This is a genomic window from Aliidiomarina minuta (assembly GCF_003987145.1).
GTDB lineage: Bacteria > Pseudomonadota > Gammaproteobacteria > Enterobacterales > Alteromonadaceae > Aliidiomarina > Aliidiomarina minuta.
In genome coordinates, this window is the sequence record NZ_PIPL01000001.1 from 114315 (window position 1) to 228299 (window position 113985).

The following is a 113985-nucleotide window of genomic DNA, read 5'->3' on the forward strand; positions in this document are numbered from 1 at the left end:
TTGACCGCTGTGCTTTGTGTTGGTGAAAGCCTGACTCAGCGTGAAGCGGGTCAAACAATGAGTGTAGTTAAGCAACAGTTGTTAAGTGCTTTACAGAATGCAGATTTGAATCGTTTGGTAGTGGCTTATGAGCCGGTTTGGGCGATTGGAACAGGAATGACCGCAAGTCCTGAGCAGGCTCAGGAAGTACATCAGGAAATTCGTGCTCTGCTGGCAACTATTGACGCTCAGCAAGCGCAAAAAATAAGCCTGTTGTATGGCGGTAGTGTAAAGGCGGATAACGCTGAAATAATTTTTGCACAAGAAGATATCGATGGTGGTTTGATTGGCGGAGCCAGTCTGGTTGCCGAGCAATTTCGTGCTATTTGCAGTGCGGTGAAAGGATAAATAACAGCATGTATGAGATTTTCTTAGTTCTATATTTATTGTGTGCTATTGCGTTGATCGCTATGATTCTTATGCAGCGCGGTAAAGGCGCCGACATGGGTGCCTCTTTTGGTGGTGGCGGTTCGAATACTGTATTCGGGGCAGCAGGTTCAGGTAACTTTCTGACTCGCACTACTACTATTCTGGCGGTAGCTTTCTTTTTACTTAGCTTATTGCTGGGTAACTTAGCGGCTGGCGGCGGCGATACTCGAGAAGACTGGGGCGATTTAAGCGTTCCGGTAGTTCCTGAAGAAAGTCAGAACGAATTACCACCGGGCAATTAAGACCAGGTACTAGTTACAAAGCCGAAGTGGTGGAATTGGTAGACACGCTACCTTGAGGGGGTAGTGCTCTAACGGGCGTACGAGTTCAAGTCTCGTCTTCGGCACCAAATAACCTAATACTCGCTGTAGTATTGAAGTTATAAGCCATTTTAGTATAATGGCACTTAATCGGACGCGGGGTGGAGCAGTCTGGTAGCTCGTCGGGCTCATAACCCGAAGGTCGTAGGTTCGAATCCTGCCCCCGCAACCAATTACAGGGTTCCAGTTTGGTTGAAAAGCCCCGACATGCAAGCGGGGCTTTTTGCTATCTGCCCTGTGATGAAGTTTTATATCGTCACCAAAAACTGGGCTATAAGCCCTTTTTTTATTTCTGGAGGACGCCTTGGCGACCATAGCTGAACGTTTAACTGACATGCTGGAGCCGGCTGTATCGGCACTGGATTACGAGTTAGTTGGAGTAGAATTTATTCGTGCAGGAAAGCACTCAACATTGCGTGTTTATATTGATCATTCTGAAGGTATTTCAGTTGATGATTGCGCAAATGTTAGCCGTCAGGTAAGCGCAGTTCTGGACGTTGAAGATCCAATAAATACAGAGTATAACCTGGAAGTTTCATCGCCAGGTCTGGACCGTCCGTTGTTTACGGCGGCTCATTACGAACAGTTTCAGGGCCAGTTGGCTCAGGTGGCTTTGAATATGCCTGTGGAAGGAAAACGCAAATTTACCGGCGTGATTCGTACCGTAAGCGATAACAAGGTCACTTTTGGTATCGGCGAAGATACGCTAGAAGTAGACGTAGCCGTTATTAAGAAAGCAAATTTAGTTCCGAATTTCGATTAAGGATTTCGTTGGCGAGGCACGAACATGAATAAAGAAATTTTAATGGTCGCAGAAGCGGTGTCGAATGAGAAAGCGGTACCTCGTGACAAGATATTTGAAGCACTGGAAACCGCGCTGGCGACGGCAACCAAGAAAAAATACAAAGGCGATATAGAAGTTCGCGTGGTTATCGATCGTCAGACAGGGGATTTTGATACCTTCCGTCGCTGGAAGGTGGTTGCAGATGACGCGGAAGCGGAAAACCCATACGCTGAGATGAGTATATCAGCAGCACAATATGATGAACCAGAGCTGCAGTTAGGCGACTACGTTGAAGAACAGATTGAGTCGATTAAATTTGATCGGATCACGACGCAAACGGCTAAGCAGGTTATCGTGCAGAAAGTGCGCGAAGCTGAACGTGCTCAGGTTGTCGAAGAGTACGAAGAGCAGGTTGGCGAACTGATCAGTGGTATTGTTAAGAAAACCACTCGCGATAATGTGATTCTGGATTTAGGAAATAACGCGGAAGCGGTTATTTTCCGTGAAGATATGTTGCCACGTGAAACGGTTCGCCCGGGTGATCGTGTACGCGGTTTATTGCATGCGGTACGTCCGGAAGCACGCGGTGCTCAATTATTCGTAAGTCGTACGCATCCTGATTTTCTGATTGAGCTGTTCCGTATTGAAGTGCCGGAAATTGGCGAAGAAATGATTGAAATCAAAGGCGCAGCCCGGGACCCTGGTTTACGCGCTAAAATTGCAGTGAAAAGCAATGACCGTCGCATTGACCCTGTAGGTGCTTGTGTTGGTATGCGTGGCGCCCGGGTGCAGGCCGTTTCTGGTGAGTTAGGCGGTGAACGGGTTGATATCGTATTGTGGGACGAAAATCCTGCACAATACGTTATTAATGCGATGTCACCAGCCGAAGTTGCGTCTATTGTGATGGATGAAGAAACGAAAAGCATGGAAATAGCGGTTGAAGCGGACAACCTGGCTCAGGCCATTGGCCGTAACGGTCAGAATATTCGCCTTGCAAGCCAGCTCACCGGCTGGGAATTGAACGTGATGACGGTTGAAGATTTCAATCTGCGTAACGAAGAAGAAGCGAATCGTCTGACTAACCTGTTTACTACAGGTCTGGATATCGATGAAGACTTTGCTGCTGTACTTATTGATGAAGGTTTCTCATCGCTTGAAGAAGTGGCTTATGTTCCGGCAGCCGAGCTGCTGGCTATTGAAGGTCTGGATGAGGATACGGTTGAAGCCCTACGTACCCGTGCTAAAGATTATCTGACTACGAAAGCGCTGGCGTCTGAAGAGTCGCTGGAAGGTGCTGAGCCAGAGCAGGCATTGCTTGAACTGGATGGTATGGATAAGCATTTAGCATATGAGTTGGCAGCAAAAGGTGTAGTGACGCTTGAACATTTAGCGGAACAAGGCATCGATGACCTGTCTGAAATAGAGTCATTAGACGCTGAGAAAGCAGGCGAGCTTATCATGAAAGCTCGTAACATCTGTTGGTTCAGCGATGAAGCATAAAGTCAGTGAGGTGATTACTACATGGCAGAAGTTAAAATAGAAAAGCTTGCCAGCGACATTGGGACCTCCGTTGAACGGTTGTTACAACAGTTTAAAGATGCCGGCATGAGCAAAGGTGCCGAAGACAGCGTGAGCGAAGATGAGAAGCAGAAGCTGTTGACTCATTTGAACAAACAACATGGTGGAGAAGGCCCGTCTGAACCTACTCGTATGACACTTAAGCGTAAAAGTAAAAGCACGCTGAGCGTTCCTGGTGGTGGCGGTAAGTCGAAATCAGTACAGGTCGAAGTACGCAAAAAACGCACCTACGTGAAACGTCCTTCAGCAGAAGAGTTGCAGAAGGAAGAAGAGGCGCGTTTAGCGGCGGAACGTGAAGCGGAAGCTAAAGCTCAGGCAGCAGCCGAAGCTGAGGCAAAAGCCAAAGCAGAAGCAGAACGTAAAGCAGCGGAAGAAAAAGCGCGTCAGGAAGAGAAACGTAAAGAAGAGAAGTTACGTCAGGAAAAAGCGAAAGCGGAAGCTGAAAAAGCGGCTCGTGAAAAAATGACGCCAGAAGAAATCGCTAAAGCAGATGCCGCTAAAGCGGAAGAAGAACGCCTGCGTAAGATTCAGGAAGCCGAAGCTCAGAAAAAAGCTGAAGAAGAAGCTAAGCAACAGGCTGAAGAAGCGCGTCGTCTGGCTGAAGAAAACGAATCCCGTTGGAAAGAAGAAGAAGCCAAACGTAAGCTGGCGGAAAAAGAAGAGGTTCACTTTACCACTTCTGAAACTGCAAAGCAGGCTGAGGACCAACAGGACACTGACGAAGAACGCCGTTCACGTCGGAATAAGAAAAAACGTAGTCGTAAAGACAATAAAGATGACGAAACTCCACGCCGTGAACGTCGCCGTAAAGGTGGCAAAATGCGTGCGCCAAGTACCTTACAGCATGGTTTTAATAAACCTGCTGCTCCGGTAGAGCGTGAAGTTCGTATTACTGAAACCATTACCGTAGCTGAACTGGCCAATCGCATGGCGATCAAAGCCAGTGAGCTAATCAAAACCATGATGAAAATGGGCGAGATGGTTACTATTAACCAGGTTCTGGATCAGGAAACAGCTGGACTGGTCGTTGAAGAGCTGGGTCATAAACCTTTACTGGTCAATGACAATGCACTTGAACAGTCGGTGCTCGATGACCGCTCTGACGAGGGTGAACTTAAACCTCGTGCGCCTGTAGTTACTGTTATGGGTCACGTTGACCATGGTAAAACGTCATTACTGGATCATATTCGTAAAGCGAAAGTAGCGGATAGCGAAGCCGGCGGCATTACCCAGCATATAGGTGCTTACCACGTAGAGACTGGTCATGGCATGATCACTTTCCTGGATACGCCAGGTCACGCTGCCTTTACTTCGATGCGGGCACGTGGTGCTGGCGCAACGGATGTGGTTATTCTGGTGGTTGCAGCGGATGATGGCGTTATGCCGCAGACCATTGAAGGTATTCAGCATGCTAAGGCAGCTGGCGTACCTATAGTGGTTGCTGTTAACAAGATGGATAAACCAGAAGCGGACCCGGATCGGGTTAAATCCGAGCTCTCACAGCACAATGTGTTGTCAGAGGAATGGGGCGGCGATACTCAGTTTATTCACGTATCTGCTAAATCCGGTGAGAATATTGATCAGCTACTGGAAGCTATTTTGCTGCAAGCTGAATTGCTTGACCTTAAAGCCGATGAGACGGGTATGGCACAGGGTGTTGTTATTGAGTCGCGTCTGGATAAAGGCCGCGGACCGGTAGCTTCTATTCTGGTGCAAAGCGGAACGCTGAACCGTGGCGACATCGTGTTATGTGGTCTGGAATATGGTCGGGTACGAGCGATGCGCGATGAGTTGGGCCGCGAGATTGAATCTGCGGGTCCTTCGATACCAGTGGAAATTCTGGGTCTGTCTGGTGTTCCTGCTGCAGGTGACGAAGTCACAGTAGTGCGCGATGAGCGTAAAGCGCGTGAAGTGTCTAACTACCGTCAAGGTAAATACCGTGATGTGAAACTTGCACGTCAACAGAAAGCTAAGCTGGAAAACATGTTTAACAACATGCAGGAAGGCGAAGTATCTGAACTTAACATCGTGCTTAAAGCTGATGTACAGGGTTCGTTGGAAGCTATTACTGAGTCACTGGGCAAATTGTCTACTGATGAAGTGAAAGTGAATATTATTGGCAATGGTGTAGGTGGTATTACGGAAACGGATATTACTTTAGCCGGCGCTTCGAACGCTATTGTAATTGGTTTTAACGTACGTGCCGACGCTACCGCTAAGCGTGCCGTGGAACGTGAGCAGGTTGATCTTCGTTATTACAGCATCATTTATGAAGTAATAGACGAAATCACTCAGGCCATGACAGGCATGCTGGCACCGGAATTCAAGCAACAGATCATTGGTCTGGCTGAAGTCCGGGATGTCTTCAAATCACCAAAACTGGGCGCGATTGCCGGTTGTATGGTAACTGAAGGTGTCATTAAGCGTTCTGCACCAATCCGTGTTCTGCGTGATAACATTGTTATCTATGAAGGCGAACTGGAATCCTTACGTCGCTTTAAAGATGACGTACAGGAAGTTCGTAACGGCATGGAATGTGGTATCGGCGTTAAGAACTACAATGATGTTAAGGTCGGCGATCAGATAGAGGTCTTCGAGACCATCCAGGTCGAGCGAACTTTATAATACTGGCTTAACAACAGTCTGTATCAGCATGGGGGCCAGGTGCCCCCATGTTTGTATTCAGGCAACAGGAGCTTGAAATGGGTAAAGAATTCAGCCGTACGGACCGTTTTTCGCAGCAACTGCAGCGCGAAGTTGCGCAAATTTTACAGCGTGAAATTAAAGATCCACGAGTGGTCATGCCGACCATTTCTGATGTTGAGGTTTCACGTGACTTAGCGTATGCCAAAGTTTTTGTCACCTTCCTGAATGATGATCAGGATGAGGTGAAAGAAGCCTTACAAGTATTGAATGACGCCGCGGGCTTTATTCGTACTTTATTAGGTAAGCGTTTAAAAGCACGCATTACTCCGAATCTGCGTTTTGAACATGACAGTTCACTGAACGAAGGTATCCGGATGTCAAAACTGGTCAATGAAGCCATTGCTTCAGATGAAGCCCGTAAAAATAAATCAGAGAAATAATAGTGGCAAAGCGTAGTAAAAAAGGCCGTCCGGTAAACGGGGTGATACTGGTCAATAAACACCAGGGTGAATCTTCGAACCGTATCCTGCAGCAGGTGAAGCGCATTTTTAATGCACAGAAAGCGGGTCATACCGGGGCTTTAGATCCTCTGGCGACGGGCATGTTACCTATCTGCCTTGGGGAAGCGACTAAGTTTTCCCAATTCCTGCTGGACGCGGATAAAACCTACCGGGTACGTGCTCAGTTAGGGGTTCGTACCGATACCAGTGACGCCGATGGCGAAGTGGTGGCCGAAGCTGCAGTGGACGTTAATGAACAGCAGTTAGCTGCGGCACTAGATACCTTCCGCGGCGATATTCTGCAGGTGCCTTCGATGTTTTCAGCATTGAAGCATCAGGGGAAGCCTTTGTATGAATACGCGCGAAAAGGCATTGAAATAGAGCGTGAAGCACGGCCTATCAGCATTTATCGTTTAGAGCTATTGCAACGTGAAGGCGATGTGCTGGAGATGGAAGTACACTGCAGCAAAGGTACTTACATTCGCTCTCTGGTCGATGATCTGGGTCAGTTACTGGGTTGTGGGGCGCATGTGCAGGCCTTGCATCGTACTCAGGTAGCCGATTATCCGGCGGATGCCATGCTTAGTGTGGATCAGTTAAATGCCTATGTAGCCGATGCTACAGAAAGCGCTGACTTTGATTACGCGGAGCTGGATGCTTTGTTACTACCAGTGTATAGCCCGGTTGCTAACCTGCCGCTGAAGACAGTCAACAGTCGCCAGGCGCATAGTTTTTTACATGGCCAGCCGCTGAATGCCGAGTCGGCCCCTGCCGGAACCCTGATTCGGGTGGAAAATACCGAGCAGGTATTTCTTGGCGTGGCAGAGTACAGAGCCGATGGCCTGGCCTGGCCGAAAAGACTGGTTGTATTTGACCTTGAAGTAGGGGCGAAAAGACCGTATACTTCGCCGTGATTTTAACCCCTGGCTGAATTAGTGATCGGTCGGGCTTATTTTTGGAGTACTTATGTCACTAAATGCAGAGAAGAAAGCAGAAATAGTAAAAGAATTTGGTCAAGGCGAGAGAGACACCGGTTCTCCTGAAGTTCAGGTCGCTTTGTTAACCGCGCAAATCGCTCATTTGCAGGGCCATTTCCAGGAACATATCCACGATCACCATTCACGTCGTGGTTTGTTGCGTATGGTAAGCCAGCGTCGTAAGTTGCTTGATTACCTTAAGCGTAAGAGCACAGACCGTTATGCAGACCTGATTAAGCGTTTAGGTATACGTCGCTAAACAGATTTGTTGAAAAAAGGAGCCTTAATTGGCTCCTTTTTTGTTTTAACGCTCTTATTTTGAGCGCGACTTCGCTATACTGTGCGCGAAGAAATAGTGAAAAGAGAGGCTTTGGATAAAAAGCCAACATGTAAGTAAGGTAAAGGAAAAAGATAAAGTGAATCCTATAACTAAGCAATTCCAGTATGGCCAGCACACTGTAACTATAGAAACCGGAGCTATGGCTCGTCAGGCTTCAGGTGCTGTACTAGCCAGTATCGGTGACACTACGGTTTTAGTAACGGTAGTGGGTAAAAAAGAAATGAAAGAAGGCATGGACTTCTTTCCTCTGACAGTAAATTATCAGGAGCGTACCTACGCAGCGGGTAAAATCCCAGGCGGTTTCTTTAAGCGTGAAGGCCGTCCGACTGAAAATGAAACTTTAACCTCACGTCTGATTGACCGTCCTATTCGTCCATTATTCCCGAACGGCTTTAAAAATGAAGTTCAGGTCATTGCTACGGTAGTATCTCTGGACCCTGAAGTAGCACCAGATATTGTTGCGCTGTTAGGTACTTCAGCAGCGCTTGCGGTTTCAGGCCTGCCTTTTGCGGGTCCAATTGGCGCAGCACGTGTTGGTGTAATTAACAACGAATACGTATTGAACCCAACGACTACTGAACTGCTGACTTCAGATTTGGATTTGGTAGTAGCAGGTACTCAGGCAGCGGTACTGATGGTTGAATCAGAAGCTAACCTGTTAAGTGAAGAAGCTATGCTGGGTGCCGTTATGTACGGTCACGAGCAGATGCAAACTGCGATTTCAGCTATCAACGAGTTTGCTGCAGAAGTGAACACCCCTAAGTGGGAGTGGACAGCACCTGTTCAGAACGAAGAATTGAAAGCCGCTGTTAAAGAGCTGGCTGAAAGTAAAATTGGCGAAGCTTACCTTCAGACTGATAAAACAGAACGTCGTGACGCTTTGAGTCTTGTGCGTACGGACATGATGGAAGCGCTGCGGGCTAAGTTTGAAGATTTAAATGAGAAAGAAGCTTCGGATATTTTCCATGCTTTGGAAAGTCAGGTAGTGCGCGGTCGTGTTATCGCTGGTGAGCCACGTATTGATGGTCGTGAACCTGATATGGTGCGTGGTCTTGATATGGCGACGGGTGTATTACCTCGTACGCACGGTTCTGCAGTGTTCACCCGTGGTGAAACTCAGGCGCTGGTAGTGGCTACGCTAGGTACTGAACGTGATGCTCAGAACATTGATGAAATCATGGGCGCTCGTACTGAACGCTTTATGCTGCATTACAACTTCCCTCCTTACTGTGTAGGTGAAACGGGCTTTGTTGGTTCACCTAAGCGTCGCGAAATTGGCCATGGCCGTTTAGCGAAACGTGGTGTACTGGCAGTTATGCCAGATGCAGAAGAATTCCCGTACACAGTGCGTGTAGTGTCTGAAATTACTGAATCAAACGGTTCAAGTTCTATGGCTTCGGTATGTGGTACTTCACTGGCATTGATGGACGCTGGTGTGCCGATCAAGTCTTCAGTGGCTGGTATTGCCATGGGTCTGGTTAAAGAAGGCGACGACTTTGTTGTGCTTTCAGACATCTTAGGTGATGAAGATCACTTAGGTGATATGGACTTTAAAGTGGCCGGTAGCAAAGATGGCGTTACCGCACTGCAAATGGATATCAAGATCGAAGGTATTACTAAAGATATTATGGAAAAAGCGCTGGCCCAGGCCCGTGCCGCTCGTCTGCATATTCTGAATGTGATGGATGAAGCGATCAGTGGTCACCGTGAAGAAGTATCGAGCTTTGCTCCACGCTTCCATATCATGCGTATTAACCCTGAAAAAATCCGTGATGTAATTGGTAAAGGCGGCGCGGTTATTCGTGAGCTTACCGAATCTACTAACACCAACATCGAAATTACTGATGACGGTGTGATCAAGATTGCAGCTACCGACGAAGCCGATGCTCGTGCCGCTGTAGAGCGCATTGAAGCAATCACTGCTGATGTTGAAGTAGGTCGTATCTATCAGGGTAAAGTAGCCCGTATCGTTGATTTCGGTGCTTTCGTTACTATCCTGCCAGGCAAAGATGGTCTGGTGCATATCTCGCAAATCGCTGAAGAGCGGGTTGAAGATGTGAATGCTCATATGAGCGTTGGCGACACCGTAGCTGTTAAAGTGCTGGAAATCGACCGTCAGGGTCGTGTGCGTCTGAGCATGAAAGAAGCTCAGGAAAAAGCTGCAGAATAAATTCTGTCGCTGATTAAAAAGGCTCCTGCGGGAGCCTTTTTTGTATCCGAGTAAAAGCACTTCAAGCCTGATCATTGTTGTGGTCTAATGGAAAGGCAATTACTTTTGGAGTCAGACTTTGAAGTTACGAATATTATTAAGTTCGATGTTGAGTTTGCTGCTGGTAGCCTGTAGCACTAGCCCTCAGACACCAGAGCAGGAACAACGGGCAACTACTGATCCGGCCACCGTAAGTATTACCCGTCCGGTTCGCGAACCTGGCGTTAGCGGTAACCAGTTTATTCTGGTAGAACCTGTGATGCCAAGCAGCCAGCGACAGGTAGAAATCGCCCAGATTTCTCAGCTTATGCTGGAACATGAGCTGAGTGACGAGCAAATGGCTATTCTGCTTTATCGTCGTGGTGCTTTATATGACGCTTTAGGTATGTCGACGCTGGCTCGTATTGATTTTAATCAGGTGCTTGAATATCGTCCGGGTATGTCAGATGCTTATAATTACATAGGTATTCATGCGACACAGGCGGGGGATTTTGAGACTGCCTTTGAAGCCTTTGACAGTGCTCTGGAACTGGATCCTGAACACCCTTATGTTTATCTGAATCGGGGCATTACTGCGTATTATTCCGGCCAGTACGATTTGGCCCAGGCTGATTTTGCAGATTATCATTATCAGGATGAGCAGGATGCTTATCGGGTTATCTGGTTGTTTTTTGCTGAATATGAGCTAGAACAGGAACGTGCTTACCAATTACTGTCTCAGCGTAAGCAACATGTACCGGAAAACTGGGAACACAATATTATCCGCTTATTCACTGGTGAAATAGATGCTCAACAGTTAATCGCCAGCACTCTTGAGAACGTTGAAGATCAGAGGGCGTTGACCGAGCGTCTGGCTGAAGCATACTTCTATCTTGCTAAATATGAGATGTTCCAGGGTTATGATGATGATGCGGCTAATTATTTGAAGTTAGCTCTGGCTACCAATATTTATGATTTTATTGAACACAGATATGCACCGTTGGAACTGGAACGATTGCGTAATGGTGATCGTATAGCTCCTCGATGAAGAAAATAATTCGCCCTTTGGCGTTGGCCTTGCTGACGCCTGTTATTTTTATTCTCCATTCTAGCCAGACGACTTCGAGTGATTACTGGAAGTCATTGTTTGAAAACTCTCCCCGCTCTTATGCTTATACAGCCAGCTATTATGGTGTCGGTAGTGCCAGTCATTATCTGGGCGAAAGGTATTGGCGCCGGGACAGCCGTGCTCAGGCGTTATCTTATTATCAGCGTGCGGTAGCGCAGGGCGATGCCGGAGCAGCCTATGCGCTTTCTCAACATATTCCTGCGCAAAACGAGCAATGGTTGAGAGCGGCTGCAGAGCTTGGCAATCACGAAGCCTCCATTGTGGTCGCTTCAGTTTTGGCTGAAGAATCACCGGAAAAAGCTTATGCGCTGATCAAAGAGTTACACCCAGAGCCACGTCAACAGGACATGCAGGCTCGCTTGCTGTTGCATCATCCCGAACTATCCATTGAGTATAGCTGGCGCGATGTGGCCCCCCGTACTGCAGAATGGAGTCGGCTGCGCAAAGGGGCTGATCTTTTGCGTCATAGCGATGAGTTAAGTTGCTCTGTACCGGTAGTTATTTATGCGACGGTTCCTGAAGCTAATGAAGTTGCTTTTGAGTGGGTAGCCAGACTAGAACAACATGAACTGGCGGTGATGGACTTTTGTTTCACTTTAGGCTCAGCAGGTAAGATTGAATGTGATCCTACTAACGGGCGAGCTGATTGTTCATTGGCGGGCGAATATCAAAGTGAGAAGTACCAATGGTTTATTACCCGGTCGGGCATCGCAAATGCTCGCAGTAATCAGCTGTTTATGCCAGTCGATGCTTCATTTTCGGTTCTGGTGCATGAGATGGGGCACTGGTTCGGATTGGCGGATGAATACCCGATGAGTCCAGATTTAGCAGAACTTTTTTGCAGTGGCCGATATCGTTTTAATGCGAAAAATATAGTAGTTACCGAAAGAGAGCGTATTTCTGCTAACGAGTTCGCACGCTTAGAAGAGGAACTACCCTGGCGTGAACATCTGCAACAATCCATAGGTCAGGCTGAGGGTGAGTATTACAGGCTGGGGTCTACTGATGGGTCTAAAATTGGACTCTTCCGCGCTGAGACCTGCGACAAAACAGAATACCAGGCCTGGAAACCCTTGCAGAAAAGAACCTTTATGCAACATCATGAGTTGGATTATATTCCCGGGCTTTATATTGAGCTAATGCAGCAGAGTCAAAATAAAGCACCTTAAATAATAAAAAACCAGCCGGGAAGGCTGGTTTTGAGTGAGCAGTTTGTTTGCAGTTAGCTGACGTTAATGCCAGCGGCTTGCAGGTCGGCATGATAGGACGAACGCACAAGAGGGCCTGAGGCTGCATGGGTAAAGCCCATTTTGTCAGCTTCCCGTTTTAACATGGCAAACTCATCCGGATGCACATAACGGGCAACAGGAATATGATGACGACTTGGCTGCAGATACTGGCCAATAGTCAACATATCGACATTATGACGACGCAGATCCCGCATTACTTCCAGAATCTCTTCGTTAGTTTCGCCTAAACCCACCATCAGGCCTGACTTAGTCATTACATCCGGACGGCGTTCTTTATACAGTTTCAGGAGATCCAGAGACCACTGGTAGTTAGCGCCCGGACGAGCCGCTTTATACATGCGTGGTACGGTTTCTAAGTTGTGATTAAATACATCAGGTGCTTCCCCTTCCATGATATCCAGGGCCTTTTGCATACGGCCACGGAAGTCTGGTACCAGCACTTCTACTTTTATGTCTGGAGTAAAGGCGCGGATTTCACGAATACAGTCGACAAAGTGCTGAGCACCACCGTCACGCAGGTCATCACGGTCAACCGACGTGATAACTACATAACTAACTCCCATATCGGCAATAGTCTCACCCAGTTTGCGGGCCTCGGCAGGATCCGGTGGTAGCGGCCGGCCATGGGCAACATCGCAGAACGGGCAGCGACGGGTACAAATGTCGCCTAGTATCATAAAAGTAGCGGTGCCGTGGTTAAAACATTCAGGCAGATTCGGACAGGAAGCTTCTTCACACACCGAATGCAGACCATGCTTGCGCATAGCTTTCTTAATATGGTCAATTTTTTCTGAGGATGCAGGCAACTTAACCTTAAGCCAATCAGGCTTTCGTAGCATCTGATCGCGCTCGGTAGGTACGATTTGCACCGGTATAAGTGCCATTTTGTCAGCGTCACGCATTTTGACGCCTGGTTCCATTCTAACTGGCTTGGACATAGTCTTCGATAAGCCCCGTAGTTGTCTGCACCTGCTCATAGTTGAGGTGCTTAGTGAATGCCTGGGTAACCGCTGTTGCGGCTTCCTCAATGGTCTGTGGGCCTGCGTGAGCAGATGTCTGCGTCATTTGCATACCCGCGTAACCACAAGGGTTAATTCGGGCAAAAGGCTGCATATCCATATTAACGTTTAAGGCCAGCCCATGAAAAGAACAGCCGCGACGAATACGCAAACCCAGCGAACAGACTTTTTCTTCGCCGATATAAACACCTGGAGCGTCGGCACGAGGGGCGGCCGTTATACCGTAATCCGCAAGTGCGCTAACTACAGTTTCTTCTATTGCAGTTACCAGCTGGCGAACGCCCATTTTTCGACGCCGTATATCAATCAAAAAGTAAACGACTAGTTGCCCAGGGCCATGATAGGTCACCTGACCGCCACGATCGACCTGCACTACAGGTATATCGCCCGGGGCCAGAATATGCTCAGCTTTACCAGCCTGGCCCTGCGTGAATACTGGATAATGCTCTACGATCCATATTTCATCATTGCTATCGTCATGACGCTGGTCGGTATAGCTTTGCATAGCTTGCCATACCGGTTCGTATTGCATGCTATTTAATTGGCGAATAGTCAGTCGATTCATAAGAGCATTATACCTTGCAAGGAAAGTACTTACACCCGAAGAAGGGTAGGGTTATATCGGAACGGCCTTAGAGAACATAACGAACGTCTTCTAAAGCGGAAATTTCGCGATACAGTAACTCAATATGTTCCTTGCTGGTAACGATCACGCTGACCGACAAAGAGACATAATTTCCTTTACTGGAAGGGCGTTGTTGCGGTTTATAATCGCCCGGCGCGTGCTGCTGTATGACAGCCAGCACGTCATCGGTCAAATTATCGCTGGCGACGCCCATAATCTTAAAATTAAGATTGCATGGAAAGTCGAGCAGTTCATCAAATTTAGTTTGCATAAGCACCCCCTGCGTATGGCAAATTATTCGCTGGCAAAACTTTTCCGGATACTATCCATTATACGTTTAAAAAAGCCACCAGTCTCAACTTCGTGCAGGGTTACCAGCGGAAATGAAGCGATATCTTCCTCACCAATAGTCAGAAACACTTCACCAACGGTTTCGCCTGCGGCGATGGGTGCTTCAAGGGTCTGGTTAAGCACAAAATTTGCTTCCAGGTTCTGGCGTTGACCCCGAGGCAGGGTGACTACGACATCGTCTTTTACGCCCAGCTCGACTTCTTCACGATCGCCACCCCATATACGGTGTGACACAAAACTTTCACCGGCATCGTAAGCGTGCACAGTTTCATAATAACGAAATCCGTAGTTGAGTAGTTTTTTGCTCTCTGCAGCCCGGGCGCGCTCACTATCAGCGCCCATTATTACAGTAATTAAGCGAGTATCACCATCTACCGCTGAGGTGACCAGGCTGTAGCCGGAATCACGGGTATGCCCCGTTTTAATACCATCTACCTGTAACGAGCGGTCCCATAATAAAGAGTTGCGGTTGTACTGGCGGATATCGTTATAAGTGTATTCACGTTCTTTATACAAAGCGTATTCTTCTGGAACATCACGAATTAATGCCTGGCCTAATAAAGCCATATCACGCGCTGTGGTGATTTGATCCGGGGCTGGCAAACCATGGGCGTTGGCAAAAGTGGTGTTTTGCATGCCTAATTGACGGGCATGGGCGTTCATCAGGTCAGCGAAGGCGTCCTGAGTGCCGGCAATATGCTCGGCCATGGCTACCGAGGCGTCATTCCCTGAGGAGATGACAATACCTTTATTTAAGTCGCGAACAGGGACCTCACGACCTACCTCGATAAACATTAACGAGGAGCCTGGAAAATTACGCGCCCAGGCATTTTCACTGATAGTCACTACATCATCATTATTGATAGTGCCGCGTTGTAGTTCCCGGCCAATAATATAGCTGGTCATCATTTTGGTCAGGCTCGCAGGGCCATGAGCCTGATCCGGATTACCCTCAGCAATAACGTAACCGGTTTTATAGTCCATTAAAATATAGCTTTTGGCATTGACCGAAGGCGCAGAAGGAACCACCGCAAGGGCGCTGGCGCTGAAAAGGGTGCTAAGCGCTACGCAAGTAGCAGAGATCAGGGTAGAACGAATACGACTCATGATTAAGTTAGGTCTCTTATTTATTGCTCAAAGCAGTTAAGTGTAATAATGGCTATGCGTTAATGCATTTTCAGACAGCAATTGTAACAGATTTATCAGTCCAGAGGGTATAGCCTGAACAGACCTGTTATTTAGTCCTCTACCCGAAATGCTTGTTCATATCCATCCTGACGTAGTTTATATAACCACTGATTAGCCTGGCTTTCTGAAAAAGGTCCGAGTAACAAACGGTGTAGACCGGCGCGTTCGCGAGTGGTTGCATCCAGCGCATAAATTTCCTGCAAATTATTTTTTAAAGCGAGCAGATTGTTTTCATTACTGGTTGCTGCCACCTGAATATAGAGTGTCTCAGTGTCTACCAGCATAGGGGGGGGCATATGAATGCTTTCAATATGTACGCGGGCTGTCCCTGTATCCAGCATATCTAGTTTATAGGCTGCAGCGAAAGAAAGATCGATAACCCGCTCTGGGTGGAAAGGGCCGCGATCATTAACTCTGACTATGACTTCTTTATTATTTGCCAGATTAGTGACTCGCACATAACTAGGTAACGGCAGATATCGATGAGCGGCTGAAAGGCTGTACATATCATAATACTCACCATTTGAGGTGAGATGACCATGAAATTTTTGTCCATACCAGGAGGCTATTCCAGTGGCTTGATAATCCTCAGCGCTTTGCATTACCTGATAGGTTTCTCCAAGTACGGTATATGAGGACATATTACCTTGTCGGCTTAAGGGCTCAAAACGTGGTGTTAAGGGCTCGATCTCGGCTGACGTTGGAAGGCGGGCAGGCGCCTGGTCGTTACGCATCTGGTAACGACCCTCAGGTTTTCCGGCGCAGGCTGATAACAGCGCGAACAGAATCGCAAAAATGAATAATCTAGCGAGCATAAGCGTGACGTAATTCTTCACTTAATAAGAATACCGCCATAGCGTAGAGGGGGCTGTGATTGTAGCGGGTAATGCTATAAAAGTTAGGTAAACCGACCCAGTAGCTATGGCCTTGTTGTTGTTCAAACTGAAATAAGCGGGCACGTGTGTCTTCTGGCATTTGCGTAACAAAGTCGACACCAGCTTCATGTAACTGACCGACTGTATGGGTTAACTGTTGCCTACGTCCAGAAGTCAGGCTATCCATATCGTCGACCCGGTTAGGCCAGGCTGCAATAGCCACGGGTTCGCCGGCACGCCAGTTATGACGAGCAAAGTAGTTGGCTACGCTGCCGATCGCATCAACTGGATTATTAAACAAATCGCGAATGCCGTCGCCGTCAAAGTCGACTGCATAATGATGGTAGCTGGAAGAAATAAACTGGCCGAATCCCATAGCGCCAGCGTAGGAGCCTTTTAACTCTCCCAGTTCCAGGTTTTCATTGCGAGCTAAGCGTAAAAATTCGCCGAGTTCACTACGGAAAAAGTTTTGCCGTGGTGGGTAATAAAAGCCTAATGTATATAAAGCATCCAACACCCGATAATTGCCCATATATTCGCCGTAAAAGGTTTCTACGCCTATAACGGCTACGATAATTTCTGGTGGTACGCCATATTCTTTACTGGCACGGTTAAGTGTTTGTTCGTGTTCTTGCCAGAACTGAACGCCTCGTTCTATGCGGCGTTCAGTTAGAAAGATAGGGTAGTATTCATGCCAGGGCTTGGCTTCCCAGGGGCGTTGTATAGCATTGAGTACGTCGTCGTTGAGCTCAGCTTGTGCGAGGATCTGTTCAACTTCTTCACGAGTGAAATCATGTTCTGCAATCATTTCAGCGGTGAACGCTTGTTGCAATTCTTGTGGTGACTGTTCAGCCTGTGCCGGAAAGGTCAGAGACAAGGCACAGACTGACGCGGTCAGCCATGCCGGGATATATTTTTTCATGTCACGCATCCTGTTTGTTATTTTAGTCGCGCAGTACCATTCGGCGGTGCGTTGAAATAGCCATTAAGATGCCAAACCCTGCCATAATAGTGACCATAGAGGTGCCACCATAACTGATCAGGGGAAGAGGTACCCCAACTACAGGCAGTAAACCAGAAACCATGCCGATATTAACCAGTGCATAAATAAATACGGTCAGGGTTATGCTGCCAGCCAGTAGTTTACTAAATACATGCTGTGCTCGCATAGCGATAGTAAGGCCCCGATAGATAATAAAACCGTAAAATAAAAGTAAAGCACAAACGCCAATCAGACCAAATTCTTCACTGAACACAGAAAAAATAAAATCAGTGTGCCGCTCAGGTAAAAATTCAAGCTGAGACTGAGTGCCTTGTAACCAGCCTTTACCTTCAATTCCCCCTGAGCCAATAGCGATTTTAGATTGAATAATATGATAACCAGCACCGAGGGGGTCGGTTTCCGGGTTTAAGAAAGTAAGTACTCGCTGGCGCTGGTAGTCACGCATCAGGAAAAACCAGGCAACCGGCAAAAATGAACCTAGTAATATGAAACCACTGATAATCAGGCGCCAGCTCATACCCGCCAGAAAAAGCACGAAAAGACCGGAACAGGCAACTAGCAGGGCGGTACCTAAATCGGGTTGCTGGGCTATTAAGAGAGTTGGGACCATAATAAGAATCAGCCCCATAATAACAACGGAAATGCTTATTGGAAGTTCCTGGCGGGAACAGTACCAGGCCAGCATCAATGGTGCAGCCAGCTTCATTATTTCTGCGGGCTGAATACGAGTGACTCCAATATCGAGCCAGCGCTGCGCACCTTTACCTACTTCACCGACTAGCAATACCGCGACTAATAAGGCCACCCCTATAACAAAGACTGGGATAGCAAAACGCTGATAGGTTAACGGGGAAATCTGTGCCATAACAAAAAGCACGGCAAAAGATATACCTATACGCACTGCCTGACGGTTGACCAGGTGAATGTCCTGGCCGCCGGCACTGTATATAACAGCAAGGCTGATTACGGAAAGGGCCATTAAAACCAGCAGTAAAGGCAGGTCAATATGCATCCGCGCCAGCCATATATTGCGCTGACGTTCTTCAGTTGTCTGCATCGACCGGATCCTCATCTTGTTGCTGTTGAGCCAGCTCTATTTGTGCTTGTTTATCGAAATAGAAATCCATAATACGACGGGCTACTGGCGCCGCATTTAAGCCACCGCCACCAACGTTTTCAATTGCGATAGCCAGAGTTATCTGCGGATCGTCAGCTGGGGCATAACCAACGTAGGTCGCGTTATTGCGCAGACGTTCGTCAACTTCGATAGGAATAGGTTCACCATCAGTATCAAATTCAATAACTTCCTCTTCTTCAATGTCAGCGCGGCTAATAACCTGAGCGGTCCCGGTTTTACCCGCTGCGCGGTAAGGTGCTCCTACAAAAGCAGCATGCGCTGTGCCGTCAGCACGGCTGATTACTCGCTCCATACCTTCCATGATGGTGGTGAAATAAGATTCCTGATCCAGTTGCAGTGGTGCTTTTTCAAAAGGCTGCTGGTACTGAATGTTTTCTCCCTCTCTTATACCTCTTAGAAAACGAGGCTGTAGCCGCCGGCCTTTAGTGACTATAGTGTTGGTTGTAGTCGCCAGTTGCAGGGGTGTCGCTGTCCAGAAGCTCTGGCCAATACCCACTGAAAGAGTTTCTCCGGTATACCAGGATTCATTGTAATTTGCTCTTTTCCAGCCTCTGGAAGGCATCACAGCCCGGTTTTCCTCGTGAATATCAATACCGGTAAAGTCGCCGAAACCTAAATCCAGCATAAAGTCAGAAATAGCATCAATACCGAGTTTATGAGCCAGTTCGTAATAAAAGGTATTATTAGAAACCTGAATAGCTTTATGTAGGTCTACCCAGCCATGACCCCAGCTGCGCCAGTTACGGAAACGCCGTTCTATTCCTTCCAGCTCATAATAGCCAGGGTCCCAGATGCTGGTGGACGGAGTGATAGTACCTTCCTGTAATCCCAGCAATCCCATATGTGGTTTGATGGTGGAGGCTGGCGGATAACGGCCCTGACTGGCTCGGTTGATTAAAGGATTATTAGGATCCTGTAACAAACTTTGATACTGCTTGGTGGAAATGCCACTGACAAACCAGTTCGGGTTGTAGCTGGGGTTCGAATACATAGCTAGCAAGCCGCCGGTTTTACTGTCCATAACTACAATAGCCCCTCGTCGCCCTTGTAGTTGATGCTGTGCGATTTTTTGCATTTCAACATCGACTTCCAGGTAAATATCTTTACCTGGGGTAGGGGGAGTAAACTCCAGGGTCCTGACTACACGTCCACGGTTATTCACTTCAACGGTCTGATAACCTGTTTTACCATGCAGAGTTTCTTCATAATATCGCTCTACCCCAAGCTTACCTATAGTACGGGTCGCTGCATAATTAGCATATTGATCAGTCGCCTGCAGACGCTGAATATCCTGACGGTTAATCCGCCCGACATAGCCCAGAACATGAGTAAACAAGTCATTGTGCGGATAATGTCGCTGATGCCGGCCTTCTACCGAAACTCCAGGGAAGTGATGCTGATGTAAAGAGAAGCGTGCGACCTGCTCTTCGGTAACGTTGTCGATAAAAGGGATCTGTGGAAAGCGACGCGCACGGCGAAGCTGATTCTGAAACGTCTGAATAGAACTTTCTGGAAGGTCAAGAAGCTCGACTAAACGTTGTAGGGTGTCGTCCAGGTCAGGCACTTCTTCAGGTATGATTTCAATACTGTAAACAGCAATATTCTCGGCCAGAATTTCACCATTACGATCATAAATAAGTCCACGGTTGGGCGCTACTGGCAAAACGGTAATACGATTACTGTTAGAGCGGGTTTGAAATTCCTGAAAACCTGTTACCTGCAGATGATAAAGATTAACCAGTAAAACGATAAACACCGCGCCGACCAAAAATAAGCAAAACAACGCTCGTCCGGCAAACAGACTCGAGTCAGAGTTATGATCTCTCATAGCGTGATGTTTATATTTCATTCTTATTCACGGTGATATGGATGATTATTATTAAGGCTCCAGGCGCGAAACAGTGCTTCAGCTATGATAATGCGCACCATCGGATGGGGCAATGTGAGCGCTGATAACGACCACTTTTCTTCGCTTGCCTGCTCACAGGCAGGCGAGAGACCTTCAGGTCCACCGATCAGAAAGCTGACGTCCCGGCCATCGAGCTGCCAGTGCTGCATACGCGATGCCAGTTTAGGAGTATCCCAGGGTTTGCCTGTTACCTCTAAAGTTACAATGCGCGATCCCTTGTTAACCTGATTCAGCATACTATCGCCTTCCTGCTCAGTAATACGGGCGATATTCGCTTTTTTGCCCCGTTTACCCGGAGTTATTTCGGTTAACTGTAATGGTATATCCGGCGGCATTCGCCGGGCATACTCATTAAAGCCAGTGGTAACCCATTCCGGCATTTTATTGCCTACGGCGACTAGCTGTAATCGCATAAATCAGGGGTGTCCCCATAACTTTTCCAGTTGGTAGAAATCCCGGGCACTGTCTTGCATAACATGCACGATGACATCGCCAAAATCAACCAGGACCCATTCAGAGTCGGTTTCACCTTCTATGCCAATAGCAGGTAAACCCGCGTGTTTACTCTCCTGAGCAACGTGGTTAGCAATACTGCGAACGTGGGTTTTTGAATTGCCGGAGCAGATTACTAAAAAATCAGCAATATCAGATTTTTTGCTAACGTCCAGTACATGCACATCCCGGGCTTTTAAATCATCTATTTTATCGAGTACAAAGTCTCGCAATTCTTGCGCTTGCAATGGTTCTCTCCTGAAAGGTGCCTTAACGTGGGCAAGTTGGTAATTATGACCCCTGAGTTTACCACGAGTTCAGTAGTGGTTGCAGCAGTAGCGGCTACTGATACAGACCTTGTTGACGAATATATTGAAAAATATTGAGTGGCAACAGCTCCGGGCAGTCTGGGTTGTCTTTTAGCTGTTGGCGTAGCTCAGTAGCTGAAATATTAAATGCAGGGGTTTGTGCTATGTATATGCGGCCACTACCACTTTGTAATTCAGCTGGTTTATCGGTTTCTGCGTTTACCAGTAATTGCTGGAGTGTTGCTGATGCGTTGTTCAGTTCATATCCTGGCCGTGGCAGCACCACCAGATGAGCCAGCGTTAAAAGCTGTTGCCAGTTTAACCAGCTGGTCAACGACAAAAAACTATCCATGCCCATAATAAAATGCAGGCTTTGGCGCGGATATTCAGCTTGTAAGTGACTCAGTGTGTGGACTGTGCGGGTTGGCTGACCCTGACGCAGTTCCCAGTCATCGGCGACAAGCCTGCAGTCGAGTTCTGCGGCCAGCCTGACCATTTGCAGGCGTTGCTGGTCACTGGCTTCAGGTGGTTTGCGATGCGGAGGAGAGAAGCAGGGTTGTAAGCGTATTTGTTGCCACCCCAGGGTGTCTGCAAGAGTCAGGGCTGGCTTAATATGACCGTAATGAATAGGGTCGAAAGTTCCGCCCAGAAGAGCGACCGGACCTTCAAATGAATGGTTCACTGGAGTGTTCCATTAAACTTAAGGGCTCTGCCTGGCGAGGGTTGAGCAGTAACAGCCCGATATGACTGAATAAGGTTGCTAAGTCTTCTTTGCTGTCACGCTTCAGAGCCAGCTCAGCGCGCACCAAAAGGCGCTGCACAGCGTTACTCAGGGTTGGATTCCAGTCGGCTAGTAGTCGCTGATAAGCTGGCTGTTGGCTTTTCCATACACCTGCGGCTTGCAGTGCCTCGCTGACTGTACTGCCCCCTTGTATGTTGATAAAGGCATTGTGCAAAGTCTGGCATTCACGCTGCAATAACCAATGAATAATAGCGGGCTCACCATCAGTTTCAAATAAGCGCTGTAAGCGATGGAAAAAGGCATCCGCCTGACCCTTCAGTAAAGCATCCTGTAATGCAAAGACGTCATAACGACTTTGCTCATCCGCGCTGTTATGTACATCGGTGGCGGTGACTTCTTTATTCAGATGTAACAAGGCCAGCTTAGCCAGCGCCTGGTCCAGGGCTAGCAGGTTGCCTTCGTACCAGTCTGCCAGTAGCTGCATGGCTTCAGCATTCAGGCTTAATTGATAATGCTGGGCCCGTTGTTGAATAAACTGGCGCAGTTGACTCTTGTCTGGCGTATATACGGGAACAAAAACCCCGTGTTTATCGAGCATTTTAAACCATTTACTGCGCTGCTGTTCAGCCTTCAGTTTAGGCCCATGAAGGATAAGAAGAGTGTCATCGGCCTGTTGCTCTATGAAAGCCTGTAAAGCTTTTGCGCCTTCCTGGCCTGGGGCTGCATTGGGCATCTCCAGCTCTAACACGCGTTGGTTGGCAAAGAGAGACAGGTTCTGGCTGCTTTGCTGTAGTTCAAACCAGCGAAATTCAGCATTCTGCTGGAAAACTTCACGCTCGCTAAAGCCTCGTTGCTTAGCCGTCTGGCGGATTTCGGCCAGTGCCTGTAAACGCAAAAAATCATCATCGCCAAATACCAGATACAAAGGTCTGAGCTGGGTAGTCAGATGTTGTTGTAACTTGTTGGCGTATACTTGCACAGGTTACTCCAGAGTGACCCGGGTCAACAGCATCATCAGCCGTTGTACCGCGTCATCGCGCATTTCGTTAACTATAATTTCAAGCTCCCGGGTTTTAGCCAGCGCGAAATTGGGGTCTTCCTGATAGTCACGGAAGATCTGAATCTCGTGCTGCTCCAGCCGCCCATCTAGAGTATGTACGGTCACCGGAGCCGTATAAATGAGTTCATACTCAGCAACCTGACCGGAAGTTAATAACGACAGGATGCGACGGTCCAGATAGTCTTCATGTAGTTCTATATGAGTGATATCTGATTCACGCGGGCTGATAACTACTTCATAACGCAGTAATTCACGTTGCAGGCGGTTACCTAACTCGCTACGTGAAGGTGCCTGCAAAGACACTTCCTGCAGTTGTTCCGGCACCTGATAGCTACCCCTCATCTGAAAGCCGCAAGCGCTCAGCTGAAGGGTCGACAGGGCGACGAGCATAAACAGAAAGTGTCGCAAGTAAGGCATCCTTTAATTCGCTACAATATTAAAAATTTTACCTGGGATATAAATGATTTTACGCACCGTCTTACCTTCGGTGTGTTTTATCACATTAGCTTCGGCTAAAGCTCGCTGTTCAACCTGGTCCTGGGTGGCATCGGCCGGAACTGTGATCTTGGTGCGTACCTTACTGTTCACCTGAACCACGATCAGTTTCTCATCTTCCAGCATGGCTTCTTTATCAGCCTGAGGCCAGGTGGCAAAGTTAACATCGCTCTGATGACCTAACGCTGCCCATAGTTTTTCACAGATGTGCGGTGTAATAGGGGCCAGCATAATCACTACAGCGTCCAGTGCTTCCTGCATAACAGCTTTGTCCGCGGCGTCTTCCAGCTGCGCTTTCTGCAGGCTGTTCATGAGCTCCATAATAGCGGCAATCGCAGTGTTGAAGTTTTGCCGACGGCCCATGTCGTCACTGACTTTAGCGATAGTTTTATGAACATCACGGCGTAGTGATTTTTGTGCTTTGCTCAGGCCACCTGTGGCAACTTGCCCCTGACCCGAGTCGTTCTGGAATTTATGAACTTGTTTCCATAAACGCCGCAGGAAACGATTAGCGCCTTCTACTCCCGAATCGGACCACTCAAGTGTCATCTCCGGTGGTGCAGCAAACATCATAAACAAACGTACTGTGTCTGCACCGTATTTATGAACCATAGTCTGAGGGTCAATGCCGTTATTCTTCGACTTCGACATTTTGCTCATACCATCGTGTTCAACATTTTTTCCATCTGGGCCTGTAGCACCCTGAATACGGCCTTTTTCGTCACGCTGGATGGTTACGTCTTGCGGAGAAAACCAGGTTTTAGCTCCTTTTTCGTCTTCACGATAAAAGCTATCCGCCAATACCATGCCCTGGCATAACAGGCGTTTAAAGGGCTCATCAGATTCAACCAGACCGGTATCACGCAGTAACTTATGGAAAAAGCGGGCATATAAAAGGTGCAGTATTGCGTGTTCGATGCCGCCCACATACTGATCTACGGGCAGCCAGTAATTGGCTTTTTCTGGATCCAGCATACCATCTTCGCGTGGTGAGCAGTAACGTGCGTAGTACCAGGAAGACTCCATGAAAGTATCAAAGGTGTCGGTTTCATGCTCAGCAGGCATTCCCTGATAGCTGGTTTTACGCCACTCAGGGTCGGCTTTAATCGGCGACGCTACGCCATCCATAACCACATCTTCTGGGAGCTTCACAGGTAACTGATCTTCAGGCACAGCTGCGGATTCGCCATTTTCCAGGTTCAGCATAGGGATAGGGGTCCCCCAGTAACGCTGTCGTGAAACGCCCCAGTCGCGCAGACGATAATTGACCTGGCGATCTCCCAGACCTTCAGCCTGAATGTAGCTGGCAATGGCTTCAAAGGCCTCTTTGCTGGTTAATCCATTGTATTTTTCAGAGTTAATGACGACACCATGACCCACGAAAGCTTCTTTACTGATATCGCATTCAACGTTTTCATCTGCAGGTTTAATGACCTGAGTAATAGGCAGGCCATAAGCGGTAGCAAACTCCCAGTCACGCTGATCATGTCCGGGTACTGCCATGACAGCGCCCGTGCCGTAGTCCATGAGCACGAAGTTAGCCACGTAAATTGGGATCGAATGACCGGTAAACGGATGGCGAGCAGTAAAGCCGGTATCAATGCCGCGTTTCTCCATAGTGGCCAGTTCAGCTTCGGCAACTTTCTGTTGTTTACAGCTTTCGATAAAGTCAGCGATTTCACTGTTGCTTTCAGCTGCTTGCAAAGCCAGCGGATGTTGCGCCGCCACCGCCATATAGGTCGCACCATAAATGGTATCAGGTCGGGTGGTATAAACGGTTAACTGAGCATCGGTCTGTTCTACCTGGTAACTTATCTGAACTCCTTCAGAACGGCCTATCCAGTTGCGTTGCATGGCTTTAACCTGTTCTGGCCAATCATCCAGCTGGTCCAGATCCTGCAGTAGCTCTTCGGCATAGTCAGTGATTTTAATAAACCACTGAGGAATTTCTTTTTGCTCTACCGTGGCACCGGAACGCCAGCCTTTGCCGTCAATAACCTGTTCATTGGCAAGCACAGTCTGATCAACAGGGTCCCAGTTTACTGTCGCATTTTTTTTGTAAACCAGGCCTTTTTCGTACAGTTTGGTGAAAAACCATTGCTCCCAGCGGTAATACTCAGGGTGACAGGTGGCAATTTCACGACTCCAGTCATAGCTGAAACCCAGGCTATTGAGCTGCTCACGCATGTACCTGATATTTTCATAGGTCCAGGCAGCTGGCGCGGTTTTATTCTGAATGGCGGCATTTTCAGCGGGCAGGCCAAAGGCATCCCAGCCAATCGGCTGCATGACATTCTTACCTTGCAGGCGCTGATAACGGGCTACAACATCGCCCAGGGTATAGTTGCGCACGTGCCCCATATGCAGCTTGCCACTGGGGTAGGGGAACATCGACAGGCAGTAAAATTTCTCTTTGTCGGGGTCTTCGCTGACGGTGAAAATTGCTTCATCCTTCCAGCGTTTCTGGGCCTGTTGCTCTATATCCTGGTGTGCATATTCCTGTTGTATTTTTTCTGCCATTACATCAATTACCAGCTGTCTGAAAAATGAACAAGGCACCTGATACTGACATCAGGTGCCTTAAAGAAAACCTGAGCCTGTTAAAATACCAGAGCGACCCACATAAGCAATGCGATTATAAGGCCTGATACGCCAAAAAATATGTTTTCGTATAAGCCTTCAACTTTGGCAGCTGCATTATTAGTATCGCCACCTGAAGTAAATGCCATGATAATGCTGGTTACACCCAGGCCCGCTGAAGCCACCAGGATGGTAAAGAAAATTGCATCAAGTAAATTTGCCATGTCGCCTTGTCCTTTATATACCACGAAAAGTTATAGTTAGATTATACCCTGAATTTTAAAATCTTTGACGGCTTTTGACTATGTTCTAAGTCAGGTTTTACCTGCTTTTATAGTTTTCAGCAGCGTTCCGGCCACTTTTGCGCAAGGTAGCGAACGCAAGGAGCATTGCAGATATCCAGGCGGGCCACTCGCCAGTTCGCCGGAACCAGGTTTTCCCTTCAACCAGAGACACATGGGCACTGGCGACATTGGCTTCAAACTGAGGGATGTGGGTAATCCAGCGTCCACGTTCATCAACCATGCCGGTGACTCCATTGTTGGTCGAACGCAACATGGGCCGACCTAGCTCCATGGCCCGCATGCGGGCTATTTCCATGTGTTGGTGTGGACCATGTGAGTCACCAAACCAACTATCATTGCTAATTGTTAAAAGTAATTGGGTCTGCTCATCTACTGATGCCGCTATCTGGCGTGGGAAAGCCACTTCATAACAAATATTAGCGGCTAGCTGGTAACCGTTGGCCTGCAGATTAGGCTGCCGATAAGAGCCTCGCTGAAAGGAAGACATAGGTAAATTAAATAGTGGTGCCAAAGGACGCAGCAAACTCTCAAAAGGTACAAATTCGCCAATGGGTAACAGCTGATGCTTTTCATAGCGATTGTCAGCAGCATACTGATAACCTGAATCAGGTTGTTGACCTAATACAATAATAGAATTGTAGTAGCCGTTATTGGATTCTTTAAGATCAATAATACCGGTAATAACGGCGGTATCGTTAGCTGCCGCCGCTTTGTCAATTTCCTGCAGTGCTTCCGTAGCATGAGGTTCAATAGCAGTAATAGCGGATTCCGGCCAGATGACCAGATCATGGTCATAATATGGCCGCGCTAAATCCATATACTTAACTAAGTTAATCCATTGCCGACTGGGCTCCCATTTGACATCAAGACTGACGTTGCCCTGAACCAGAGCTACATTCACCGTTTCACCAGTGGGTTGCATGGGATTGAAGTAGGGAGCGACAACGCCCATTGCATAGCAGATAAGGGGTACTAACAGCCACTGCACTTGTTTACGTAGCAAGGTCAGAGCAAAACCTATGGCGCTTAGCATTACCAACAGGCTGAGTCCAATTTCGCCGACATGAGGGGCCATGTTTCCCATGACCGTGCTGGTCTGGCTATAACCTAAACTGAGCCAGGGGAAACCAGTAAATAACCAACCGCGCAGAAATTCGCTGATTAGCCAGAGTAAGGGTAATACAAACAGCGACATACCAGATAACCAGCGCCTGCTGCGAAACCACAACCAGGCGGCAAGCATTGGAAACAGCGCCAGGTAAGCCCACAGCACGACCATAAGCAGCACGGAGAAAATAAGAGGTAGCCCACCAAACTGGTCAATACTGACAAAAACCCAGCTGACTCCTGCACCAAACCAGCCGAAACCAAAAGCAAACCCGGTTGCCAGAGCCTGGCGCTGTGTCTGGGCCCGTACGAGCATGAGTAGCCAGGAAGCAATCAACAGCGGCGCTAACCAGCCCTGATTAAAAGGCGCATAGGCAAAGACTAAAGCAAGGCCACTAAGTAGCGACAGTGAATAACGCCAATAAGGGCGGGTCAGAAAAGTTAACCAGTTCATGTTTCGGTTTTGGTGTCCGTATCTTGTGGAAAGCCAGTCAGGCTAACCTGTAGCTGTTGAATACGACGTCGGTCCGCTGAAGTGACCTTAAAGGCCAGTTCACCGACTTCAACCATTTCACCAGTTGAGGGAAGGTGTCCAAATGCGCTGGCTACCAGTCCTCCGACGGTATCGTATTCTGAATCCGGAAATTCGGTGTTGAAAAACTGATTGAATTCTTCAATGGTGGTCAGAGCTTTAACGGAAAAGCGGGACGCACTGATTCGTTTTATGCTGGCTTTTTCATTTTCGTTGTCGTCCGTTTCATCTTCAATTTCACCAACAATTTCTTCCAGGATATCTTCGATAGTGACCAGACCGGAAACGCCGCCATATTCATCGACAACGATTGCCATGTGGTAGCGTTTGGATCTGAATTCTTTCAGTAAAGCGTCAACCCGTTTACTCTCTGGAACGATAACGGCCGGTCGCATAACCTCACCAATTGAAAAAGGCTGGTTTGTTATTTGAAAGCCAAAGGGCAGCAGGTCTTTAACCAGCAATACGCCCTCAATCTGGTCTTTGTTGTCGCTGACTACCGGATACCGGGAGTGTCCGCTATCAACAAGCATAGGCAGGAACTCTGCCACACTGGCATTTTTATCAATAGTGATCATTTGCGAGCGGGGGATCATAATGTCGCGGACTTTAAGCTTGGCAACATCGAGAACGCCTTCAATCATTTCTTTAGTGTCGGCATCAATCAGATCACGAAGTTCTGCATCCTGAATAATATCAACCAGCTCTTCACGGGTGTTCGGTTCTGCAGTGAAGCTCTGTAGCAAACGTGTTGCCCAGGACTTGCGCGCAGAACCGCTACTAGAGGGTGCGTTGTCGTCGCTCATGAGACTAGGTTGGCTCCTTACGATATGGGTCATCTATGCCAAGTGAATGAAGGATTTCTATTTCCAGGCTTTCCATTATGTCAGCCTCGTGATCCTCAATATGGTCATAACCTAGCAAATGCAAGGTGCCATGCACAACTAAATGCGCCCAGTGGTCATGCAGTGCTTTATTCTGTTCTTCAGCTTCTGCTGCCAGCACGGGAACGCAAATAACCAGATCGCCTAACAAAGGCACGGGTAGCGGAATATCGTTGTCGAAGGGAAAAGACAGAACATTAGTTGGTTTATCTTTGCCTCGGTAGTCGCGGTTTAGCTGCTGACTTTCCTCAACGCTGACGGTTCGTATGGTCAACTCCGCCTGCTCCAGGTGCTCCGCTTTAAGTGCGGCTTCCACCCAACTGCAGAATTGCGCCTCGGCGGGAATTTGTTGCTCGCCATGAGCAGCCTGCAGATCAACCGTAGCGTTCATGAGTCAGGCTCAACTTTAACATGTGTGCCGTTGCCATTAGCTTTGCCGGCCTGTTTGCCTTCCAGTTGCAGCTCATGTTTTTCATAGGCCTGAACTACACGTTGCACGACCGGATGGCGCACTACGTCAAAGGCGTTGAAGAAGGTAAAACTGATTTCTTCAACTTCGCTTAATACTTCGATGGCATGACGTAACCCTGAGCGCTGGCCTCGGGGTAAGTCGATTTGCGTAATATCGCCGGTAATAACCGCTTTGGAGTTGAAACCAATGCGGGTCAGGAACATTTTCATTTGCTCCGGCGTGGTGTTTTGACTTTCATCCAGAATAATAAAGGCATCATTCAGGGTGCGGCCACGCATATAGGCAAGCGGAGCTACTTCGATTACGTTGCGCTCAAGCAGTTTTTCAACTTTTTCAAAACCAAGCATTTCGAATAGAGCGTCATAAAGCGGGCGCAGGTAAGGGTCTACTTTCTGAGCCAGATCGCCAGGTAAAAAACCCAGTTTTTCGCCAGCTTCAACAGCCGGGCGGGTTAACAGAATGCGACGAATTTCCTGACGTTCCAGAGCATCTACCGCGGCGGCTACCGCCAGGTAAGTCTTTCCGGTACCGGCCGGACCTATGCCAAAGTTAATATCATTGGCCAGAATAGCGCGTACATAGGCCTGTTGGTTCGCATTACGGGGTTTAATCAGACCGCGTTTGGTTTTAATGACGGTGTGTTTATCGTCTTCAACGCCTTGATCCTGCTCTAAAGCAGCACTTTGTTGAATTGCCAGGTGCACCTTAGCGGGTTCAATATCCTGAACGGTACCACGGACGGGGGCCGTCTCTACATAAAGATCACGCAGAATGTCGCTGGTGGCCAGTAGGCCTGAAGGCTGACCGATAATACGAAAATGGTTATCGCGATGGCTGATTTCGACACCCAGGCGCCGCTCCAGCTGCTTTATATTATCGTCAAAGGGCCCACAAAGGTTGGCTAAACGCTGGCTGTCTGCGGGCTCAAGATACAATTCAAAGGTATCTATATGTTTACTCAATACTTCCTCGTCTTATTACTTAAGTAATACTATTTAATGAGTTAAGGCTGAAAGTGAATTACGCCACTTTCATCTGTCTGTTCCTGTTGTTTGCCGGAGCGGGCCAGAATGCTCTGTGGTGACATTTCTACCCGCAATCCCATATCAGCTTCTTCACGGAGCAATTCACCGCGCAATGAGTTTGGCAAAGCTTCAGTGATTTTCACATCAACAAATTTACCGATCATGCCTGGGTGGCCTTCAAAATTAACCACTCGGTTGTTTTCAGTACGGCCACTGAGTTCCATCGGGTTTTTACGCGACGGACCTATTACCAGTATGCGTTGTTCCGTATCCAGCATACGGCGCGCATGTTGCTGCGCCTGTTGGTTAATACGCTGTTGTAACAGTTGCAAACGCTGTTTCTTGGTCGCTTCGCTGACATCATCAGGTAGGTCAGCAGCCGGCGTACCAGGACGTGCGCTATAAATAAAGCTGAAGCTTAAATCAAAGTCTATAGCCTGGATTAAGTCCATAGTCTTTTCGAAATCGGCGTCACTTTCTCCCGGAAAACCAATAATAAAGTCAGAAGACATAGCTATGTTGGGACGCACTTTACGTAATTTACGAATCTGCGATTTATACTCGATTGCCGTATGGCCTCGTTTCATTAACGCCAGCACGCGATCGGAACCGCTTTGCACTGGCAGATGCAGGTGATCAACCAGCTCAGGAATGGTTTCGTAGGCGGCAATAATGTCATCGGTAAATTCAACCGGATGCGAGGTGGTATAACGAATACGGTCAATGCCGTCGATAGCGGCTATCAAATGTAATAATTCAGCAAAGGAGCAGATATCACCATCGTAATGGGGCCCACGAAAGGCATTGACGTTCTGTCCAAGCAGATTCACTTCCCGCACACCTTGTTCCGCAAGCTGGGCAATTTCGTAGAGCACATCGTCTACCGGACGACTGACTTCTTCGCCCCGGGTATAAGGCACTACACAGAACGTGCAGTATTTACTGCAGCCTTCCATAATAGATACAAAAGCGGAAGCGCCATCGGCTTTAGGATCGGGCAGGCGGTCAAATTTTTCAATTTCAGGGAATGAAATATCCATCACCGCTTTCTCGCCAGCTTGTACTTGTTTCACCATCTCTGGCAAGCGATGCAGGGTTTGCGGACCAAATACCAGGTCCACAAAAGGCGCGCGTTCACGGATATGAGCACCTTCCTGCGAGGCTACGCAACCACCCACACCAATAATCAGATCCGGCTTATCGTTTTTCAATAATTTCCAGCGACCCAGCTGATGAAAGACCTTCTCCTGTGCTTTTTCGCGAATAGAACAGGTGTTGAGCAGAATTAAATCAGCATCTTCAGCGGTGTCTGTTGGCAGGTATCCCTGGGTAGCATTCAGCAGATCCAGCATTTTGGCTGAATCGTATTCGTTCATCTGGCAACCCCAGGTTTTAACAAAGACCTTTTTACTCATGATGCTCACTTACTCGCTTAACTGAAATGGGTGCAAAAAAGGGTCATTATTTTACCACCTATAGCAGGGTAGTTGCTAGTGGCGGGCAACCGCTGGTTTCTGGCGTAATGCAAAAAAACCAGCAATAAATATAATGATAGTCCCACTGACCATATGCCAGGTAATAGGTTCCTGCCAGAACCAGAAACCCATAAAGGCGGCAAAAATAACAGAGCTATAGGTAAAGACTCCGACGCGGGATGGGCTGGCCATGCTGAATGCACGGGTCATGGCTAATTGTCCGACTACAGCGAGCAGCCCCATGGCGGCTATCAGAAACCAGTCTGATGACGCTAAAGGTTGCCAGCGGATAAAGAGCGGAATGGCGGATAATAAAGAGGCGAAAAAAGAAAAATAAAAGACAATTTTACTGGGTGACTCAGTGCTGGAAAGTTTACGAATGATGGTTTTAGTCCAGGCAGCCAGTGTGGCAGCGAGCAGGGCTACCAGAATCATCGGCTGGAAATCACCGGCAACCGGATTCAGAAACACCAGAACACCAATGAAGCCAAGTATAATAGTCAGAATCAAGCGTCGGGTAATGCTTTCACCCAGCCAGAAATGGCTAATGATGGGAATAATAAAAGGCGCCATTAATAATACGAGGGTAGCCTGCGCCAAAGGCACGCTGGCAATCACCAGAAAGAACAGAAACATGGCGGTGACTCCTGCCACGGCACGAAGCAAATGCAGGCCCAGTTGTTCGGTTTTAAAAGCAGTCGCTCGCTTACGCCATAGCCAGGGCAGTAGAATGATAAAGGCAAAAAGATTGCGAAAGAACACCAGATGTTCGTAAGGTAATGTTTCGGTCAGGTGTTTGACCAGGGCGCTAACGCCAGCAAAGCAAAACTCAGCCAGTAAGACCAGCGCAGAGGCAATCACTACAGGAGGCAAGGGCAGAACCTTATGCATACAAATCTTTATTTTCCGTCGATAGAGTTATCTTATCATGGCCCTGGCTTTGCGGCATAATGGCAAAAGCGGTACTTAAAAAGGATAACAGTAAATGACGCAGCAGGACTTACATACAACCTGGTTAGTCGCCGGTGGCGGTATGGTTGGGGCGGCTATGGCTCTGGGCTTGGCGCGCCAGGGGCATGAAGTCACTGTGCTGGAACCTTCGCCGGTCACCGAATTTTCGTTAAAACAGCCCTATGATCTTCGAATTTCAGCCATTACCGCAGATAATATTGAGCTTCTGGAGCAGCTGGGTGTATGGGATCATTTGCGCAGCTTGCGTTTACAGCCTTTTCACCAATTAGCGGTGCGTGAACAGGGTATGGAGTGGCTGGAGCTGGGCCAATTGCAGTCGCAGCAGCCATTAGGTTACATGATTGAGAACCAGGTGCTGCAATTTGTTCTGTGGCAGGCATTGCAGGCGGAACCTGGAGTCACCTGCGTTGAAGGTGGCATTGAAAAGCTGGATGTTGCCAACCGACAGGCTACCACTAGTCTTGGTCAGCTGCTTCATTATAAGTGGTTGTTAGGCTGTGACGGCGCTCAATCCAGGGTGCGTAAAGCCAGCGGCATTGGCGTGGCAGGCCGCAGCTACGGTCAGTCCTGCCTGCTGAGCATTGTAAAAACAGCTGAGCAGGTCAGTGCCCGCACCTGGGAATCTTTTGCCGGTGATGAAATTCACGCGCTTTTGCCGCTTTCTGATGATCAGGCCTGTTTTATTTTGTACGCCGACACTCCCCGGGTGAAAAGCTGGCAGGCATCTGAAGAGCATTTAAAGAAAGCCTTAGAGCAACGCTTTGCCAGTTACGGAGACTTTGCAGTGTTGCAGCACGGCAGCTTCCCTCTGACTCGCCAAACCGCTTTACATTATGTGAAAGAGGACACTGTGTTGCTTGGTGATGCGGCGCATAGCATTCACCCCATGGCCGGGCAGGGCGTCAACCTCGGCTTTCGTGATGTGAAGTGCCTGCTCAAAGAGATTAAAGGCATTAGCGCCGTCCATAGAACAGACATGGAACAGGCATTTGCTCGTTACAGTCTGCTTCGACGTGCTGACAATGAATTGATGGCTCAGTCGATGGATAGCATTGGCTGTGGTTTCAAAAGTAATAAAACCCCGGTGCAGCTGTTACGACGGACTTTGTTAAATGGTCTGCGTCGTTTTAAGCCGGGCCGTGACTTAATGACCGCCTATGCTTCAGGTGTCTGGAAAATAAACTAAAAGTCGTAAGTAACACTTGAATGGCAGGCACAAAAAAAGCCGCTATATAGCGGCCGTTTTTGTATCTAAGTTGGTGCGGAGGGGGGGACTTGAACCCCCACGTCCTTTCGGACACTAGCACCTGAAGCTAGCGCGTCTACCAATTCCGCCACCACCGCAACTTAGATGAAGTGGCTGGGGTACCAGGATTTGAACCTGGGAATCACGGGATCAAAACCCGTTGCCTTACCACTTGGCTATACCCCAACTGTACTTACTATTTACTTATTTTGGAACTTTACACGCAATGTTAGTGGCTGGGGTACCAGGATTTGAACCTGGGAATCACGGGATCAAAACCCGTTGCCTTACCACTTGGCTATACCCCAACGGGATAAACATTGGTGCGGAAGGAGAGACTCGAACTCTCACGCCTCGCGGCACTGGAACCTAAATCCAGCGTGTCTACCAATTCCACCACTCCCGCATTCTGATTGGTGGCTACGGCGAGATTCGAACTTGCGACCCCAGCATTATGAGTGCTGTGCTCTAACCAGCTGAGCTACGTAGCCATACTATCAAAATGTTCCGCCGCTCTCTCGAGCAACGGCGCGTATTATCCGAATAAGGTGCTACAGGGTCAACACCTTTCGGTAAAAAAAAGCTTTTTTCGCATCTGACTGCTCAAAAAAGCACTGAACTGGCGAAAAGTACAACAGTTACCAGGGTAAATCGTCGCCGTTACTGTGTTTAAATTGCCCGCTGGTCTCTAAAGACAGTTCGTCGATGCGGCTTCGTAAGCGCTCGGCCGCTGTGTCAGCACTAATATCACCCTGGTTATTGACCATATCGGTCTGAACATAACCGGGGTGAAGTATAGCTACGGCAATGCCTTTTTCTTTCAAGTCCTGCGCCAGGGACACACCTGCTGCGTTTAATGCGGCTTTGGACATACGGTAACCATAAAAACCACCACTGCCGTTATCGGCCATGGAACCCATGCGGCTGGTGATTAAAGCTACTTTACTGTCTTTATGCAGCAGATGCATTAAATGCAGAGTTACCTGTAAGGGGGCCAGGGCGTTGACTTCAAACTGCATCTTAATATCGTCAGTGGGAGCGGCTTCTAAACTTTCCCGGGTTAACAAACCGGCATTATTGATCAGAATATCAATTTTTTTATCACCCAGCTTAGTCTGCAGCTCCGTCAGCGCGTCCAGAGCGGTCACATCGATGCCCTCGATAATATTGACACCCAGGTTTTTAAGTACTTCTGACGCTTTGCGACAAACTGCGGTCACATCAGCTCCCGCTTCTTTATACTGTTTGGCAAAAGCTAAACCAATACCCCGGTTAGCGCCTGTGATAACAACATGTTGAGCCATGGTTTTTCCTTTGTTTGTTAAATACTAAAAGTTAAATGCTGAAAAATACCTTATTCAGCCAGCCCGCCTTTAGTCAACTTGGCTGGGTCAAGAAGGCTTTGCAGTCGTTCCCGGCTTAAATCGGTCATTTCTTCGGCAACATCAAGTACCGGCCGTTTCTCCTGGTAAGCCTTTTTAGCAATTTCAGAAGCTTTATTGTAACCAATTTCCGGGTTCAGAGCGGTGACCAGAATAGGATTGCGGTCCAGTGCCTGCTGCAGGGCTTCATCATTGACCTTAAAGTCAGCAATCGCCTGATCAGCTAACGCATAAGCGCTATTGGTCATGAGTTCGGTAGCCTGCATCAGGTTGTAGGCGATAACGGGTAACATGACATTCAGCTGAAAATTACCGGATTGTCCGGCAACGCTCACGGTGGTCTGATTGCCCAGTACCTGAGCACAGGCCATAGCTACGGCTTCCGGAATGACAGGGTTCACTTTGCCGGGCATGATGCTGCTGCCGGGTTGCAGGGCTTTTAGTTCAATCTCGCCTAAGCCCGCTAATGGACCACTGTTCATCCACCGCAGGTCATTGCTGATTTTCATGAAACAGGCCGACACTGAAGCCAGGCTGCCCATGGTAGCAACGGCCAGATCCTGAGACGCTATACCAGCGAATTTATTTGCACTTTCGGTATAAGGGTGATCGCTGAAGTTGGTCAGGCTGGTGTTAAAAAGTCGGGCAAAATCAGGGTGGCTATTAATGCCAGTACCTATTGCCGTCCCCCCCAGAGGCAGGGCATTCAATTGCGGTAAAAGCTGCTCAAGTCGTTCTTTAGCCTGAGCCACCTGATAAGCCCAGGTATTTAACTCCTGCTCCATAGTCAGCGGCATAGCATCCATCAGATGGGTGCGTCCGGTTTTAACCGTGTCGTGGTATTGAGCTGCTTTTTTCTCAATACTGGATTGCAAATGTTCCAGTGCAGGCAATAATTTGCGGGTAATACGGCGTGAGGTACTGATCTGAATTGCTGTGGGTATCACATCATTGCTGCTTTGCCCTAAGTTAACATCGTCGTTTGGATGTATATCCAGCCCTGTGCGACGTTTAGCGAGATGCGCCAGTACTTCGTTAACATTCATGTTAGTACTGGTACCCGAACCGGTCTGAAAGACATCTACCGGAAACTGTTTTTGCCACTGACCTTCAAAAACTTCCAGGGCCGCCTGTTTTATCGCGTCTGCTTTATCTTCAGATAGCAGGCTGAGTTCAGCATTGGCTTCAGCCGCACAGTACTTAATAAGCGCAATAGCGCGGATAAAAGCAAAGGGTAATGTCAGGTTGCTTATTTTGAAGTTATTCACGGCACGCTGGGTCTGAGCTGCGTACAGGGCGTCAGCGGGTACTTCAATGTCCCCCATGCTGTCCTGCTCTGTGCGATATTCTTTCATAGTAAATCCTTAATCTTCATGTGCTTGTATAACAACTGAAGGCGCAACAATGGATTTTCAAGCATGGTGCTGCCTTAAGTTGTACGACATTGGCATATTGTGGAATAGGTGCTCTTGTAAAAGTAGACCTTCCCACTAGCATTAACAGCACTTTTTTAAAAATCGCTGGACAGTGACAGGGAGGTTCTATCCATGCAGGAATTAAGTCCGATACGGGCACCGGATACCATTCCATACGAACCCCGCCGTGAAGCAATTTTGCAGGCTTTGGCTGAGGCCTGTTTCGATGATGAATTTTATTTATTATTTCAACCTCAATTGTCGAATCGTGGGCACAGATTACTGACAGTTGAGGTCCTGTTACGGTGGCGAAGTCCCAGGCTAGGATTGGTCAATGTGTCCGAGTTTATTCCATTGGCTGAGCAAACAGGGACAGTTTACAGGATCACCCGTTGGGTAATCTGCCGGGCCTTGCGCCAGTTAGGTTATTGGCAACAACAGGGTATTTACATGCGCATGACTATTAATATTTCGATGCGTGATCTGGAAGAATCGCAGTTGTATGAGCAAGTCTGTGCGGAAACTGCTGCGAACTGGTTAGAACCTGAGTACATTGGACTGGAAATAACAGAAACCGCCCCTTTACGGTATTCACAGAAAGTAGCTAGAAATATATTTGATTTCCAGCGTGCCGGTTATGAACTGGTACTGGATGATTATGGCGCTGGTTTTGCTACTCTTAATACGCTGCGCACCTTACAGGTTGATACCTTGAAAATAGATAAAAGCCTGGTGCAGCAACTGGAATTTGAGAAAATAAATCAGCTAATGGTCAGCTCTAGCATCAAATTAGCACATCGGCTTGGTCTGAGTGTAGTGGCTGAAGGAGTGGAAAGTGAGTTTGTATGCCAGTGGCTGACTAAGTTGAAATGCGACTTTTTGCAGGGCTTTTATATTAGCCCGCCACTAGCCGCAGATGAGTTGGTAGCGCGATTTTTTAAGCCTTAGCCGGGCATCAACAGTTGTGAAGAGGGCGTATCCAGATTAAGGTTAGTATACAACTAATTCAGTTTGAGGGTTCCCGCGTTTGAAGTATTCGGTTTATACGTTTGTTTTTATGGGGATCGCCAGCTCCGCTGTTGCGGTACAAGCGCAAACACAGCAATTTCAGATTCAGGATGCAGAGGGGAATTTATTATCCGGGGCTGTTATTACAGCTTCGGTTCCTCAGCCTGTCGAAAATACAACCAACAGTACTTATGAGGTAGTGCAACGCGAACGTCAATTTGACCCTCAGGTACTGCTTATCAATCAGGGCGACCTGGTTTACTTTCCGAACCATGACCGTATTCGCCATCATGTCTATTCATTTTCTGAAGCCCGTACTTTTGAATTTGAACTCTATGGTGGTGATGTTTCGCCAAATATGGATTTCCCTGAACCCGGCCTTGTGGTGCTGGGCTGTAATATCCATGATGACATGGTCGCTTACATTGTGATTAATGACGGCGGCCCCGCGGTGATGACAGACGAGCTGGGTGAAGCGACTTTGCAAACCGGTGGTATTACCCGGTTTGATATCTGGCATCCCTGGTTACTGGAGCAGGGACAGTCGAAGGTAACTCTGGAAACCAGTGATTATGAGGGCACTATTTCTGTGCAATTGCCGGTTACCGAACCGGAAAAAGAGGAAGAAAGTGAGCTTGAAAGCAGATTCCGACGGTTTGGCGAATGAAATTTAGTCTGACTCAGCGCCTGACTGGTGTGTTGATTGGGGTTTTGGTCTTGACTCTGACAACTATTAGCCTGGCTACTGTGGTGGCTACTTCGCAAAGCACCGAGCGCACTTTGCAGCGTGAACTGGCAGTTAGTGAACGCGTATTATATAGCCTGTTGCATCAACGTGGTCAGCAGCTAGTGCAAGCGGCCAGTGTGCTGGCCGATGATTTTGGCTTCCGCCAGGCGGTTGCGAGCGATGATGAAGACACCATAGTATCGGCGTTGTCAAATCATGGGCGTCGCATCGACTCCGACCTTATGGTGCTGTTTTCTCCATCCGGAGAGGTCTCTATCAGTACCCATGAATTACCTGATATTGAAAACATTGCCGCTGGTGATGTTGGTTTTGTGGAATCGGAAGGGAATACTTATCAATTAGTGGTCGTACCGGTGCGGGCTCCTCATTTAATGGCCTGGGTCGGGCTGGGATTTGTTGTTGATCAGGAGCTGGCGGCACAACTGAAAGGATTAACAAATGCCGATGTAACCTTCCTTAGCGATCAGGAAAATACAGAGATTTATGCTTCTACGTTAGCAGTTAATCTGCAGCACGACCTGCTGGCTGCATTGCAGAATGAGGCCCTGGCTGATGATTGGTATGAGTCTCAGGGGCTACGTGGTCAGCGATTATCTCTGGACGGACCGGTTGAGGTTTTACTCAGTGTTTCGTATCAGGCCGCTCAGGGACCTTTTCGGGTATTACGACAGCAATTGATACTGGTTATCGTAGTGACCTTACTGGTTTCTTTGCTGATCGGTAGCTTGTGGGGCCGACGTATCGTTAAACCGCTTAAAAAGCTAGCGTTGGCTGCACAACAAATCGCTCAGGGACGTTACGACACGAGCATTAAGGTTAGTGGTAATGATGAACTGGCGCAATTGGGTAATAGTTTTCAAAAAATGCAAGAAGCGATCGCTGAACGTGAGCAGCATATTTCTTATCAGCTTTATCATGACACTGTTACTGATTTGCCGAATCGCCGTTTGTTGGCGCGGGAGACAGAAAACAGAGCTAAGGCTGGTGAGTCCTTTCAGTTGGCGGTGCTGACTATAACTAACTTTAAACAATTAAACGATACGTTCGGGCAGGATGTCTGCGAGCAGTTGTTGAAACAGGTTAAAGTGCGTTTACTGAGGGTTAGTGACAACTTTTGGCTGGCCAGCCTGAGTGAGGATAAATTTGTTCTGCTGACAACTGAATGTACCAGTGAAACAGAATATTTTCAGTTACTGGAGTGCTTGAAAACACCTTTTGAATACGCACAGGCTTCTTATTTCCTGAGTTTTGCACTGGGGATTAGTGAGTCACCAGAGCATGCAATTGAGCTCGATCACCTGTTACGCCAGGCTCATATTGCTTTGATGAGAATCAGCCGCGAACACCACAATATTGGGTTTTATCAGGCGGGTGAAGATGAGTATCACATGCGTCAGCTAGCCATTTCTGGTGCGCTGAAAGATGCGATTAAACTTAATCAGTTTAGTCTGGTGTACCAACCTCAGTTGGATTTAGAAGCAGGGCAAGTAGTTGCCGTAGAAGCTCTTATTCGCTGGCAGCATCATGAATTGGGTTTTATCGGGCCGGACGAATTTATTCCGCTGGCCGAACAATCCGGTGACATTCAGGCGTTAACGCGCTGGGTATTACAGGAAGCCATGAGCCAGGCGGCTGAGTGGCAGGAGCAGGGACTAGAATTGCGTATTGCAATTAATTTATCGGCGGCAGACTTATTGGACAGTAGTCTGGTGAATTACATTCAGGCGTTATTAGCCGACTGTAAACTCAGCCCCCGCCACTTATTACTTGAAGTGACAGAAAGCGCTGTGATTGAAAATCCAGAGAAAGCTCAACGCAGCCTTCAGCAATTAAGAGATGCGGGTATGCATCTGGCAATCGATGATTACGGTACCGGTTATTCGTCACTGGCTCAGTTGCGCGCTTTACCTGTTACTGAGTTGAAAATTGATAAATCGTTCGTCATGCAGTTGGATAGTAGTGTTGATGATCAAACGATAGTGTCTTCTACCATTGAGCTTGCCCATCGACTGGGCCTTAAAGTCGTGGCTGAGGGGGTGGAAAATAAAGCAAGCTGGCGCTTGTTGCAGGAGTACGGCTGTGACCTGCTGCAGGGTTATTATATCGCCAGGCCCTTACCTGAGGATCAGGTTCTCTCCTGGATAACATCTCTGGATATATCATCCATTTCTCCAGCAAATAAGTATAGATATAAGACCAAATAAGGAATGTTATGAAATACATACTGATAGCTTTGTTATTAGCTAGCTTCATGAGCACCGCTCAGGCTACAGGAGGGCGTCTGCTGGCAACTGGCGGAGTAACTACTGTAGAAGGCTCATCGGGCGGTGGTATTGTGCCCTGGGCGACGTTAAGCGGGTATGCTGAAGATGATGAAGTATCAGCAATCGCAACTTTATCTGCGCTGCACCTTGATGATTTTGATCTAAAAGTTGCAGCCGCCTCGGTTAATTTTTACAACCGTTTAGAACTCTCAGTCGCACAGCAGGACTTTAATCTGACTACGCTGGGTGCCGGAGAAATCAGACAGCAGGTATTCGGTGCAAAGTATCGCATTGTTGGCGATCTCATTTACGGTAAGCTGCCGCAGTTTGCTATGGGCATACAATACAAACGCAACCGTGATTTTGCTGTGCCGCAAAGCATTGGTAGTCAGCATGACGATGACTTTGATATTTATCTGGCTGCTAGCCGAGCTTGGTTAAATGGCCCTTTTAACCGGACCTGGGTAGCTTCACTTACAGCGCGTGCGACCAGAGCCAATCAAATGGGCTTACTTGGTTTTGGCGGTGATGCTAATAATAGTCATGAAGTGATGATAGAAGGTTCGCTGGGAATCTTCCTGAATCGGTCTGTTGTGGTAGGGGTTGAATATCGTCAGAAGCCGGATAATCTTGCTGCAGTGGAGGAAGATGACTGGATGGATGTCTTTGTAGCCTGGTTTCCCAGTAAATCGGTAAGTTTGACAGCTGGATGGGCTGATCTTGGAGATATCGCGGGCTTCACCAGTCAGAGCGGAGCTTACATGAGCATTCAGGCGTCATTTTAAGGAATTTGAATATGAAATTATTAACTGCATTGGCGCTTCTTTTTGCGCTAAGTATAAGTGTACCAGCTCAGGCAGATGACTCGTTATACCAAGACTTAGGTGAACGCCAGGGAATTGAACAACTGATGCAGGATATGTTGTTGTTTATTGCCGATGACAGACGTATAGCCCACCATTTTCGGGATACAGATATTGCTGAATTGCATCAGCAACTCAGTGATCAGTTATGTGATATCACGGGTGGTCCTTGTGTTTATGAGGGAGAGGAAATGCTGGAGTCACATAAAGGTTTGGAGATCAGCCGCGCTGATTTTAATGCCTTAGTGGAAAGCCTGCAGTTGGCATTTGATGAAAATGGCACTCCGGTATCTGCTCAAAACCGATTGCTGGCGCTACTGGCTGAAATGCACGGCGATATAGTAAACCGGTAGGGCAGGATTTTGCGGTAGGGCAGGCCATGCCTGCCGTGCAGACCCAGAGGTATATAACCGAATGTGGTATTCAGGCATGGTGCATACGGAGCGCTACCACGGCAGGTAAAACCTGCCCTACGGGAGCATTCTGATTTGGTGGTAGGGCAGGCCATGCCTGCCGTCCAGACCCAGAGGTATATAACCGAATGTGGTATTCAGGCATGGTGCATACGGAGCGCTACCACGGCAGGTAAAACCTGCCCTACGGGAGCATTCTGATTTTGCGGTAGGGCAGGCCGTGCCTGCCGTGCAAAGCTTAAACGTTAAAGCGGAAGTGAATAACATCACCGTCTTTAACGATATACTCTTTACCTTCCAGACGCCATTTGCCGGCGTCTTTAGCACCCTGCTCGCCATTATTGTCAATAAAATCATCATAACCGACGATTTCAGCGCGGATAAAGCCTTTTTCAAAATCGGTATGGATTCTACCTGCCGCCTGCGGTGCTGTGCTATTCACCGGGGTCGTCCACGCCCGCACTTCTTTTTCCCCGGCAGTGAAGTAGGTATGCAGGTTCAGAAGTTCGTAGCCGGCGCGAATTACGCGATTTAAACCGGGTTCTTCAAGCCCCATTTCACTTAAAAATTCTTCTTTGTCTTCATCGTCCAGCTCAGAAATCTCGGATTCAATAGCGGCACAGACAGGCACGACAATGGCATTTTCGCGACTAGCAATTTCATGTACCTGATCCAGGTAAGGGTTATCAGTAAATCCATCTTCACTGACATTACAGATATACATGGTTGGCTTTAGTGTGAGCAGGTTATAAGAACGAATGGTTTTACGCTCATCGTCACTTAACTCCACTGAGCGGGCCATGCGGCCCTCTTCCAGTGCAGGTAGTAGCTTCTCCAGCACTGTCATTTCAGTTTTCGCCTGCTTATCGCCGCCTTTGGCTTTTTTGCTCAATCGATAGACCGATTTTTCGACGGAATCCAGATCGGCAAGAGCCAGTTCTGTATTGATAGTATCTATGTCTTCATAAGGGTTTACTTTGCCAGCAACGTGAACAATATTGTCATCGTCAAAGCAGCGCACAACGTGCCCGATAGCGTCGGTTTCACGGATGTTAGCCAGAAACTTATTACCCAGGCCTTCGCCTTGCGAAGCGCCTTTTACCAGACCTGCAATATCCACGAACTCCATGGTTGTAGGAATGGTTTTCTGTGGTTTCACAATAGCACTCAGGGCCGCCAGACGCTGGTCAGGTACTGGTACCACGCCTGTATTGGGTTCGATGGTACAAAATGGAAAGTTTGCGGCATCGATACCGGCTTTGGTCAGTGCATTAAAGAGGGTGGATTTACCCACATTAGGTAAACCAACAATACCGCATTTAAAACCCATAATTATACCTGCTATTCTGCTTTGATGGAGTGTAAGTACTGCTTTGCAGCCGGGTAGCCATCGCTCAGCACTATATCAATGCTACGAGCGGCTTCATCGACGATATCGTCCATAAGTTGCTGCTCTTTTTGCGGTGCTTTACCCAGCACATAGCCGGTTACTTTATCTTTGTGCCCTGGATGGCCTATGCCTATCCGTAAACGGTGAAAGCTGTTATCACCACCCAGTGCTGAAATTATGTCTTTTAGCCCATTATGGCCGCCATGGCCGCCACCTGTTTTGTATTTGGCAACTCCGGGGGGTAAATCCAGTTCATCATGCACAACTAAGATTTCATCCGCTTCAATTTTAAAAAAGTTGACTATGGCAGCTACGGACTTGCCGCTGCGATTCATGAAAGTCAGGGGAATAAGAAGTCGGGTATCCGGATTGGGCATACTCATGCGGGCAGACAGCCCGAAGAATTTACTATCACTGGCCAGGTTAAGATTGTGTCGGCGAGCGACAGCCTCAACCAGCCAGGCACCCGCGTTATGTCGGGTGTGCTGATATTCGGGGCCTGGATTGGCCAGGCCCACGATTAGTTTCAGGTTTGCAGTCAAAATGGCATTCCTGATCCAGTTGCTTACTCTTTGTCGTCGCTGTCGTTTTCACCATCAGTTGCAGGCGCTTCTGGCGCTGCACTGGATGCTTCTTCTTCAGCTTCAACTTCAGCTTCAGTTTTCTGAGCTGAGATAGTGACTATAACCTGGTCGTGATCTTCACCTTTAGTCAGCTCAAGCAAAGTAACGCCTTTAGGCAACTTAAGGTCCGTCAGGTGAACGTTATCACCAACTTCCAGGCCTTCCACGTCAACTTCCAGGTACTCTGGTAAGTCTTTTGGTAAACATGCAATTTCTACGTCGTTCATATGGTGAACTACAACACCACCGGTTTTCTTAATGCCTTCTTCATTCAGGAAGTGCAATGGAATGTTGGTGTGCAACTCTTCTTTCGCGCTAACGCGTTGGAAATCAAGATGAACCAGCTTAGGCTTGTACGGGTGACGTTGCATATCTTTAACGATAGCCTGTTCTTTTTTGCCACCAATGTTCAGCGTCAGGATATGTGAATAAAAGCCTTCGTGGTCGGCTGTGTTATTCACTTTATCGTGGTCCAGAGTCAGTGCTACAGCTTCTTTGCCAGCACCATATAGTACAGCTGGAACTTTACCTTCATGACGCAGGCGGCGGCTCGCACCTTTACCTGAATCATGACGGAGTTCAGCATTTAAGGTATATAGATCATCAGACATGATGTTTCTCCAATAGAGATAATGTGTGCTGGCAACCGCGACCAGAAGCCAGCTCGATCCCCTGATTTCAGGGGCGGCGAATGATACCACTGGAAAGGGTTAAAAACAATGCTCAGCTTTACACACAAGGTAGCGTTATGGCATCTTCATAACCTATGAATACTGCTCATGCTGCATGGTACACACTTCCGCTTTTTATACTCTGCCTGCTGGTCCTGATTAGCATCCTGCTTTCTACTCTTAAAACAGGTATTTCGCCGATGCCAAGTTCCGGTAAAGCGCGGCGGGAGATTTTACAACAGTTATTCGACAGGCTACCGGATTCTAAGCAAACCATGGTTGATCTGGGCTCAGGCTGGGGGCACCTGGTGATTCCTTTAGCCCGGCGTTTTCCTCAGCATGAGGTGATAGGTTATGAATTATCCTGGTTTCCCTGGTTAGCTAATCTGACAGTTAAATACCTGTTACGACTGGATAATCTGACATTATACCGGCGTGACTTTCTGCGATCTGACTTAGCAACAGCGAGCGTTATGGTCTGTTACCTGGTGCCTCAGAGTATGCATGCGCTGGAACAAAAATTAAAAGCTGATGAGCTGGAAGTACCGTTGTTACTTAGCCATTACTTTGCATTGCCTTCTTTTAAATCTCAGACTGTGGTTTATTTAGATGACTGGTACCGCACACCTGTTTATGTGTATGAGCGTCTTACCACATAAGGTCATCCGGAATTTGGTAATCTTTGTACGGATCTTCTTCATCCGGTTGCTGTTGGTCAGGGCTGGCCACAAAAATCACGGCATCGGCAAAACGCTCTGCCACTTTATCTGCAATATTTTTCGGTACTACTACGTAGCCACTTTGATGCGCGCAGATTGCCAGGTTACCGTTCGCCAGGTGTTTCTGGATCTCGTCGTTGACATAAATAGCTTTTACTTTGTTGGTTCTGGGATCGGCGAAGTTAAAACGGATCTCGCCCTCCAGCGTTAATTGGTGTTGCTGCAGCATTTGCGTAGCCTGAGCCTGTAACGCTTTAGCATCTTCTTCCGCCTTGCGTTGGCGGTTCAGCTCACGATCACGCTCTGCTCGTTCAGTTTGCTGTTGCTGTACACGCAGCTTCTCTTCAGATACCTGAGTAACGCCTTTTTTTACCTTCTGTTTTTTTTGTTTGCGTTTCTCCTGTTGCAGTTTTTTCACTTTTTTGTCGTCCACCAGGCCTGCGCCAAGCAGCTGGTCGGCCAGAGATTTACTCATGTTAGCGATTCTCATTTTTCAAATAGAAGCAGTTTGCCATTGTAGCAGTTGTGGCAAAGGATAAAAGTAGTGGTAAGTCAATCCCTTAGTTCATTTTAAGAAATTAACAATTGCTATACACAATTAATTTTAATACAAATGGGTGGGTATGCTTTTATTCTTTTAATAATAATAATAATCAGGAGCAACTCATGATGAAAACTTTAAGTACAACTTTGGCGTTGGCCACCCTACTGGTTTCGGGTAGCGCTTTGTCGGTAGAACGTGCTGAGGACTGTGTGTTATTAGAGCAAAGGGCCCCGGTGGAATTGGAGTTAGAGACGGGCAATGGTTACGCAAACTGCTTTCGGATAACAGATATTGAAGAAGAGGTGGAGCTGCATATTACAGCTATGTCAGAAACTGACTATAAACACCAGGTTAAAGTCTATGAACTCAACCCCGGCTCGCGTGTTGAGGCGCTTGGTACTTATGAGTCTAATGATAAGTCTGTGACTCAGGTTGCGGTTCCTAAGACTGACAAAGATCTTGCATTTAGCATTGTCCCAACCTCTTCACAATCGACCAATAAAAGCCTTAAAGTCCATTATCTGCATATGGGCGAGAGTCCGCAGGTGATAGTAGAGATGTATGAAATTTTCTAAGGAATACAGGGAAAGGCTCTGAAGGAGCCTTTCCCTGTTCTGTCTATATTTAAAATCCGCTTAACTGCCGCTACTGACCGCCCGTGCAATACGGTCGCCGATGTCTTTATCAATGTTACGCCAGTATTTAAATGCTCTTTCCAGCACAGGGCCTGAAACACCAGCTTTAAGATGTCCTGCGACATTATTAACTAGTCGTTCCCGTTCATCATCATTCATGACCTGCCGGATTAATGCCCGAGGCTGACTGTAATCATCGTCATCACGGCGTAAGGTATACGCCTGACGTACCATTTCACCGCTAGTTGACCAGGTCTCTGCATTGGGATAACGGTTTGGATCTGCTTGTGGTCCGCCTTTCGAATTTGGCGCATAAACGGGGTCAGCCACATTCTGCACCCGCATAGCGCCGTCTTTACTGTAACTGTGTAGCGGGCATTGCGGAGCATTTACGGGAATCTGTTTGTAGTTCACGCCGAGGCGGGCCCGATGCGCGTCAGCGTATGCGAAAATGCGCGCTAGTAACATTTTATCCGGGCTGACACCAATGCCCGGAACCAGATTATTAGGTTCAAAGGCGGCCTGTTCAATTTCGGTATGAAAATCCGTGGGGTTACGATCCAATGTCAGTTTACCCACTTCAATTAACGGGTAGTCGCCGTGCGGCCACACTTTAGTCAGGTCAAAAGGATTAAATCGGTAGGTTTCAGCTTCTTTGAAGGGCATGATTTGGACAAACAAAGTCCAGCTTGGGTGCTCGCCCCGTTTAATGGCATCAAAAAGATCTCGAGTATGATAATCGCTATCTTCGCCTGCTATCTTTGTCGCTTCTTCCTCGGTCAGGCATTCAACGCCCTGATCGGTATGAAAGTGATATTTAATCCAGAATTTTTCACCTTCGGCATTCACCCACATATAGGTATGGCTGCCATAACCATTCATATGGCGCCAGTTTTTAGGAATGCCCCGATCCCCCATGAGCCAGGTCACCTGGTGCGCGGATTCCGGAGATAAGGTCCAGAAATCCCACTGCATATCGTGGTCTCGCAGGTTATTTGCTGCCAGACGTTTTTGTGAGCGAATAAAGTGCTGAAACTTTAAGGGGTCGCGGACAAAGAATACCGGGGTATTATTACCTACCAGATCATAATTACCTTCGGGGGTATAAAACTTAAGTGCAAAACCACGGGGATCGCGCCAGGTATCCGGGCTACCTCGTTCGCCAGCAACCGTGGAGAAGCGTTGCAGTACATCGGTTTTAGTTCCGGGTTGAAAGGGTGCGGCTTTGGTGTAGGCGCTTACGTCAGCGGTGACCTCAAAGCGTCCAAAGGCACCTGCTCCTTTTGCATGGGGTTGCCTTTCAGGAATACGTTCGCGATTAAACTGCGCCATCTGCTCGATCAGGTAGTGATCATGCAAGACTATAGGACCATCTGGCCCCACAGTTAATGAGTGCTCGTCGCTGGATACCGGAATACCCGCATCTGTGGTAGTTGGTTTTTGCTTATAGTCTGACATCTTCAGGCTCCTTCAACGTATTGGCATAAGGTTAAAGGTAGTTAGAAGAGTTATATGGCGCAAACTATGGTGGCAATGCGGGCGCATTACCACCTCGTCCAGAGTTCCCGTTTAGAGCGAGGTTAACCAGCCATGACGGTCTTCGGCTTTACCCCATTGAATGTCGTTCAGAGCCTGGCGCAGTTTAACTGTTGTTTTGCCTGTATGGCCGTCGCCCACCCGATGCTCTTTGCCGTTGTATATTAAAGTTCCAACCGGAGCCAGAACAGCGGCAGTACCCGACAGTGCCGCTTCGGTTCCTGGCTTAGCGGCCCGCTCCAGGAGCTCTTCGATGCTCAGTTCGCGCTCTGATACCTGCATGCCCATGTCCCGGGCCAAAGTCAGAATAGAGTCGCGGGTTACTCCATGTAGAAAAGTGCTATCCAGTGCTTTAGTAATAATTTCATTACCATCAATTAACAAGAAGTTAGCAGCTCCGGTTTCCTGAACATCGCCACCAGGACAAAATAAAACCTGATCTGCCTGCACGGAAGCGCGGGCTTTGAGAATTGGCTGCAGTGCGCTGGCGTAGTTACCCCCACTTTTAACCATGCCCATATGAGCTGCACAACGTGAAGCATTTTCTTCCAGTAGTAAACGCAGCGTTGTGTCACCACCAGAGAAATAATTGCCTACTGGTGATAGCAACACATAAAGCATAGATTCCAGTGTAGGTGCGGCCGCTTTGCCAATAGCAGCTTCGGTACCTATATGAGTAGGCCGGATATACATTGACCCTGGAGGTGCTGGTACTTCTGCAGCAAAGCGGGCGACGATATCAACAATCATCTGTTGTAGTACTTCTGCGTTGACCTCAGGCAGACTGAGTAACTGGCTGCTTTGGATCATGCGCTCAATGTTGCGGTCCATGCGGAAAAAGTTAATGGAACCGTCTTCATGACGGAAGGCTTTTAAGCCTTCAAAACAGGTACTGGAATAATGTAATACATGCGCTCCTGGATGCAGGCTAATACTGTCAGAGCTTACAATTTCTGGGCGACTCCAGCCGGATTCATCGAATTTTGCCAGCGTCATTTCTGGCATGAAAGCTTTACCAAAGACTGCCATATTGGTTTCCTGCTTCTTATAGTTTTGCTCTCAACCTTGTGGCTGAGGGCTGAATTTGAGTGACCAGAGTTTAAATGGGAGAGCCCGGCACAGCAAATAGAATTAACATTTACTCCGCTTTCAGGGTGTATAGCATAACTTCCAACGGGAAATGGTCACGGAGCGATAGCGTAGAAAAATGTGATGATAAAGTAAGGGGAGTAAAAAAGGAGAACGGAGGCATATAAGGTATGCCTCCGTCTTTGTATATAAACTTAGTCGTTGTAACCTACCTGAAGTGAGTTTTCGACAGAATTCACGCCATCTACTTCACGGGCTTCGTTTTCAGCAAGCTCGATGTGATCCTCTGATTCGACAGTGCCGCTTAAATGAACGACCCCATCATTTGTTTCCACACTAATATTAGCGTTGCTAAGGTCATCGTGGCTAAAAATAGCGGCTCTGACCTGGGCTGTGACCACGCTATCATCGATGTATTCACCTGCCTGCTCTGCTCGATCCTGAGCAAACTCAGCCGTATCACGAGCGGTGTCTTCTGCTCTGTCAGTATCGGCATCCCCACAGGCGGAAAACGCAAAAATGGATAGCACTACTAAGCTACTGTTGCGAAGGAAATTTAAATATTTCATTGCCTGGCTCCTGTTAATTGGATAATTGTTAATAAGTACAATATATAATGTAGTTTATTAAACAAATACTTGAACCCTCTTTACGGTTGTTTTTCGTTAACTTTCCAACACATTATTAAAGCAGCGTTTTACACTGCCTTTACTCGGAATATACTGCATGACTTAAAGCCAGTGAATAGAATGGGGGAAACTGAAGTATGGAAGATTTGCTAAAATGATAACCTTGGTTTATTTGCTTTTCGTGATAGCTGCTGTGGGTGAATTTTTTTTGTTTGGTATGCAGCGAACACTATTGGCTATCGCTTATCGCAGAAAAGTAGACGGACAGTATCTTTGCCGTCAGTTACTGCCTGAGTGGTTCAGGTACATATGGGGTGTGCGAGGACTGCAGTTGCTATTACTGCTATTTATAATGCTTCTGAGTGGATGGAAAACGGCATTTTATACGCTTTGTGTCACTTTGCTTTTATCTTCCTTCCTACCGGTTCCTTTCACTCGTTATTATTCAGATATATTCCACAGACAGGCACGTCGGGTGCGAGTTAAAGACGAAGCGGCGGGTAGAGAATTAAAAGTAATACTTAAATCCGAAGGTATTTAAGCGGAATCTTTTAACTGGGATCCCTAAAGGCTTCGCTTTTGTTATCCTGACGCAGGAGCTGTGAGAATCTATCCACGCTCTTTATTGGCTCACGCAATTTGTTAGCACAGATTGCTTTTCAGGAGAACAGAATGACTAAAGTGTTACTCATAACAGGTGCCTCTAGCGGGATAGGTAAAGCAACTGCACGTAAAGCTGCGGGAGAGGGGCTTAAACTGATATTAACGGCGCGTCGACAGGAATTGCTGGATGAGCTGGTCGCTGAGTTTGGTGACGAAAATGCGCTTGCGGTTGCGGCGGATATCACTGACTTTGAACAGTTACAAAAGGTCGTTCAGAAGGGTGTTGAGAAGTTTGGACGACTGGATGTTACTTTTGCTAATGCGGGTATGGGGGCTTCTGTAGCGGGTACCGAAGAAGGTGACCCAAAAGAATGGAAGCGCATGATAGACCTCAATATTAATGCGCTGCTTTACACGGCCAAACTGACTTTACCGCACCTGCGTAAAACAACAGGGCATTTTATTATGACGGGGTCGGCAGCGGGTCGTATTACTTTGAAAGGTTCTGTTTATGGGGCTAGTAAATGGTTTGTGCACGGTTTCGCGAATAACCTGGCGGAAGAAATGAAAAGCTGGAGTGGTCGTTGTACAACGATTGCGCCGGGCATGGTGAATACGCCATTTTTTGATGAGCCAAAACCAGATAAGCTCGATCCTGATGATGTTGCAGATGCGGTAATGCATGCTATCAATGCTAATCCGCGTAATTGCGTTCGTGAAATATTCCTGATGCCTGCCTATTCAGGCGATTAATTTTGTTCCGTGACTGGGGCTGGTGAATGCAAAACTTAATACTAAATAAAACAGGTAAAGTCGTTTTACCCGTTTCACTCTTACTTTTACTCGCTGCCTGCAGCGGTGCGACTGAGGTTTCTCTGGCTAACCTGGTTAATCAGGAATATTCCCTGGACGGACGTACAGTGCTTACTAAGGGGGTAGTGAGAACTTTTGAAGAACCGCGCCACTACTGGATTGAAGATGAGCAACTGAATAGAGTGTCTATAGAGCCTGATGCTGCGGTGAGAGACTTAGTTGGCGAGCGGGTTGAAGTCAGCGGTCGCTTTACTGTGAGCAGGGAGCAGGGGCGGGTAATACAGGCACAGAGGGTGACACTCCTAAGCAACTGAAGTGTTAAGCAACTGAAGTCTGACTATACTAAGTAGAAACCTTTAACCAGGAGTTTTCTTTATGGCGGGTGGTTGGTCGCGTGATGGCGCTGTACAGGATCAAATTGATGCCAGTGTCGAAGACAGTGTAAAGCGGGCGCGCAGTCGCATGCCAGCAGGCGAAAGCTTTACTCATTGTGAAGAGTGTGGTGAAGCGATTCCTGAAGCACGGCGTAAAGCCGTGCCAGGAGTGCGCTTTTGTATTGAATGTCAGAGCGAGTTGGATAAAGAAGAGTCCGCAGCAGCTGGCTTTAATCGCCGGGGCAGTAAAGACAGCCAACTGCGTTAATCACTAAGTTTATATTGGCGAGCCGGGTGGCATCGCTGCTGGCTGAAAATCATCCATCCAGCTTCCTTCCTGCAATACATGCTCAATGCGTCGCGCCAGGTAACGCATATAGCCTGGTTCAGTCGCATCAGAGCTCTGCTCATTCAACCAGCTATGCAGTTTGTCCAGTTCCATTTCTGCCTGAGCCCGAACTTCGGGAGCTATTTCACTTCCTATATTGAGTTGAGCCAGGTGATACAGAGTCAGGTAGGCAACACGTTGTGTAATTGCATCAGCCGAATCGCGCAGCGGATGCACTGTGGTTTCGCTCAGTAGCTGAAGTAATTTGGCAGGCGATAAAATGTTGCTATCCTGCTCATGCTGCCAGCGCAACCGGTTCAGACGTTGTGGGTGTAGCAACAGACTCAGGGTGTGTTGAGCACTGGCTTCAGCGATGGTTACAGGATCGCTGATCAGGCCCATACGAGACTGGAAATCTTCGCGGCTAACCGCAGAACCATAGGCTTTAGGCACCAGCAGTTGTTCAATATTCTGCGGCAGATGCAGAAAGCTGGTTTGCAGCGTTTGTAATAATGTGTCGACCGCATAACGCTGTTGTTCGCCATTAACTGGATGATAATCAGAGGTGTCGTCACCTTGCAGATAATAACGATAATGCATACCCGCTACCTGCTTAACGGCGGCTTCGGCTTGATAGCGATGCAACAGATACATAGGCACCAGCACCTGTTCTAACTCATCGAGTGGACGCCCTTCAGCCAGATTATGCCGGCCAAACTGTTGCAATACTTTTTGCCGTACTTCAAAAAGGCGACTGAGCTCTGCGGTGGCATCTTCACCATTGTCCCAAAGGTGTGCGTGAGGATGAGCTCCCCCGACAGGTCGGGCATCACGATCCGAGATAAAGGCATAGTTTTGTTCTGCAGCATTCTCAAGTAGTGATGCCAGCCCCTGCTGTTCTGCTTCGCTGGATGCAAACTGACTGTAACCATAGGCTATGGTGAATTTATCCCAGCGGCCCATACCTTTACTGTAAGCCTCACTTAAGCTCAGCTCGCCGTCGTCATTGATGGTAACCAGCGGGTGCGGGTAGTCCATAACGGAAGCTCGATCCTGGGGATTGGCAGCAAAATTGTGGGCAATGCCTAAGGTATGGCCTATTTCATGGGCCGATAGCTGTCGAATCCGGTTCAGTGCCATTTCCTGAATATCTGCAAGCAGGCTTTCGGTGTCTTTATCGGTAGTATAAGGAGCGAGTAAGCCTTCAGCCAGTTTCATATCCTGGCGCACACGTAAGGAGCCCAGGGAAACATGACCTTTCAGAATTTCTCCAGTACGAGGATCAGCTACCGAGTAGCCATAAGACCAACCCCGGGTTGCTCGGTGTACCCACTGGATAATGTTGTAGCGTACATCCATAGGATCTGCATCTGCGGGCAGGTCGCGTACGACAAAGGCGTCTTCAAATCCAATAGCCGTGAAGGCATCATTCCACCAGCGTGCTCCGTCCAGTAAAGCTGTACGCACGGGTTCAGGTACCCCTGGATCGAGGTAATAAACTATAGGTTCAACGGCTTCGCTGGATGCAGCTTGCGGATTCTTTTTCTGCAGTCGGTGACGGGCAATAAAACGATGATCCATGCTTTCCTGCAACGGCGCTGCGTAATCCTGAAAACCGCGCGCATAATAACCGCTGTTGGGATGAAAAGCCCTGGGCTGATAATCATCGTCAGGTAACTGTATAAATGAATGATGCAAATGTACTGTGATAGCAGAAGGGTCTGGAGTCACTGAGCGCACATAGGGGCCTGCGTTGTTACCCGTGAAGGTCACCCGGGCTTCTAACTCAGTGTTTTCAGGAAAGGCCCGCATGCGCTCAGGCCATAAAACTGAGCGTGACTCATCAGGCTGAAAGTCGCCTTCGTCCAGACTCTGAAGTCGCTGGCGAATATTGTGAATATCGGTGTATAGAAAAGGGGTGTAGTTGATAAGCACATAATCTGAGTTATTGGCCGCCACTTCAAAACCAAATAAGACGGATTCAGCGAAGGCTTCCTGCACGCTGTCACGTTCAGCCTGATTGTCAGTTAGCGCCTGATACTGGGTGTTTTTTTCGTTAAGCAGCACTCGGTTGCCGTGCACACTGAACTGCGCTAAGCGGGTTTTACCCAGCTGGCCACGGTCCAGCCCTAAGTCGTTTGAGCCAATACCACGAGGCAGGCTGCTCTGGAAAATAAAAGGTGCTGTATTACGCGGGACCTGAAGATATACTTTATCTTCAGTGCTGTCATAAAAGAAATCGTAATAGCCTTTATGTGCTTGCATATCCTCAGTAAATTCGGCTATCGAGCTGGCATTTGCCACAGAAAAACTGAGCAGGACAAGCACAGAGGCCAGCCTGAATAGTGCTGTTAATAGTTTCATGAATAACTCCGGATGCTTAACTTCAACGAGAACTCTAATCTCAACCCTGCTGTATTTTTTCTGTTAGTTCAAGTATTTATCTGGTTATAAAATTCCTAGTCCGACTCACGGTCCTGAGGAGGATCTGCCTCAACAGTAAAGCGGGTCAGGCCAATTAGCTGACCCGAGTCAGTTACTACCCGAACCTGCCAGTTACCTTCCGCCTGGGTGGGGAAGTTAAGCTTGTGGGTCCAGGCCCGGTAGCCTTCATCACGACCGCCGATGATATCCAGGGTGATGCGATCCACTTCTTTGCCATTCAATAGCCATAGGTGATGAATGCGTTCATTCAGGCCGCGCGGTGCACGGACCGCTGTCCAGGCAAAGAGTCCCTGTTGGTGAAGGCTGGCATTGTCGATATGCTGAATGTCCTGCCCTGGAGTTCGCTGTTCACGATCCATTTGCTGAGACAAACTGATATCTGTGAGGCGAAGGGCGGCAGGAGGGATCCAGCTGCGTACTTGCCAGGTGCCGGTCGCCATGATCGTTAGCATTAACGTGATCAGGGGTAACCGCCATCGGCGACCGTTGGGCAAAAATCCTTTTAAGCTGGGCAAACTGAACAGCAAGGCAAGGACTAATGCCAGGAGCAGACTTTGCCCGGTATTCAGATTAAGCAGAAGCGGGTTGACGACCAGTAACACAGCGAAAAGCGTCAGCGCGTGAAAAGCTACAAACAGCCCACGTTTTGGAGCCAGCCAATTGTAATAAATAGGGTCAATCAGCGAAATAAGCGCGCAACTAAGTAGTAAAATAGTAAATATCACCTGGCCGTGATCCCAGGTGGTGGCAGCGATAAAAAAAGGAAGGGTAAAAAAGAGGCTTTCCTGATGCACCATTTGCGTTGCGAAACGCATGACAGCGGGGGCATTTTAAAACCAAAACGCTTAATAATACCGGCCCGTAACCAGCGTTCCAGAATTAACCAGACCCAGCTAGCCAGCATTAGCAAGGCTATTATCTGAGCCAGCGATTCGTTGCGTTCTACCAGTAAAAAGCTGGCTAGTCCGGATGCGAAACCAAAAGCTGCCATCAATCCAGGATGATTTTGAATAAGCCTGGCCAGACGTATAATCAGCTTTAACAACGCGGCTTTAATAGAATTCATGAAAATTTGCTCCAGAGACCCTCATGGGGTAGCTTAACCTGAATTGCCCGTGCACAGTGCCTGGAGTATACCTTCTGCAGACATGAAGCCATTATCCATGTATAGAAATCCATGTATAGAAAACCTGAGGCTTACTAAGCATTCCTATGAACAGCAGTCTATTGATAATGCTTGTGCCTGTTACGGTGCTGGGCATAGTAACCTTTTTACCGCTCTGGCGTCTTGAAGCCTGGTGGATTCGAATACTCGATTTTCCGCGCCTGCAACTTTTTTTTCTGGCTTTCGCCGTATTCGCTCTGCAGCTGATGTTACTACAGACAGATAGTTATGCCAGCTGGGGATTGTTGATTTTCAGCTTAATCTGCGTTTTGTATCAGAGTTGGTGGATCCTGCCGTACTCGCCTTTGTACAAAAAAGAGGTGGCGTTTTCGGATCAGGGGGCTGGCGATGAGGCACTTTCTCTGATGATAGCGAATGTACTGACGCCTAATCGTAATGCAAAAGATCTGATTGCTATGCTGCATGAGCATAAACCGGACCTACTGGTGACTCTGGAATCAGACGATTGGTGGCAGCAGCAATTAGCAGTTATTGAAGATGATTATACCTATAGTGTTAAGTGCCCGTTAGACAACCTTTATGGTATGCATCTGTATTCAAAGTTGCCGTTGTCAGAAATCTCGGTTGAGTTTTTAGTAGAAAAGGATGTGCCTTCTATTCATGTTTTGATTGAAATGTCCTCAGGGCGTCAGGTACAGGCTCACTTTTTACATCCGGCTCCTCCAGGCCCCACCGAAAATGAGGAGTCGTCAGAGCGGGATGCTGAACTGGTGATGGTGGCCAGACGGGTGCAGAATAGCCAATTACCTGTCATTGTCAGCGGCGATCTCAATGATGTGGCCTGGTCTGAAACCACTCGTCTATTTCGTAAAGTCAGTGGATTACTGGACCCCCGGGTAGGGCGTGGCATGTTTAATAGCTTTCACGCTCAGTACTGGTTCGCTCGCTGGCCACTGGATCATCTTTTTCATAGTCAGGACTTTAATTTAAAAGGTATGCAGCGGTTGTCTGCTTTTGGTTCTGACCATTTTCCTATTCTTACGCGGCTGGTGTTAAAACCAACCGCGCAAGAAGATCAGGATGGGCTGGAAAAAAATGCGGAAGACAAGGCCTGGGCGGATGAAAAACTGAGTTAAATACCGGTCTTTTTTAATCCGTGTAGTAATAAACGCCGGTCCAGCCAGGCTTTAAAACCTTCTGGTTTATCCAGTTCCATACGTTGCAGCTGAGGCGCGTAATCTTGTTTGCCAGATCCAGCGAGCAGGGCCTGAAAAACTGTGCTCAGCTTACCTGTACGGGTCGCAGTGTCGGCTTTAAGCTGTTTCAAGGCTTTGCCTATTTTCAATTCATCGTCACTAAAGTCACAGCCAAAGGGGAAAGCTGGGAAAAGTTCTTGTTGCTGAAATTCTTGCAGACTCTGCTGGATAGCTTCCATCGTATTGTTTTTCCAGTCGTTGGGCAGTTTGAAGTCTGCGTCCACTTTGCCAGCTTCCTGTGCCTGTTTTAGAAGCTGGGGCTGGAACCTGGAGTCGGCAATGCGAATTAAAGCCAGGTAGACTTCTTCATCTGCTTTCCCGCGTAAATCGGCAATGCCGTATTCGGTGATGACAATATCGCGCAGGTGTCGGGGAATGGTGCAATGGCCATAACTGAATAAAATATTGGACTGAGTTTTTCCGCCTGAACTGCGGGTGCTTCGTAGTGTCAGTATGGAGCGGGCATCTTCCAGTTCGTGAGCCATGGCGACAAAGTTATACTGACCGCCAACCCCACTGAGCACACGGCCGTCTTCCAGTCCATCGGAAACCGCCGCGCCATCCAGCGTGCATTGCATGGCTGAATTGATAAAACGGCTGGAGATCCGCTGGGCCACCTTAAGCCTTTGATTGCCGAAGCGATGGTCATTGAGATCGTTTATATAATTCACGCTGCTCATGCAAATAAGCTGACGTTGTTCAGTGGTGAGTTGGCTTAATTTTTTATAAAAGTTACGGGGACCGAGATAAAATCCGCCATGCATCACGACTCCGTCCTGTAAACGAGGGTCCTCATTTTGTGAGGGGTCCAAAGTCCCTTCATTAATCTGTTCCTGCAATTCGGCGTCAGGATATACTTTGCGACTTAAGATGCCAGCTTCTAACAGGTAAATGAAACCATCGACCATCATCTCACTGCAACCATACAAACCTTTGCTGAAAGTGTCGGTACCGCCGTATTTCCGGGCTACTGGAAAATGTTCTGCCACTCTGAGGTTGCGATAAAGCTGTTGCCATTGTTCATTGTTCTGATGGCGTAAGCAGGCACTGTAAATTAAAGCCGCGCCGAGCGAACCAATGCCAACCTGTAAAGTGCCACCATCTTTTAACAGACTACTAGCATAGAAGCCGATCAGGTGATCCTGAGCACTAATTGGCGTTTGCGGAACTGAAAACAGTGGGTAGTGGGTGTCTGCATTGTGCAATACAAAGTCAAAAGTGGCGGTGGGCACTGCGGCGTCGCGGCCGAAGAAAGGCAATTTTTCATTGCACTCGGCGACCAGGGCTACTGGTTTATCCGGAGTTTCTGCTGCGCGCAGGTTGGCGAATAAATCTAAAGATAAATCCGGGTTACAACTGAGACTGAACTGCTCAGGATAGGTGGGGTCGTTATCGGGGGCGACCAGTTGGCCTACCACATTGACGCCCAGGGCCATTAAGTCGCGCATGGCATGGGTGTAGTTGGTGCAGATATAATTCCGTTGTTGTTCGCTGTGATTGAGAAAGTTGCCTGCCTGAAAGAAGAACTCAGAAACTTTGACGTTATCAGGTAGTTTATGGTTCAGCACATCTCTGGCGTATTCCAACTCCGGTATATCACCATACAAACGTTCTACAAAAGGGTCCATGAAACGCTTCTCCAGACCCGCAGAAGGCGCTGGCGCCAGCAGTGAAAGCGCCGTGACTATGTGTAGTTCTATGGAAGGATCTGATTTGGCCCGCTGGTACAGCGCGTTGGCAAAGTGAATAGGTTTGCCTAAGCCAAGAGGGAGCCCCAGGGTGATTTTTTTTCCGACTTTTTGAATGACCTGATCAACGCATACACTGCTTTGGGAAATTCTCTGTGGGTTGTCATCAGCCATTATGAAACTCCTTGTGTGCGGTTTTTTTTAACCATTAATAATGGCGAAGCATAGACAGTGCGCCGCTAACTGTCTATGCAGTACTCTTATTCGCAGAATTAAATAATCGCTTAAAAATATGGTGTGAAGGTATATACACCAGCGCTATGAAGGCACCCAGCAGGAGCAATAAATAGAGCCAGGGGTGCATAAATTGCTGCGGTTCAGGAATGCCAAATACCATATTGATGTTATCGTCGGGGTCGCTGACCAGATAGGTGACAGGAAGCACCACGGCGGCTAGTAAGCTTTGTAAAGGCAAAGCGCGGGGGTCATATCCTAGACGCAGTAACAGGAAAATAATGACCGGTGGCATTGTTATGTGAAACAGACCTGAAAGTATACGAAGATGAAGTTCGTGATCGACATCAAACATATAATCAGTCACCTGAAGCAGGTTAGACCCGCTGATAAAATCAATCAACCAGCCTATCTCAAGGAACAGCACTGCGACGGCCATCGTACTGTTTAATAAGCGGCTTTGCAGCCAGAGGGCGGGGACAAGCAGGATCAGAGCTATATCAGAGAACCATAACAGGTTACTGGGCCCTTTATCCCGCCAATAGACAGTGACCACCACCGTAGCGAGCAAGGTAAAGCTTAATTTAAGCCAAAGCGGAACGACGGATTGTTTCGTCATTAAAACAGTTCCTCCAGATGGATTAATTATCAGCATCACTTATTGTAGCTGTACTGGGTGATATGCATAGTCAGGAGTAGTACCATTAGGTTTCATAAAACCGCTATTTCCGCTTAGAGGGTGTTAACCAAATGGCAAAAGCAGCAGCCGTTCATATTTTGCTAAACAGCAAAGAAGAAGCCGAACAACTTAAACAAGAGCTGGCGCAGGGCGCTAACTTCGCAGAACTGGCAAAGAAGCATTCGCAGTGCCCTTCGGGTAAACAGGGCGGTGACCTGGGAGAATTCCGCAAAGGGGATATGGTAAAAGCCTTCGATGATGTGGTTTTTAAAAAAGCCTTACTGGAAGTACAAGGGCCGGTTAAAACCCAGTTTGGTTACCATTTGATTAAAACTTTATACCGAAGCTGATTCTTATTTTTTCATTTCACAGAGGCGACTATGACTGAAGCTACACACACAGCCGCATATAAAATAGGTACACCAGGTAAACCCTGGGGAGCCCAGGAAAAAGCCGAGTGGCTGGCAGAACAAAAAATTCAACGTTCTTATGCCGACGATGTATTACAGAAAATAAAGGGCTTTGAAAAAGACTTTAGCATTGAGCAATATGCAAGCCTTGAGTATGAGCAGCATGGTGCTAAGCGCTATCCATTGTTTATTGTGAAAAACAGAGACTGGGATAACAAGAAACCGACTGTTCTGGTGACAGGAGGTGTGCATGGTTACGAAACCAGTGGCGTGCATGGTGCTTTGCGTTTTATTGAAACTCAGGCTCTGCAATATGCTAAAGATTTCAATATTCTGGTGGTGCCCTGTATCAGCCCCTGGGGTTATGAAACCATTAATCGCTGGACACCGCTGGCCGTAGATCCTAACCGGTCGTTCGTAGTTGATAGCCCGGCTGAAGAAGCCGCTTCTGTGATGGCTTATTTAGCAATTAAAGATATTAAGCCGGATGCACATATTGATTTACATGAAACCACGGATACCGATAATAGCGAATTCCGGCCTGCTCTGGCCGCTCGTGATGGCATAACTAACAGTAACTGGAATATTCCGGATGGTTTCTATCTGGTAGGTGATTCAGAAAACCTGCAACCTGAATTTCAAAAAGCGGTGCTGCAATCGGTTAGTCAGGTAACTCATATTGCTGAAGCGGATGAGCAGGGGCAATTGATTGGCGCAAAAACCGATATGCCAGGGCTGATTAGTTTTCCGACTAAAAAGCTGGGGTTGTGTATAGGTTTGAGTGATGCCGCTTATGTGACTACCACTGAAGTCTATCCGGATAGCGCTAAGGCTACCGCTGAAGAATGCATTCAGGCTCAGGTGGCGGCTGTCACCGGGGCTTTGAACTTTCTACAGACAGCGCTTCGGTAGTTGCTTAGCGCAGTGTTATTAATTGTGGAACCGCCTTGTTATCCGACCATAGCAGGGCGTTTTGCTGGTATTTACTCATACTATGATTTCCGTTTATCCACGGACAATTCCTTTACTAGGGCATCAAAGACTATCCGAATACGGGGCGCTACCGGGCCTTGTTGTGGACGAAATACATACATATCCCAAGGTTCGGGAGCGAACTCACTGAGTACTTCCTGCAATTGCCCGCTGGCAATGCTGCGGTGGGCAAAAAAGTCGATAATCTGGCCAATACCGCCGCCGTTTAAAATGAATTTATATTCAGCTTCTATATTGTCGCACAGTAGTACTGGGTTGCTATGTTGCAGCAACTGGTTGTTTATGAACTCCCAGGGCCAGGCTTTGCCCGAACTGCGGTCATAAATAGCAGTGCATGGTAGTTGCTGCAAATCCTGAGGTTTTTGAGGAACGCCTTGTTGCGCTAATAATGCAGGTGTAGCTACGACATGAAAATGGACGTTGCGCAGTTTGCGCACGATAAAGCGATTATCTCTGATCGCACCAATTCGAATACCAATGTCGACTCGCTCATTGACTACGTCAGTACGTTGATCATCAAAACGTAAATCAAAGCGGATGTTCGGGTACTGCTGGTTTATTCTGGCGATTACAGGCGTCACTAACGAGGGGCCGATGGCGCTGGGTGCTGTTATCCGAACCAGGCCGCTTAACGATTGTTGCTCTTCGACTTTATTGCTATTCAGCAGGTCGTCAAATTCCAACAAGGCGGAACGGGCGCGCTGTGCCAGACTTTCTCCAAAAGAAGTGACTTGCACTTTGCGGGTATTACGCAGGAATAGCATTTCGCCATGATGCCCTTCCAGATACTGGATCGACCGGGTCACCGATTGCGGTGAAATACCCAGTCGTCGTGCCGCTTCTTTAAAATTACGGCTTTCTACAGCAGCGCATAGAATACGTAGATGTTGTAACGAATCTGACATAGCTTACCTTAATTCCTGTTAATGGAATTCTGAAATCCTTTTTGTTCCATTTAATAAGATTAACTTATACCCCATATTTGTATAGCGATTTTTTAGTAAACATGATTTTTAGTAAACATGAATGGGAGCATTAATTATGAATTCAGGTATTCAGAACAAAGTAGTAGTGATCACAGGTGCAAGCAGTGGTTTAGGTGCTGAAACAGCACGTCATCTGGCCAAACAGGGCGCTAAGCTGGTGTTAGCGGCACGGCGTGAAGATAAATTAAAAAGCGTAGCTGCCGAAGTAGAAGCAGCTGGCGCGGAAGTGCTTATTAAGCAAACAGATGTGACCGATAAAGCACAGGTTCAGGCTTTGATTGACGCGGCAGTCGATAAATTTGGTCGTGTCGATGTACTGATCAATAACGCTGGTTTGATGGCGATAGCACCTATTTCAGAACGCAAAGTGGATGAATGGGAAGCGATGCTTGATATCAATGTGAAAGGTGTTCTTTATGGCATCGCGGCGGCACTGCCCGTGTTTGAAAAGCAGCAGTCCGGTCACTTCATTAATATTTCTTCAGTCGCTGGCCTGAAAGTATTTAGCCCCGGCGGTTCGGTTTATAGCGGCACCAAATTTGCGGTTAGTGCTATCAGCGAAGGTTTACGCCATGAAGTGGGTGAACATATCCGCACCACTACTATTTCTCCTGGTGCAGTTGATTCAGAACTTAAATATGGCAGTTCGCATGAGGAAAGCTCTGCCGCAGTGCAGGAGTTTTATAAGAGCGCCATACCTTCTGACTCAGTAGCTCGCGCTATTATTTATGCTATCGAGCAGCCAGCAGATGTTGATATTAATGACATTGTCCTGCGACCTACTTCTCAGGAGTTTTAAGATAATCCGTTTGTATTGAAAAAAGCGGCGGAATGCTGTACATTCCGCCGCTCATTTCCTCCCAATTTTTTGAGTACTCATTACGTGATTTCAGCAGCAAATATCACCATGCAATTTGGTGCCAAGCCTTTATTTGAAAATATCTCGGTCAAGTTTGGTCAGAGCAACAAATACGGTCTGATTGGCGCCAATGGTTGTGGCAAGTCGACTTTCATGCGCATTTTAAGCGGTGAGCAGGAACCCTCAGCGGGCAACATTTCTGTAGAACCTAATATGCGAGTAGGTAAACTGCGCCAGGACCAATTTGCTTATGAAAACTTCAGTGTGGTTGACACTGTAATCATGGGTCATGAAGAGTTGTGGCAGGTGAAGGAAGAGCGCGACCGTATCTACGGTGGTGATATGAACGAAGAAGATGGCATGCGGGTGGCCGACTTAGAAGTCCAGTTTGGTGAAATGGATGGATATACGGCGGAGTCTCGTGCGGGTGAGTTGTTGCTCGGCGTGGGCATCCCTGTGGAAAGTCACTTTGGCCCTATGTCAGCGTTGGCCCCAGGTCTTAAACTACGGGTGTTACTGGCCCAGGTGCTGTTTTCGGATCCTGATATTATGCTGTTGGACGAACCGACCAACAACCTGGATATTAATACCATTCGCTGGCTGGAAGCGGTGCTTTCAGAACGCCAGTGCACCATGATCATCATTTCGCATGACCGTCACTTTCTGAATAGTGTCTGTACCCATATGGCGGACATTGATTTTGGTGAACTGCGTTTGTACCCGGGCAACTATGATCAGTACATGTTTGCAGCAACTCAGGCTCGTGAACAGCTATTGAGTGACAATGCCAAGAAAAAAGACAAAATCGCCGAATTGCAGAGTTTTGTAAGCCGCTTTTCCGCCAACGCGTCGAAGGCCAAGCAGGCCACATCGCGCGCCAAACAGATTGAACGAATTGAGCTGGCAGAAGTTAAAGCGTCGAGCCGGGTCAGCCCTTTTATTCGTTTTGAGCAGACCAAACAATTGTATCGTCTGGCCCTGGAAATAGAAGGCGTGCGTAAAAGCTTTGAGGATCTTGAAGTATTAAAAGGCCTGACGTCGACTATTGAAGTAGGCCAGAAAGTGGCCATTTTGGGTGCCAACGGCATAGGTAAAACCACCTTACTGAAATGTCTGATGGGCGAATACACCCCAGATGCAGGCAGTATCAAGTGGTCCGAGAACGCGAACGTTGGTTATTGCGCTCAGGATCATGCGGCCTTGTTTGAGCAAAAAATAAATGTCTTTGACTGGATGAGCCAGTGGAAGCAACCGCAACATGATGAACAGGCGGTGCGCGGTGTACTTGGTCGGTTGTTGTTTTCGCAGGACGATATTCAGAAACCAGTAAGTATCCTGTCAGGTGGTGAAAAAGGGCGCATGGTATTTGGCAAGTTAATTCTGCAGAATCCTAACATCCTGGTTATGGATGAACCTACCAATCACCTGGATATGGAATCCATTGAGTCGCTGAATCTGGCACTGGAACAATATAAGGGCACTTTGCTTTTTGTCAGTCATGACCGCGAATTTGTATCCTCTCTGGCAACCCGTATTATTGAAATTACAGAGAACGGCATTCGTGATTTTGCGGGTACCTACGATGACTACTTACGTCAGCAGGAAACTGCGCGTATTGCTTAAGATACGATCGGGGGCGATACTTGTCACATTGATTATGTGATGGAGCGCCCCGATGAAGATTGCTGTTTTTAGTACTAAAACCTATGACAGAAATTTTTTCCTCAAGATAAATCAGGAGCGTCATCAACTGACGTTCCTGGAACCCCGTTTAAGTAGCAAAACTGCAGCCCTGGCCGAAGAGCAGGACGCGGTGTGTGTATTCGTCAATGATGACCTTAACGTCGATGTGCTGACGACCCTGCAAAAACAAGGTATACGCCTGATTCTGCTGCGCTGCGCCGGTTTTAATAACGTCGATCTTGCTGCCGCGAATAAACTGGGTATACGCGTGGCCAGGGTGCCTGCCTATTCACCACACGCAGTAGCCGAGCATACGCTGGCGCTTATTCTTGGCCTTAACCGAAAAACCCACCGCGCTTATAACCGGGTCCGCGAAGGCAACTTTGCGCTGGATGGCCTGATGGGGTTTGATCTGGTGGGTAAAACCGTGGGGGTTATAGGAGCCGGCCAGATAGGTGAAATTTTTGCCCGCATTATGAAAGCCCTGGGTTGCGAGGTATTGATTCACGATCCTTATCTGCAAGAAACAGCAGACAAAGACTTTAGTCTGGTGGAGCTTGCGGAACTGTATCAGCGCGCTGATATTATATCCCTGCATTGTCCGCTGACACCTCAGACCCATCACCTTATTAACGAGCAAGCTATCGGGCAAATGAAAGATGGGGTGATGTTAATTAACACCAGCCGCGGTAAAATTGTGCATACACGGGCGGTTATTGATGCCTTGAAAACCGGTAGAGTTGGCAGCCTGGGGCTTGATGTTTACGAAGAAGAGGGCGACCTTTTCTTTGCCGATCTTTCTGCTGAGGTGATTCAGGATGACGTATTCATGCGTTTATTAACCTTTCCAAATGTACTGATTACCGGTCACCAGGCATTTTTTACAACTGAGGCTATGACGCAGATTGTTCAGACTACGCTGGATAATGCATCTGCCTTTGAAAGCCAGCAAGGTTCATTTCATGAAGTGACCTGGCAACAGGTACAGGGCGATTCCTGATGCCTTTACTGGCAGCCGCTCCAATAGCGCTGATTTTAGTACTAATGCTGTTCTGGCGGTGGTCCGCAGGTAAAGCCGGTCTTGCGGGCCTGGCGCTAACCCTTGTTCTGGCGATTACATTTTTTGAGTTCGCTTCTGTATCCAGGATTATGGGGAGCATGACGGAAGCTGCTTTTATTAGTCTGACCATCCTCTGGATTATTTTTTCGGCGCTTAGTATTTACGAGTTACAGCGGCGCACTCAGGCACTGGTGCAATTGCAGGCTATGCTGAGTCGCTTATCCCATGATCCTCGTTTGTCTGCTCTGCTGATAGCCTGGTTTTTTTCATTATTTATGGAAGGAGCTGCGGGTTTTGGTACTTCCGCTGCGCTGGCCGCTCCTTTTTTGGTTAGTGCGGGATTTCGTCCCGTGCAAGCGGTTATCATAGCCCTGGTGGGTCATGCAGCGGGAGTGTCTTTTGGAGCTGTCGGCACGCCCATTATGCCACAGTTAGCGGTTACTCCTTTTAGTGGCGCAGAAATAGCGGCGGCAACGGTTCTTTATCATGGGATAGCTGGCTGGTTTCTGGCAGCGGTGTGCATGAAATTCATTGTTCGTGATTTGCCCCAGGGGCCGTTAACGCAAGGGTTGTTATGGAGCTGGACAGCATTTGCGGCTGCCTGTTTCCTTCTGCCTTACATGGCTCTGGCCTATTTTGTCGGGCCCGAATTGCCAACCCTGGCAGGCTCTATTGCAGGCGCGAGTCTGTTTGTAGCCGGATTGCGACTGGTTTATCAGCGACCACTGGGAGATATCCCATGGCGTGCATTGGCCCCTTATCTGATACTTATCGCACTGGTACTTTTCACTCGCTTGCTGCCACCAGTGCAGCAGCTGGCCTCTAGTTATGTGTGGCATTGGCAATGGGAAACGTTCAGTGGCAGTTTTGCGCCTTTGTATCATCCGGGGAGTCTGCTGGTCGTTTCTTTTTTCATGGGCGCGTTGTTGCAAAAAGCATCGAGGGAAGAAATTCTGGACTGCATGCGGACGGCGGGGCTAAAACTGTTACCTGTATTATTAGCCTTAATCACCATGCTGGGGTTATCACGATTGATGTTGCACGCGGGCATGGTAGACACACTGGCTATCAGTGTTGCTGCAATAGCCGGTCTTTGGTGGCCGTTAATGGCTCCATTTGTGGGCATGACAGGAACTTTTGTTACAGGTTCAGCCACCGCTTCTAATATTTTACTGACCGACTTTCAACAAACCGCTGCTGAACGCGGTAATTTTGCCCCATTACCTTTAGTTGGAGCCCAGGGGTTTGGCGCGGCGTTGGGTAATATGATTTGCCCACATAACATTATTGCTGCTGGTGCAACCGTGGGCATAGCCGGTCAGGAAGGTCAGGTGTTACGCCAGACTTTATGGGTAGCTGTGATTGCGGCTTTCATCGGTGGCCTGCTGGCGCTTATACTGAGCTGATTCAACTATGCGTAAGTTATTATTTTTTAAGGAGTACTCAGGATGTTAAATGCTGTTGGTTACGCTGCACATGCAGCAGATAAACCACTCGAACCTTTTAAGTTTGAGCGGCGCGAACTGGACGATCAGGATGTCCAGATTGAGATCCTTTATTGCGGTGTGTGTCACTCAGATCTTCATTTAGCACGCAATGAATGGGGCGGTAGTATGTTTCCTATAGTGCCTGGTCATGAAATTGTGGGACGGGTCACTAAAGTAGGTAGTCAGACGTCAAAATACCAAGTAGGCGATACCGTAGGTGTCGGCTGCATGGTCGACTCCTGTCGTCACTGTGCAAACTGCGACGAAGGTTATGAGCAGTATTGTGATAATGGTTTTGTCGCTACTTACAACAGCGAAGAAAAACAGACCGGCGGTGTTACTTACGGTGGGTATGCTACTAACATAGTAGTACATGAAGACTTTGTGCTGAAGGTGTCTGACAAGCTCGACCTGGCGGCAGTAGCCCCTTTACTTTGTGCTGGTATCACCAGCTATTCGCCACTGCGTCATTGGGGTGTGAAAAAGGGTCATAAGGTCGGTATTGTTGGGTTAGGTGGGCTTGGCCATATGGGTGTTAAGTTAGCTAAGGCCATGGGCGCAGAAGTTGTGCTATTTACTACATCAGCTAATAAAGTTGAGGATGCCAGGCGATTGGGCGCTGATGCGGTAGTTATTTCAAAAAATGAAGACGAAATGAAAGCCCAGAGAAACAGCTTTGACTTTATTTTGAATACAGTGGCGGCGAAACACGATCTGGATGCTTATATGTCTTTATTGCGTCGTGATGGCAGCATGACCCTGGTGGGGTTACCTGCTGAGCCGCATCCTTCTCCACAGGTTTTTAATCTGATTGCAAAGCGCCGAAGCCTGGCAGGTTCGTTGATTGGAGGCATTGCTGAGACTCAGGAAATGCTCGATTTTTGTGCTGAGCACAATATCACTTCGGATATTGAATTGATTGATATGGACTATATTAATGATGCTTACGAACGTATGTTGCAAAGCGATGTGAAATATCGTTTTGTGATTGATATAGCGTCTTTAAAAACGTAGCAACCTGGAACAAGTTGAAGGAGCAGCCAATGAAAGAATCAGGCAAAATTAACTACATAGAAATCCCAGTGCGTGACATGAAGGCTTCTAAGCGGTTTTTCTCCGCCGTATTTGGCTGGACGTTCAGTGATTATGGAGAGGATTACAGTGCCATAGATAATGGTGGTTTAGATGGCGGATTTTATACATCGGCCATGGCGGCGAACGCGGATAATGGCAGTCCTCTGGTGGTTCTTTATGCGGATAATCTGGATAAAGTCATGCAGGAGGTCGAGCAGCATGGTGGCAATATTAAAAAGCCTGTTTTTGCATTTCCGGGCGGTAAACGATTTCACTTTACCGACCCCAGTGGCAATGAATACGCGGTTTGGTCGGAGTCCTGAAACCCGATTATTCAGAGCTTCCAAACAAACTCTGGGAAATGCTTTGTGAAAGCTGACTCAGCGTCATCACTTTAAGGGCTACACGCAACAAGGTGTTCATATCCAGTCCGCCTTTTGCGTTGTTCCCGCGTGGCCCATGAGTGAGTTGCTCTAACATAAAGCCAGTACCGCCTGCGGCTAATAAGGCTTTTTTGCTGCTCAGGTGCTGCCGGGTTTGTCCCTTGAGTAATAACTTGCGTGCTTTGATGACCTGCCGATGATGCAGTAAATCACGCTGGGCATCTTCTATTTGACGTCGGGATGAGCGAAGTTTGCCAATGTTAAGCATCGGTTTGCTCCTTATCGGGGGCTAAGTTGCTCGCTATCGCAGAGAATAACAGAGCACGACTTTGGCGGAAAATGACCACAAGCAGCCCGAGCGCAATCAGTATATTAAGTGCTGCCATAAGAAAGATAGCGCCAGCGGGGGATAATGCGGTTAATTCAATTAATGCGAGCGTCGCTGCAGCGACCATAGCCAGCCAGGATGTTACGGCGAGCACTCCGCTAATAACGCCTAAAGCTACGATCAAAACGAGGCTTTCACCTGCTTTTTTTGTCTCCAGTGCCGCCAATTTAAAGTGGCTGGTTGCTACTGCTCTGTATTCGCTTATTAGCGCTGAGGCATTAGCTAAAAGCCCGTCACCAGTGTCTTCGGCTTCAGACTCCGTAGATGGGGCGACGGACTCAGGTTCTGAGTCCGTCTTTGGGGGGATTTGCTCGGTCAATTTAGCGGTTACTCAGAATGCGGCTTAATAAAAAACCACCTGCAACAGCAATACCTATTGAGGTGCATGGGTTCTTTTGCACGTATTGGTTGACGCTTTCAAGCCATTGCTCTTCTTTGTGCTTAATCTGCTGACCTTTTTCATTCAATGTGTCTGCTGTATCACTTGTCACATCAGCAACTTTATCGACGGCACTGTGCGCGCTGTCCGCTGCCCGACGGATTGTTTCGTCAGCTGGGTTTCCCTTTTTGGCTGCCATAATTAATCCTCAAATCGAAAAATGTAAGTGTGTAACCGATGTTTAACCTGGAAACCTGAAACCTGTGCCTCCGGGTTTACAGTGAGTATAGTAATGGCTAATCAAAATGCAAAAGGATGCTTCTAAAAAGGCGATTATTGACAAAATATTTACTTTGCATTCAAATATTTACCATGGCCAACGTGCGAAGTCTATTGAGCAGACACAAAAAAAGCAGGGGTTAGCCTGCTTTTTGCGCTGGAATACTTTTTAGTATTCAAACATTGCGGAGATAGACTCTTCGTTACTGACCCGGCGTAATGCTTCAGAAAGCATACCGCTTAGTGTTAGCTGAGTAACGATACCAGTATTTTTCATAGCTGGATCGAGCGGAATACTGTCGGTAACTACGACTTCATCGATATCACAGTTACTTAAATTCTCCACTGCGTTACCAGAGAATACCGGGTGAGTAGCGTATGCAAAAACACGTTTAGCACCATGTTTTTTCAATGCTTCAGCTGCTTTGCAAAGCGTGCCGCCAGTGTCAATCATATCATCAACCATGATGCAGTCACGGCCTGCTACGTCACCAATAATATGCATGACCTGGGACTCATTAGCTTTTGGTCGGCGTTTATCGATGATAGCTAAATCAGCGTCGTCCATTAATTTAGCCATGGCCCGTGCACGCACGACACCGCCGATGTCAGGAGATACCATAACCGGATCTTTAAAGGTTTGTTGCATCATGTGTTCGAGCAGGACAGGGCTACCAAATACATTATCTACAGGAACATCGAAAAAGCCCTGGATTTGTTCGGCATGCAAATCAACGGTCAATACGCGATCAACACCAACGCTGGACAAGAAGTCAGCCACTACTTTAGCGGTGATAGGTACCCGGGCCGAACGTACCCGACGATCCTGGCGGGCATAGCCGAAATATGGCATGACTGCGGTAATACGTCCTGCTGAAGCACGACGCAGGGCGTCAACCATGACAATAAGTTCCATTAAGTTGTCGTTGGTAGGTGAACAGGTGGACTGAATGATGAAAACGTCGGCACCGCGTACGTTTTCGTTGATTTGGACACTTATTTCACCGTCACTGAAGCGGCCTACGTCCGCCTCCCCTAATTTGATATAGAGTCTGTCGGCGATTTTTCGGGCTAACTCTGGTGTTGCATTACCAGCAAAAAGCTTCATGTCAGGCACACTTTACCTCGACCATATTGTAGTGGTTTGAATTAGGAACGACATTACAGCTGATGCCACGCCGGAGAGGTGTTCAACCCTTGCGCAACAAAGCCGCTAAACTCGGTTGGGAGCTCAGACAGAGCGTGGTTTGCTGATTCCTCGCTGGGAAAGCAGCCAAATACACAAGCCCCGGTACCAGTCATTCGGGTCGGGGCGTATTCTAACAACCAGGCCAGGGCATTGGCAACAGAAGGCTGTAAACGGCAGACCAAATCCTGACAGTCATTACGGTACTGTTGCCAGTTTTCCGGGTTGCCATTTACGATGGGTGTTCTGCGGGGCAGGTCAGGGTGGGTAAAGACTTCAGCGGTGCTGACATGCACCTGAGGGTTGACGATCAGATACCAGTTTTGCTCCGGTTCAGCATATATAAGTTTTTCTCCGACACCCTGTGCAAAAGCGGCTTTGCCTCTGACGAAAACAGGAACATCAGCTCCCAGTTGCAAGCCGATTTCAGCGAGTTGGTCAATGGAAAGCTGAAGTTGCCACAATTTATTCAGTGCTAATAAAGTACTGGCAGCGTCTGAGGAGCCGCCTCCTAAACCGCCTCCCATAGGGATTTTTTTATGTAACGTAATGGTAGCGCCCTGGTTCCTGTCGTGGCGTAAGGGCAGTAAACGCTGCGCGGCCTGAATAATAAGATTGTTCTGAGGAGAAACCCCGGGGATGTCGTTACTCAACTGCACATGACCAGTGTCGGTTAACTGAAAGTGGAGCTCGTCGCAGACTGAAAGGAATTGAAACAGGGTTTCCAGTTCGTGATAACCGTCATCGCGGCGTCCGGTGATGTGCAAAAAGAGATTTATCTTGGCCGGAGCCGCTATACTTATTTCAGTCATAATGGGTCTCATCTTCCGGGCTAATAATCTGCCAGCGCGATATATTCAGGCGAATGCGGTAATCGCTGGACTCGAGTTCAAGGGAGTGGGGGACTAATGCGCTATGATTCTGAGCCGCCGCATAATTGCTGAGTAGTACTGACCAGCGGTCGCTGGCCTGGCCTGGTTCGCTGACATCAACCTGGTAAGAAGCGAGGCTGCCATCTTCAAAATAACGTGGCTGAAGCAATCTGGTGCCAGGGTGGCGGCCAAGCAGGGCGTCATTAATCAGCTCGACCGGCAGGTAAATATTAAGATTTTGTACCAACAGTTCGCTGACATCACGGGCATAATACTGATTGTCATCATCGTCGGTTAGAATGGCATAACCTGGCTGCTGCTCTAACTGCGCTAACGTACCTCTCAACGGATGTGAAATTCGTATATACAGACTTTCTGGTGCCTGTTGCCAGCGAATACTGGCGCTGTGGCGTTCGTTATCTCTGAAATTGAAAAAAGCCATGCGCGCCTGAAACTCCCAGTTATCAATGTCCGCCAGCTGTGCCTGATGAGTGGCGATTAACTGCTGATCAGCATCTGTTTCTGATACTGAGTCGGGGCGTGAAGCACAGGCCGTCAGAAACAAAGTTATTAGCATCAAAAAGCAAATGTGTCGCATGAAATTTCCAGATTAAGTTAATCGCTTATGAAGTTGACCACAAAAGCGACCCTGCTTTCAATAAGGCGTGCTTTACCATACAATATGGGGCCTGATTTTATAGCTATACTTGAAGCTTGGTAGCCGCGCATATATGACCATCTTAGCACTTGGTGTTAACCATAAAACTGCCTCCGTGGAAGTTCGTGAAAAGGTTGCCTTTCAACCTGAAGAACTTGAAATGGCGCTGCAGTCGCTGACCCAGTTAGGTCATGTTTCCGAAAGCGTTATTGTATCTACCTGTAATCGTACAGAATTGTATTGCCATCTTGAAGAAGATGATCTAACCCCGGTGATTGAATGGTTCGCTGCCTTTCACCAGTTACCTGCAGACGAACTGAGTCAGTACTTGTATCAGCATGCTGATGTGGGCGCTATTAATCATTTGATGTCAGTCGCTTCGGGGCTTGATTCACTTGTGCTCGGCGAACCACAAATTCTGGGCCAGGTGAAGCAGGCTTTCCAGCAGGCTCGTGAAGCTGGCACCGTAGGGACGATATTTGAACGGCTGTTCCAATCTACTTTCTCGGTCGCAAAAGACGTGCGAACCAATACCGAAGTAGGTCAGAACGCGGTATCTGTTGCTTTTGCTGCCGTTAATCTGGCGAAACACATCTTTTCCAGTCTTTCGAAGGCCCGCGTATTGCTGGTTGGCGCGGGAGAAACCGCAGAGCTGGTGGCGCGTCACTTAAGTGAGCAGGGTGTCGCCCGTATTCAGATAGCTAACCGTACTCGTAGTCGTGGCGAAGCACTGGCAAAAGCAGTGGGTGGAGAGGCGCATTCGTTAACTGACCTGCATGAGTTATTACCGCAGGCAGATATTGTTATCTCATCTACGGCAAGCCCTTTACCTATCATCGGTAAAGGTTTGATTGAAAGCGCCATTAAAAAACGCCGGCATCAGCCTATGCTGCTCATTGATTTGGCCGTTCCCCGTGACATTGAGGAGCAGGTCAGTGAGTTGGATGATGTTTATCTGTATACGGTTGATGACTTGCAGAGCATTGTTAGTGAAAACCGTGCCCAACGTGAAACTCAGGCGGATGTAGCCCGCGATATGATTAGTTTGCAGGCGCAGGCGTTTAACGAGTGGCTGCGCAGTCTCAATAGTGTAGATCTGCTACGCCGTTATCGTTCCGGCAATGAGGCGCTGATGCAACAGCCTTTGGACCGGGCCCTGAATGCACTGGCAGCCGGTAAACCTGCCAACGAAGTGGTGCAGGAGCTAGCCAACCGACTAACGAACACTTTGATGCATGAACCTACGCGTGCGATACAGGATGCGGGACGGCGAGGGGATTTAACTGCCCTGGCTGCCTATCAGAAATTAATTAAATAATTATAACAGGGTACAACATGAAAGAGTCTATCGTTCGCAAGCTGGAAGGCCTGGTGGAGCGCTATGAAGAAGTGCAGATGCTGCTTGGTGATCCCGATGTGATAAGCAAGCAGGACCAGTTTCGTGCCTTGTCGAAAGAATATTCCCAGCTTGAGGAAACTGTGAAATGTTTTCAGCAGTATCAGCAGGCTCAGTCTGATGAACAGGCGGCTATTGCCATGCAGCAGGACGAAGACCCTGAAATGCGGGAAATGGCCGATGAGGAACTGGAGCAGGCCAAAAAGGTTCGTGAACACTTAGCTGCAGAGCTGGAAATATTATTACTGCCCCGGGATCCGAAAGATGATCATCCCTGTTACCTGGAGATCAGGGCTGGAGCAGGAGGCGACGAAGCAGCTATCTTTGCTGGCGATTTATACCGTATGTACAGTCGTTATGCTGAGCAGCATGGCTGGAAAGTCAGTATGGTGAGTTGCAATGAAGGCGAGCATGGCGGTTTTAAAGAGGTTATCGCGCATGTTGCCGGCGATGGCGCTTATGGCAAAATGAAGTTTGAATCTGGTGGTCACCGGGTTCAGCGCGTCCCTGAAACTGAGTCACAGGGACGGGTGCATACTTCAGCCTGCACGGTGGCGGTCTTACCTGAGTTACCTGCCGCTGAGCAAATAGAAATTAATCCTGCAGATCTGCGTATTGATACTTACCGGGCGTCAGGGGCTGGCGGACAGCATGTTAACCGTACCGATTCTGCGGTACGTATTACTCACCTTCCTTCGGGAGTTGTGGTGGAGTGCCAGGACGAACGTTCACAACATAAAAACAAAGCCAAGGCGATGTCAGTATTGAGTGCCCGCTTGCAGGCTGCAGAAGACGCGCGTCGTGAAGCAGAAGAGCAATCCACCCGACGTAGCCTGGTTGCCAGTGGTGATCGTTCAGAACGTATTCGCACGTATAATTATCCTCAGGGCAGGGTTAGCGATCATCGTATTAATCTTACTCTTTATCGCCTGGATGAAGTGTTGGCCGGAGAACTTAATCTGATTCTGGATGCTATTGTGCAGGAACACCAGGCGGACTTGCTCGCTTCGTTGTCAGAAGGTCATTAGTTCCTATGAATAGTAACTACCAACTGGTCAAAGCGATTCAGTACGCCAGGACGCAAATTGCTCAGGGTGGTAGTGAAAGTGCTTTGCTGGATGCTCAGCTATTGTTGCAACACATATTGGGTTGTGACCGCCAATGGTTATACATGCATCCTGAACACCCGATGACTGATACCGAGTGGGACAGTTACAGAGAGCTGGTTGAGCGTCGCCGTAAAGGTGAGCCGATAGCCTATATACTGGGACAGCGTGAGTTCTGGAGTCTGACGCTGGACGTGAATGCCACTACTTTGATTCCGAGACCAGATACAGAAAGGCTAGTGGAAGCGGCTCTTGCTCTTGATTTGCCTCATACTGCCAAAGTTTTAGAGCTAGGCACGGGCACGGGGGCTATTGCACTGGCTTTGGCAAGCGAGCGCCCGGAATGGCAAATTGATGCTGTTGATTATTCAGCGCAGGCTGTGCAGTTGGCACAAGGTAATGGTAAGCGGCTTAAACTCCCTCAGGTAACTGTTTTCCAAAGCGACTGGTTTAGCGAAGTGAAGCAAACCGACTATGATCTTATTATCAGCAACCCTCCTTACATAGCTGCAGAGGATATGCATTTAGAACAGGGAGATCTTCGCTATGAGCCGCATTCTGCTTTGGTTGCGGCGGATAAAGGTTTCGCTGATCTTGACCATATTATCAGTTGCAGCCGGGGCTATTTAAAAGCTCAGTCCTGGGTTATGGTGGAGCACGGATTTGCACAAGGGGCTAAAGTTCGAGAGATTTTTACCGAAAAAGGTTATAAAAAGGTTAACACTCTAACGGATTATGCTAATTTGGATAGAGTCACTTATGCCCAATGTTCTAACCCCAATGGGTGATAAGTGAATGCCTTATAGCCCAGGAGGACGCTTCGTAAATCTATGAGCAATCAATTTTTATTCGCCGACGAACCGGCCCAGCAACAGGAATTGCCACAAGAATTCTGGAAGATCCTGATTGTTGATGATGAACCTGAAGTACATGCTGTGACCAAACTGGCGTTAAGCGATTTTAGCTTTTTAGGCCGGGGTCTGGAATTTCACAGTGCCTACTCGGGAGAAGAAGCGCGTGAGCTGGCAACAGCTCATCCTGACGCGGCTATTGTATTGCTGGACGTGGTTATGGAGACAGACGACGCCGGTTTGCATGTAGCGCGTTTTATTCGCGAAGAACTGGGCAATCGTTTTACCCGTATTATTCTGCGCACTGGTCAGCCAGGGCAGGCGCCTGAGCGCACCGTTATTGTTAACTATGATATAAACGATTATAAATCGAAAACTGAACTAACTGCCCAAAAACTTTTTACTGCGGTGATGTCGAGCCTGCGTTCTTATCGCGATATTATCACCATAGATCACAGTCGTCAGGGATTGGAAAAGGTTATCGCTTCTTCCACAAACCTGTTTGCCTTGCAATCAATGGAGCATTTTATTGATGGCCTGGTGCAACAGTTAAGCTGGGTGATTGGTGGAGCAAGGCAGACTCTGTATGCGGCTGCTGGACGCTCTCCTGATTCCGAACAACTCATTATCAAAGCGGCGTATGGCGAAGAGTCGGACATGCTGATTAATCAGCGCATTCAGGCGGCCTTACCGAAAAAAGTATTACCGGAAGTGGATAAAGTGATACGCAGTCACGGTATTCATTATGGTGATGACTTTGTCCTGGCCTATTGCCCCAGCCAGTGCCGTCCGCAGGGTGCTTTGCTTTGTCTGACCGGGCTTTCGCGGCCGTTAATGGACTCGGAACGGGAATTGTTGCAGTTATTTGCTGACAACGTTCAGCTAGCTCATGATAATGTCACCTGTTTGCAGGACACCGATGAATTACTTGCTGGCCTGGTAGCCCGTCTGATGGAGCTGGAACAGGAAAAAGTGGCTCAATTACCGGATAAGCAGTCGGCTTTTGTGCAGGTTTCGCAAGCGCTGGCAGATGCCTATGGCATGAGCAAAGCCCGCGCCCAACAAACTGCGACGGCGGCTACTTTGTATGAACGAGCGGAAAGTCTTTTTGCGGTAATGGACAACCAGCCGGCAACCCGGGTTTCACCTTGCCAGGAACGCTTAAAACGTGCAGTGCGGCCGTTGCATATGGCAGACTCTGATGTTGCACATATTGCTTATCGGGCTTTAAATGAACGTATTGAACGTTGGGATGGTCTGGGTCTGCCAGCGGGTAAACAAGGCGATTCTATTGCGGTTGAAAGTCAGGTGCTGGTACTGGCCAATCATTTCTGTCGTTTGCAAAAAGAGGATATAAGCGAAGCTGATCTGTTGCAGCGATTGGAAGCTGAACGCGGACGTCATTTTTCGCCTGCAGTGCTGGATGCGCTGGTGAAGAATCTGAAAAATTTAACCAAAAAAGCCCGGGTCAGCTGACCCACCACCCACTTTAGGAATTACTATGTTTGCTGTTTTTAAACATTTTCACATGACCATGGCTATTTTGAGCATGGTCTTTTTAGTTGTACGTTTTATTATGGGCATGCGTAATCCCGCTGCTTTGAATAAGCCTTTCCTTAAAATACCTCCGCATATTGTCGATACTCTTTTTGTGATCAGCATTATAGCTATGATCATTACAGTGAATATTACTGTTTATCCATCTGGCTGGATCGGTGAAAAAGCAGCTCTGTTTATTACATATATTGTATTTTCAGTAATTACGGTGCTTGCGGTACGGGGCAAAATGCCTTCGAAGCTGCGTATTCCTGCTTTTGTACTAGCCTTGGTAAGCTGGATTTGGGCCATTAAAATAGCCTTCATGAAAACCCCACTTCTGTTGGGTTGAACCGTCAGAGTTTAACTATGAATAAAGATATTATTAAAGTTGGCCAACTGGATGTTGCCAACCATTTACCCTTCGTACTTTTTGGTGGCATGAATGTGCTGGAGTCTGAAGAGCTGGCGCTGCGTATTGCTGAACACTATGTAAAAGTAACAGAAGCGTTATCTATTCCTTATGTATTTAAGGCTTCTTTTGATAAAGCAAATCGTTCTTCTATCCACTCTTTTCGCGGCCCGGGGCTGGATAAGGGCCTGCAAATATTAGAGTCGGTAAAGCGTGAATTCGGTGTACCTGTTATCACCGATGTTCACTTGCCTGAACAGGCGGCCGCCGCGGCTGAAGTGGCTGATATCATTCAGTTGCCAGCGTTTCTCGCCCGGCAGACTGACCTGGTCGTGGCTATGGCTAAAACCAACGCGGTCATTAATGTGAAAAAGCCACAGTTTCTGGCTCCTCACGAAATGCGTCATATTATGAGCAAATTTGCAGAAGCGGGTAACGATAAAATTATCCTCTGTGAGCGAGGTTCCAGCTTTGGTTATAACAACCTGGTTGTCGATATGCTGGGCATGGATGACATGAAAAAGATGGCACCGGTGATGTTTGATGCCACTCATGCGTTGCAACGTCCAGGTGGCCGGACTGACTCAGCGGACGGACGTCGTGCTCAGGCGGCGGAACTTGCGCGTAGTGGTATGGCGTTAGGACTGGCCGGGCTCTTTATTGAGGCGCACCCGGATCCCAATCAGGCACTTTGCGATGGGCCCTGTGCGTTGCCTCTGGATAAACTGCAACCTTATCTGCAGCAGATGAAAGCCGTGGATGAATTGGTTAAAAGTTTCCCACCGCTGGACACTTCTGCTAACAGCTGAGCCCTTGCTCTTAGTTGGTGATTGGTTTAAATTAAACGCCTGTTTAAATCAGGCGTTGCCTGAACCAATAAAGAGGCCGTCATGGCAAAGGTGCTCAAAACTAAAGAAAAAATATTAAATTCGGCAGAGCGGTTGTTTGCGGAACAGGGCTTTGAGCATACTTCTTTACGTCAGATTACCAGTTCAGCGGATGTTAATCTGGCTTCTGTTAATTATCACTTTGGCTCAAAAAAAGCACTTATCCAGGCGGTCATGGAGCGCTATCATGTGGTCTTCATGCCGGCTTTGGATAAAGGCTTGCAGGCCCTGCAACAGAAGGGTATTCCTCATACCCAGGCGGTATTAAACTGCTTTGTGGACCCATTAATTGAATTGCGTTGCATTAATCCAAATGGCACCGCCATTTATTTAAGCCTGTTGGGTCATGCCTACAGCGAGATACAAGGTCACTTACGCCGCTTCACTATGGCTAATTTCGGCGACGTTCTGCATCGCTTATTAGCCTGTGTGCAACAGGCTAATCCAAATTTAAGCTTAAATACTTTGTTTTGGCGTCTACACTTTACTTTAGGTGCTACTGTTTTTGCTCAGGTGTCAGGCCAGGCTTTAAGTGAAATTGCTCAGGCTGACTTTGGTGAGCAGGCCGGAGCTGAAGATATTATCAGTAAACTGATTCCATATCTGGCTGCAGGCATAGAAGCAGCTGAACCCGAATAAATAAATAGCTAGTTAGATTACTTGTAAGGAGTAATAGCAATGTATGTTTTACTGCTCATTATTATCGCGCTTGCCATTATATTTGGTGTACCCGATATCCGCCGCAGCCTGATAGCTCGTCCGGCATTTAAATTTTTTAAACGGGTATTGCCTCCGTTATCCAAAACTGAGCGCGAAGCTATGGAAGCTGGCGATGTCTGGTGGGACGGGCAGCTATTTTCAGGTCAGCCGGACTGGCATGAATTATTAAAAATGCCACCCCCGACTTTTACCCCAGATGAACAATCCTTCATTGATAATCAACTGGAAACTGTACTGGCTATGATCGATGACTTCGATATCATTATGCATCGTCGTGATCTGCCGGAAGAGATTTGGGAGTACCTCAAAAAAGAGGGCTTCTTTGCCATGATTATTGGCAAGGACTATGGTGGTCTTGAGTTCTCAGCAGCCGCTAACTCTTACATAGTGGCTCGTATTGCAACCCGTTCGTTAAGTGTGGCTGTGAGCGTGATGGTGCCAAACTCCTTGGGTCCAGGTGAATTGCTGACTCATTACGGAACTCAGGAACAAAAAGAATACTGGTTACCGCGCCTTGCAACCGGCGATGCGGTGCCTTGTTTTGCTTTAACTGGCCCAGAGGCTGGCTCGGATGCAGGCAGTATTCCAGACCACGGAGTAGTTTGTAAGGGCATGCATGAAGGCAAGGAAGTTACCGGTATTCGACTGAACTGGAGTAAGCGGTATATAACGCTGGCGCCAGTAGCGGACGTGTTGGGTCTGGCTTTTAAGCTGGATGATCCCGATGGTCTGTTAAGTGATGACAAGTCGCCGGGCATTACCTGTGCATTGATCCCAACGGAGCACGAAGGAGTCGAAATTGGTGACCGCCATTTGCCGCTGGCTCAGGCCTTTATGAACGGTACTACCTACGGTAAAGATGTATTCATTCCTATTGATTGGGTTATTGGTGGCGCCGATTACGCCGGTAAAGGCTGGCGTATGCTGGTCGAATGCCTCTCAGCAGGTCGTGGTATTTCGTTGCCTGCAGTGGCGGCCGCTAACGGCCATCTGGCCGAGAGAATGACCGGTGCTTATGCTTTTGTGCGTCAGCAATTTGGGTTACCTATAGGTAAGTTTGAAGGGGTTCAGTCCGCTATGGGCCGTATCGGGGGACTTAATTACAGTCTGGAATCCATGCGCCGCCTGACTGTAACCGCTTTATGTCAGGGCAAAAGCCCATCGGTAGTTACGGCTATGACTAAGTATCATATGACTGAGATGGGTCGTATTGTCGGCAATGATGCTATGGACATACATTCGGGTAAAGGTATTCAGATGGGCCCGCGTAATTACCTGGCGAACAATTATATGGGTGTTCCTATTTCGATAACTGTCGAAGGCGCTAATATACTGACCCGTAATCTAATGATATTTGGTCAGGGTGCTACCCGGTGTCACCCGTATGTGATGAAAGAAATGGATGCCGCTGCGAATCCGGATGAGGAAGCAGGGCTGCGTGACTTTGATAGCCTGTTACTGCGCCATATTGGTTTTGCTGCAGGTAATACCTTTTCTTCATTCTGGCATGGCTTGACCGGTGCTCGTTTTGCTAACACTCCGGTAAGTGGTGAAACCTCTTATTATTACCAGCAATTGTCACGCATGAGCCGTTCTTTAGCGCTTTGTGCTGATGTGTCTATGCTGATACTGGGCGGTGATCTGAAGCGTAAAGAAATGATATCTGCGCGTTTAGGGGACATTCTGAGTCATCTGTATATCGCGTCTGCAGTCCTTAAACGTTATGAAGATGACGGGCGCCAACAGGCTGATCTGCCGTTCGTGCGTTATTCCATTGAGTATCACTTGCATCAGATCGGTGTGGCTTTTGATGGTTTTTATCAAAACTTTCCGCAACGCCTTATAGCCGGAACGCTGCGTTTTATTACTTTCCCATTCGGAATTCATTATAAAGCGCCAGCAGATGTACATGCTCAGGATGTCAGTGAAGCTATGATGAAACCCGGGGTAGCCCGCGACCGTCATACTTTCCTTTGTTACTGGCAGGAAAATGCGGAAGACATGCTGGGTCATATGGAACTGGCTTTTTTGAGCATGCATAAATTGAAAGACTTGTATAAAGCACTGAAGAAAGCACAGAAGCAAGGCACTCTTGAGGATGACCTGCATGGCGATCGACTGGTAGAAGCGGCGCTTGCTGCAGAGCTGGTTACCGCAGAGCAGGCAGAAGAATTGCGTGAATGTGAGAAGTTACGAATGGCAGCTATTGGTGTCGACAGTTTCGCTTTTGACGACGTCAAAAAAGGCACCTTTAACGCGTTGTAAAAGTGCCTGCATGAAAAGTGCCTGAATGAAAGGTGCCTGCAATAGGATTAAACATCGCCGTTAATGATGGCGGCGGTGTTTTTCCAGTATAATATCGCGCGGGTCAGCGGCTGGAGCAAGGTCAGTCAGGCTTCTTTGCATTAATAAGGTTTCCTGCCCTTGTTGTTCAGCAGTGGCTGAACATTGCCCGTTTTCCAGATAGTGGAACGCTTCAGCAAGTAGCGGATCTGCGGGGTCTCCCCAGTCAGTAGTAACCGTATCTGTCGCCGGGCAGGTGGGCGCTAAGCCACCAAAGTAATCGCCAAATCCGTCAGCGTTGACACTTTGAAAGTTAACAGCAAATAGTACGTCATCGCATATCTCGGTGGGATATTGTCCGACTGGTTTACCGCAGGTCGTGGTACCAACTGTAAATACATCTACAAAAGGTCGTAATCCGTTTACAATCAATTCTGAGGCGGAGCAACTAGCACCGGTGGTAAGTACTACAACACGGTCCAGATCCAGCGTTTCGATGCCAGCACCAAGATTAAATAGTGTGCTTTCATCCTGATAATTATCATTGAACTGGTAGGTTACGAAAGTTTCATTCTCTACCTGTTGCCAGCTGGTTTGCGAGGCGATTTGATTAGCGATACGAATCAGGCCACCACTGTTATAGCGTAAGTCGATAACTAACTCATCGACTCCCATCATCTGGTCAAATGCGCTATTTATGTCGGCCGCAGCTCGGTTAATAAAACTGTCAAAAACAAAATAACCGATGTCTTTATCTGCAACCTGGAAGCGCTCTACGGCCATAATAGTATTGGTATCAACTTCTTGTTTCAGTAAGTAAGCATCATCCGGAGTGCCATCTACGCGTTCCCATTCGAGGTAAAGTTCAAAACCTTCCTGAGAAGGGCCAAAAGCGTCATCCCAGCTAGCCTGGCCTGCTTCTACCAGTTGAAACCATTCTTCAGTACTTCGCTCTCCGATTTGCGTGAGGCGACTACCCCGGGTTAATCCTACATTGTCGGCAGGCGAGTCATCATATACATATCGCACTTGTACAACATTTTCGTCTGTATTGTAGAGGCTGCCGAATCCCAAACCCACAAAACTTGCATTGATGTAGATATCTTCGTATTCCTGGCGGCTCATAATGAAGGAAAAGGTATCCTGGTCAGGTGTAACAGCACTCAATAGCTCGCGTATTCCCGCGTAGTCATCTGGATTTATATTAGAGGGCAGTTCATTATTCCACAAATAATCTCGTTCTAACTCACTAATCAGTAACCGGTTTTGCTGACTGACAGAACATTCCTGACCAGCGAGGTCATTAGAGCTACTGCTGCTGAAACAGCCAGTAAGTGAAAAAATTATCATCCCTGAGAGCAAGTTGACTTTGTACATATTAATCCCTGTAAAGTTATTTTTTTGTATCATACACTGGGAATAAAAAGGCTGCAAAGTTGGCTTTGTGGAAGTGTGGATGGGGCTTTTATCTGGCATACTTCAGTATAAATAAATGTAATGATTAAGGTGAAGCATGAGCGCTGTAATGCTGGATGTTGAAGGACTGGAGTTAACTTCTGAAGAACGGGAGATGTTGCAACACCCTTCAGTAGGCGGGGTAATATTATTCAGCCGTAACTATCATGATCCGCAGCAACTGCAGGCGCTGACTCAAAGCATGCGCCAGGCCTCGGGTCGGCCTTTATTAATTGCAATAGACCATGAAGGCGGACGAGTGCAGCGCTGTCGGGAGCACTTTTCAGCAATTCCGGCGATGGCTGACTTTGAATCTTTAGCCAGTAATGAAGCCGAAGGGGAGCGTTGGGCATCTCAGATGGGGTGGCTAATGGCGGCAGAGGTGCTTGCCTGTGGGATAGATTTCAGCTTTGCTCCGGTGCTGGATGTAAATGGTTGTAGTGAAGTCATTGGTGACCGCGCTTTTTCTCAGCATCCAGAGGAGGTTGCACGCCTGGCTCGTGCCTTTATTCAAGGTATGCAACGTGCCGGCATGCAAGCGACTGGGAAGCATTTCCCCGGCCATGGTTCTGTACAAGCGGATTCTCACTTTGAAGTGCCTCGTGATGGTCGTAGCTTAAGTGATATACGCAGTCAGGATCTTCCGCCTTTTACCGAACTTATGGGCGAGTTGCGCGGTATTATGCCCGCACATGTTATTTATACCGAAATTGATCCTTTGCCTGCTGGTTTTTCGCATTTTTGGTTACAGAATATATTACGTCAGGAAATGAAGTTTGATGGTGTTATTTTTAGTGACGACCTGGCCATGCAGGGAGCGACGGTAGTAGGCGATATGCAAAGCCGCGCTGAACAGGCGTTCAGCGCGGGCTGTGATATGGTATTGGTGTGTAATGATCGGGCGGGAGCTATTCAGGTATTGGACCGGGTTACTATACCGCAGCCCCAGCGACCCTTTATTCAGATGATGGCGGGGCAGCCTCCTTTAAGCTGGTCGCAGCTTAAGCAAAGTACTGACTGGCAACTTGGGCAGCAGGTCATTCAGCAGCTTCGTACTCGAGCGGATCGCTAAGCCCATGACTGGCAAAAGCAGCTAAACGCTCACGGCAGGCGCTACAACGCCCACAGGCTTTGTCTCTGCCGTTATAGCAGGTCCAGGTCTGGCTGTAGTCTAACCCCATTTTAATGCCATCAGCCAGAATATCCGCTTTGCTTTGCTGCAGATAAGGGCTGTGAATGCTCACTGCGTCGTAGTTAGCTATCTGGCTGACATGGTTCATAGCTTCGACAAATTCCGGGCGGCAGTCTGGATAAATATCATGATCCCCACTATGAGCGCCGTAATACACCTTGTTTGCTTTTATCGACACGGCGTAACCAATAGCCAGTGACAATAAAATCATATTGCGGTTAGGAACCACAGTGGAGGTCATATTACTGGTTGCATATTCAGCATCCGGAATATCGATGTCGTCGGTTAAAGAAGATCCTGCTAAAAGCTGATTAATGTTACGAATATCTACGACTTTGTGCTCAACGCCAAGTTTCTTGCAGGCCTCACTGGCCACTTCTAACTCCCGGTGATGGCGTTGTCCGTAATGAAAAGAAACAGCAAAAACCTGGTAACCATCGGCAAGGGCCCTGTTCAGCACAGTGAACGAATCCATGCCGCCAGAATAAATAACTACTACTTTTTCTTGTTTAGTCTTTTGCACCATGACGATATCCCGGTAAAATAAATGCTTTGTCGCTATTCTACCTAAATCACCCAGCATACAGAAGCAGGCTTAATGTCATTTATTGAACAAACAGCATCTAATCAACTTGCCGTTAATGAACTCTTTGAAACCATTCAGGGGGAAGGGGTATTCACCGGTGTGGCTGCTATATTTTTGCGTCTTCAGGGTTGCCCCGTGGGTTGCCCCTGGTGTGATACTCAGCATACTTGGGATAAAAAAGAGGCCGACAAAATAGCGGCAACGGATCTGATCATGAAAACCGCAGATACGCCTCAGTGGAGTGACTTGAGTGGCGAAGATATTCTGGCATTGATTAAAACTCAGGGCTATACCGCTAAACATGTGGTTATTACCGGGGGTGAACCCTGCATGTATGATTTGCGCGAGCTGGCTACAGTACTGGAGAGCGCCGGGTATAGGTTGCAGATCGAAACCAGTGGCACTTTTGAGATCCTGACCAGCGCTGATACCTGGGTTACGGTGTCGCCTAAACTGGATATGCCGGGAGGTTTTCAGGTGCGTTGCGATGCCATGACGCGGGCCAACGAAATCAAACACCCGGTAGCAATGGAGAAGCATATTGAAGCTCTGGATGAATTGTTAGCCAGGTGCCCGGTGCAACCTGGTACCACTATTTGTTTGCAACCTATTAGCCAGCGACCAAGAGCTACCGAACTCGCGATTCGGACCTGCCGATTACGTAACTGGAGGCTCTCAGTACAACTGCATAAATACCTTTCTATAGAATAGGCAATCGCCTACAAAACCAGCATTGAGCAATGCCTTCTTCTTGGCTATTTATTAATAACCATTATTCAGGTTATTAAGCTGTTTTACAGCAGCACAAGGAGTGTGACTTATGAAAGCTCGACAAACAGGTCAGGGAATGACCGAATATATTATCGTACTGGCATTGATCGCAATTGCAGCAATCGGTGTTTATTCCTTTCTTGGTAAATCTGTTCGTAATCAGGTGGCTGGGGTGGCTCAGGAAATTAGCGGGCGCTCAGCGTCAGCTGAGGTCAGTGCTGCCCAACAAGCTGCGCAGCAGGCCAGTACATCGGCTAACCGTGATTACCAACTGGGGAATTACGATGAAGGCACAGAGCAGGGTAATTAAACAACGAGGGCAGGTTGTTTTACTGATGACTTTGTTGCTGCTGGGATTGTGGCTCGGATTACAATATGTATTGAGTCTGAGTGACAGAGCACAGCGGCAGACTCATATTCAGCAGGTAACTGACCAGGCGACTGAAGCCTTCGCGATCATTGCCGCCCGGGATTTGAATTATAAGGCAGTAACCAACCGGGCTATGCTTGCCAATCATATTGCCATCGCGCAAATGGTGGGACTCAGTAGTTGGTTTCAGATGATGGACGAAGTTACTCGCAACAGTGCTTTAGTGACTAGCTGGGTACCTTATTTGAATACGGTGATGGCTAACCTTTCACGCTCAGTACAGCAGTTGCAGCAACCGGTTAATCAGGCACTCAGAGCAGGCATTCAGGCTGAGCATTTGCTGATTCAGGTAATCAGTAGTTCGCAGCAGTTGTTTCATGCTGCAGCGGCTGCGACAGCCTTGCTAACTAGTCAGGGTCTGGTGCAAAAAAATGACCCTTCACTGGAGTTGGTGTTACTGAATCATCAGACGCTGCCTGATCTGGCTTATACCTGGCTGCGTTATCAGCACAGGGATAACGACAATCAAACCTTTGTCGATTTACTGAAACAAAGTCGCGACCCTTTTAACGAAAGACGCAGTTATAGCTGGTTTCGCGTTGGAGGAGTGGCTGCGGTGCACCTGGAAAAGTGGGGCGGTACTGAAGCGGTTCCCCTGGGGCGGCAGCACTTCAGTTGGCAAGGGGTGGATATAGCGACCTTGCGGGTGCAACTGACACGCTGGATTCGAAGAACCATTCCGGTAGGTGGGGGAGCCGCTTATGTTGGTACCCGTCCTCCTGTTCGGGGCCGGGTCTCTGGGGACCTTTTTGGTGGTGCTTATGCGGCCCGGGCTGGGGTAAGTAGAAGGGCCGCTTTGCAAGGTCGTTATATGGGTCAGTTAATAAAGGTGCCGGGTCATCAGCGAATTGCGAATCATCGGCCGCCACCCAGTATCACTATGTTGGTACGGGAGCGTCAGCAGGAAGGTCAGCCACCAGGCGGCTGGGCAGCAGCGAAGGCACAGCTGGTGTATCAAAGACCAGCATTGCTTTGGCCCCGAAGTGACGGGCTGACAGAGACAGCCAATTTATTTAATGGTCTGTGGCAGGCCCGCCTGGTTCCTCTGACAGCGGCTGAGCTTTGGCTGTTGGGGCAGCAGGCATGAAATCGCGTGGACAGGTTTTGGTTGAGTTTTTAATCGCAGCGCCTGTGCTGGCGATGCTGATACTCTGGGCTTTTCCATACTTGCACAATGAATTGCAACTTAAGTTTTCAGGTCAACAGTTGGCTCAGCTGAGCCTCGCTCAGGCACACTGGCGGCAAAGTAATAATCTGGAAATGCTGGATCTGGATTTTCTGCAGACAGAGATGAGCCTGCCTCTCGCGGATGATAAACAACGCCTTTTTAACCGTAGTGCAGATTATTCATTTGCCCGGGCTTTGGCTCCTGTGGGTCTTCTTTTACAGAACCAGAGTGGGCTGGCCATGCGCAGTGATAATTTGTGGCAGGTGGCATTGAGTACTGAAGATACTGTCTGGATGTCTTATTACCGCCTGGCTGATGATTGGTCGCCGAGCCACCCTGAGCAACTTAACAGTCGGCCCCAGGCGCTACTTGGTAGCAGTTTACTGAATAATTCGTTAATGCATAACGTCCAGCGGGTGTTTGGGGTGTTGCCGGTAGCTCGCGAGCTGCGCCCGAACCAGCTTATATTTGGTTATGTTGATAACCATGCGGTACCAGAACAGGCGCTATGCACGACACAGGAGTGCAGTGAATGAAAATCGCCACAGGTATTTTTTTATATAGTCTGGTGTTACCGACGAACTGGCATACCGAACAAGTATTGCAGGGGGTCATTAGCCAGGGGTTGAAAATCAGCAGCTGGAAAGTACTGGAGTCAGGTGCTCGCATTCAGTCGTATGTTAAAACCTCGCTGCCTTTTTGCCAGCCGTTGTCTCGGCCCGGTGAGGAATATTGGCATTGCCTGAGTGCGGGCTTCTTGTATAGCTTTATACCATTTGGAGATAATTACCTTTGGGTGCAAAGCCAACCGGTATCGAATGCAGTTGAGGAAGCCTATCCGGTTGAAGGGGAGCTGATAGGGAACTACGTAACTGAATTCGAGCAGGTTTCGGTGTTTCAATCCAGCCAGCATCTGTTGGCGTTATTCTGGCAGTTTAAGCGTGCTCAGCAAAAAAGAGGAGCGCAGCTTATTATGCTGGAGCGTGATCAGGACAGCTTTGTTCAGCAATGGAGATATAACAATAAAACGCTGGTGGTAACCGGAGAGCGTGATACTAAGGGGGGGACCCGGTTGGTATTAAGCCGGGGAAGTACCTTATGAAATATTATCTTTCCTGGCGTCTGACATTACCTTTGGTCTGCGGAATTATAAGTGCACTTATTGCATTGTGGCTAATAAATCAGCACATCAATAAGCGTCTTCAGGAAGCCTCACTTCATCAGCTTCAGGTGGCTAAAACAGAAGTAGTAGTACCCGCTACTAATCTGACGGCCGGAACACAACTGCACCCATCGTTATTGCAGGTAAGGAAGTTGCCATCCCAGGCCCTGCCGGCAGACAGTATTTTTCCAGCGCAGGCAGCTCAGTTATTTGGTCGTTATCTGGCAACTGAAGTTGCTGCTGGTAAACCCTTGCAACAACTGCATATTGAACAGGAGATTGCCCAAGGCCTGGCGGCGCTGCTGAGGTTCGGGCAGCGCGCCTTTAGCATTCCGGTCAGCAATCTGGAAAGCAACGCAGGGTTAATCCGACCAGGTGATCGACTGGATATTTATCAGTTGAAAAACTCAGGATACAGGCCCTTATTGAGTTCAGTTTCAGTGCTTGCTGTAGGTAATCAGTGGCACGTCGAAGGTACCGACGTTGGTATTGAGGATTACCGCAGTCTCACCCTTGCGGTCGATGCACGCCAGGTACCAGAACTGGAGCTGCTCAGTCGACAGGGAGCTCTGGCATTCTGGTTACGTAATAAAGAAGAGCCAGAAAGCGGCATGTTACCCGCCCCTTCGGTTACTGAAATCATCGTTGCGGGTCAATTTATGGCAGAGGACTGGTAATGCTGAGTTTACTTTTGTTATGTAGTCAGCTTTTGCTGCAGACCGGAGGTGCTCAAGTGTTGCCTTTTGAAGCAAAAATCGAACGTTTGGCGATCGGGAATGGCACTGTGCTCGAGGCGCGGGTGCTGGATAATAATGAACTGCTGATTCTGGCTCTGCAGGCAGGGCAAAGCGACCTCCTGATATGGTCTGGAGGAGTGAAATCCAGTTATCAGGTTATTGTGAAAACTGGCTTAGATTATGATTTGCGGTTGTCCTTACAGGAGTTGCAAAAACAGGAAGCGGAACTTGAGGTGTCAGAACATGCCGACTTATTGCAGGTAGGTGGCCAGGTATCAGCGCAAGGACGAGCATTACTTAATCAGCTTTCTGAGCGCTATCCACAATTATTGCTTGCACTACCGGAAGCATCAAGCTCAGCCGCGGTGGTTATTGAGCTTGAAGTGCGGGTGATGGAGTTTAAAAAACGCCATTTACGAAGTCTGGGAGTGCGTTGGCAGCAGGTTGCTAATGGTCCGGCTGTGGGCATTGTCAGCGACTGGTTCGGAGGTCGCGATTTTCGTGTGGCCGGCGCAGCCACAGAGGGTTTTGTAGCAGACTTTAATAGCCTTAGTTTAACACCTGGTCATTATGCTTATGCGGGGTTAAGCACGGCATTAAGTTCTCAGTTGCAGTTACTGGAAGAGCGAGGCGAGGTTCGTATGCTGGCGAGCCCGGTATTGCGAACGGAAAGTGGCTCCAGTGCTGAATTCCTGGCGGGAGGAGAGGTGCCTCTGCCACAGACTAATTTACAGGGGGCTATGGAAGTGAATTTCAAGTCCTATGGAATTCGCCTCAACATCGCGCCACAGCAACTGGATGATGGCTCGATTCGCACTCAGGTAATGACTGAAGTTAGCAATATAGATCCTGCAGTAAGTGTCGGTGGTATTCCTGGGCTTCTGACCCGCCGCACTGATTCGGTAGTGGCTTTGCCGGCAGGACAGACATTTGTTATTTCAGGGCTGACGAGCGAGGAAGCGTCCAGCACTCAGCAACAGGTACCTGGCTTGGGGAACCTCGCTGCTGTAGGGCGTCTTTTCGCTAACCGTGACAGTTCTGGCAGTGAGACCGAGTTAGTTATATTTATTACTCCTCGCTTAGTTGGTGAGGAGGATGACAAGCAACAGCAGCGGGAAAAATTGGTGCAGGAGCTACAGCAGCGCTTGCAAGAGCAGGCATGTCGTGGAATGCGTACTTACTGACAGGGGTAATGACACCATGGAATGGTATCAACAGCTTAGTGAACTGGTGCGGGAAGCCATTAATCTGCGTCAGACTGAAATCGAGAGCATGGATGACCAGGCACTGCGGGGACTTTTGCAGGAAACACTGGCAGATCACACTGAACATATACCGGAATCTTTGTCAGCTGAACGGGTGGTGCAGCAGATGCTGGATGATCTTATTGGTTTAGGCCCTCTGGAACCTCTGCTTCGTGACTCTTCGATTTCGGAAATTATGGTTAACCGCTATGACCAGGTTTATGTGGAGCGGGATGGTCAGCTGTTTTTAAGTGAGTGTAAATTCATCAATGAGGAAGCGGTAAGACGTATTGTTGAGCGCATTGTCAGCCGCGTGGGCCGACGAGTTGATGAGAGTGTCCCTATGGCAGACGCACGACTGGCTTGCGGAGCAAGGGTCAATGTTATTATTCCACCGCTGGCCTTGAAAGGCGCTAGTCTGACTATTCGTAAATTCAGCCAGCAGATTCTGGCCGCTGATGATTTGTATAAGCGTGGTTCCTGTAGTCAGCAGTTGGCTGACTTTCTGAAAATCGCCGTGTTGGCACCTTTGAACATTGTTGTTTCGGGCGGTACTGGCACGGGCAAAACCACTTTGCTCAACGTATTGGCGAATTGGATTCCGGCCGGTGAGCGAGTAGTGACTATAGAAGATTCTGCTGAACTCAGGTTGACACACGGCAACCTGGTATCTCTCGAAGCCCGCCCCCCTAACCAGGAAAATACCGGTGCCATCAGTATTCGCCAGTTGGTGATTAATGCCTTGCGCATGCGGCCCGACCGTATTGTCGTAGGGGAGTGTCGGGGCGGTGAAAGCCTGGATATGTTGCAGGCAATGAATACCGGCCATGCGGGCTCTCTGACAACTTTGCATGCCAATACGCCCCGCGATGCTCTGAGACGGCTCGAGGTGATGGTCATGATGTCAGGCATGGAACTGCCCTTGTTGGCGATACGTCAGCAAGTAAGCAGCGCAATTGATCTGGTGGTACAGCTTAAACGACTCGGTGATGGCAGACGGGTGATTGAGCGAGTGACCGAAGTGCAGGGACTGGAAGGGGACGTATTACGTCTGGCTGACATTTTTGCGCGCTCAGGTGATGAGCCTGTTGCGAGCAGTACCGGGGAAATGCCAGCTTTTCTTGACCAGTTAAGGGGGCAGCAAAGAGAGGCTACTTTACAAATACTGCAGCCGTTAGCGGAAGCCTTGCATGATGGATAAGTATCTATTGCTGGCAACCTTGAGCATAGCTATCGGCGCCACCGGCTTAGTCGTTTTTGTTAGTAATATCTGGTTTACCTGGAACCAGCGTTTGCAGCAGCAGGCGCAGCGCTCATTGAGCGAATTGTTTCTATTTACACCATTACGCGATTTACTGACCGGATGGTTGATATTCTGGATAACGGCTACGGTTTTCATGGTGTTAGTCACGCAAAGCCTGGTACTGAGCTTATGCAGTATGATTGCTTTTGCTTTGTTTCCCCTGTACTGGTTTAAACGCTTCAAAAAACGCCGTGCCAGTGCTTTTTACCAGCAATTGCCGGACGCTTTGTTGTTGCTCAGTAGTAGCCTGCGCAGCGGGAGTCCTTTGCTTTCCAGTCTGCAGTTGTTAGCACGTGAAATGCCTGCACCGCTGTCTCAGGAGTTCACTTTACTGGTCAGGCGTTTGCGCCTGGGAGAGCCTTTTTCGGCGACGCTGGATGAATTACTGCAACGTTTGCCTTCGGTAGATCTTGAGCGGGTAGTTATAGCTTTGAAACTGGCCCATGAAAGTGGTGGCCAGCAGGCTGACTTACTGGAGCAACTGTCGCTGACGATGCGCAGCAAGCAACAGTTACAGCAACGGGTTGTAGCATTAACCTCCCAGGGCCGTTTGCAAGGTAAAGTGATGACTGCATTGCCATTGCTGATGGCTATTGCTTTATGGTTTATGGAGAAACCAACTATGCAGGCTCTGGCTGTGCATCCATTAGGCTGGATCAGCGCCGCCGTATTACTTGTTTTACTGGCTGCGGGTTATTGGGTGGTGCATAAACTGGTTCATATCGAGGTGCCATTATGAGTGCGAGTATCTCTTTATTGCTGATTACACTGTTTATCACTTTTGCGGTCAGCAGACTCCCGCTTTACGCCAGCTTTCGGTATTGTCTCCGGCTTAATTATCAGACCGGCCAGTGGTTATTGTTGCATCTGCCATCGTTATGGCAGATGCAACTGAAAAAAGCGCTGGCGCTGGCTGCGGTTAGTGAAAGACAGGCCACGCATTACCTGGGTTTGATGTTAACAGGTATCGGCTTGTTGCTTCCTTTTAGCATGAGCGGGCACAGCTACCTGGTATTGATACCATTGGTGCTTATAGTCTTGCCGTTGTATTGGTGGTTAAAAGTCCGTCAGCAGGGAGCGCAGCGAATGCGGACAATGAAAGTCGCGTTGCCCGCTCAGCTTGATTTGCTGGCGATGCTGCTGGGTGCAGGTCAGCCACTGATGGCAAGTTTACAGCGCAGTACGGATAGCGCTTTGCATAACCCTTTACGAACGGAACTTAGATTATTAGTCAGCAGGTTGCGAGCCGGCACTTCAACAGATAAGGCTTTGCAGGATTTCGCAGAGCAGTTTAACAGTCGCGAAATTCGCTTGTTCATCAGCGCCTTAATTCATGCCCGGCAAAGTGGTGCTGGGCTGGCTTCAGTGCTTCGCGAGCAGGCTCGTCATCGCCGTAATGAGCTTTTTATTGAGGCAGAGCAAAAGGCGCTGGAAGCCCCCGTGAAGCTTATGCTGCCCTTATTGACCTGTATCTTCCCGACAGCGCTTATTCTGCTTATTGTGGTATTAAGCGCCAAGCTGATGTGGCAGTTATGAATCACAAAAAACATCAGGGAAGTTTGTTGCATAACGGGCAGTTGATGTTTGCGCATGTGTTGCGGGCAGATACCTTTTATTTGCGGGTTCGCGGCTGGTTAGGGCGGGCACCCCAGTCTTATGAGGCTATCTGGTTGCCGCGTACTAGTGCGGTGCATTCGTGTTTTATGACACGGCCTTTATCCTTACTCTGGCTGGATGATTCTTGTTGTTGTATTCAACAGCAAAGGCTTCTGCCCTGGAGAATGGCTTACTGTGTTGGCGCGAGCAGCGTTATTGAAAGTCCTGCTCATTTTAGTGTACAGGTACAAGGAGACTATTTTTCATGGATAGAAAATCTAACTGGCTGATACTGTGGTTTATGATGCTACTTATGTCGGGCTGTGTGAGTTCTGCCGTTAATTCGCGACCTTCTGAATTGCGCGCAACGGCTCAGCAGGCTTATTACGCCGGCGATCTTATTACCGCAGAAGGCTTGTTGCGACAGGCTCTGGATTATAATGATAAAGACGCAGATAGCTGGTTTTTACTGGGCAATATTTACTTACGGACTCAGCAATATGTTGCTGCGCAGAATGCTTATCAGCGTGCCGCCAGGCTGAAACCAGAGCAGGCGGAGATATGGCATAACCTGGCGTTAATTCATATACGCCAGGCTACGCAAACTCTGCTGGAAGGGCGTCGTCATGTCGACGACACTTTTAATCCGTTGCTGGACTGGTTGTTGCAGGTGCAGGGGGCTGCTGGTTAAACCTTGTGTTTTAACATGCGTTCTTTCTGGCGCTGCCAATCGCGATCTTTAATAGTATCGCGTTTATCGTGTGCCTTTTTGCCCTTAGCAAGATAAAACTCGAGCTTAACCCAGCATTTTTTCCAGTAAAGGGCTGTGGCCACCATGGTGTACCCTTCGCGTTCTGCTTTACCGATTAAGGTACTGAGTTCACGTTTTTTCAGCAATAGTTTGCGGGTGCGTTCAGGGTCACAGACAACATGACTGGAAGCGCTGTTAAGGGGTTGGATCTGAGTCCCTAACAGGTACGCCTCGCCATTTTTTAGAATGACGTAACTGTCTGATAAATTAACTTTTCCCTCGCGGATACTCTTTACTTCCCAGCCTTCTAACTGAACGCCGGCTTCAAACTTATCCTCAAGGAAATACTCGTGACGCGCTTTTTTGTTGAGCGCGATAGTATTGGATGATGGTTTCTTCTTTTTACTCATGCTGCGTATTATACGCATACTTTGCGCGCAGGAAAGCAAAAGAAAGTGTTAAGTTTGGTAGGCGATGGTCGGGAAAAGCGTTAAAATATGTGCTTCATTTTTTCTGAAGCAGGTTCAGGACAGTTTTTATGCCACAAATTGAGCGGACCACCCTGGTACCTTATAGCTGCCAGCAGATGTTTGACCTGGTTAATGACATCCCTTCGTACCCGGAATTTGTGCCCGGTTGTGCGGATGCTAATCTTTTACATCAGGAAGCCGATAGAATAGATGCAGAGCTGGTGATTAGTAAAGCGGGTATTCAGCAGCGTTTTGCTACCCGTAATCGTTTAACTGCTCCGCATCGTATCGATATGGAACTGTTGCGAGGCCCTTTTAAGTCTTTGCGTGGTGGCTGGACCTTTGAAGCTATGGATGAAAACGCCTGTAAAATCAGCTTTAAACTGGATTTTGAGTTTTCCAGTCGTATGTTGCAGTTTGCTTTTGGTAAAATTTTTAACGAAATAACACGGCGCCAGGTCGATGCATTCGCCCAGCGCGCTAAAGTGGTATACGGCTAATGGAAGCGGAACAACTGACTATCGAAGTAGTATATGGCTTGCCTGAGCAGCAGAAAATCATGGTGACCCAGATCACCCCAGGTACTACTGTGCGGGAAGCGATAGAATTGTCGGGTATTAAACAGTATTTTAGTGATATAGATCTGCAAAAAAATGCGGTTGGGATATGGAACAAAACCTGTAAACTGGAGGACAAACCGCGAGATGGTGACCGTATTGAAATCTACCGGCCACTAGTTGCGGACCCTAAAGAAATTCGTCGTCGCCGTGCGGAAAAAGCGGTAGACGAAGGGCGTGCGGACAAAGTAACCGGTGGGCGAGTCGATAAGAAACGCGGCTCCCCATCGGTAGATAACAAAGCGTAATTGAGGTAGTAGTCCATGAAACTCTTTGTCATGCGCCATGGTGAGGCAGCACCTCAGCAAGCTTCTAAAATACTGGGTGGTCAAACCTACAACTCAGATGCTGAACGTGAACTAACGGCTCGTGGAGAGCGTGAGGTAGAGGCGAGTACTCAGTGGTTACGCGAACACTATGCTGAAATTGACCTGGCGATTACCAGTACTCTGGTACGCGCTCAGCAAACTCTGGACATAGTACAAACCGGAATCCCACTGAAGCAAATTGAGGTTTCAGCTGAGGTAACACCGAGTTCAGATCCTGAAGTTTTTGCAAGCGCTCTGCTGGCGCGTTTACAAATTGAGCCCGCGGCAACTGTTCTGGTAGTCTCCCATATGCCTTTTGTCTGTTATCTGGTGAGTTACCTGGACGCCAAGGTTCAGGCTCCGCTTTTTCCAACCGCTGGAATTGCTGTGTTGGATGTGGATCCGCTGGAAATGGCGGGCCGTTTACGCTCGATGACAGCCCCACCGGAATGCTGAGTTTAATCGCCTATATTGACTAAAACCAGCAAGGCTCCCTGACCACCCCATTCTAAGGGGGCCTGATGAAAAGCTAAGACATGCGGGTGCTGCATTAACCAGCCCGGGACCCGTTGGCGTAACACTCCGCTTCCCAGTCCATGAATGACATTACAGCAGTGAATATGCTCTGCCATGCATTGATTTAAGGCGGTGGCTAAGTCCCGTTGCGCCTGTACCTGGGTGAGACCATGCAAATCAACCACCAGATCCGGACTAAAATCCCCCCGCCGCAGCTGTTTACTCAGGTAAGGATTAGCGCCTGGCGCTGTATATTTCATAATGCCTTCTGGCAAAGCAGGTTCATAGCCTGAAGAAAAAGGTGAACTTGCCTGCTCACGCTGAAACTGAGTGGCGGCCCGGCGAGCGGTCAATTTTCCGAGGGCCTGGTTAGGTACTTTTTGCGGTGCCCGGTTATTGTCTTTGGGCAGGTTGCGTACACCACGAACAGCCTGACGAAACAAGGCGCGCTCGGCGTCAGATAACTTGTTGTCAGGCATGATTCTGTTCTCGCTTTAAGGTACTCTATAGAGCGCACTATAGTACTTGTCCGGTGCCCATCTGTAAAAGGCCATCTGTAAAAGGTTATGAGGAGCTGAATGTGGAGTCCACCAATTTTAACGAGCTGGCTGTTGAACTTAAAACTATAAAAGACTGGCAACGTTATGCAGTCACTGAAATGAACCAGGCTGACGTTTATTTTGGGCATGGTGCAGCGGATGCCTGGCAGGAAGCGAACCTGCTGCTGGCATCGGTAACGGCACTTAGTTTTCCTGAGTTAATTGAAGTAGCCGACTGCCGGTTGACTAGCTTTGAAAAGCAGGCTTTCTGGCAGTTATTGCAAAAACGCATTGAGCAACGCATACCCGCTTCTTATTTGACGCAGCAGGCCTGGTTTGCCGGGCTACCGTTTTTTGTTGACGAACGGGTACTGGTACCACGCTCTCCAATCAGTGAATTGATTGAACAGCATTTTGAACCCTGGTTAACTCAGCCTCCGTTACGTATTCTGGATCTTTGTACGGGGTCAGGCTGCATTGCTATTGCCTGTGCCTATGCCTTCCCTGAGGCAGAAATTGATGCGCTGGATATCTCTGAAGACGCTCTGGTGGTTGCTGATATTAATATTCAGGAACATGGGCTGCAGCATCAGGTAACGCCTATTCAGTCTGATGGATTTAACGCGGTGAAAGGTGAGCGTTATGATCTGATTGTGACTAACCCTCCTTATGTAGATGCCGATGACATGGCTGATTTACCCGCTGAATTCCGCCATGAGCCTGAGCTAGGGTTAGCTGCTGGCAATGACGGACTGGATCTGGTGCGGCGGATACTTCGCGAAGCCCCGGAACAACTCACTGAACAGGGTATTCTGGTTTGTGAAGTGGGTAATAGCCTGGTGCATATGCAGGAAATCTGGCCTGAAGTGCCTTTCATCTGGGTTGAGTTTGTAAGAGGTGGTGAGGGAGTCTTTGTCATAAACCGTGAACAACTGCTGCAACATGCTGCGGCGTTCAGTAAGTAGCAGGAGCTAAAAATGGCGGGAAATAGTATAGGGCAGTTGTTTCGGGTAACAACTTTCGGCGAAAGTCACGGGCCGGCAATCGGAGGGGTCGTTGACGGTTGCCCTCCTGGAGTTGCATTAACCGAAGCGGATATTCAAAAACAGCTGGAGCGTCGTCGCCCCGGTGCCAGTCGTTATACCACTGCCCGCCGTGAAGCGGATCAGGTGCGTATTCTGTCGGGAGTTTTTGAGGGCGTAACCACAGGAACTCCGATTGGTCTGCTCATAGAAAACCAGGATCAACGTAGTCAGGATTATAGTAATATCAAGGATTTATATCGTCCTGGTCATGCGGATTTCACCTATGATGCCAAGTATGGACGGCGTGACTATCGTGGCGGTGGCCGCTCCTCAGCGCGAGAAACCGCGGTGCGTGTAGCTGCTGGCGCCATTGCTATGCAGGTCCTCGCAAGTAAAGGGGTTACTATTCGGGCTGGCATGGTGCAGATGGGCCCAATCTGTGTTTCTGAACTGGATTGGGATGCGGTGTCTGAAAATGAATTTTTCTTTGCCGATAACACCCAGGTTGAAGCTCTTGATCGTTGTATACGGGATTTAAAAAAGGCCGGTGATTCTGTAGGTGCAAAAATCCGTGTTGAAGCTCATGGCATGATGGCAGGACTAGGCGAACCCGTATTTGATCGCCTGGATGCTGATCTCGCGCACAGCCTGATGAGCATTAATGCGGTGAAAGCGGTCGCTATTGGCGATGGATTTGACGTAGTTACGCAAAAGGGTAGTGAGCATCGTGACGCCATTACCCCCGCGGGTTTTAGCTCGAACCATGCCGGTGGTGTGCTGGGCGGTATTAGCACGGGGCAACCGCTGACCGCAGAAATAGCGCTTAAGCCGACCTCCAGTATTGGTATTAGCGGCGCTACCATTGATAACAAAGGCCAGTCGCAGCAGGTAGTTACAAAAGGGCGCCATGATCCTTGTGTAGGAATTCGGGCGGTACCTATTGCAGAAGCCATGATGGCTATTACGGTGCTGGATCATTATTTACGTCAGCGAGCTCAGAATGCAGAGGTGACGGCACCGGTTCAATTCCACGAATGAGTTTGGCACCACTGGCTCCGGCAGCACGTCGGCAAAGCCGTGTGCTGGTGTGTTGTTATTTTAGTTACTTCGCAGTGCTGGCCGTTACTGTACCTTACCTGGCTGTTTATCTGGACGCGATAGGTTTCAGCTCACGGGAAATCGGTGAACTGGTTGCTATTATAACGGCCTGTCGCATTTTCGGCCCGCCGCTCTGGGCCACTCTGGCGGACCGTAGCGGTCGTTGCCTGCCTTATATTCGCATGGGTGCGGTAGCTGGCAGCCTGCTCTTGCTCTCATTAATGTTTTCGCACAGTTACTGGTGGATAGCGCTCAGCATGGGCTTGCTGAGTGTATTCTGGTCGGCAATATTGCCGCAGATGGAAGTTCTGTCGCTGGCAACACTGAACGAACATAGCGAACTTTACCCTAAAATACGGGTGGGCGGCAGCCTGGGCTTTATCGCCGCAGTGCTGGTTATAGGTGAATTGCTGGCTCTTACCGGAGTAGAACGTTTTCCTTTGTATGCAGCGGCGATGGCAGCTTTACTGGTGATTTGTGTATGTGCTCTGTATGAGCCTCAACGTAACTTTAAAATAACTACTGAAGCGCACAGTGGTTCTATCTGGAAACGGGTAAAACGCCTGCAGTTCGTCGCTTTCCTGCTTTCGACTACGCTATTACAGGCAAGTTTTGCTCCTTTCTATGCGTTTTTTGCTCTTTACCTGACTCATCTTGGTTATGCGCCTTTTGCCGTAGGTTTGTTAATTGCGCTGGGTGTTGCAGCTGAAATCTTTATGTTTCTGGTCGCGGGCCGGGTGGTGGCTCGTTACGGTGTGCGTAATATGCTCTTGATCTGTATGTTATTGACAGCCTTACGCTGGGCGTTGCTTAGCCAGTTAGCAACGGTTTTCTGGTGGCTGTTAATCATTCAGGGGCTGCATGCTTTCAGTTTTGCGTTGCATCATGCGGCCGCTATTCGGTTTATTCATACCTATTTTCCTTCTGCGGAACACAGTCGCGGTCAATCGTTATATGTTGGTTTTGGCTTTGGTGCCGGTGGTGCTTTAGGGGCCTGGATTGCAGGCCTGGTCTGGCAACAACAGGAAGGAGCCAGTGTGGCTTTTATGGGAGCCGCTTTATTCGCTTTATGCGGCGCGGCGCTGACTTTACTTATGCGCGCTGACTCGCCAACAAAAAGCGGTCAGCAACGGCGTCAGCTATAGAGGTCTTGGCAGGCATTCGAGATAATCAATGTTTCTATAATTATAAAATGAGTGGTTTATGACAATAATGATGCGACAACCACAGCGTCTGGCGGTATGTGTAGCTTTGACGTTAAGCAGTCTGGGTTTTGCGCTGAATGCTCCAGCACTGGCGACAGAGGAAGATAAACGTCCTCTTGAACTGACTGACATTATGCAGTTTCGTGAAATCGAACAACGGCGGTTGAGCGAAAATGGCAGCTGGATGGCGTATGCGGCGGTGCCAGATCGGGGTGATAGCACCGGTTATGTAGTGCATGTTACCGAGGCGACTGAGCACAGTGTTCCGCGAGGGGACCGGCCGGTAATTTCGGCTGACGGACGCTTTGCTATTTTTCGCCAGCAAGCAGCGCTATTAGAGCGCGAGCAGGCGCAGAATCGCGAACAGCGACAGCAGTTGAAAACTAACGCTGTAGTAGTGGATACCCTTACTGGTGAGCAGCGTGTTATTGAAAATGTACATAGCTATCAGTTGAGTGGTGACGGTCGTTTTGCTGCATTTTTATTGCGCAAAGCAGACTCGGACGATAATGGAAGACCACTCACAATAATTAACCTTGATGATGGCAGCAGTACGGAGCTTGAACAGGTATTACGACTAAGCAGTGCTTCACAGGGACCGCGCTTCGCTTTTGTGCAGGAAACCTCTGCAGAAGATAAGGCAGAGCAGGTTACTGTAGTCAATACCAGCAACGGAAGTCAGTTGACCGTTGCTGATGCTGAGCAAGTCAGTTTTCAGGGCCTGTCATTTAATCACGAGGGCAACAAGCTGGCGTTTTTTGAGGGACCTGCGGAAAGCGAAAACCCTGATCCAGCCCAGCAATTACTGCTATGGCAATATGGTCAGCAGCAGGCCAGTGCAATTAATGTTGAGCGCGAGCAGTGGGTATTAAGCGAACGCTATAATCCTCGCTGGAGTGAAGACGACCAGCGCATTTTTGTCGGTCACCGTCCCGCTCAGGATGATAAGAGTGAGGGGCCGGGCAAACCGGAAACGGAAGCAGATCTTTATGATCTCGAGCGTTTACTGGCGGATCGCCGCCTACAGGTATGGCACGGTGAAGATGGACGTATTAACAGCCATCAGAAAGAGGATTATAGTGCCAACCGGGCGCGTACCGCTCCTGGAGTGTTCTGGGTTGAAGACGAACGCTTTGTAGCACTGAGTCATGATATTGAAGACAGCCCTCGAATGACAGAGCACGAAAACGCTTTGTTGTTTAGTAACAGCCGTGAGCATTTGCGTGATATTACCTGGGATGGTTTCTATCATGATCTGTACCACGTTGATTTGCAAAGCGGCCAGCAACAGCAGGTGCTTTCTCGTGCGCGCACTTCTGAGCGTGGTTACCTATCACCGGACGGTCAGCTGGTAGCGTACCTGGATGATGAGACTTATTATGTGTTTGACAGTCAGACAGGCAGTGCAGAAGCGGTAGCTACTGAGGTGAATATTTCCTGGGTGGATGAAGAAAATGATCGTCCTATGGAACCGCGCAGCTATGGTGTGGCCGGTTGGCTCCAGGATAGTTCGGCTTTTCTGGCTTATGACCGTTATGATATATGGAAGATAAATCTGGATGGCGAAGCGGTTAATTTAACCCAGACCGGACGCGATGATGAAAAGCGTTTTCGGGTAGAACGTACTGATGACGAGTTGGGTTTAGATCCTGCTCAACCTTTGTTGGTTCACGCTTACCATGACCAGCTTAAATACCATGGTTTTTATCAGCTGGACTTGCAAAGTGGTGACTTCTCAGTCCTGCAGGAAGGCAATAAGCGCTATAATTATGTTGGCTTCATGGAAGAGTCCGAACGTTATTTATTTACCGAAGAAGACTTCCGTCAGTTTCCGGATATCTGGTCAGCGAATCGGGACTTTAGTGAATTGACCCGGCTTACGAATATTAACCCACAGCAGGATCAATTTGTCTGGGGCGATCCTGAACTTATTGACTGGCAGACAGAGGACGGTGAAACTTTACAGGGGATTGTGATTAAACCTGATGGGTATGATCCTGAACGCCTTTACCCCGTTATGGTTTATTATTATGAGCAGTTCTCGCAGCGGCTTTACCATTTTAACCAGATGAAAGTGAATCATCGTCCTAACTTCCCGTTCTATCTGGGACAGGACTATGTGGTGTTTCTGCCGGATGTTCGTTTCCGCGAAGGAGCGCCAGGGCCAAGCGCAACTGAATCATTGGTTCCGGCAATGGAAAAAATCATTGATATGGGCATTGCCGATCCCGATGCGATAGGTTTACACGGACATAGCTGGTCGGGTTATCAAAGTGCCTTTGTGGTTACGGAGACTGATCTTTTTGCTGCAGTGGTTTCCGGAGCACCGGTGTCTAATATGACTAGTGCCTACAGCGGTATTCGCTGGGGCTCAGGTCTTGCACGTCAGTTTCAGTACGAAACCGGGCAAAGCCGTATTGGGCCAAATATGTATGAAGACCTTGACCCTTATATTAAAAATTCCCCTGTCTTTTTCGCCGATCGCATTAATACGCCAATGCTGATTCAGTTCGGTGATGATGACGGGGCGGTTCCCTGGGAGCAGGGCATCGAGTATTATCTGGCTTTACGTCGGCTGAATAAAGAAGTGGTGATGCTGCATTACGAAGACGAACCGCATCATTTGCAGCAGTACGCCAATAAAATTGATTACACCATCAAGATGCTGGAGTTTTTCGATCATTATCTGAAAGGGGAGCCAGCACCCGACTGGTGGCTTGAAGGGATGCCTTATCAGCAGTATGACAATTAATAAAACTCATCAAAGCAATGATTTGATAACGCTGTTTAATGATCTATTTGCACCGAGTTTTCAAACCCGGTTGGTAAGCGGCTCAGGTGAGCCGCTCTACCTGCCTGCAACAAACCGGCGCGATTGCCACCAGGTGGTATTTGCGCACGGATTTTTTCGTTCTGCATTGCATGAAATCGCACATTGGTGCATTGCCGGTAAGGTACGTCGTCAGCTCGCCGACTATGGCTACTGGTATAAACCCGATGGGCGCAACCTGGAAGAACAACTAAGGTTCCAGCAGGCTGAATTGAAACCTCAGGCGCTGGAATGGTGGTTTTGCCTCTGTGCCGGCCATTCTTTTGAGGTTAGTTGCGATAACCTGGCGGCTTCCGATCCGGATGCTATTGATGTGGCGGGTTTTGCGGAACAAGTCCGACAGCAACTGATAAATTATCGAAGTAGTCGCTTGCCCCCCAGAGCTGAGGCATTTGCTATCGTGTTACAATCCTTTTATGGACAATCCTGTCCCCGCCTGGCTGAGGTTGCCTGATGTTTAGAATAGCACTCGTTATCAATCCTTTTGCCGGCCTGGGCGGTAGTGTTGGGCTGAAAGGCAGTGATGGTTTGCAGACCCGAAGCGAAGCGCTGGCCAAAGGCGCTACTCCGCGTGCACTGGAACGCAGCTGCCAGGCGATCAATGTTTTACGGCCGTATGCCGCTGAAATAAGCTGGCTGACGGCGGCGGGCGCTATGGGTGAAAGCACATTAAAGAAGTGTGGTTTCGAAGCTGAAGTGGTGTATCAGGCGCAGCGCGCCGATGATAGCGGCGCCGAAGACACACAGAGAGCGGTGCAGGCTTTTATTGAGGCAAAAGCTGATCTTATTGTTTTTGCGGGCGGTGATGGTACGGCACGGGATGTCTGTGCACAGCTCAGGGAACAACTACCAGTTGTGGGTATACCTGCCGGGGTTAAAATTCACTCTGGTGTGTATGCGGTAACGCCGACTGCAGCCGGGCGGGTACTGGAACAGTTGATTAAAGGCGAATTAACGACCCTGCGAAGTGCTGACGTGATGGATATTGATGAGGACGCCTTTCGTCAGGGCACTGTTAAAGCCAGACGTTATGGTGAAATGCAGGTACCAGGTGAACTGGAGTATATGCAAGCGGTTAAAATGGGTGGTAAGGAAAGCGACGAGCTGGTGTTAACAGATATCGCGGATGACATTATTGAAAGTATGCGACCGGATGCGCTTTATATAATGGGTTCAGGCTCGACAGTAGCCGCGGTTATGGAACAGCTGAATTTGCCTAATACCTTGCTCGGGGTAGATGTAATACGTAATCAGGAGCTGCTAGCGCAGGATGTGACAGCCAGTGAACTGGAGGATTTACTGAGCCAGCACTCAGAGAAATATCTGGTGATTACCTTAATCGGAGGTCAGGGGCATATTTTTGGCCGCGGTAACCAGCAGCTTAGTCCGCGGGTGATTCGTGAAATTGGGCGCGATAATATTCGCTTGCTGGCGACTAAAACCAAGTTAAAAGCTCTGTCAGGACGACCTTTGCGGGTGGATACCGGCGACCCTGGCCTGGATCATGAATTAAGCGGTTTTATCGCGGTCACCACTGGCTATCATGATCAGACTATGGTCGCTGTCAAAGCAGTTGATTAAGTTAAAACTGAGATACCGGAAGACGCACAATTAGTCCATCGAGCTCTTCTGTCATTTCAATCTGACAGCCCAGTCGACTATTATCCTGGGGGTCATTTGCCATGTCCAGCATGCTTTCTTCCATGTCATCGACTGGAGGCATTTTGCTGACCCAGGCAGGATCCACATACAGGTGGCAGGTAGCACAGGAGCAAACACCTCCACATTCACCGATAATTCCGTCAATCATGTTTTCGGTTGCGGCTTCCATCAGGTTCTGGCCAACCGCCACATCCACATCGTACTGCGCGCCATTGGCTTCAATGTAAATTACTTTAGGCATAAAAGTGCTCTCGTGTTTCTTGTCTATAAGTAGTGATATAGTAAGCATATTCTAATTTGAACTGCCAAGATTAGCACAGGGAAAGCCCGCATGACATTACACAGCAATAAAGAGTTTTTTGTTTCCTGGGAAGAGCTGCATCGGGCTACCCGGGAATTAGCCCGCAGACAATTACCCGCCGAACAGTGGCAGGGCATTATTGCAGTCAGTCGTGGCGGTCTGGTGCCTGCTGCGATTATTGCCCGTGAGCTTAATATACGAGTAGTAGACAGTGTTTGTGTAAGTTCGTATGACCATCAGTCTCAGCGTGAGCAGGCTAGCATTTTGAAAGATGTCAGTGCGACCCAGGATGGTGCTGGATTTTTGGTCGTTGACGATTTGGTCGATACCGGAAATACATTACGGACGTTGCGTCAGCGACTGCCGCAAGCTAGATTTATTACCGTCTATGGTAAACCTGCAGGACTTGAACTGGTCGATGATTACGAAGCGGACTTAAGCCAGGATACCTGGATTCATTTCCCCTGGGATATGCATTTACATTATGTGGATCCGTTAGCCGGACAGGATGACCATTAAAAGGGGGACCTTATGAATTGGTTTAAAGCAGTCATTGGACTACTTATCGTTGCGGTTGCAGCCGCTGGGATTTTCCTGATCGTGTATGGCCCTCCGGTGACTACTGAGGATTATTATCAGAATCAGCAGATGTTTGATGAGCAGGATTTCGCCGCTGCGCAGGATAATGATGACTTAATTCTGATTAACTTTCACCGCCCATGGTGCCCGCCTTGTCGCGAGCAAAAAAGAGTTCTGAATCAATATTTTATTGACTTCACTGGGTCGCCGGTTGTGGTTATGGAAATAGACTTTGATAGTCAGCCTGAACTAGTTGAACGCTTTGGAGCTGTTGATCCCACTACCTTAGTACTGTATCGGGGCCACCATCGTATCTGGTATACCCATAATCAGACGCAAAGGCCTAATATATACAGTGCTTTACAGGAAGCCGAGTATCATTCGCGTTTGTTTGAAGAAGATGAATAGGGTGATCTCTTGTTTTACGTAGCTCTGGGCTATTTTCTTTTTGCCATAGCGCAGTTATTTATAGACCTTAGCCAGGCTTCGACAAGTAGCCCTGATACAGGGGCTTTACTGTTGGTGGTCTTCTACAATTTCTTAATCGCACTTCTGGTCGCTATTGGTTTTTGGTTTGGTAACAGGCTTAGCCGGTGGCAGAAGACCAGCCCCGTGCAACTAATGCTCATAGGCTTTTCAGTGGCTTTGCTGGTGGCCGTTTTATCCAGTTTCGGTATCGTTGATGGCAGTAGGGGAAGTGGTGCAGAAACTATGGCTTTTATCTTGCTTGGTTTTGCGGCGTTATTACCTTTTGGGCAGCGGGTGAAAACGGGTGAAAAAGGCTTTTTCTGTTGTCCTCATTGCGAAAAGAGAATTTCCCTTGCCCGCAAAATGCAGCTGATATCGAAGAAGCGGCTCGCCTGGCAATGTCCTCATTGTGGCAAAGCGGTCAGATATCAGTTTAACTGGAAGTTTTTTCTGCTGGCTTTGTTACCTGCCGTATTAATTTCGTCTTATGTGGCAGGCCCATTCCTGGCCGCCTGGAATGTCTCTATCCTGTATTCGAGCTTGCTGGTTGCTGCTGTTATGACGTTGCTTTCTTTACGTCTGCATAAAGGCTAAGGTCGGCTCTCAGTAGAACCGCCCTTAGCATGAGTCCTATAGCAAACCCTGTACGACATCAGTGATGGAAATTTTTTCTTTCTCACCACTGCGCCGGTTTTTTAGTTCGACCAGGCCTTCATCCAGGTTGCGTTCTCCCACCACAATGACGTGCGGAATGCCAATAAGCTCGATATCCGCAAACATCACGCCAGGACGTTCCTTGCGGTCATCAAAAAACACTTCAAGCCCGGCACCCAGACATTCCTCATAAAGCTGCTCTGCGACCTCCTGGACACGCGCAGATTTGTGCATATTCATAGGGAGTATACAAACCTGAAAAGGTGCCATTTGCTCTGGCCAGCGAATGCCGTTCTCATCGTTATTCTGCTCAATGGCAGCGGCGACAATTCGGGAAACGCCGATACCATAACAACCCATAGTCAGGTTCTGATGTTTACCGTTTTCGTTAAGCACGCCGACTTTCATCATATCGGAGTATTTACTGCCTAACTGGAAAATATGGCCCACTTCTATGCCACGCTTTATTTCCAGTGTGCCTGTACCGCAAGGGCTGGCGTCGCCAGCTTTTACGTTACGTAAGTCAGCTACTGCAGGAAGTTCAGCATCGCGTTCCCAGTTAATACCGAAAAAGTGAAAGCCTTCTTCATTAGCTCCGGCCGCGAAATCACTGAGTACGGCCACTTCCCGATCCACTACCGCCGGGATATTCAGATTCACCGGGCCCAGCGAGCCTGGACCTGCGCCCAGAGCGGCTTTAATTTCTTCATCAGAAGCAAATGTCAGTGGGATGAATACCTGAGGTAGCTTAGCCGCTTTAATAACGTTGAGCTCATGGTCACCGCGGACAATCAAGGCAACCAACCCGTTCGCTTCACCATCTTCTGTAGCCGCATGCACAATTAGTGTTTTCACGGTGCGTTCAATAGGCAGGTTAAACTGCTCTATCAGAGCCTGAATAGTTTTAGCCTCTGGAGTTGCTACTTTTTGCATATCTTCGCTCGCTGGGTCTGCTGCCTGCTTACTGGCTATAGCCTCGGCCAGTTCAACATTCGCGGCGTAATCTGAGCTGTCAGAAAAGGCAATAGCGTCTTCACCTGAGTCTGCTAACACATGAAATTCATGGGAGAGGTTGCCACCGATAGAGCCTGTGTCGGCTATTACTGGTCTGAAGTCGAGGCCCAAGCGGCTGAAAATATTCTGATAAGCCGTGTACATGCGCGCATAGGTTTTGCTCAGACATTGCTCAGAAGTGTGAAAGGAATAAGCGTCTTTCATGATGAATTCGCGGGCGCGCATAACACCAAAACGAGGACGAATTTCATCGCGGAACTTGGTTTGGATCTGGAATAAGTTTAACGGTAGTTGTTTATAGCTATTTACTTCTTTGCGAACTAATTCACTAATGACTTCTTCATGAGTCGGGCCGAGAACAAATTCGCGGTTGTGACGGTCATGTAAGCGCAGTAATTCAGGACCATAGTCTTCCCAGCGTCCAGACTCCTGCCATAAATCAGCAGGTTGAACCATGGGCATCAAGACTTCAATGGCGCCAGCGGCTTCCATTTCTTCACGTACAATTTGCTCAACCTTACGCAATACCCTTAAGCCGGTTGGCGTCCAGGTGTATAAACCAGAAGCAACTTTACGCACCATACCAGCACGTAACATAAGTTGGTGGCTGATGATTTCAGCATCTGAAGGGGTTTCTTTTACGGTGGCAAGTAAATATTGGCTGCTGCGCATGGCTGGTTTTGCTCTCCTGGCAATTAAAAAATAAACCTTTAAATAATATGATTCATTCTAGCAGTCACTGACAGCAGTGACTACAGCTTCCTGTGCCATAACCTGCCAGCGAATATTAAGCTGATAAAGTTGCATGCCATAAGTTTTATTATCGTCTTTATGCTGCCGATAGGCGGGCCTGGGATCCTGCGCTAATACCTGCTCTATTAACAATTTCAGCTGCGGATACTGGCTATGGTAACGGTCTAGCTGCTTTAGCGCCTGAGGGCTGAAATTAACTGGCATCTGTTGTTGCGGCGCTTCTTGAGCAAAGCCTGACGAGACTTCTGTTAAAGCGTCGCTGTAGGCAATGTAAGGCTTTATATCCAGTACTGGTGTTTTGTCCAGTAAGTCCAGACCGGAGATAACTAACTGCCAGTGCTTGTCCTCATACAGGATCTCTTCAAGCTTCACCACTGACAGCCCGATAGGGTTGGGTCTGAAAGTTGAACGGGTGGCGAAAATGCCGACTTTTCGGTTGCCACCCAGACGAGGGGGCCTGACTTTAGGTTTCCACCCTTGTTCTGCAGTGGCATGGAAAACGAATTGGATCCAGATATGGCTGAAATCCTCTAATCCGGCTATGCATTCTTGCCGATTGTAGTCATCGGTTAGTATCAGCCGCCCCTGAGCACTGCTGACAAGCCCAGGTTGGCGGGGGATAGCAAATTTCTCCCGGTAGGGTGACTGAACATAGCCGACAGTATTAAATTGATACATGAAACAACCTGGATAGTGAGGGTGAGTTATTTGACCACATAATAAATAAATGCACCAAATAATTGGTTAAAAATCGAATTTATCTTAAGTCTTATTTTTAAGTTATTGTTTTTATAGGAATAAATAGATGGCCCAGAGTTTGCTATATAAGCATGAAAGCTAGTGTAAATAATTACTTAATAAGGATAAAACTATGAGCTTAAGATATTTTTTAACTACCCTGGTCATACTTGCTGTATTTGTGACTCTTGGGCAAGCGTCAGCCAGCAGCGAAGCTGAGCGTCATTACCGATTTGAAAGTCAGAATGTACGCGTACTGCATATAGATAACGCAGTAGGTCAGTTGGATATAAAAAGATCGACGGATAATGAAATTCGAATTGAAGTGGTTTTCGAAGGAAAGCGTGGCGGTTTATTACGTCGTAAAACTGATGTCTCTGATGTTGAATTGAATGTTCGGGAGCGAGGCGATCAACTTTATCTGGAGTTTCAGCAGAGTAAAGTGCAGGCTGATTGGGTGGTTTATATGCCAGAACTGGATGCACTGCATGTTCACCTTGGTGTAGGAACGGCTGATATTGATCTGGGTGACACTGGATTAGAGCTTCAGGTTGGTGTTGGAACTGCACTGATAAATAGCCATAAAAACTTCGTTGGGCAATTTCGTGGTTCCGCCGGTGTTGGCTCAGTTTCTGCGAGCGGCCTGGATAATTATACTTCTCAGCGTCGGGTAGTAGCTGAGGATGCTAAAGGCACTGGTAATGGTGATAAAGATATAAATGTAGAGGTTGGGGTCGGTGATATTAAGTTGAGTTTATAATTAAAAAGGCAGCTGTTCAGCTGCCTTTTTAAAGTATCTACTTAATCAGGAAGTCACTAATTTTTTTACCTTTCTTCAGCGCTTCATTGATAACCTTAGGTGTACGCCCCTGTCCGGTCCAGGTCTTGCGCTCTCCGTTATCTGTGTATTCATATTTGGCGGGTTTAGGTGTGCGCTTTTTACGTGTACTGGCACCTTTTTTGTCATTCACAATGTTTTGCAGCTCGGGTGCTAAGTCAGTAATATCCAGACCTGCTGCAGCCATCTGCTTTTTAATTTCATCTACACGAGACCTTTTTTCTTCTTCCTGTTTCCGTAATTCCGCTTCTTCCTCTTCGCGGTTTACAATAACTCGTTGTAGTTTAGCCTCAACATCCTGTAGTTCAGCAAGCGTTAGCTCTTTGGTCGCAGCGCGTAAACGACGCTCGTGAGTAAGAATATTTAGAAAATCGCTCATGTTTATACCTTATCTTTTATAAAATTTTACGAGTTATATTGGCAGTTGGGCTATTAAATACACGAGGGAATTATCAATAGCTTAATATTAGTATTTTAGTACAAAGAAAAAATAAAATAACTTGCTTTTAATAAAGAAAGCGTAAATATCCTACAAGGATTAAGTAACTCTAGCAATAAAAAAACGCTCCGAGAGGAGCGTTTAGGATTTGTTTACATATTTGGATAATTTGGGCCACCGGTGCCTTCGGGGGTAACCCACTGAATGTTCTGGCTGGGATCTTTAATATCACAGGTCTTACAATGAATGCAGTTCTGAGCATTAATTTGAAACGCTGGTTCTCCCTTATCATCCTGAACTATTTCATAGACGCCTGCCGGACAGTAGCGTTGAGCGGGTTCATTAAATTTAGGTAAGTGAACCTGCACAGGAATGTCTGCGTCTTTTAGTTTGAGGTGACAGGGTTGATCCTCTTCATGATTGGTATTCGACAGATAAACCGAAGAATTACGATCAAAACTTATTTGATTATCAGGTTTAGGGTAATTAATTGGCGTGGCGTCATCCAGGGTTTGCATGCCTTTATAGTCAGGTTGCCAATCTTTAATGTTAAATGGGAGACGACCATTAAACCAGTTTTGATCTAGTGTGTTAAAGGCGCCACCCAACCAGGTTCCCCATTTATGTACAGCTGGGCCAAAGTTCCGTGACCTATACAGTTCCTCATATAACCATGAACTTTCGAAGCGTTGTGTATAATCAGTCAGTTCAGTATGGCTTTGATCATTTTTTAATGCTTCAAAAATGCTTTCAGCTGCCAGCATGCCGCTTTTCATAGCGGTATGGTTACCTTTTATTTTTGCAAAGTTTAGTGTGCCAGCGTTACAACCGACAAGTAAACCTCCAGGCATCGTCATTTTAGGTAATGAATGATAACCACCTTTGGTGATAGCGCGGGCACCATAACTGACTCGTTTTCCATTATCTAAAAACTTCTTAATTTCCGGGTGCTGTTTATAGCGTTGGAATTCAGCAAATGGATTTACGTTTGGATTGGTGTAATTAAGATCAATAATAAGGCCAACAAAGACCTGATTATTTTCAGCATGGTACAGGTAGCCACCACCTGAGGCATTGTCGTTAAGAGGCCATCCGGTAGTATGGACAACCAGACCTGGCTGATGCTGCTCTTCCGGAACATCCCATATTTCCTTAAAGCCAATAGCATAGTGCTGGGGCGTTTTACCCTCATCTAAATTAAATTTGTTGATCAGCTCCTTGCCCAGATGACCCCGGCAACCTTCGGCAAATACCGTATACTTTGCACGTAACTCCATACCCGGCATATAACTGTCTTTTTGCTCACCCGTCGCACTGACGCCCATGTCACCGGTAATCACGCCGGCTACTTTATCGTCTTCGGTGTAAAGTACTTCAGCGGCTGAAAAGCCAGGAAATATTTCCACCCCAAGCTGTTCGGCCTGTTCGGCTAACCAACGACAAACATTGCCCATACTGACGATATAATTACCATCGTTATGGAAGCTTTTAGGCACCATGAAATTCGGTAGCTTGCTACTTTTTTGCTCACTGTTGAGCATGAAAATATCATCTTTACTAACTGGCGTAGTTAACGGAGCGTCACGCTCTTTCCAGTCAGAAAACAGTTCGTTCAGGGCTCTGGTTTCAAAAACGGCACCTGACAAGATATGAGCGCCTACCTCGGAGCCTTTCTCAACTACACAAATTTGTAGTTCCTGCTCGTTGTCTTTAGCGAGTTGCGCTAACCGACAAGCACTGCTTAAACCAGCGGGGCCTGCCCCAACTATAAGTACGTCAAACTCCATGCTTTCGCGTTCCATGGGCTTCTCCTTTGTTGAGCATTGCTATGTAATCTGAATAGGGATTTGACCCTTATACTGATTAAGCAACTGAGTAAATTCGTGAGCTGGTATCGGACGACTAAATAAAAAACCTTGCCCGATAGTACAGTCTCTATCTAATAAAAATTCCACCTGAGCTTCAGTTTCCACACCTTCAGCAACCAAACCTATGTCTAAGCTTTTGGCCAGATTAATAATCGTTTGAGTCAGAGTTGCGTCATCTTTGTCGTGCGGTAAGTCCTGCACAAATGAACGATCAATCTTGAGTGAGTTAACGGGAAAGTGCTTTAAATACGAAAGCGAGGAGTAACCTACACCAAAATCATCGATTGCCAGAGCAATGCCTTTGTCCCGTACTGCATGCATAAAGTTGGTGTGGGACTGAATGTTTTCAATAAATACCTGTTCGGTAAGTTCAAGTTCAAGGCTTTGTGGTGGCACTTTACTGTCTTCTACAATTTGCATGATTTGTTCAACCAGATCCGGCGACTGCAGTTGTTTACCGGACAAGTTTATTGCCATGCTCAGCTCGGAGAAACCGAGGCTATGCCAGGCTGAGAGTTGCTTGCAAGCGGTCTTCAGAACAAAGTCTGAAATGGGGATAATGAGTCCGGTGTCTTCTGCAATAGGAATAAACTGGTCTGGGCCTATAATAGTGCCATCGTCATCGATCCAGCGCACCAAAGCTTCAGCACCAACAATACGACGGCTGTTCATGTCTACTTTGGGCTGATAATAGACGGAGAGTTTATCTCGTTCTACCGCCTGTCGCAGCCGCTTCATAAGCTTCATACGCTTATTGAGTTCTTCGTGCAGCACCACAGTATATACATGATAAATATTACGGCCGCGTTCCTTGGCTCGATACAGTGCTGTATCGGCATTGCGAATCAGGCTCTCCGGGTTATCATCACTTTTACTTAAGGCTACACCAATACTTCCGGATATGAAGATCTCGTAGTCATCGACGTAAAAGTGAGTATCCAGTGAATTCAGAACCTGCTGCGCCATATCTTCCAATTGTTGCAGTTCCTGCAACATGGATACTGCAATAACAAATTCGTCGCCACCCATTCGCGCCAGGCAGGTGTCTTCGGGCAGTATTTTAAGTAAACGCCCGGCTACTCGTTTTAATAACTGGTCACCGACTGAATGACCCAGAGCATCATTTACTTCTTTAAAATTATCTAAATCAATGAACAGCGCACCGACATGGCGTTGTTGCGCCTTTGACTCTTTAAAGAATACATCCAGCTGGGTCATTAAAGAATTGCGATTAGCCAGGTCGGTTAACCAATCGTGTTCAGCGATATAGGCAACTTTTTTCTCAACCCGCTCGCGTTCTTCAATTTCAATGTATAAGTCGAGATTGGTATCAGCTAGTTCCTGAGCTCTTACCCGACTGACACCGAGAACATACAAGACAAAAGTAAGTAACGCAGTGGTAACGCCGCCGGCCAGAATAACTAATAATGGCAGTATGCTGCGCATTTGCCGCAGACGGTTGTTGGTTGGCCATAGTTCCATAAGCCAGCTTTGATTAAACATGGAGAATTCAATCTCACCGGCCCAACCGGAGCGCAGGTTATCTGACGAGGAATAGTCAAAAACCATTTCACCCTGCGATAGTGAAGTCACTCTGAATTGAGATTCATCGCTCAGGTTGGCGGTTACCGTCTCCATTAGCAGACTCTGCATATCGATAATGCCGATGTAATAACTTGCCTGTTCATGGCCGAGGTGAGGAATAATAAGTATCAGGTCGGAAATCCCCTCAGTCAGGGGGCCTGCTGAAAGCACATAGCGGTTGCCTGATTCCAGTTGCTGGAGCCGCAACATGAAATCCTGGTCTTCTTTTATCAGGTTCTGTGATATGGCGCGGGAATTGGATGGATAAAGTCCCTGAACATTAAGATCAGCATCAAGCCATAGCAGACTGCGAAAGTGACGGTAGTAAGCCAGAATAGTAGTCCCGTCATGCAACCAGTTGTAATTCGTTGTTCCATGGCGCTGGTTATCCCGGGCTACCCAGGTTAATCCGAACATATGGGTTTGCAGTTGTTGACCGATAGCATTTTGCATTTCACGAGTTTCATCACGAAGTTGGGCTCGTATATTCTGCTTGTCGTAATAGTACAAAGTTGCCGCAATCAGTATAGTCAGCAGAGCACCTAATACTGCGGTCAGGATAGCCAGCCGAAAGTGAGAAAATCGTTGCATACGTCAGACTTTTTTATCGTTGTTATACGTCTGTTGACGATGATTACCCAAGCGGCCGCAATAAGCAACCGCCAGGCAACTATTGCGTGACTCTTTATTGTTGTAGTTCATTACGATCACGAAAATAATCCAGCGCTTCCGGATTGG

At 48.0% G+C, this 113985-nt stretch carries 115 protein-coding genes, 7 tRNA genes and 2 pseudogenes (2 of these 124 running past the window's edge); 67 read left to right on the forward strand and 57 right to left on the reverse strand.

The window, feature by feature from the left end; translation table 11 throughout:
• The 13 genes from tpiA to CWE09_RS00590 form a co-directional block, all read left to right on the forward strand.
• Positions 1–387 carry the 3' portion of a triose-phosphate isomerase gene (gene tpiA, locus CWE09_RS00530; RefSeq protein ID WP_126801959.1) on the forward strand. The gene continues 351 nt to the left of window position 1, outside the view, so 387 of the gene's 738 nt are visible here — the last part of the coding sequence; its start codon lies beyond the left edge, outside the window; the stop codon is at positions 385–387.
• 8 nt (positions 388–395) lie between these two features.
• Complete coding sequence (secG, locus tag CWE09_RS00535; protein WP_126801960.1) at positions 396–710, forward strand: preprotein translocase subunit SecG; 315 nt, start codon at positions 396–398, stop codon at positions 708–710.
• A gap of 20 nt (positions 711–730) precedes the next feature.
• A tRNA-Leu gene (locus CWE09_RS00540) sits at positions 731–817 on the forward strand.
• A 66-nt stretch (positions 818–883) separates the two neighbouring features.
• Positions 884–960: transfer RNA gene (locus CWE09_RS00545), tRNA-Met, on the forward strand.
• A gap of 132 nt (positions 961–1092) precedes the next feature.
• Entirely contained in the window at positions 1093–1551 is a 459-nt protein-coding gene (gene rimP, locus CWE09_RS00550; protein ID WP_126801961.1) for a ribosome maturation factor RimP, read from the forward strand.
• Between the two features lie 24 nt (positions 1552–1575).
• Positions 1576–3072 carry a transcription termination factor NusA gene (gene nusA / locus CWE09_RS00555; protein ID WP_126801962.1) on the forward strand — a complete coding sequence of 499 codons (1497 nt, stop codon included), beginning with the start codon at positions 1576–1578 and terminating at the stop codon, positions 3070–3072.
• 21 nt (positions 3073–3093) lie between these two features.
• The gene (gene infB, locus CWE09_RS00560) at positions 3094–5775 is read left to right on the forward strand and encodes a translation initiation factor IF-2 (protein WP_126801963.1); all 2682 of its coding nucleotides are present in this window, start codon (positions 3094–3096) and stop codon (positions 5773–5775) included.
• A 77-nt stretch (positions 5776–5852) separates the two neighbouring features.
• Entirely contained in the window at positions 5853–6236 is a 384-nt protein-coding gene (gene rbfA / locus CWE09_RS00565) for a 30S ribosome-binding factor RbfA (RefSeq protein ID WP_126803876.1), read from the forward strand.
• Positions 6237–6238: 2 nt separating this feature from the next.
• Positions 6239–7210 (forward strand): tRNA pseudouridine(55) synthase TruB, encoded by a 972-nt coding sequence (gene truB / locus CWE09_RS00570; protein ID WP_126801964.1) that lies wholly within the window; start codon positions 6239–6241, stop codon positions 7208–7210.
• A 52-nt stretch (positions 7211–7262) separates the two neighbouring features.
• Positions 7263–7532, forward strand: a complete 270-nt coding sequence (gene rpsO, locus CWE09_RS00575; RefSeq protein ID WP_126801965.1) for a 30S ribosomal protein S15 — start codon at positions 7263–7265, stop codon at positions 7530–7532.
• 157 nt (positions 7533–7689) lie between these two features.
• Entirely contained in the window at positions 7690–9783 is a 2094-nt protein-coding gene (pnp, locus tag CWE09_RS00580; protein ID WP_126801966.1) for a polyribonucleotide nucleotidyltransferase, read from the forward strand.
• A 118-nt stretch (positions 9784–9901) separates the two neighbouring features.
• Entirely contained in the window at positions 9902–10849 is a 948-nt protein-coding gene (gene nlpI, locus CWE09_RS00585; RefSeq protein ID WP_126801967.1) for a lipoprotein NlpI, read from the forward strand.
• Positions 10846–12099 (forward strand): M64 family metallopeptidase, encoded by a 1254-nt coding sequence (locus CWE09_RS00590; RefSeq protein ID WP_126801968.1) that lies wholly within the window; start codon positions 10846–10848, stop codon positions 12097–12099. Before nlpI ends, CWE09_RS00590 begins: the two co-directional genes overlap by 4 nt.
• A gap of 53 nt (positions 12100–12152) precedes the next feature.
• Here the strand turns inward: CWE09_RS00590 and lipA are convergent, their stop codons facing one another.
• The 21 genes from lipA to CWE09_RS00695 form a co-directional block, all read right to left on the reverse strand.
• Positions 12153–13118, reverse strand: coding sequence for a lipoyl synthase (lipA, locus tag CWE09_RS00595; protein WP_126801969.1), 966 nt, complete (start codon positions 13116–13118; stop codon positions 12153–12155).
• Positions 13102–13764, reverse strand: a complete 663-nt coding sequence (gene lipB, locus CWE09_RS00600) for a lipoyl(octanoyl) transferase LipB (RefSeq protein WP_126801970.1) — start codon at positions 13762–13764, stop codon at positions 13102–13104. The genes lipA and lipB overlap by 17 nt, the downstream gene beginning before the upstream one ends.
• A 67-nt stretch (positions 13765–13831) precedes the next feature.
• A complete protein-coding gene (gene ybeD, locus CWE09_RS00605) occupies positions 13832–14095 on the reverse strand; it encodes a DUF493 family protein YbeD (protein ID WP_126801971.1) in 264 nt (87 codons plus the stop codon).
• 23 nt (positions 14096–14118) lie between these two features.
• Positions 14119–15282 carry a D-alanyl-D-alanine carboxypeptidase family protein gene (locus CWE09_RS00610; protein ID WP_126801972.1) on the reverse strand — a complete coding sequence of 388 codons (1164 nt, stop codon included), beginning with the start codon at positions 15280–15282 and terminating at the stop codon, positions 14119–14121.
• A gap of 131 nt (positions 15283–15413) precedes the next feature.
• A complete protein-coding gene (locus CWE09_RS00615; protein ID WP_126801973.1) occupies positions 15414–16178 on the reverse strand; it encodes a septal ring lytic transglycosylase RlpA family protein in 765 nt (254 codons plus the stop codon).
• Positions 16168–17160, reverse strand: a complete 993-nt coding sequence (gene mltB, locus CWE09_RS00620) for a lytic murein transglycosylase B (protein WP_126801974.1) — start codon at positions 17158–17160, stop codon at positions 16168–16170. Before mltB ends, CWE09_RS00615 begins: the two co-directional genes overlap by 11 nt.
• 22 nt (positions 17161–17182) lie before the next feature.
• Positions 17183–18298 (reverse strand): rod shape-determining protein RodA, encoded by a 1116-nt coding sequence (rodA, locus tag CWE09_RS00625; RefSeq protein WP_126801975.1) that lies wholly within the window; start codon positions 18296–18298, stop codon positions 17183–17185.
• Complete coding sequence (gene mrdA / locus CWE09_RS00630) at positions 18285–20228, reverse strand: penicillin-binding protein 2 (RefSeq protein ID WP_126801976.1); 1944 nt, start codon at positions 20226–20228, stop codon at positions 18285–18287. The genes rodA and mrdA overlap by 14 nt, the downstream gene beginning before the upstream one ends.
• Before the next feature lie 2 nt (positions 20229–20230).
• Positions 20231–20701 (reverse strand): 23S rRNA (pseudouridine(1915)-N(3))-methyltransferase RlmH, encoded by a 471-nt coding sequence (gene rlmH, locus CWE09_RS00635; protein WP_126801977.1) that lies wholly within the window; start codon positions 20699–20701, stop codon positions 20231–20233.
• A gap of 3 nt (positions 20702–20704) precedes the next feature.
• Positions 20705–21028: a ribosome silencing factor gene (gene rsfS / locus CWE09_RS00640; RefSeq protein ID WP_126801978.1), complete on the reverse strand. Its 324-nt coding sequence runs from the start codon at positions 21026–21028 to the stop codon at positions 20705–20707.
• A gap of 94 nt (positions 21029–21122) precedes the next feature.
• Complete coding sequence (gene nadD, locus CWE09_RS00645; RefSeq protein ID WP_126801979.1) at positions 21123–21770, reverse strand: nicotinate-nucleotide adenylyltransferase; 648 nt, start codon at positions 21768–21770, stop codon at positions 21123–21125.
• Positions 21754–22809, reverse strand: a complete 1056-nt coding sequence (gene holA, locus CWE09_RS00650) for a DNA polymerase III subunit delta (protein WP_126801980.1) — start codon at positions 22807–22809, stop codon at positions 21754–21756. The genes nadD and holA overlap by 17 nt, the downstream gene beginning before the upstream one ends.
• Positions 22810–22812: 3 nt before the next feature.
• On the reverse strand, positions 22813–23298 hold the full coding sequence (locus CWE09_RS00655; RefSeq protein ID WP_157982782.1) for an LPS-assembly lipoprotein LptE: 486 nt from the start codon (positions 23296–23298) through the stop codon (positions 22813–22815).
• Positions 23299–23310: 12 nt separating this feature from the next.
• Positions 23311–25893, reverse strand: coding sequence for a leucine--tRNA ligase (gene leuS, locus CWE09_RS00660; protein WP_420807992.1), 2583 nt, complete (start codon positions 25891–25893; stop codon positions 23311–23313).
• 92 nt (positions 25894–25985) lie between these two features.
• Complete coding sequence (locus CWE09_RS00665) at positions 25986–26189, reverse strand: hypothetical protein (RefSeq protein WP_126801983.1); 204 nt, start codon at positions 26187–26189, stop codon at positions 25986–25988.
• Positions 26190–26286: 97 nt separating this feature from the next.
• Positions 26287–27831: an apolipoprotein N-acyltransferase gene (lnt, locus tag CWE09_RS00670; protein ID WP_126801984.1), complete on the reverse strand. Its 1545-nt coding sequence runs from the start codon at positions 27829–27831 to the stop codon at positions 26287–26289.
• Complete coding sequence (locus tag CWE09_RS00675; RefSeq protein WP_126801985.1) at positions 27828–28715, reverse strand: HlyC/CorC family transporter; 888 nt, start codon at positions 28713–28715, stop codon at positions 27828–27830. The genes lnt and CWE09_RS00675 overlap by 4 nt, the downstream gene beginning before the upstream one ends.
• Before the next feature lie 4 nt (positions 28716–28719).
• Positions 28720–29184: an rRNA maturation RNase YbeY gene (ybeY, locus tag CWE09_RS00680; RefSeq protein ID WP_126801986.1), complete on the reverse strand. Its 465-nt coding sequence runs from the start codon at positions 29182–29184 to the stop codon at positions 28720–28722.
• The gene (locus CWE09_RS00685; RefSeq protein WP_126801987.1) at positions 29181–30227 is read right to left on the reverse strand and encodes a PhoH family protein; all 1047 of its coding nucleotides are present in this window, start codon (positions 30225–30227) and stop codon (positions 29181–29183) included. Before CWE09_RS00685 ends, ybeY begins: the two co-directional genes overlap by 4 nt.
• Before the next feature lie 41 nt (positions 30228–30268).
• Entirely contained in the window at positions 30269–31705 is a 1437-nt protein-coding gene (gene miaB, locus CWE09_RS00690) for a tRNA (N6-isopentenyl adenosine(37)-C2)-methylthiotransferase MiaB (protein WP_126801988.1), read from the reverse strand.
• A 75-nt stretch (positions 31706–31780) separates the two neighbouring features.
• A complete protein-coding gene (locus CWE09_RS00695; RefSeq protein ID WP_126801989.1) occupies positions 31781–32656 on the reverse strand; it encodes a DMT family transporter in 876 nt (291 codons plus the stop codon).
• Between the two features lie 94 nt (positions 32657–32750).
• On the opposite strand from CWE09_RS00695, the gene CWE09_RS00700 reads away from it, so the two are divergent.
• Positions 32751–33923, forward strand: coding sequence for an FAD-dependent monooxygenase (locus tag CWE09_RS00700; RefSeq protein WP_126801990.1), 1173 nt, complete (start codon positions 32751–32753; stop codon positions 33921–33923).
• A 71-nt stretch (positions 33924–33994) separates the two neighbouring features.
• On the opposite strand, the gene CWE09_RS00705 is transcribed toward CWE09_RS00700, so the two are convergent.
• From CWE09_RS00705 to CWE09_RS00735, 7 genes are all read right to left on the reverse strand, one after another.
• Positions 33995–34081: transfer RNA gene (locus CWE09_RS00705), tRNA-Leu, on the reverse strand.
• A 13-nt stretch (positions 34082–34094) separates the two neighbouring features.
• Positions 34095–34169, reverse strand: a tRNA-Gln gene (locus CWE09_RS00710).
• A gap of 47 nt (positions 34170–34216) precedes the next feature.
• Positions 34217–34291 (reverse strand) — tRNA-Gln (locus CWE09_RS00715).
• Between the two features lie 13 nt (positions 34292–34304).
• Positions 34305–34389 (reverse strand) — tRNA-Leu (locus CWE09_RS00720).
• 8 nt (positions 34390–34397) lie between these two features.
• Positions 34398–34474, reverse strand: a tRNA-Met gene (locus tag CWE09_RS00725).
• A 147-nt stretch (positions 34475–34621) separates the two neighbouring features.
• Positions 34622–35287: an SDR family oxidoreductase gene (locus CWE09_RS00730; RefSeq protein WP_126801991.1), complete on the reverse strand. Its 666-nt coding sequence runs from the start codon at positions 35285–35287 to the stop codon at positions 34622–34624.
• A 50-nt stretch (positions 35288–35337) separates the two neighbouring features.
• Positions 35338–36720: a class II fumarate hydratase gene (locus tag CWE09_RS00735; protein WP_126801992.1), complete on the reverse strand. Its 1383-nt coding sequence runs from the start codon at positions 36718–36720 to the stop codon at positions 35338–35340.
• A 192-nt stretch (positions 36721–36912) separates the two neighbouring features.
• On the opposite strand from CWE09_RS00735, the gene CWE09_RS00740 reads away from it, so the two are divergent.
• From CWE09_RS00740 to CWE09_RS00760, 5 genes are all read left to right on the forward strand, one after another.
• Complete coding sequence (locus tag CWE09_RS00740; protein ID WP_126801993.1) at positions 36913–37728, forward strand: EAL domain-containing protein; 816 nt, start codon at positions 36913–36915, stop codon at positions 37726–37728.
• Positions 37729–37807: 79 nt separating this feature from the next.
• Entirely contained in the window at positions 37808–38455 is a 648-nt protein-coding gene (locus CWE09_RS00745; protein WP_126801994.1) for a methylamine utilization protein, read from the forward strand.
• Complete coding sequence (locus CWE09_RS00750; RefSeq protein WP_126801995.1) at positions 38452–40740, forward strand: putative bifunctional diguanylate cyclase/phosphodiesterase; 2289 nt, start codon at positions 38452–38454, stop codon at positions 40738–40740. Before CWE09_RS00745 ends, CWE09_RS00750 begins: the two co-directional genes overlap by 4 nt.
• Before the next feature lie 8 nt (positions 40741–40748).
• Entirely contained in the window at positions 40749–41585 is an 837-nt protein-coding gene (locus CWE09_RS00755) for a DUF3034 family protein (RefSeq protein WP_126801996.1), read from the forward strand.
• Positions 41586–41596: 11 nt separating this feature from the next.
• Positions 41597–42016 (forward strand): group I truncated hemoglobin, encoded by a 420-nt coding sequence (locus tag CWE09_RS00760; protein WP_126801997.1) that lies wholly within the window; start codon positions 41597–41599, stop codon positions 42014–42016.
• Positions 42017–42314: 298 nt separating this feature from the next.
• On the opposite strand, the gene ychF is transcribed toward CWE09_RS00760, so the two are convergent.
• The 3 genes from ychF to CWE09_RS00775 are packed head-to-tail and all read right to left on the reverse strand — an operon-like array spanning position 42315 to position 44700.
• The gene (gene ychF / locus CWE09_RS00765) at positions 42315–43406 is read right to left on the reverse strand and encodes a redox-regulated ATPase YchF (protein ID WP_126801998.1); all 1092 of its coding nucleotides are present in this window, start codon (positions 43404–43406) and stop codon (positions 42315–42317) included.
• A gap of 11 nt (positions 43407–43417) precedes the next feature.
• Positions 43418–44008, reverse strand: coding sequence for an aminoacyl-tRNA hydrolase (gene pth / locus CWE09_RS00770; RefSeq protein WP_126801999.1), 591 nt, complete (start codon positions 44006–44008; stop codon positions 43418–43420).
• A gap of 23 nt (positions 44009–44031) precedes the next feature.
• Complete coding sequence (locus CWE09_RS00775) at positions 44032–44700, reverse strand: 50S ribosomal protein L25/general stress protein Ctc (protein WP_126802000.1); 669 nt, start codon at positions 44698–44700, stop codon at positions 44032–44034.
• A 260-nt stretch (positions 44701–44960) separates the two neighbouring features.
• On the opposite strand from CWE09_RS00775, the gene CWE09_RS00780 reads away from it, so the two are divergent.
• Positions 44961–45419 carry a class I SAM-dependent methyltransferase gene (locus tag CWE09_RS00780; protein ID WP_241974277.1) on the forward strand — a complete coding sequence of 153 codons (459 nt, stop codon included), beginning with the start codon at positions 44961–44963 and terminating at the stop codon, positions 45417–45419.
• Here the strand turns inward: CWE09_RS00780 and CWE09_RS00785 are convergent.
• Positions 45409–45954: a DUF2058 domain-containing protein gene (locus tag CWE09_RS00785; RefSeq protein WP_157982783.1), complete on the reverse strand. Its 546-nt coding sequence runs from the start codon at positions 45952–45954 to the stop codon at positions 45409–45411. The genes CWE09_RS00780 and CWE09_RS00785 overlap by 11 nt on opposite strands.
• A 191-nt stretch (positions 45955–46145) precedes the next feature.
• Here CWE09_RS00785 and CWE09_RS00790 point away from each other — a divergent pair, with 191 nt between their 5' ends.
• Positions 46146–46598, forward strand: a complete 453-nt coding sequence (locus CWE09_RS00790) for a hypothetical protein (RefSeq protein ID WP_126802003.1) — start codon at positions 46146–46148, stop codon at positions 46596–46598.
• A gap of 60 nt (positions 46599–46658) precedes the next feature.
• Here CWE09_RS00790 and CWE09_RS00795 read toward each other — a convergent pair whose 3' ends face one another.
• The 3 genes and pseudogenes from CWE09_RS00795 to CWE09_RS00805 all read right to left on the reverse strand — a co-directional run bounded on the left by CWE09_RS00795 (position 46659) and on the right by CWE09_RS00805 (position 49852).
• Complete coding sequence (locus CWE09_RS00795) at positions 46659–48116, reverse strand: catalase (protein WP_126802004.1); 1458 nt, start codon at positions 48114–48116, stop codon at positions 46659–46661.
• Positions 48117–48227: 111 nt separating this feature from the next.
• Positions 48228–49235, reverse strand: a pseudogene (locus tag CWE09_RS00800) (branched-chain amino acid aminotransferase); the annotation flags it as partial.
• A gap of 242 nt (positions 49236–49477) precedes the next feature.
• Positions 49478–49852, reverse strand: coding sequence for a BON domain-containing protein (locus CWE09_RS00805; protein ID WP_126802006.1), 375 nt, complete (start codon positions 49850–49852; stop codon positions 49478–49480).
• 732 nt (positions 49853–50584) lie between these two features.
• Here CWE09_RS00805 and CWE09_RS00810 point away from each other — a divergent pair.
• The 3 genes from CWE09_RS00810 (at position 50585) to CWE09_RS00820 (ending at position 51970) form a co-directional block, all read left to right on the forward strand.
• Complete coding sequence (locus tag CWE09_RS00810) at positions 50585–51268, forward strand: SDR family oxidoreductase (RefSeq protein WP_126802007.1); 684 nt, start codon at positions 50585–50587, stop codon at positions 51266–51268.
• A gap of 26 nt (positions 51269–51294) precedes the next feature.
• Positions 51295–51642, forward strand: coding sequence for a hypothetical protein (locus CWE09_RS00815; protein WP_126802008.1), 348 nt, complete (start codon positions 51295–51297; stop codon positions 51640–51642).
• Positions 51643–51703: 61 nt separating this feature from the next.
• A complete protein-coding gene (locus CWE09_RS00820; protein WP_126802009.1) occupies positions 51704–51970 on the forward strand; it encodes a DksA/TraR family C4-type zinc finger protein in 267 nt (88 codons plus the stop codon).
• 9 nt (positions 51971–51979) lie between these two features.
• Here CWE09_RS00820 and CWE09_RS00825 read toward each other — a convergent pair whose 3' ends face one another.
• Together CWE09_RS00825 and CWE09_RS00830 are read right to left on the reverse strand one after the other, a co-directional pair.
• A complete protein-coding gene (locus CWE09_RS00825) occupies positions 51980–54394 on the reverse strand; it encodes a zinc-dependent metalloprotease (protein ID WP_126802010.1) in 2415 nt (804 codons plus the stop codon).
• A gap of 95 nt (positions 54395–54489) precedes the next feature.
• Positions 54490–55541 (reverse strand): annotated as a pseudogene (locus tag CWE09_RS00830) (DUF5924 family protein).
• Between the two features lie 146 nt (positions 55542–55687).
• On the opposite strand from CWE09_RS00830, the gene CWE09_RS00835 reads away from it, so the two are divergent.
• Positions 55688–56737 carry an endonuclease/exonuclease/phosphatase family protein gene (locus CWE09_RS00835; protein ID WP_198679561.1) on the forward strand — a complete coding sequence of 350 codons (1050 nt, stop codon included), beginning with the start codon at positions 55688–55690 and terminating at the stop codon, positions 56735–56737.
• Here CWE09_RS00835 and CWE09_RS00840 read toward each other — a convergent pair.
• On the reverse strand, positions 56734–58719 hold the full coding sequence (locus CWE09_RS00840; RefSeq protein WP_126802011.1) for an acetyl-CoA hydrolase/transferase C-terminal domain-containing protein: 1986 nt from the start codon (positions 58717–58719) through the stop codon (positions 56734–56736). The two genes, CWE09_RS00835 and CWE09_RS00840, sit on opposite strands and share 4 nt — an antisense overlap.
• 73 nt (positions 58720–58792) lie before the next feature.
• Positions 58793–59398 carry a membrane-associated protein gene (locus CWE09_RS00845; RefSeq protein WP_126802012.1) on the reverse strand — a complete coding sequence of 202 codons (606 nt, stop codon included), beginning with the start codon at positions 59396–59398 and terminating at the stop codon, positions 58793–58795.
• A gap of 131 nt (positions 59399–59529) precedes the next feature.
• Between CWE09_RS00845 and CWE09_RS00850 the strand changes: the two genes are divergently transcribed.
• Together CWE09_RS00850 and CWE09_RS00855 are read left to right on the forward strand one after the other, a co-directional pair.
• Positions 59530–59808, forward strand: a complete 279-nt coding sequence (locus tag CWE09_RS00850; RefSeq protein ID WP_126802013.1) for a peptidylprolyl isomerase — start codon at positions 59530–59532, stop codon at positions 59806–59808.
• A 30-nt stretch (positions 59809–59838) separates the two neighbouring features.
• Entirely contained in the window at positions 59839–60780 is a 942-nt protein-coding gene (locus tag CWE09_RS00855; protein ID WP_126802014.1) for a M14 family metallopeptidase, read from the forward strand.
• Between the two features lie 80 nt (positions 60781–60860).
• On the opposite strand, the gene CWE09_RS00860 is transcribed toward CWE09_RS00855, so the two are convergent.
• A complete protein-coding gene (locus tag CWE09_RS00860) occupies positions 60861–61766 on the reverse strand; it encodes a LysR family transcriptional regulator (protein WP_126802015.1) in 906 nt (301 codons plus the stop codon).
• 136 nt (positions 61767–61902) lie between these two features.
• On the opposite strand from CWE09_RS00860, the gene CWE09_RS00865 reads away from it, so the two are divergent.
• From CWE09_RS00865 to CWE09_RS00890, 6 genes are all read left to right on the forward strand, one after another.
• Entirely contained in the window at positions 61903–62646 is a 744-nt protein-coding gene (locus tag CWE09_RS00865) for an SDR family oxidoreductase (protein WP_126802016.1), read from the forward strand.
• A gap of 84 nt (positions 62647–62730) precedes the next feature.
• Positions 62731–64329, forward strand: coding sequence for an ABC-F family ATPase (locus CWE09_RS00870; RefSeq protein ID WP_126802017.1), 1599 nt, complete (start codon positions 62731–62733; stop codon positions 64327–64329).
• 52 nt (positions 64330–64381) lie between these two features.
• On the forward strand, positions 64382–65389 hold the full coding sequence (locus tag CWE09_RS00875) for a 2-hydroxyacid dehydrogenase (RefSeq protein ID WP_126802018.1): 1008 nt from the start codon (positions 64382–64384) through the stop codon (positions 65387–65389).
• Positions 65389–66855 carry an L-lactate permease gene (locus tag CWE09_RS00880; protein WP_126802019.1) on the forward strand — a complete coding sequence of 489 codons (1467 nt, stop codon included), beginning with the start codon at positions 65389–65391 and terminating at the stop codon, positions 66853–66855. Before CWE09_RS00875 ends, CWE09_RS00880 begins: the two co-directional genes overlap by 1 nt.
• Before the next feature lie 42 nt (positions 66856–66897).
• Positions 66898–67950, forward strand: a complete 1053-nt coding sequence (locus CWE09_RS00885) for an NAD(P)-dependent alcohol dehydrogenase (RefSeq protein WP_126802020.1) — start codon at positions 66898–66900, stop codon at positions 67948–67950.
• A gap of 29 nt (positions 67951–67979) precedes the next feature.
• Positions 67980–68333 carry a VOC family protein gene (locus CWE09_RS00890; RefSeq protein ID WP_126802021.1) on the forward strand — a complete coding sequence of 118 codons (354 nt, stop codon included), beginning with the start codon at positions 67980–67982 and terminating at the stop codon, positions 68331–68333.
• A 7-nt stretch (positions 68334–68340) separates the two neighbouring features.
• Here the strand turns inward: CWE09_RS00890 and CWE09_RS00895 are convergent, their stop codons facing one another.
• The 6 genes from CWE09_RS00895 to lolB form a co-directional block, all read right to left on the reverse strand.
• Complete coding sequence (locus tag CWE09_RS00895; RefSeq protein ID WP_126802022.1) at positions 68341–68661, reverse strand: hypothetical protein; 321 nt, start codon at positions 68659–68661, stop codon at positions 68341–68343.
• Positions 68654–69100, reverse strand: coding sequence for a phage holin family protein (locus tag CWE09_RS00900; RefSeq protein WP_126802023.1), 447 nt, complete (start codon positions 69098–69100; stop codon positions 68654–68656). Before CWE09_RS00900 ends, CWE09_RS00895 begins: the two co-directional genes overlap by 8 nt.
• A 1-nt stretch (position 69101) precedes the next feature.
• On the reverse strand, positions 69102–69359 hold the full coding sequence (locus CWE09_RS00905; protein ID WP_126802024.1) for an ElaB/YgaM/YqjD family protein: 258 nt from the start codon (positions 69357–69359) through the stop codon (positions 69102–69104).
• Positions 69360–69608: 249 nt separating this feature from the next.
• On the reverse strand, positions 69609–70556 hold the full coding sequence (locus CWE09_RS00910) for a ribose-phosphate pyrophosphokinase (protein ID WP_126802025.1): 948 nt from the start codon (positions 70554–70556) through the stop codon (positions 69609–69611).
• 44 nt (positions 70557–70600) lie between these two features.
• Complete coding sequence (ispE, locus tag CWE09_RS00915; RefSeq protein ID WP_126802026.1) at positions 70601–71437, reverse strand: 4-(cytidine 5'-diphospho)-2-C-methyl-D-erythritol kinase; 837 nt, start codon at positions 71435–71437, stop codon at positions 70601–70603.
• The gene (gene lolB, locus CWE09_RS00920) at positions 71430–72095 is read right to left on the reverse strand and encodes a lipoprotein insertase outer membrane protein LolB (RefSeq protein ID WP_126802027.1); all 666 of its coding nucleotides are present in this window, start codon (positions 72093–72095) and stop codon (positions 71430–71432) included. The genes ispE and lolB overlap by 8 nt, the downstream gene beginning before the upstream one ends.
• 133 nt (positions 72096–72228) lie before the next feature.
• Between lolB and hemA the strand changes: the two genes are divergently transcribed.
• The 8 genes from hemA (at position 72229) to CWE09_RS00960 (ending at position 81328) form a co-directional block, all read left to right on the forward strand.
• Positions 72229–73473 (forward strand): glutamyl-tRNA reductase, encoded by a 1245-nt coding sequence (gene hemA / locus CWE09_RS00925; protein ID WP_126802028.1) that lies wholly within the window; start codon positions 72229–72231, stop codon positions 73471–73473.
• Positions 73474–73490: 17 nt separating this feature from the next.
• Positions 73491–74579, forward strand: coding sequence for a peptide chain release factor 1 (gene prfA / locus CWE09_RS00930; RefSeq protein WP_126802029.1), 1089 nt, complete (start codon positions 73491–73493; stop codon positions 74577–74579).
• Between the two features lie 5 nt (positions 74580–74584).
• Positions 74585–75445, forward strand: a complete 861-nt coding sequence (gene prmC / locus CWE09_RS00935; RefSeq protein WP_126802030.1) for a peptide chain release factor N(5)-glutamine methyltransferase — start codon at positions 74585–74587, stop codon at positions 75443–75445.
• A gap of 42 nt (positions 75446–75487) precedes the next feature.
• Positions 75488–76984, forward strand: a complete 1497-nt coding sequence (locus CWE09_RS00940; RefSeq protein WP_126802031.1) for a DUF3369 domain-containing protein — start codon at positions 75488–75490, stop codon at positions 76982–76984.
• Positions 76985–77009: 25 nt separating this feature from the next.
• Positions 77010–77396: a SirB2 family protein gene (locus CWE09_RS00945; protein ID WP_126802032.1), complete on the forward strand. Its 387-nt coding sequence runs from the start codon at positions 77010–77012 to the stop codon at positions 77394–77396.
• A gap of 17 nt (positions 77397–77413) precedes the next feature.
• Positions 77414–78265: a 3-deoxy-8-phosphooctulonate synthase gene (gene kdsA, locus CWE09_RS00950; protein WP_126802033.1), complete on the forward strand. Its 852-nt coding sequence runs from the start codon at positions 77414–77416 to the stop codon at positions 78263–78265.
• Positions 78266–78346: 81 nt separating this feature from the next.
• The gene (locus CWE09_RS00955; RefSeq protein ID WP_126802034.1) at positions 78347–78982 is read left to right on the forward strand and encodes a TetR/AcrR family transcriptional regulator; all 636 of its coding nucleotides are present in this window, start codon (positions 78347–78349) and stop codon (positions 78980–78982) included.
• Positions 78983–79021: 39 nt separating this feature from the next.
• Positions 79022–81328 carry an acyl-CoA dehydrogenase gene (locus tag CWE09_RS00960; RefSeq protein ID WP_126802035.1) on the forward strand — a complete coding sequence of 769 codons (2307 nt, stop codon included), beginning with the start codon at positions 79022–79024 and terminating at the stop codon, positions 81326–81328.
• 60 nt (positions 81329–81388) lie between these two features.
• Here CWE09_RS00960 and CWE09_RS00965 read toward each other — a convergent pair whose 3' ends face one another.
• Entirely contained in the window at positions 81389–82723 is a 1335-nt protein-coding gene (locus tag CWE09_RS00965) for a S41 family peptidase (protein ID WP_198679567.1), read from the reverse strand.
• Positions 82724–82859: 136 nt separating this feature from the next.
• On the opposite strand from CWE09_RS00965, the gene nagZ reads away from it, so the two are divergent.
• Entirely contained in the window at positions 82860–83873 is a 1014-nt protein-coding gene (gene nagZ, locus CWE09_RS00970; RefSeq protein ID WP_126802037.1) for a beta-N-acetylhexosaminidase, read from the forward strand.
• On the opposite strand, the gene queC is transcribed toward nagZ, so the two are convergent.
• On the reverse strand, positions 83839–84519 hold the full coding sequence (gene queC, locus CWE09_RS00975) for a 7-cyano-7-deazaguanine synthase QueC (RefSeq protein ID WP_126803878.1): 681 nt from the start codon (positions 84517–84519) through the stop codon (positions 83839–83841). The genes nagZ and queC overlap by 35 nt on opposite strands.
• A gap of 72 nt (positions 84520–84591) precedes the next feature.
• On the opposite strand from queC, the gene queE reads away from it, so the two are divergent.
• From queE to CWE09_RS01035, 12 genes are all read left to right on the forward strand, one after another.
• Positions 84592–85290, forward strand: coding sequence for a 7-carboxy-7-deazaguanine synthase QueE (queE, locus tag CWE09_RS00980; protein WP_126802038.1), 699 nt, complete (start codon positions 84592–84594; stop codon positions 85288–85290).
• A gap of 109 nt (positions 85291–85399) precedes the next feature.
• Positions 85400–85660 carry a Flp family type IVb pilin gene (locus tag CWE09_RS00985; RefSeq protein WP_126802039.1) on the forward strand — a complete coding sequence of 87 codons (261 nt, stop codon included), beginning with the start codon at positions 85400–85402 and terminating at the stop codon, positions 85658–85660.
• Entirely contained in the window at positions 85635–86867 is a 1233-nt protein-coding gene (locus CWE09_RS00990; RefSeq protein WP_126802040.1) for a hypothetical protein, read from the forward strand. The genes CWE09_RS00985 and CWE09_RS00990 overlap by 26 nt, the downstream gene beginning before the upstream one ends.
• Positions 86864–87484 carry a hypothetical protein gene (locus CWE09_RS00995; protein WP_126802041.1) on the forward strand — a complete coding sequence of 207 codons (621 nt, stop codon included), beginning with the start codon at positions 86864–86866 and terminating at the stop codon, positions 87482–87484. Before CWE09_RS00990 ends, CWE09_RS00995 begins: the two co-directional genes overlap by 4 nt.
• Positions 87481–88050, forward strand: a complete 570-nt coding sequence (locus tag CWE09_RS01000) for a hypothetical protein (protein ID WP_126802042.1) — start codon at positions 87481–87483, stop codon at positions 88048–88050. The genes CWE09_RS00995 and CWE09_RS01000 overlap by 4 nt, the downstream gene beginning before the upstream one ends.
• A complete protein-coding gene (gene cpaB / locus CWE09_RS01005; RefSeq protein WP_126802043.1) occupies positions 88047–88787 on the forward strand; it encodes a Flp pilus assembly protein CpaB in 741 nt (246 codons plus the stop codon). The genes CWE09_RS01000 and cpaB overlap by 4 nt, the downstream gene beginning before the upstream one ends.
• Positions 88787–90031: a type II and III secretion system protein family protein gene (locus tag CWE09_RS01010; protein WP_126802044.1), complete on the forward strand. Its 1245-nt coding sequence runs from the start codon at positions 88787–88789 to the stop codon at positions 90029–90031. The genes cpaB and CWE09_RS01010 overlap by 1 nt, the downstream gene beginning before the upstream one ends.
• A gap of 16 nt (positions 90032–90047) precedes the next feature.
• Positions 90048–91292, forward strand: a complete 1245-nt coding sequence (locus tag CWE09_RS01015) for a TadA family conjugal transfer-associated ATPase (protein ID WP_126802045.1) — start codon at positions 90048–90050, stop codon at positions 91290–91292.
• A complete protein-coding gene (locus CWE09_RS01020; RefSeq protein WP_126802046.1) occupies positions 91282–92133 on the forward strand; it encodes a type II secretion system F family protein in 852 nt (283 codons plus the stop codon). Before CWE09_RS01015 ends, CWE09_RS01020 begins: the two co-directional genes overlap by 11 nt.
• On the forward strand, positions 92130–92930 hold the full coding sequence (locus tag CWE09_RS01025; protein WP_126802047.1) for a type II secretion system F family protein: 801 nt from the start codon (positions 92130–92132) through the stop codon (positions 92928–92930). The genes CWE09_RS01020 and CWE09_RS01025 overlap by 4 nt, the downstream gene beginning before the upstream one ends.
• On the forward strand, positions 92927–93280 hold the full coding sequence (locus CWE09_RS01030; protein WP_126802048.1) for a DUF192 domain-containing protein: 354 nt from the start codon (positions 92927–92929) through the stop codon (positions 93278–93280). The genes CWE09_RS01025 and CWE09_RS01030 overlap by 4 nt, the downstream gene beginning before the upstream one ends.
• Positions 93256–93681, forward strand: coding sequence for a tetratricopeptide repeat protein (locus tag CWE09_RS01035; RefSeq protein WP_126802049.1), 426 nt, complete (start codon positions 93256–93258; stop codon positions 93679–93681). The genes CWE09_RS01030 and CWE09_RS01035 overlap by 25 nt, the downstream gene beginning before the upstream one ends.
• On the opposite strand, the gene smpB is transcribed toward CWE09_RS01035, so the two are convergent.
• A complete protein-coding gene (gene smpB / locus CWE09_RS01040) occupies positions 93678–94151 on the reverse strand; it encodes an SsrA-binding protein SmpB (RefSeq protein ID WP_126802050.1) in 474 nt (157 codons plus the stop codon). The genes CWE09_RS01035 and smpB overlap by 4 nt on opposite strands.
• Before the next feature lie 128 nt (positions 94152–94279).
• Between smpB and CWE09_RS01045 the strand changes: the two genes are divergently transcribed.
• The 3 genes from CWE09_RS01045 to sixA are packed head-to-tail and all read left to right on the forward strand — an operon-like array spanning position 94280 to position 95592.
• The gene (locus tag CWE09_RS01045) at positions 94280–94711 is read left to right on the forward strand and encodes a type II toxin-antitoxin system RatA family toxin (protein ID WP_126802051.1); all 432 of its coding nucleotides are present in this window, start codon (positions 94280–94282) and stop codon (positions 94709–94711) included.
• Positions 94711–95076 (forward strand): RnfH family protein, encoded by a 366-nt coding sequence (locus CWE09_RS01050; RefSeq protein WP_126802052.1) that lies wholly within the window; start codon positions 94711–94713, stop codon positions 95074–95076. The genes CWE09_RS01045 and CWE09_RS01050 overlap by 1 nt, the downstream gene beginning before the upstream one ends.
• 15 nt (positions 95077–95091) lie before the next feature.
• Positions 95092–95592 carry a phosphohistidine phosphatase SixA gene (gene sixA / locus CWE09_RS01055; protein ID WP_126802053.1) on the forward strand — a complete coding sequence of 167 codons (501 nt, stop codon included), beginning with the start codon at positions 95092–95094 and terminating at the stop codon, positions 95590–95592.
• Positions 95593–95594: 2 nt separating this feature from the next.
• Here the strand turns inward: sixA and smrB are convergent, their stop codons facing one another.
• A complete protein-coding gene (gene smrB, locus CWE09_RS01060; protein WP_126802054.1) occupies positions 95595–96131 on the reverse strand; it encodes an endonuclease SmrB in 537 nt (178 codons plus the stop codon).
• Between the two features lie 101 nt (positions 96132–96232).
• On the opposite strand from smrB, the gene prmB reads away from it, so the two are divergent.
• From prmB to CWE09_RS01090, 6 genes are read left to right on the forward strand one after another with little or no spacing between them, the layout of a single operon-like run.
• Positions 96233–97156 carry a 50S ribosomal protein L3 N(5)-glutamine methyltransferase gene (gene prmB / locus CWE09_RS01065; protein WP_126802055.1) on the forward strand — a complete coding sequence of 308 codons (924 nt, stop codon included), beginning with the start codon at positions 96233–96235 and terminating at the stop codon, positions 97154–97156.
• 12 nt (positions 97157–97168) lie between these two features.
• Positions 97169–98254, forward strand: a complete 1086-nt coding sequence (aroC, locus tag CWE09_RS01070; protein ID WP_126802056.1) for a chorismate synthase — start codon at positions 97169–97171, stop codon at positions 98252–98254.
• Positions 98251–99459 (forward strand): MFS transporter, encoded by a 1209-nt coding sequence (locus CWE09_RS01075; protein ID WP_126802057.1) that lies wholly within the window; start codon positions 98251–98253, stop codon positions 99457–99459. Before aroC ends, CWE09_RS01075 begins: the two co-directional genes overlap by 4 nt.
• Positions 99460–99517: 58 nt before the next feature.
• Positions 99518–102271: a S9 family peptidase gene (locus tag CWE09_RS01080; protein ID WP_126802058.1), complete on the forward strand. Its 2754-nt coding sequence runs from the start codon at positions 99518–99520 to the stop codon at positions 102269–102271.
• The gene (locus CWE09_RS01085) at positions 102261–102803 is read left to right on the forward strand and encodes an elongation factor P hydroxylase (protein WP_126802059.1); all 543 of its coding nucleotides are present in this window, start codon (positions 102261–102263) and stop codon (positions 102801–102803) included. Before CWE09_RS01080 ends, CWE09_RS01085 begins: the two co-directional genes overlap by 11 nt.
• Positions 102800–103930, forward strand: coding sequence for an ATP-NAD kinase family protein (locus CWE09_RS01090; RefSeq protein WP_126802060.1), 1131 nt, complete (start codon positions 102800–102802; stop codon positions 103928–103930). Before CWE09_RS01085 ends, CWE09_RS01090 begins: the two co-directional genes overlap by 4 nt.
• Before the next feature lies 1 nt (position 103931).
• On the opposite strand, the gene CWE09_RS01095 is transcribed toward CWE09_RS01090, so the two are convergent.
• Entirely contained in the window at positions 103932–104252 is a 321-nt protein-coding gene (locus CWE09_RS01095; RefSeq protein ID WP_126802061.1) for a 2Fe-2S iron-sulfur cluster-binding protein, read from the reverse strand.
• A 90-nt stretch (positions 104253–104342) separates the two neighbouring features.
• Here CWE09_RS01095 and gpt point away from each other — a divergent pair, with 90 nt between their 5' ends.
• From gpt to CWE09_RS01110, 3 genes are read left to right on the forward strand one after another with little or no spacing between them, the layout of a single operon-like run.
• The gene (gpt, locus tag CWE09_RS01100; protein ID WP_126802062.1) at positions 104343–104831 is read left to right on the forward strand and encodes a xanthine phosphoribosyltransferase; all 489 of its coding nucleotides are present in this window, start codon (positions 104343–104345) and stop codon (positions 104829–104831) included.
• A gap of 12 nt (positions 104832–104843) precedes the next feature.
• Positions 104844–105299 carry a thioredoxin family protein gene (locus tag CWE09_RS01105; RefSeq protein ID WP_126802063.1) on the forward strand — a complete coding sequence of 152 codons (456 nt, stop codon included), beginning with the start codon at positions 104844–104846 and terminating at the stop codon, positions 105297–105299.
• 9 nt (positions 105300–105308) lie between these two features.
• The gene (locus tag CWE09_RS01110) at positions 105309–105953 is read left to right on the forward strand and encodes a hypothetical protein (RefSeq protein WP_126802064.1); all 645 of its coding nucleotides are present in this window, start codon (positions 105309–105311) and stop codon (positions 105951–105953) included.
• Between the two features lie 36 nt (positions 105954–105989).
• On the opposite strand, the gene CWE09_RS01115 is transcribed toward CWE09_RS01110, so the two are convergent.
• Positions 105990–107699 (reverse strand): proline--tRNA ligase, encoded by a 1710-nt coding sequence (locus tag CWE09_RS01115; protein WP_126802065.1) that lies wholly within the window; start codon positions 107697–107699, stop codon positions 105990–105992.
• Between the two features lie 57 nt (positions 107700–107756).
• Positions 107757–108458 (reverse strand): tRNA (N6-threonylcarbamoyladenosine(37)-N6)-methyltransferase TrmO, encoded by a 702-nt coding sequence (gene tsaA, locus CWE09_RS01120; protein WP_126802066.1) that lies wholly within the window; start codon positions 108456–108458, stop codon positions 107757–107759.
• Between the two features lie 193 nt (positions 108459–108651).
• Between tsaA and CWE09_RS01125 the strand changes: the two genes are divergently transcribed.
• Positions 108652–109278, forward strand: a complete 627-nt coding sequence (locus tag CWE09_RS01125; protein WP_126802067.1) for a hypothetical protein — start codon at positions 108652–108654, stop codon at positions 109276–109278.
• 37 nt (positions 109279–109315) lie between these two features.
• On the opposite strand, the gene CWE09_RS01130 is transcribed toward CWE09_RS01125, so the two are convergent.
• From CWE09_RS01130 to CWE09_RS01145, 4 genes are all read right to left on the reverse strand, one after another.
• A complete protein-coding gene (locus tag CWE09_RS01130) occupies positions 109316–109735 on the reverse strand; it encodes an H-NS family histone-like protein (RefSeq protein ID WP_126802068.1) in 420 nt (139 codons plus the stop codon).
• A gap of 212 nt (positions 109736–109947) precedes the next feature.
• Positions 109948–111597, reverse strand: a complete 1650-nt coding sequence (locus CWE09_RS01135; protein WP_126802069.1) for an electron transfer flavoprotein-ubiquinone oxidoreductase — start codon at positions 111595–111597, stop codon at positions 109948–109950.
• Between the two features lie 24 nt (positions 111598–111621).
• Positions 111622–113838 (reverse strand): putative bifunctional diguanylate cyclase/phosphodiesterase, encoded by a 2217-nt coding sequence (locus CWE09_RS01140; RefSeq protein WP_126802070.1) that lies wholly within the window; start codon positions 113836–113838, stop codon positions 111622–111624.
• A 94-nt stretch (positions 113839–113932) separates the two neighbouring features.
• Positions 113933–113985: the 3' portion of an acetoacetate--CoA ligase gene (locus CWE09_RS01145; RefSeq protein ID WP_198679570.1), read on the reverse strand. Its footprint extends 1909 nt past the window's final position; 53 of the gene's 1962 nt are visible here — the last part of the coding sequence; its start codon lies beyond the right edge, outside the window — the gene reads right to left on this strand; it ends in the stop codon at positions 113933–113935.

What these genes read in the sequence shown, in the direction of transcription:
- secG (WP_126801960.1), top strand. Translation starts at nt 396, where the DNA reads ATGTATGAGATTTTCTTAGTTCTATATTTATTGTGTGCTATTGCGTTG.
- nusA (WP_126801962.1), top strand. Translation starts at nt 1,576, where the DNA reads ATGAATAAAGAAATTTTAATGGTCGCAGAAGCGGTGTCGAATGAGAAA.
- infB (WP_126801963.1), top strand. Translation starts at nt 3,094, where the DNA reads ATGGCAGAAGTTAAAATAGAAAAGCTTGCCAGCGACATTGGGACCTCC.
- rbfA (WP_126803876.1), top strand. Translation starts at nt 5,853, where the DNA reads ATGGGTAAAGAATTCAGCCGTACGGACCGTTTTTCGCAGCAACTGCAG.
- rpsO (WP_126801965.1), top strand. Translation starts at nt 7,263, where the DNA reads ATGTCACTAAATGCAGAGAAGAAAGCAGAAATAGTAAAAGAATTTGGT.
- CWE09_RS00590 (WP_126801968.1), top strand. Translation starts at nt 10,846, where the DNA reads ATGAAGAAAATAATTCGCCCTTTGGCGTTGGCCTTGCTGACGCCTGTT.
- lipA (WP_126801969.1), bottom strand. Translation starts at nt 13,118, where the DNA reads ATGTCCAAGCCAGTTAGAATGGAACCAGGCGTCAAAATGCGTGACGCT.
- lipB (WP_126801970.1), bottom strand. Translation starts at nt 13,764, where the DNA reads ATGAATCGACTGACTATTCGCCAATTAAATAGCATGCAATACGAACCG.
- ybeD (WP_126801971.1), bottom strand. Translation starts at nt 14,095, where the DNA reads ATGCAAACTAAATTTGATGAACTGCTCGACTTTCCATGCAATCTTAAT.
- CWE09_RS00610 (WP_126801972.1), bottom strand. Translation starts at nt 15,282, where the DNA reads ATGAGTCGTATTCGTTCTACCCTGATCTCTGCTACTTGCGTAGCGCTT.
- CWE09_RS00615 (WP_126801973.1), bottom strand. Translation starts at nt 16,178, where the DNA reads ATGCTCGCTAGATTATTCATTTTTGCGATTCTGTTCGCGCTGTTATCA.
- mltB (WP_126801974.1), bottom strand. Translation starts at nt 17,160, where the DNA reads ATGAAAAAATATATCCCGGCATGGCTGACCGCGTCAGTCTGTGCCTTG.
- rodA (WP_126801975.1), bottom strand. Translation starts at nt 18,298, where the DNA reads ATGCAGACAACTGAAGAACGTCAGCGCAATATATGGCTGGCGCGGATG.
- mrdA (WP_126801976.1), bottom strand. Translation starts at nt 20,228, where the DNA reads ATGAAATATAAACATCACGCTATGAGAGATCATAACTCTGACTCGAGT.
- rlmH (WP_126801977.1), bottom strand. Translation starts at nt 20,701, where the DNA reads ATGCGATTACAGCTAGTCGCCGTAGGCAATAAAATGCCGGAATGGGTT.
- CWE09_RS00665 (WP_126801983.1), bottom strand. Translation starts at nt 26,189, where the DNA reads ATGGCAAATTTACTTGATGCAATTTTCTTTACCATCCTGGTGGCTTCA.
- lnt (WP_126801984.1), bottom strand. Translation starts at nt 27,831, where the DNA reads ATGAACTGGTTAACTTTTCTGACCCGCCCTTATTGGCGTTATTCACTG.
- CWE09_RS00675 (WP_126801985.1), bottom strand. Translation starts at nt 28,715, where the DNA reads ATGAGCGACGACAACGCACCCTCTAGTAGCGGTTCTGCGCGCAAGTCC.
- ybeY (WP_126801986.1), bottom strand. Translation starts at nt 29,184, where the DNA reads ATGAACGCTACGGTTGATCTGCAGGCTGCTCATGGCGAGCAACAAATT.
- miaB (WP_126801988.1), bottom strand. Translation starts at nt 31,705, where the DNA reads ATGAGTAAAAAGGTCTTTGTTAAAACCTGGGGTTGCCAGATGAACGAA.
- CWE09_RS00695 (WP_126801989.1), bottom strand. Translation starts at nt 32,656, where the DNA reads ATGCATAAGGTTCTGCCCTTGCCTCCTGTAGTGATTGCCTCTGCGCTG.
- CWE09_RS00700 (WP_126801990.1), top strand. Translation starts at nt 32,751, where the DNA reads ATGACGCAGCAGGACTTACATACAACCTGGTTAGTCGCCGGTGGCGGT.
- CWE09_RS00730 (WP_126801991.1), bottom strand. Translation starts at nt 35,287, where the DNA reads ATGGCTCAACATGTTGTTATCACAGGCGCTAACCGGGGTATTGGTTTA.
- CWE09_RS00735 (WP_126801992.1), bottom strand. Translation starts at nt 36,720, where the DNA reads ATGAAAGAATATCGCACAGAGCAGGACAGCATGGGGGACATTGAAGTA.
- CWE09_RS00740 (WP_126801993.1), top strand. Translation starts at nt 36,913, where the DNA reads ATGCAGGAATTAAGTCCGATACGGGCACCGGATACCATTCCATACGAA.
- CWE09_RS00750 (WP_126801995.1), top strand. Translation starts at nt 38,452, where the DNA reads ATGAAATTTAGTCTGACTCAGCGCCTGACTGGTGTGTTGATTGGGGTT.
- CWE09_RS00755 (WP_126801996.1), top strand. Translation starts at nt 40,749, where the DNA reads ATGAAATACATACTGATAGCTTTGTTATTAGCTAGCTTCATGAGCACC.
- CWE09_RS00760 (WP_126801997.1), top strand. Translation starts at nt 41,597, where the DNA reads ATGAAATTATTAACTGCATTGGCGCTTCTTTTTGCGCTAAGTATAAGT.
- ychF (WP_126801998.1), bottom strand. Translation starts at nt 43,406, where the DNA reads ATGGGTTTTAAATGCGGTATTGTTGGTTTACCTAATGTGGGTAAATCC.
- CWE09_RS00775 (WP_126802000.1), bottom strand. Translation starts at nt 44,700, where the DNA reads ATGTCTGATGATCTATATACCTTAAATGCTGAACTCCGTCATGATTCA.
- CWE09_RS00780 (WP_241974277.1), top strand. Translation starts at nt 44,961, where the DNA reads ATGCCAAGTTCCGGTAAAGCGCGGCGGGAGATTTTACAACAGTTATTC.
- CWE09_RS00785 (WP_157982783.1), bottom strand. Translation starts at nt 45,954, where the DNA reads ATGAGTAAATCTCTGGCCGACCAGCTGCTTGGCGCAGGCCTGGTGGAC.
- CWE09_RS00790 (WP_126802003.1), top strand. Translation starts at nt 46,146, where the DNA reads ATGATGAAAACTTTAAGTACAACTTTGGCGTTGGCCACCCTACTGGTT.
- CWE09_RS00795 (WP_126802004.1), bottom strand. Translation starts at nt 48,116, where the DNA reads ATGTCAGACTATAAGCAAAAACCAACTACCACAGATGCGGGTATTCCG.
- CWE09_RS00805 (WP_126802006.1), bottom strand. Translation starts at nt 49,852, where the DNA reads ATGAAATATTTAAATTTCCTTCGCAACAGTAGCTTAGTAGTGCTATCC.
- CWE09_RS00810 (WP_126802007.1), top strand. Translation starts at nt 50,585, where the DNA reads ATGACTAAAGTGTTACTCATAACAGGTGCCTCTAGCGGGATAGGTAAA.
- CWE09_RS00815 (WP_126802008.1), top strand. Translation starts at nt 51,295, where the DNA reads ATGCAAAACTTAATACTAAATAAAACAGGTAAAGTCGTTTTACCCGTT.
- CWE09_RS00820 (WP_126802009.1), top strand. Translation starts at nt 51,704, where the DNA reads ATGGCGGGTGGTTGGTCGCGTGATGGCGCTGTACAGGATCAAATTGAT.
- CWE09_RS00825 (WP_126802010.1), bottom strand. Translation starts at nt 54,394, where the DNA reads ATGAAACTATTAACAGCACTATTCAGGCTGGCCTCTGTGCTTGTCCTG.
- CWE09_RS00835 (WP_198679561.1), top strand. Translation starts at nt 55,688, where the DNA reads ATGAACAGCAGTCTATTGATAATGCTTGTGCCTGTTACGGTGCTGGGC.
- CWE09_RS00840 (WP_126802011.1), bottom strand. Translation starts at nt 58,719, where the DNA reads ATGGCTGATGACAACCCACAGAGAATTTCCCAAAGCAGTGTATGCGTT.
- CWE09_RS00845 (WP_126802012.1), bottom strand. Translation starts at nt 59,398, where the DNA reads ATGACGAAACAATCCGTCGTTCCGCTTTGGCTTAAATTAAGCTTTACC.
- CWE09_RS00850 (WP_126802013.1), top strand. Translation starts at nt 59,530, where the DNA reads ATGGCAAAAGCAGCAGCCGTTCATATTTTGCTAAACAGCAAAGAAGAA.
- CWE09_RS00855 (WP_126802014.1), top strand. Translation starts at nt 59,839, where the DNA reads ATGACTGAAGCTACACACACAGCCGCATATAAAATAGGTACACCAGGT.
- CWE09_RS00860 (WP_126802015.1), bottom strand. Translation starts at nt 61,766, where the DNA reads ATGTCAGATTCGTTACAACATCTACGTATTCTATGCGCTGCTGTAGAA.
- CWE09_RS00865 (WP_126802016.1), top strand. Translation starts at nt 61,903, where the DNA reads ATGAATTCAGGTATTCAGAACAAAGTAGTAGTGATCACAGGTGCAAGC.
- CWE09_RS00875 (WP_126802018.1), top strand. Translation starts at nt 64,382, where the DNA reads ATGAAGATTGCTGTTTTTAGTACTAAAACCTATGACAGAAATTTTTTC.
- CWE09_RS00880 (WP_126802019.1), top strand. Translation starts at nt 65,389, where the DNA reads ATGCCTTTACTGGCAGCCGCTCCAATAGCGCTGATTTTAGTACTAATG.
- CWE09_RS00885 (WP_126802020.1), top strand. Translation starts at nt 66,898, where the DNA reads ATGTTAAATGCTGTTGGTTACGCTGCACATGCAGCAGATAAACCACTC.
- CWE09_RS00890 (WP_126802021.1), top strand. Translation starts at nt 67,980, where the DNA reads ATGAAAGAATCAGGCAAAATTAACTACATAGAAATCCCAGTGCGTGAC.
- CWE09_RS00895 (WP_126802022.1), bottom strand. Translation starts at nt 68,661, where the DNA reads ATGCTTAACATTGGCAAACTTCGCTCATCCCGACGTCAAATAGAAGAT.
- CWE09_RS00905 (WP_126802024.1), bottom strand. Translation starts at nt 69,359, where the DNA reads ATGGCAGCCAAAAAGGGAAACCCAGCTGACGAAACAATCCGTCGGGCA.
- ispE (WP_126802026.1), bottom strand. Translation starts at nt 71,437, where the DNA reads ATGACTGAAATAAGTATAGCGGCTCCGGCCAAGATAAATCTCTTTTTG.
- lolB (WP_126802027.1), bottom strand. Translation starts at nt 72,095, where the DNA reads ATGCGACACATTTGCTTTTTGATGCTAATAACTTTGTTTCTGACGGCC.
- hemA (WP_126802028.1), top strand. Translation starts at nt 72,229, where the DNA reads ATGACCATCTTAGCACTTGGTGTTAACCATAAAACTGCCTCCGTGGAA.
- prfA (WP_126802029.1), top strand. Translation starts at nt 73,491, where the DNA reads ATGAAAGAGTCTATCGTTCGCAAGCTGGAAGGCCTGGTGGAGCGCTAT.
- prmC (WP_126802030.1), top strand. Translation starts at nt 74,585, where the DNA reads ATGAATAGTAACTACCAACTGGTCAAAGCGATTCAGTACGCCAGGACG.
- CWE09_RS00940 (WP_126802031.1), top strand. Translation starts at nt 75,488, where the DNA reads ATGAGCAATCAATTTTTATTCGCCGACGAACCGGCCCAGCAACAGGAA.
- CWE09_RS00945 (WP_126802032.1), top strand. Translation starts at nt 77,010, where the DNA reads ATGTTTGCTGTTTTTAAACATTTTCACATGACCATGGCTATTTTGAGC.
- kdsA (WP_126802033.1), top strand. Translation starts at nt 77,414, where the DNA reads ATGAATAAAGATATTATTAAAGTTGGCCAACTGGATGTTGCCAACCAT.
- CWE09_RS00955 (WP_126802034.1), top strand. Translation starts at nt 78,347, where the DNA reads ATGGCAAAGGTGCTCAAAACTAAAGAAAAAATATTAAATTCGGCAGAG.
- CWE09_RS00960 (WP_126802035.1), top strand. Translation starts at nt 79,022, where the DNA reads ATGTATGTTTTACTGCTCATTATTATCGCGCTTGCCATTATATTTGGT.
- CWE09_RS00965 (WP_198679567.1), bottom strand. Translation starts at nt 82,723, where the DNA reads ATGTACAAAGTCAACTTGCTCTCAGGGATGATAATTTTTTCACTTACT.
- nagZ (WP_126802037.1), top strand. Translation starts at nt 82,860, where the DNA reads ATGAGCGCTGTAATGCTGGATGTTGAAGGACTGGAGTTAACTTCTGAA.
- queC (WP_126803878.1), bottom strand. Translation starts at nt 84,519, where the DNA reads ATGGTGCAAAAGACTAAACAAGAAAAAGTAGTAGTTATTTATTCTGGC.
- queE (WP_126802038.1), top strand. Translation starts at nt 84,592, where the DNA reads ATGTCATTTATTGAACAAACAGCATCTAATCAACTTGCCGTTAATGAA.
- CWE09_RS00985 (WP_126802039.1), top strand. Translation starts at nt 85,400, where the DNA reads ATGAAAGCTCGACAAACAGGTCAGGGAATGACCGAATATATTATCGTA.
- CWE09_RS00990 (WP_126802040.1), top strand. Translation starts at nt 85,635, where the DNA reads ATGAAGGCACAGAGCAGGGTAATTAAACAACGAGGGCAGGTTGTTTTA.
- CWE09_RS00995 (WP_126802041.1), top strand. Translation starts at nt 86,864, where the DNA reads ATGAAATCGCGTGGACAGGTTTTGGTTGAGTTTTTAATCGCAGCGCCT.
- CWE09_RS01000 (WP_126802042.1), top strand. Translation starts at nt 87,481, where the DNA reads ATGAAAATCGCCACAGGTATTTTTTTATATAGTCTGGTGTTACCGACG.
- cpaB (WP_126802043.1), top strand. Translation starts at nt 88,047, where the DNA reads ATGAAATATTATCTTTCCTGGCGTCTGACATTACCTTTGGTCTGCGGA.
- CWE09_RS01010 (WP_126802044.1), top strand. Translation starts at nt 88,787, where the DNA reads ATGCTGAGTTTACTTTTGTTATGTAGTCAGCTTTTGCTGCAGACCGGA.
- CWE09_RS01015 (WP_126802045.1), top strand. Translation starts at nt 90,048, where the DNA reads ATGGAATGGTATCAACAGCTTAGTGAACTGGTGCGGGAAGCCATTAAT.
- CWE09_RS01020 (WP_126802046.1), top strand. Translation starts at nt 91,282, where the DNA reads ATGATGGATAAGTATCTATTGCTGGCAACCTTGAGCATAGCTATCGGC.
- CWE09_RS01025 (WP_126802047.1), top strand. Translation starts at nt 92,130, where the DNA reads ATGAGTGCGAGTATCTCTTTATTGCTGATTACACTGTTTATCACTTTT.
- CWE09_RS01030 (WP_126802048.1), top strand. Translation starts at nt 92,927, where the DNA reads ATGAATCACAAAAAACATCAGGGAAGTTTGTTGCATAACGGGCAGTTG.
- CWE09_RS01035 (WP_126802049.1), top strand. Translation starts at nt 93,256, where the DNA reads ATGGATAGAAAATCTAACTGGCTGATACTGTGGTTTATGATGCTACTT.
- smpB (WP_126802050.1), bottom strand. Translation starts at nt 94,151, where the DNA reads ATGAGTAAAAAGAAGAAACCATCATCCAATACTATCGCGCTCAACAAA.
- CWE09_RS01045 (WP_126802051.1), top strand. Translation starts at nt 94,280, where the DNA reads ATGCCACAAATTGAGCGGACCACCCTGGTACCTTATAGCTGCCAGCAG.
- CWE09_RS01050 (WP_126802052.1), top strand. Translation starts at nt 94,711, where the DNA reads ATGGAAGCGGAACAACTGACTATCGAAGTAGTATATGGCTTGCCTGAG.
- sixA (WP_126802053.1), top strand. Translation starts at nt 95,092, where the DNA reads ATGAAACTCTTTGTCATGCGCCATGGTGAGGCAGCACCTCAGCAAGCT.
- smrB (WP_126802054.1), bottom strand. Translation starts at nt 96,131, where the DNA reads ATGCCTGACAACAAGTTATCTGACGCCGAGCGCGCCTTGTTTCGTCAG.
- aroC (WP_126802056.1), top strand. Translation starts at nt 97,169, where the DNA reads ATGGCGGGAAATAGTATAGGGCAGTTGTTTCGGGTAACAACTTTCGGC.
- CWE09_RS01075 (WP_126802057.1), top strand. Translation starts at nt 98,251, where the DNA reads ATGAGTTTGGCACCACTGGCTCCGGCAGCACGTCGGCAAAGCCGTGTG.
- CWE09_RS01080 (WP_126802058.1), top strand. Translation starts at nt 99,518, where the DNA reads ATGACAATAATGATGCGACAACCACAGCGTCTGGCGGTATGTGTAGCT.
- CWE09_RS01085 (WP_126802059.1), top strand. Translation starts at nt 102,261, where the DNA reads ATGACAATTAATAAAACTCATCAAAGCAATGATTTGATAACGCTGTTT.
- CWE09_RS01095 (WP_126802061.1), bottom strand. Translation starts at nt 104,252, where the DNA reads ATGCCTAAAGTAATTTACATTGAAGCCAATGGCGCGCAGTACGATGTG.
- gpt (WP_126802062.1), top strand. Translation starts at nt 104,343, where the DNA reads ATGACATTACACAGCAATAAAGAGTTTTTTGTTTCCTGGGAAGAGCTG.
- CWE09_RS01105 (WP_126802063.1), top strand. Translation starts at nt 104,844, where the DNA reads ATGAATTGGTTTAAAGCAGTCATTGGACTACTTATCGTTGCGGTTGCA.
- CWE09_RS01115 (WP_126802065.1), bottom strand. Translation starts at nt 107,699, where the DNA reads ATGCGCAGCAGCCAATATTTACTTGCCACCGTAAAAGAAACCCCTTCA.
- tsaA (WP_126802066.1), bottom strand. Translation starts at nt 108,458, where the DNA reads ATGTATCAATTTAATACTGTCGGCTATGTTCAGTCACCCTACCGGGAG.
- CWE09_RS01125 (WP_126802067.1), top strand. Translation starts at nt 108,652, where the DNA reads ATGAGCTTAAGATATTTTTTAACTACCCTGGTCATACTTGCTGTATTT.
- CWE09_RS01130 (WP_126802068.1), bottom strand. Translation starts at nt 109,735, where the DNA reads ATGAGCGATTTTCTAAATATTCTTACTCACGAGCGTCGTTTACGCGCT.
- CWE09_RS01135 (WP_126802069.1), bottom strand. Translation starts at nt 111,597, where the DNA reads ATGGAACGCGAAAGCATGGAGTTTGACGTACTTATAGTTGGGGCAGGC.
- CWE09_RS01140 (WP_126802070.1), bottom strand. Translation starts at nt 113,838, where the DNA reads ATGCAACGATTTTCTCACTTTCGGCTGGCTATCCTGACCGCAGTATTA.